The sequence below is a fragment of the Dyadobacter crusticola DSM 16708 genome (assembly GCF_000701505.1).
GTDB classification, from domain to species: Bacteria; Bacteroidota; Bacteroidia; order Cytophagales; family Spirosomataceae; genus Dyadobacter; species Dyadobacter crusticola.
Genome location: NZ_KL370787.1, coordinates 48432 through 163774, shown reverse-complemented (window position 1 = coordinate 163774; position 115343 = coordinate 48432). Strand labels below are relative to the sequence as shown.

Here is a 115343-nt window from a genome sequence, read left to right as displayed (position 1 = left end):
GCGGTAGAAATGGTTCTTAATGGTAAGCGCTATGTAAGCGCGGATGTGCAGCGACAATTGATGGTAGTGTTTTCAGGCGGGCATGAAACGGGCAAGGGATCGGCTAATGTTCACCTTTCAGCGCGGGAAAAACAGGTTATGCATCTGTTATTGGAGGGGAAGTGGATCAAAGAAATTGCCCTTGCGCTCAATTTGCGGGCTAATACGATCAGCACGTTCAAATCCCGTATTTTCTCGAAACTGGGCGCAACCAGCCTGTTTGACCTCGAGAAAAAAGCAAAAGAGAAAGGACAGTACTATTAACGGCATATGTCTTATTCCCCTGTAGCTAAGTCAAGGTAAAATGCTGTTCCCGGACTAAGTAGTTTCACATGAAGATTGTTCACGGCAAACGGGGCGAGCTCCTTGATGATCACTAGGCCAATCCCGGTACTGGCAACTGGTAGTGTAGATGCCTCAGTAGCATTCAGCCATTCCATGGCGGGAACTGGAATGCCGTAGCCTGAGTCCTCAATGACCAATATTATCGAAGCTGGGGCATGCTGAATATAGGCTCTGACTGTGCCAGCATCGGTGTACTTGTTTGCGTTATCCACAATATTATGAACCACGATATCCAGTAGCTGCGGAACGCTCCTTGACATCGTGCCAACAGGGATTTCGTTAATGAATGTATTTGGATGAATTTTGCCACTGTTGGCATAGAGCTTGAAATTGCGCTCGAGCAGTTGATGCAGGTCGACTAAGTCCTTCTTCATTTCCCGCTTGTAAATGGCTAGCTTTACGTAGGTGAGTAAACTTTCCAATGTGTCCTTGACGCGAACCATCACATCTTGAATATTTTCAGCCATTGCGAGTGCATGCTCATTCTGGTTTTGGCGGATGAGCTTTTTCATATGTTGGCTGACCTGAATTGCTGCGTGTAAAGGCGTACGGACGTCGTGGGCTATGGAAGCCATCATGTGTGATTGCAGGTGAATTTGCTTCAAAAGCTGACTTTGGGATGATTCAAGTTCGACCAAGGCGACCTGAAGCTCGCTGGTGCGCTCGCCGATTTGTTTTTCGAGCTCGTGGTTGCGCATCTGTACTCGATGCAGACGCATTCGCACGGCTATTGCTATCAACAAAACTGTTGCAAAGACCATGCTGATAAAAAATAGCCAGGTTTCAAACCACTGCTTTTCTACTTGTAGAGTTATATTCTTGTAGAGCTGGTTTTTATGGCCAAACCCTGTGATCTTGCGGATACAAAGCCGGTAGCTGCCGCCGCCTGTAAAAGGGATCGAAAACTTCAAGGTTCTGTCAATATCTTTCCACTGCGTCAACGGTTTTTCATCCTTGTACACCCGGTAGGAAAGGTGCAGGTTGTAGGGGTCGCCGAAATAGGCCGTGTTGATTTTAACGTCCATTTGGGGCCTGCCGGCCGGTACAATAACTTCCCTTTTATCCAGTGCGACCAGCTTATTGTCCACGATTAGCTCGTCGATGTTGATTGGCTGGCTTGGCACTTCGGGTTTGATCTGTTCTGGTGCAAACCAAACAAGTCCGTTAATTGAAGGTAGCGAGATGAAGCCGTTTTCCATTCTTACAGCACACGGCTGACAACCCCCATTGAATTCGTTGGTGTTAAAGCCCGCCCCTTTGGAGTAGTAGTGGTAATAGATCGGGAAGGGCTTGGCGGCATATTTCAGCAGATCGGCCCTTTGGATTTGAAAGAGCCCTTTATTGGTAGTTACCCAAAAAAAACCGTTTCGATCCTCAAAAATGCAATGTGAGCTGGCCAGGTAGCCGTCTTTGTCGAGCGGAAATCTGGTCAGCTTTCCGTTTTTGAGAAGGAAAAAGCCATCCGCATAGGTGGTAATCCATACTTCTTCACCTACCTGCGGAACATGAATGCTGCGTATGTAAAAATCGTGAAGCTCTTCAATTTTAGTCAGCTTCCCGTTGCGTAAATCCAGTTTAAAAAGTCCATATCCTGTTCCGATCCAAAGCCAGTCCTCATGCTGGCGCTCCAACCAGGAGATGTCTCGGAGCTTACTGGTCTCGAATTGCCGCGGCACTGGCTGATCTGCAAAAGGATCTATGTAATACAAGCCGAGATTATTGGTGCCCATCCATATCCGGTCTTGTGTATCCTGATAAAGCAGGGTTATAGGACCACTAAGGGTCCAGCTTTTAAGTTTTTTTACTCCGGTACTGTCTAAGCAGAATAGTGTCCCTGCTTTTTTAGTCCAAAAATGTCCGACCCGGTCTTTTATCACGCTGTATCCACCCCAACTGTTCGCCTTTGCAATAGCAGGCAGCCGTTTGGAAATTGCTTGGCCGGTTTTCGGGTCGCGGGAAAACCGGATGCCCGTGGCAGTCACAATGGAATTGCCGTCCGCCAACGTCTGACCGTAGAATACGTTGTTAGACAATTCCGAAGTCATTGGTTGAAATACGCGTCTTTTAATTACATAAAGGCCATTCGTGTGACTTCCAAGAAAAAGGTGGCCGGCTTTCTGTTCATAAAAGACGCTTATGATCGAATGTTCCCGGAGGTCGAAGCCTTTCAGGAGTTGATCGGCATGTAATGCTCCATCCGTTCCTACAGAAAGCATGTAAGGCTCTTTCGGCTAGCCAGGAACACCTGACCGGCAGCGTTATTCCAATAAATCTCGAATGCAGGGGCACCTTTCCTATCTGGCGCATGGATCCCCTTCACGGAGACCATTTCGGCGCTGTTTCCCCTTTCGCCGAAGCGAAATGCAAGCGCATCGTGATCCAGGTAATAAAAGTCTCTCCCGAGCTGGAAAAACCGAAAGAATGACTTGTCCTTCAACACGAACCGCCTTTGCAGTGTGCTTTTGCGGTACACATCCACAGACTGGCCATTATAAGTAAAATGGACACCGTTTTTACCAGGGTAGGTCGCAACGACCCTGTGTATCAGATCCTGTATGCTGGTCTCATAGGGAAACGGAAGCGTTTCGATTCTAACAGGTACGGGCTTCAACGTATCCTCAGGCAGGGTGACAAGAGGCAAACTCTTCAGAGTTGAATCAATTGTCGCCTTTCCGGATTTAATCCTGATCCACCTTTCGTCGTGTGTAAGTGCCAGTAAGTCACGGGATGGATTCGATGGATGTAAAAAAAAGCCTCTGATGTTATTTCCGGCAAACGAACTGCCAAAATTCTGGAAGTTAACGAACTTTCGGCCATCATAACGGCTTAGTCCCCGTTCAGTGGCCATCCAGATATTTCCCATCATGTCCTGGTTGATCGATTTAACACTGTTTTGAGGAAGTCCCTCGTCGTCGGTGAATCGTGAGATTTGAAAAGTGTCTGCCCCCTCAGCTGACTTGTGTTGTTGGCTTCTGACATAGCTCGGCAAAAGGAATATAAAAAAGAACAGTGAAATGATATGGAAAGTATAGCGTGTCACTTTGTGGGCTCAGATTTGGATTTGCATTATCGAAAATAGATAATATTCTACAAACCTTTCCTTGCAAGCTCCGAGGCACTATGAGTATTTGATAAGAGATGAATTCCATTAAAGGCTGGTATCCAATGCCAGTAGCTTATAACGAGCAAGTTAAATTGTCAAATGCCTCGAATTTGGAATCAGACCGCAGCTAATTATTCTTGCTTTTCAGGAGAAGCGAGGCTATACGGGACATTGGAGGATGGCTCGAGTCCGCGCTAGCTTCCTTTTTTTGTCTTAATGCAGCGCGCTAAGTCGCGCATCGGAGGGTGAGATTCATTGCATAGAACCAGGGAACTCACCGTTTTCGAGTTTGGTAAGAGTCTGGAACACAAGGTGCATTATGCACAAAATGTTTGCAAATAAAAAAAGGACTCGCAAGTTTCACCTCGTAAGTCCTTGATTATCAATGTGGGCCCACCTGGAATCGAACCAGGCACCTACTGATTATGAGTCGTGAACTTTGTTTATCTACTGGGTAATTAATTCTTGCTCTCTCTTTAACAAAGCGCTAGTAATGAGTTATATAAATGAATATTAGTTATCAATGCTTATTGTCTGTTTGCTGAGTTTTTATTAGTATTGTAGGCTAGTTCGTAGGCGACACTTCACATATTAGTCTGGGAGCTTCTCTGCATATGAATAAGAAAATAGCTTCTGTCAAACTTTCCTTTGAGCGTACTAAGTCGAACCTCGTTTCTGTCAAGTTACGGATAACTCACGAAAGAACGCAGAGGCGTTTCGCGTTCCCCATTAAGAATGGGGTTTTGATTTCAGAGAAGGATTTTGAGCGACTTGTTAAATACCACGAAACCGGAAACGAAAGGGTAGCTGAGGAGATACGCTTACTATACAACAAGCTTCGTCCGTACATAGATAAAGCCACCCATCTAGCAAGCAGTATTTCCCCATTTAGCTTTGAGGCTTTTCGAGAAAGCTTTTTAGATGAAACACCGGAGGAAAATAAAAACGTAGACAATACCAATGTACTGGCGGCACTCAATGAAAAGGCGGCTCTCATGAGGCGAGAATCCAGGCTGGGTAACGCGCTGAATTATGAGCTTGTTGGTAAATCCCTACTTCGTTTCATTAATTCCATGTCTGATGAGGACAAAGTTGAATTCTTAAACTATTCACCCGTACCGAAGCGCAATGTGCCAGCGGAACAGCCGCCTATTTTAAGGTTCGAACATATCACAAAGGACTTCCTGAAAGTCTACGAGCAGTGGATGCTTGTTCACGGAAAGGCGCAAAAGAAGAAAGTCCAGCCTGGCGAGATCCCGAATATGGACACCCCTGCATCTTTAACGACTGTCGGAATCTATTGCCGCCATTTGAGGAGTGTTTACAACGACGCAATTGAAGCCGGCCACGTAGATAGGGCATGCTATCCATTTGGGAAGAATAGGTACATCATTCCCGCAGGCGCCAATATCAAAAAGGCTTTAAAGAAGGAGGATGTAATGAAAATCATCAACTATCCATGCAAGCCAGGATTTGAGCAGCGCGCCAGGGACCTGTGGGTGTTCTCTTATTTGAGCAATGGTATGAACTTCGCTGATATACTGAAATTGAAAGTGGCAGACCTGGATCTTGAAACTAACCAAATCAGCTTTGTCCGGCAAAAGACTGCAAGAGCTACGAAGGGAGGCTCGAAGCGGATTCGGATTAATTTGATTCCATTTAGTGAGGAGGTCATAGATCGCTGGAAAACGCAAAGTTCTAGGCCATCTTCTTTTCTGTTCGATATTTTGAAGGAGGGCATGGATGTTGAACAGCAGAAAAAGACGATCCAGCAGGTTATAAAGATTACAAATCAATACATGAGGGGAATCGCGAAACAATTAGAAATAACTGGTGATGTCAACACGTATGCGGCCCGCCATAGTTTTAGCACCATCCTTTTGCAGTCTGAGGCTCCAATTGCATTCATCAGCCAGGCACTTGGTCACGCAAATATTAAAACTACAGAGGCGTACCTGGGATCTTTTGATGACGAGAAAACCAAAAAATATTTGAAAGCGCTCATCTGATCTTTACACCACTTGCGATTAACGCAAGGAAGATACCCAGCAGCAAGTCATAAACCGTAGACGAAATAAACACGATAGGAAATGAGATATGCTTCTTACGCATTTGATCTATTAAAACCAGCGGATCCAGTGATGGCTTTCCTTGTGTACGAAGAGGAACTCTTATCGGAAATCAAATCCTCAGGATTGAGTAAACTTCATACAATCGCTTCTGAGGAGCGACTTTGGGAAAAGTTTAACATCCCTGTCTACAATCGGATCATGGATACTTCGATTCCTGATATCGAGACTTTTTTAGATGTATTAGAGAAGATCGAGAAGCGCGATGCGGATTTCAAAGCCCGTGCCCCCGGACGCTTTGTTCCGGCGTTGATAAAGAAAGTGATCTATGAGCTAGAAGTAGAGTTCGAGGAGGCTGATAGCAAAAAACAAATACGGGGTGCCGCTATTCTAACCAAATTAAACCTTCCTCTTTTAGAGGAAAAGTATTTTAATTTACTGCAATTCTTTCCTTATGTCCTAAATCATATAGGCAAGGCCACACGTAAAGCGGAAGAGCATAAAGTTGAAAAACTTTCAAGTGCATTTCAGTTGCTCTATGATGTTGCTCCTCTAATTAACTGCGTTAAAAGAATGTTCTGGAAGTATTCTCTTGGGGGGCCAACCCAACTACTTCCGCGCGAAGTATTAACTGACAGAGATGTTGCCCCAGAGCAGGACGATACTAAGTTTTCAAAACTTTGGCAGTCACTCAAAGAGAATAATTTCTTTACCTTAGAGAAAACCAAATCCTTATCAAGCGACCAAAATCGGGCATTGGTTAGGAAGTTAACTGATGGCAACTTACCCTATAAGATAGCAATGCTTGAACATGTGGGTTTCATCCGATTCATTGAGAGACAGCACCCGAACAGCACTAAAATAGATTACTGTAAACATCTCAAGAAGGCAATTGGGAATAATGCCAATGATATTGAGAACGCAATAAATGGTTTACTTGGAGGTCAGAAACCACGGTATGACTCCAAACGCTTCGAGGATTTGGCGCGAGATGATTTTGCTGACATAATTAAGGTGCATCAATAGGTGCGTGCACTTATAGATGCACCTGTTATGCACCTATTAACATTGCCTCATCAAACAAAATGGTGAAGTAATGCAACAAACAATCACATTTGATTTATTACCTCAGGCTGTTGGTTCACTACTCCGAGAGGTTCAAGAGATTCGCCGAATCATTGAGGCCCAGAATGGCCCAGCGCCGGTTGCGAAAGAAGAAATTCTGGATATTAAAGGAGCTGCGAAGTTTCTTAACATTTCGGAGCAAACCATCTATCAGAAAGGGGATCGCCTTCCTAGGCGTAAGCGATTTGGAAAGTTATACTTTTTGAGGTCTGAGCTGGAGGTATACATGGCGGAGGGCAAAATTTATTCAAAAAAATAAACCGGTCCGAGCATGTCGAAAACATACATCGAACCGGAGATCTTTGGGCGAGACGAAGGTACGAAAAAGGAGTTAACTTTTAAAGTAAATTCGGCGTTAACCCGCTTGAATTCAACGGCCTTTGAGGCATTGAAGCTTAAAAGTCCGAATGTTCCAGAGAACGCCATTCCTAAGCCCCGCTATCGTGACAAAACAGCAAATGATCTTACCAGATCGATAATCAAATGGCTGGAGTTGAACGGCCATCAGGCTGAACGTATATCCGTGGAGGGTAGAATCCTAGACACGCGCAAAATCATCACTGATGGTATCGGTAGGCGTAAGATCATCGGCAGCGTCACACGAATCAAGTCAAGTGCCAGAATTGGCTCAGCGGATATCTCCGCGACCATAAGGGGCCGATCGGTAAAAATCGAAGTAAAAATAGGAAATGATCGCCAAAGCAATGGGCAAAGCGAGTACCAGAAAGAAGTCGAGACGGCAGGAGGTATCTATTTGATTACAAAGACCTTCCAGCAATTTTATGACTGGTACTACCAGTTCGGAAAGGAGGCTGCCGGTGAATGATTTTTTAGAATCGATTGAGCGGGAGCAGACTGATCTATTAGGAAATGCACTTAGCAAATATGAGCATTTACGGGTAACAGCAGAAAAAACATACCCAAACACAGAGCCCATTATAACCTGGAATGACCAAGGCGTGGCAAGCCCAGGGAATATAACAGGAATTAGCGCACCTCCCAAAGCAGGAAAGACGGCTGTGAGCAGCGTGCTGGCTGCTGGGGCTATCTCAAAATTTGGTGATATTGATGGTTTCCCCGCGATTCAAGTCAAACCAAATCCCGCGGGGCTGGCGGTCGTCGTCATGGATACGGAACAATCGGAGTATGACCAACAATACAACATCAAAACAACATTACGGCGTGCCGGATTGCGGGCTACCCCGAACAACTTCTTGTGCTATAATATCAGGCAGCTATCAATGAATGAATATCGGGATGTGACCAATGAGATATGCGAATCAGCCGCCCAGGAATTTAGCGGGATCCATTCAATTTTTATTGATGGTGGGGCGGACTACATACGGTCAGCGAACGATGAAGAAAAATCTGCGGAAATAATTGAATACTTCACACACCTTGCGATACGGTTCAACTGTGCAGTGATTATCGTAGTGCATACCAACCCTGGCGGAGATAAGGAACGAGGGCATTTTGGCAGCTACCTGCAACGAAAATGCTATGGTATACTTACCATCGAGGCACGCGACGGAATCTCAATACTGCGAGGAAAGGCCACTCGAAAGGCTGGTGATTTCGATCCAATATGCTTCAAATATGACAGTGACAAAGGATATCACATACAAGTCGACGCGCCCGACAGAGATGCGGAACGGGATGAAAAGCAAATTGAGAAGGCCAGAGCGGCCCTGGTGGCTGCGCTTGCAGAGCCAACCGGATACAGACATAATGACGCCGTCAAAGCGATAATGAAAGTGAACAAAATCAATAGCGACAGGACCGCAAAGAACTATCTCAAAATCGGGGAGGCCCAGGATATCTTAAAGCATGAGGGCGATCTATATTACCTAAATAACGAGCGGGGTAATTTGGGGTAATTCGGGGTACCGCTACCCTGTAAGGTCGGGGTAAATTACCCCTTATATATATAGGGGAATTACCCTTACCTCAGCCTGAAACCAAGAATCAACAAATTACCCCACTCCAAGTGGGAATCAGGATATGACAAACACCGCAGAATATCAGTACACGCTAAAAAAATACAAGACGCCGTCTGATCGGATCACTTGCCCATCCTGCGGAGCCCGGAAAAGTTTTGCACCATACATCGACGTTGAGACTGGACAGGAATTACCCGAGAATTATGGGCGCTGCAACCGTGCTGATTCATGCGGGTATCATCTTAACCCCTACAAAGATGGCTTTGGAAGAGAAGATAAACCAGACGGGTTCGTTCCGGCACCTATTAGAAAACAACAGCCAGTAAAACCCGTTGTCAATCTGCCCAGAGAGTTGCTGAAAAGCACTTACTTTCAAAGTGAGGAAAATACACTGATCAAACATTTAGCAAGGCTTTTCTCGTCTGATGTTGTCAAGTCATTGAGAAGGGAGTATTTGATCGGGAATCACGACGTATGGCCGGGCTCCGCTGTGTTTTGGTTTGTTAGTCAAAAAGGGAACATACGAGCCGGCCAAGTGAAGCAGTTTGACGAATCCGGGCACACGGTGAAAATTAATGGGGATAGTCGGACTGTTTGGATACATAAGCTCGTACCAAAAGACACCGAGTGGTTAGAAGGATACGAAAATCAAGATATGAGGGTAGATTGCCTGTTCGGTGAACACTTATTGGACAGGTATCCGGGAAAGCCTATCGCTCTTTTCGAAAGCCCAAAAACCGCAATTATTGCAACACCCTTTTTCCCGAAATTTTTGTGTCTGGCTATGGGTGCACTCGACTACTTTACGGAAAACCGAATAAGTGCGCTGAAAGGCCGGAAAGTGATTCTATATCCTGATCTATCACCATCAGGCAAAGCGTTTCATAAGTGGTCAGAAAAGGCCGAGAAGTTCAAGCATGTGGCTGATTTTAAGGTGTCAGAAATACTAGAGAAGGTTGCAACCGATGACGAGCGGATCGAAGGACTGGACATGGCCGACTATCTGGAACGTATTGCTACACCTGTTGTTCAAGAGATTGCCGTTATCTCGCCTCCGGAAATTGTCAGCCACGTGGATCCTTCTCCGGCTCCAGATTTTGCTACGACGAGTCTTTTACCTGAACAGTCAGATAGTTGGGAATCGGAGGCATTTGCTTTCGACCTTGAGGAGCATTGGGATTGGCTTTTCAAACTTCCACAAACAGCCATGGAGCAAAAAATAACATTAACGACGCTAGCAATGGATAAACCTTATGACCGTGTTTGTGATATCCAATTATTCTTAACTGGAAGGCTTAATTACATCCAGGCGTTCACCGGTCGCAGCAAACAAGGAAATAGGGCTCTTTTCATACGACAGGTTACAGAATTGCGGGAATCATTGAACACCATTTAAACAAATATTAACTATGATCATTATAGCGCAAACCGATCAAAGTACGGTTTATCTTGATAATTACATGGGGAGACCTGTTCGGTTCAGAAAATGTAAAAAAACCGGTGAGGTAACGATTTTTAGTGACGACGTTGCAACAATCCTTGGCTTTGCCAATACCGTGGAGATGCTCAGTGATGATGGAGTGATGGACCGTGTGATTCAGATACAAAAGGAAACCGGTTCGTTTCCGATTCGTAGGTTTGAGGATTAAGAAAAAAATCTATGATTTTGAAAATATCTAAAGGGTGATATTTTTAGTGTCAAAAGTTTGGTAGTCTCAATAAAATGTATTTTATTCATTAGTAGGAAGTTGTACTAGAAAATAGATGAAAAAAGAGCGAGATTTAGGACGTCCGAGCGGCAGGCCCTCTAATTTTAAGCCAGAATTGCACCCTGATTTAACCTATCGGCTGTGCTGTGTAGGGCTCACTGATGCTGATCTCGCTTTCGTATTTGACGTATCCGAAGCAACGCTCAATAATTGGAAAAGTCAGCATGGTGAATTCTCAAAACGCATGAAGCAAGGCAAAACAGTAGCTGATGCGAAAGTGGCTCACAGCTTGTTTAAGCGTGCTACGGGATATGAACAGATTGAGAAAGGCCTGGTCGAGATAGAGACGGCTGAGAACGGCACAGAAATGAAGCCAGTTGAGATTAGGCGGCATATTCCAGCAGATGTAAATGCGATTATCATTTGGCTTCGGAACCGTACCGGGTTCTTCAAGCAAAAAGAAGCGCATGTAGAGATGCCGGAAGTAATGGCCATGGAATTGAAACCTTTTTTAAGCCATATTAATCCAGGTAAGGAGGAAATCTAAGAAAACCAACCGCGGGATAGAGAAGCTGGACATCTCGCTTGGTTAACCTCCAAGAGATCGCTGGTTCGAATCCAGCTCCTGCAACGACAAAGCCATGATAACAGACGCTAGACTTTTAGAAGATTCAGATCAACTCTGCAAACGAATTGCAAAGCAAAGCGGCGGCATTGGCGTATTATCTTTTTCAATGGGGAAGGATAGTATTGCTGGCTGGATCCAGATGCAGAAGCACTTCACGAAAGTCTATCCTGTGTTCCTGTATATGGCCCCTGGACTCGAATTCCAGCGAGTTCAGATCGAGTATTATGAGAAGACGTTGGGAATAAGGATTCAACAGTTCCCGAACCCCAGCCTTTACCGACAATTGAATTGCTTTATGTACCAATCGCCGGGTAATCTGGACGCGATATACGATGCTGACCTGTATGAAGCCGGTTACGATGATATTTTCTCCCTGGCAAAGATGGATTTAGGAATCAGTCAGGATACGTATGTAGCTGTTGGTAACCGTATGAGCGACTCATTGAATAGAAGAACCTCCATTATTAGGTTCGGTCCCGAAAACAAAAAACGGAAGCAATTCTTTCCGGTCTTTGACTGGACAAATGAAGAAGTGGTAAATGAAATTAGGGCTTCTGGAATAAGGCTCCCTGTTGATTATCAAATTTGGGGTAGGTCGTTCGATGGTTGGGACTTTCGATTTTTGGCCGGTTTAAAGGAACACTTCCCCGGTGATTTCCAGAAAGTCAAGGAAATATTCCCTTTGATCGATTTGGAACTTAAACGCTATGAGCATTATGGGATTATTTGACATGAATTTGAAACCAAAAAAGAGGGCTGAGCAGCAGAGCGCAGAGCATGTCGCCAATCAGGAAATCAGCGAAACGTTAAAGGCCTTCAAAGACCGGTCGAAGGGTGAGAAGTCCGAGAAGGCGACAAACACCAATTCGGAGTTTTGGTTCGCGGTTTATTTCGCAGATGAAGATCAGCGAAACGAGTTTCTAAGGAAAATCAACTCGTTGTCCCTGTTGGACGATCAATACATTAACGGAGAGGCATTGGCCCGAAAGATGGGGATTGAGTTAACCCCTAAAAAGATCAAAAAGCCAAAGCCTTTCCGTAAGCCTAAAAATATAGACGACCTGATAGGATTTTAATTATTCACCCTAAACAGATACAACGGTTAGAGACTTATTAAGAAGAGCGGGTAGAGCTATCCGCCGATTTGTAGACCGGTTTAGAGGCCGAGAAACCTCTATTACGGATGCAAATGATGACACTGAACGACGCAGAAGGGCTGCGGGCAGGCAGACGTCTGGGTCATTTTGAATCGAGGGGATGCTCAATTATATACAGGCCCTTTTAAACACTGTTTAACACTGCAAGAATGAAACCAAATCCGGGAAAGAATGGGGGGACGTTAAGATCCTGGGAAAAGGGAGAGTCCGGAAATCCCAAAGGCAGGATGAAGGGTTTAACGCATTGGGTCCGTGAGCTTCAAAGTAAAAAGAAGTTTACCATCAGGGTTGAAATGGAAGATGAGGATGGAGAGATCACAATGATGGAGCGCACATTAACACTCAACGAAGGCGCAGCCAAAGTAGCAGCTACCCAGCTTCTTCTCAAGGCCGCGCAAGGGGATATGGAAGCGATTAAGGAGCTCAATAAGATTGATCAGGCAGCATGTGAAAGGCATGCTTTGTATCAAGGTGGTGGTAGTTCATCTCTACCAAGATCTACACCGTTCAGTGTGATTGATCCGAAAACAAACGAAATTAAAATTTTAGAGATCGGTGCAGATAACCAATAAGCAGCTTGAAGCGATTGAAGTGTTAGCCTCTACAAAGGTGACGTTTCTGCTGTATGGTGGCGCGATCCGGGGGGCAAAGACTATCTGGCTGGCGATTGTGATGGCAGAGCTAGCGAAAACCTATCCTAATAGCCGTTGGGTAATTATGAGGGCTGACAGGCCAAAGATTACAAGCAACTTGGTCCCATCCGTCAATTACATTTATTCAAAACCGGAATACAGTAAGCACATTGTTGCGAGAAACAAAGCCGAGTTGACATATACCTTTGATAATGGGTCCGTGGTTCAGCTCTTTCCGGAATCGTTCAACCAGGATAAAGACTTGACCCGTTTCCACGGACTTGAGGTGAATGGCTTCGGACTAGATGAGCTTTCGGAGTTTCAGGAGCAGACGTTGGATAAATGTTTTGAGCGGGCCGGTTCGTGGCTGAATGCTGAACCGAACACCTTCGGGAGGAAACCCCGCCCGCTCGTCTTGGGTACGTGTAATCCTACTAAAAACTGGGTTAAAACCAGGATATACGACCGGTTTGTCGACGGGACATTACCGGAAACATGGAAGTATATACAAGCTAAAGTCACCGATAATCCTTTTGTGCCGAGTTCGTACCTGGAATCGCTCAAAACGAATATGACGCCAATCAACTATCAGCGTTTCGTGGACGGTGATTGGGAGTATGTTGAATCAAACGGGCACGAGTGGATTTATAATTTCAATTATACTACCCATGTCAGGCAAGTGCCATATTTACCGGGAATGCCGAGTTATTTAACATTTGATTTCAATGTTTGGCCCTATATGACGCTGCTTTGTTTTCAAGTTGAAGAAGCCAGTGTTGGTGGGCAGCAAGGGTACCGAGTTAGGTTCTATGACGAGTTTTGTTTGTCGCATCCACATAATACGGCAGAGGCTGTTTGTAAGGAGTGGATTAAGAAGTACCCGGCAGTCTATGGGCCAGTACCGGTTAGTTACTGCGGTGACGCATCAGGGGAGAACCGTATTCCGGGCTTTGGCGAAAGAAAAGCATTTAACGCGGTCCGTCAGGCGCTTGAAAAGTATATCCACTCTAAATCTGACCGGGTTTACAAGAAGCAGTTCTTCAATGAGTTTCTACGGAAGTTTTTGAATGACATTTTTGGAGGATACCTGCCAATAGAGATATGGATCGACGAAATAAGATGCCCGAAATTCATCAAGGATCTGCAGGAAACTATCGAGAGCCCAAACGGCGGCTTTGTCAAGGAAAAAGCAACTGACCCGAAAACCAAGGTGCAATATGAACGAAATGGGCACTGTGTCGATGCAGGCAAGTACGGGCTGTTATCCGTCTTTTCAGAGCTCTATGAAACTAAATATCATCGTAACAACTCAATTTAAATTCAATACCATGGAAAATAGAAATAGTGTACAATTAGTGTCTGATTCAGATCAAGTTTATAGGATTCTAACAGTTGAGGAAATGAAATTACCGGTAGATGCCTCCTCTGTTCCCTGGATTGTGGAGGATCCCATTACCAAAAAGCGGGTTGCGCTTGACATTGGAGGTCAGGAAGGACCGGTATAAGCATTGATGAGGGTAGTGAGTAGCCCTGGAAACTTTGAGCAGGTTGCGATCAAGTATCGCTATTGTTTAATGCATGTTCCCGTAGCAGTCATCCCTCCACCGCTGGCCTGCGAAATTCCCTGCTTCTTAGCTTCCTCCATCTGGGACTTGGTCAAATTGCAATATGTGCTTTTGCTACTTCCGGTGTGTCCCTGGGTGCTGACAGTGAAAGTGCAATCCCAGCAAAATTTCGCCTCGGGACTTACCTCAGATGATTTTCCGCCGCAGCTGGAAATCAATAGGCTGAAAAAAAGTAAATATCTCATTCTCATAAACTCTGGTGTACAGGTAAGGATACCATATCCACGGGGAAATTCCAAATTGATATTATTTAGTGTCCTTTCTGTGTATGGACAACCTTTTCAAGCCAATCCTCGGTTCCATTTAAATCATATAAGACAAGCATTTAAACTACACAAAAATGGCATTTATTTATAAGTTCAGCTACGCTACAAGAACGGCAACAATCCAGCCAAAGGCAATTGGTAAAATTATTGTTGCAAGAGAAGAGGGCGAAGTGTTTTTTCGCGAGAAATTTGTTGGATCGTTGGTAGTTGCCGGAGATGACTATCACTTTTTGAGGGATGCGAAAATCTTCGCTGTTGAATGTTGTCAAGAAATAGCTCTATTCATTGAACGAACATGCTCCAGCGGCACGGAGCTATTCTGGCAGGGATACTTCAACGTGATGGATATTGAATGGGATGAAGACAATTTACAGGCCACAATCAAAAAAGTACAGACCCGAGATGACTATAGCGCAATCTTTTCGAATTGGCATAAGGAAATCAACTGGCTAGATTATAAAAAGGCCTACCGACCAAACAGCGGTAAGAAATCATTTGGTCAAGCTATTCACTTTCACCAGATTACGCCAAAGACTGCACAGTACAATCCAAATGAGTCAGACATTTATTGGCGCGGATTTAGCTTTAATAACGGCGTTTTCTATCTAGTCAAGGAGTCACTGAAAGGCACGGCTGAGGAAGACATAGCAGAAATAACTTTACCGGAACTTTCTCAATTTTTAAGCGCGGAAATTAACCCGGTGACAGGTAAATACAACTACCTGAAAGATGTAGTGGTGATGCAAATGTCTGATGCTAAGCGCCCAGGAGCAAGCACAGCAGCGATTACCGGCATGGTTACGCTCAGAGATGTCTTGAATGAATTGAAGCTCATCTACAACGCACATTGGTTTATCAATCCTGAAGGTAAAATTCAGATTGAACACATTTCTTACTTCCCACATCTTTCTTACGAGCCAGCACCAGTCACATTAGATCTGACCGAAGATAGGCATGCTGAGGCTATTGATGGTAAAAAGCAGTATTGGTATCAGACCGAGCAATTAAAAGGAATAGAGGGCGTGACATGGAATTTGAACGAAGCCGCTTATAATTCAAAGTCAGAATTGGCGGTTCCCGAATCTTATAAACCAACACGTGAGTTTTCTGGCGCCTACATGTTCTATTCTGATTCATGCGTTCCGAAAACCGACAAAGGAGAGAAGACGACTGACTTCAAGAGCGTAAGCCTATTTGTGACTGACTGGCTTGGGTTAATTAATAGACCGGACACTTTCCCTGAGCAGGGCTGGGCGCTTGCTCACGTAACAAATTACCTGAGTACAACGGGTATAGAATTGGGCTGGGTTCCTGTTTCGGGACAGCGGGTAATGAACGGCTGCCTTTCTGCTACGAGGCTATTCTTTGACTTTGGAAGATACAATTGCAGCTTTCACTATGGGATGCTATCTCCCTTGAAAGAGCCTCCAAAAGAAATTGAAGAAGGTGACCTCCTTATTGAAAGGCCTACTCGCACAAAGACGGTGAAAAACATCAAATACTTTACACCAGTGGAACTCGGTATGTGCTGTGGTAGTGATTTCGACTTTTCTGGGATGGTTAAACACCCTCTCGCAAGCGCCGCGGTTATATCGCAGGTTGAATATGACCTGGATGTTGATTCAATTGAGATGTCAATCCAGGCCGCAAATCTATGTTCAGATGTGCCATTCCCAGACTATAATGAAGAGGATGAGCCGGTAGAGGGCTGTAAACCTGCTGGAATGCTAATCCGCCGAGAGTTGGTGAACAAATCTAGAACTGATAGTGGGATTTATTACGTGATTGTCAGTACCTACACTGAGTATTATGCTGACGGGGCTTGCGGAGAGTATACAACTACCTCGATCGAGAGGTCTCAGCCAATTCCAAAACGGGGGAATGGTCCTAGGTAAACCGAGTGGACCGTATTAACATCATTGGCCTGCCGGTATTGATGGAGTAAATGGTCTTGGAAGCGACGTTGTTATAGCAAGTCTGAAATGGTTAGAAACGCCAAGGACAACATGATTAAGGAATTGCTGGCAATGTGAGTAGAATTGAAGGAGATCAAAATAACAGCAGTCGGGCCTTCATTGACACCTACAAAACGGACTGATTTGAAATAATCCTCAAAACGATCAGTCTGTGATTTTTGTCTCGTCTTCCATCCAGGGAAGAGTTTGCTCCATTCCCCGCCATAGAGCAGTGGAGATCCTAGAATTGTAAAATCCTTTATATCCCAAAACAAAAAGAACTGCTAATTCAATGTACCACATGCTTAGAACAACAGACTCCGAAAGAACAACGTCAGGTATTTTCTTCATCTTTCTTCTATTACGATCACTTGAATGGCTTAATGAATTTCTTATCCGAGCAATAATAAAGCACGCGTCTATAATCTCTTCTGGGTGGTTGTCTTTTTTATTTGCAACGTCCTCTTTGAATTTCTGAAGAAATTGCGACAACTGCTGCAAAGGCTCTGGAACATCAGTCATTTGTCCAATGATGTGCAAAATAGCTCTTATCTTACCAGCGGCAGTAGCTGTACCTACTTCCTTTGGAACAGTGAACTTGGCTACTTCTACCATCCAATCATAGATAAGCTCAAGTCCGGCCTGAGCTAAAACAGATTTTACTTCGATTCCATCATTACCATTTGCCTCAATATACCAATAGACCGTTGTGCTCAAAATTGTGGTGTAAGCATTATTGAAGAAATGATTGTAAAAAGCAATCCATAAATCATTAAGATTAGAGTTCCATCTATTTGGAAATATCGAGTGGACCCTTTTATAAGGATCGTTTTTGAAGAAGGTAAAATCCTCCCACGCCCTTTTCCCTTGTAACTTTCCTACCAGGAATAATGGAGAAACTTTTCGCCCGTTGATAAGGCTTAAAAAACGACTTAAACAATTGAGAACTGCAAGTGCCTCTGTGTAGCTAATTTGATTTCCTTTTTTTTCAAGCTGGCCACTGTACATAAGTCCAAATCCTCCAATCCTATCCAGAGCTGCTTGAACATCATTACTATCAAAACGCTGGTCGATAGTTATCTTAAAGCATTCATTCTCAATAAAGAAGCGATTCCCCGCCATTTGAATCTTATTTCTTGAAGTTTGGCGAACATTGTGAGTTCCGTGAATTGATCTAAGATTAGGAACTGAAAATAGAACGCGGTCGACTAATTGATCTTCAGCACCTAATAACGCACGGCCTTTTAGCTTGGCTTCAAAGCTTGAGCCGCCCATCTCCATTTTTTTGACTACTCCATTTCCGAAAAAATTGTTATTTATGAAAATCGCAATTTGGGTATCTATTAGGTAATGACTTAGTAAAGTACTCTTATCCAATTCAGATGATAAGTATCCTGATATTTGAACACCCATGTCGCTGGGAAACCAAGAAAAGTAAATAGTTCCATTAACTAAGATCTGCAAATCACCTAGCTTCAATGCAAACACGCCATCGTGGATTTTACGACGTGAACTAGCGCTTCGCATAGTCGCTGTTCTTTCCAGTGTAAAAGGAATATTATCGAAATTAACATTCATAATTATGCCATTTAATCTTAATTGAAGCTAGGTAGAACATTCGTGGCGTAATATTTATTGATGGAGCGGTTTACACGTAAAGTTACCCCAGCTGTCAATAATGGAATAATAATTATGGTTAGAACTGATAGCGTATCAATGATCTTTTTTGTTGAATCAACGGCCACAAACGGCTTGCCACAAGGAATTTTTTAAATTTTAATTAAGCGATTCGATTCTCCCTTCCTCCATTCGCTCATACCCTTCACTAGCCAGAATGCCTGACCTTTGTCGGACATAAGGTTCAACATGTATTCGCCAATGCCTGTCCTTCACTACAAATCTACCTATGTCAAAATCAGGTCCTTGAATATAAGCACCGGGTAGGACTAAGGTATTTACGTATATTTTCAAGCATCAATGTTCTTCTTCTTTTGGATGGATTCAGTTACACGTTCAATTACGCTTTGTATGTCAATAATATTTAGTGCATCAGACTTTGACATTCGTGTACGGAGAGGGTCTTTGTGGATCTCACTCAGCACCGTAGCAAGGTATTCAACCGCTTTATCTTCATCAATCTTTCTTATTTCCTTAGTAAATGCCACAATTGATTTTGCTAATACCGATTTGTATGCATAATCCTCTGCAAGGTTTTTTTGCTTTGTATATTGCCGCGCACAAAATGCTGCTGCTGAAAGGCATATACTTACCGCTACCGCGCGACCAACCAGCACTATCCATGGGTACTCGTTTAATAGTGGATTAGGAACGGTGTTGGGTTGGATCGCCTTCGTCTCACTTATAAAAGTAATCGTGATTGATATTGCAGCAATAATACTTGCTAAACAACCAGCAATCCAAGACAACAGTATTGTCCAATTACTTGCAGATTTATGTTGAGTTGCGAACGCTCCGCTTATTCCTTGTGCTGATGTGAGTTGAAGTGCAATTTCAGCTTGCTCTATAAGCTCATTAATCTTTTTTTCCCTAGCAACAACCCCTTTTGCTTTTACTTCTAAATTGTCAATGGTCTGCTTGTGTTGATCTATCTCGCCTGCAAAGGTGTTCACGGCAAGTCGCTTAGATTCAATTTCAGATTCAGCAACACGTGCATTTGACAGCATAGCCTCAACTTGTGAAGAATGGCTGGTAATTGAAAACAATTCTTTCTCTGCACTTGCTTTCAATGCGGCAATGTTATGATTCAGTTGCTGAGAATCGCCTGAATTAATATTCGAAACGGTTCTAGCTTTTTCGATTTCCTCAATATAGCGTTCAGCCATTTTCATGGTGCCTCTAAGAACCCGAATTTCTTCCTTCAAATTGGCGAATTCCAGTATCTCATTAGGAACAGTAAGGTCTTTTGATATCAACCTTTCTACGTTAGCGAGACCTGCCTCTTCTATGAGAGAATCGATGAAGGATAGCATCTGGGCGGCATTTGCCTTACTTTGAAAGGCATTTAAGTATAAGTTGAGGATATTATTCCGCCTTTGAAAGGATATTTGTTCAAATACCTCAGCCTCAATCGCCAACAGAAGTATACTTCTGATTCTTGTATATCTTTCTAGGTATTCCGAAATAGCCCAGTCTCCGTATACAACCTGATCTCCTGGTAGTTCTTTCAATCTGGCTAATAGTTGATCGTATTCTAAATACTGCAAAAGCGTTTTTGTTGTGTCCTTCACGTTACCTATGTAAATTATTAATATTGTTTTTGTATTACTTGAAGGCTAGCCGTTGATTTCAATTATAATCGATCTTCCGTCCTCATGGTTGTCGTAGAAGCAGGAGTGAGGAGATTGCGTCGGTTGGCTGACAAGAATATCAATTATTTTCGACCAAGATTTTCAAGCTGCGCGAAATGTTGCCTACCACTTGCAGAAAGAAATATGTCGCGATTGAAGACATTAGCACGCCTATCGAAAGCACGATGCCGGTGCCACTAAATTCGGAGCTGCTGCTAGTTCCGTAGATTGATGGCGTGTTAACAATGCCTAATGAGAAGAATAATATCCCTGCTGAGATTACGCCCATAATTAGCAGAAGAATGGAAACATTTGAAAGGCTTTCTTCAGTACTGAAGTCAATTCGTTCAGTAACTAATTGTATGGGCTCTGCGTCTGACGTAGATAGGTTTTCCATAAGAGGGGGAAGTTGATGTAAATATTTCACTCTCAAGTGAGCTTTAATAGCAATTCTACTATTGTAAATCATAAAACACGTAATTCTACCTGGTCAACAAAAGCAGGGAGGGTTTGCTCGCGTGCACTAAGGGATGATATAGGGGATGGCATTTACATCTCAGCTATATACGACTTGGGACAAGCTTGCACCACCACTAACATGACACGGCAAAGGTGAAGAGCTGGTAATGAAGGATTCAGGTATTAAATGATTACCGTCGAGTATACTCATTGGCAAATGGTTAGGTTCTGGATCAGTTTTTACACACCTTGCAAAACTTACTTACCCAGCAATTCGCAATGAATAAAAATGGCGATATAATCATCATTGAGGATGACGACGATGACCAGTTATTACTCGAGCAAGCTTTCGAAGAGCTTGGGTATTCGAATAATAGAGTCTATTTTCCTGATGGGCTAGAAGCATTAGATTATCTGACAAGTGATATACCGCCTCCCTTTATCATACTATCTGACATTAATCTCCCAAGGCTGAACGGGTTGGCACTTAGAAGGAGGCTCAAAGAAAACGCCTCGCTAAATCTTAAATGCATTCCTTATCTATACTTTACCACTGCGCTCAACCATCAGGTAGTAATTGAAGCATATAGCAGTTCTGCGCAAGGGTTTTTTGTGAAGCCTTCTAACTTCAATGAGATCAGAGACACATTGAGGTTTATTATAGAGTACTGGAAGCGGTGCGCCTCGCCAAATAACTTTTAGGGGAATAAAGTAGAGCATTCAGAGAGGCTTAGTATCCTTTTTTATTTTGGCACTATCGGTATCGAGGCTGTGATATTATAAATAGCAAATCTCTTTACTACATAGCTGGAACCACTTAATTTTGCTGTGCAATTCATCAGCAAAACCCAATGGACTCTTCAAAATTTCTTCAAATCGGGGATGTGTTCCGGCTTGCTCCGGGCGTGCGGGTTGAATACGAAGGATTTGAAAACAGGTTCTTAAAGGATTCCAGCCCCTTCGACTACGAAACCATCCTGCACCGCATTTTCATAGATAAAATCTACCGCAGCAGCAGGGATATAGAATCTGTCAGGGGGAGGTTATTCCGGCACATTACCGATGAATTCGAGAAAGAAAGGATCTTGTTTGATAGCGGCCTGTTGCGCCGGTACCTCAAACACGTGGTTGTGCTGCCAGAGGAAAAAACCTTTTGTGTTCCATCGGGAATGTACGTTGTGACAGAGGTCGTTGAAACCAATCCCGGGCAGTTCGTTAAAGCCAGGTCTCACAATACCCTTCCGGTTTACTGTGTGCAGTTCTACCAAGGGAACAGGAATAACACCAATATTGAAAGTGTGAGCCCGGTTAATCGGAGGATGTGACAAGCTAGCGGCCATAATTACAGTGCTTCTGGATACAAGACAAGTGTCCCCGGCATTGAGTAATTAAGCAACGTTTTCAGGGGGTGTCGCCGGGTATTTTGAGACATCAATTATTAATCAGATTCTTGATCGATTAGATGATGACCATTGATAATAGCATGAACCCACTATTAAAATCGGTATAGTTCAAAATATTTCAAATGAAATAATTTTCCCCCAATAAAGTCCCGAAAAGACTATCCCCAAAACCTATTTAGTTCTTGTCATCTTCACCGCTAGCTTTCGACCCGTGTTGTCCGCATTTTGTGTTTTCTAGCTCACTTGAGCAGAAGTTTTATCTAAGAAATCCCTAGCTATCAACTGTTGCTACAATATACAATCTCGCCATTAAATCAAGAAGTTAGCGCGATAAATTTCCCTTAAAAGACTTCTTTATCTGGCCAAAATTTATTTTATTTAGTAAGATCAAATCACGCCTATCATCGAGTAAAATCAGATTGATTATGGGTCAGATGAGTTATTATACCAAAAGAATTTTTGATGGAACTTTCAGAATTAGAAGTACCTAAATTTGGGATTCTACATTCAAAAACCGACAAGTTCAAGCGTGTTTTTGAGATTGAAAAAGAGGATGGAACACCGTTTACGCCGGAAGGCCTTGAACTTGTATGGGAGATATACGACAAAGGTGTCGTAGTGTTAGTCCTGGAGGGGAATGACTTCATAGTAGAAGGAAATGAGGTAGTTGCCGAGAAATCCCCTAATTTCTTCGCCAATCTGAGCAAATTATCAGACTACACACACCGCTTTTATGATCGTGCCACCGAAAACACCTTCTTTGAAGGACCCTTTAAATTGACATGAGATTTTATAGTAACTACTCAGGCGAGAGGATCAGACTCGTAATCCATACTGGAAGAAAAGGCGATGTTGGCCCTAAAGGGGATCAGGGTATCCAGGGTGTGCCTGGTATAAAAGGAGATCAAGGAATCAAAGGAGACAAGGGCGATACCGGGGCTAAAGGTGACACTGGGTCAACCGGGTCTATTGGAGTAGCGGGACCGAAAGGGGATCGCGGAGAAAAGGGCGATCAGGGATCCATCGGTGTTCAGGGCCCAATAGGTCCTATTGGAGAAAAAGGATCACAAGGAGACAAAGGAGATCAGGGAATCCAGGGAGTTACCGGGCCAGCGGGAGAAATTGGCCCGCAAGGACAGAGGGGATTGAAAGGTGATAAAGGAGATACGGGAGAAGCTGGACCATCGGGAGCGGCTGGGCAAACAGGACCTCGCGGATTAAAGGGAGACAAAGGTGATACTGGATCTCAGGGAGCATTAGGTCCGGTCGGGCCGGCTGGGGAAAAAGGCGCGAAGGGAGATAAGGGAGATACTGGACTTCAAGGCCCTGTCGGCGCGCAGGGGATAGCTGGAATTCCAGGGGTTTCGGGCGCAAGAGGCGACAAGGGCGACAAAGGGGATACCGGAGCTGCAGGCGCCGACGGCTTGCCGGGAGCCACGGGTCCGTCGGGACAGCAGGGCATACCAGGCGCAAAGGGTGAAAAAGGGGATCAGGGTATCCAGGGGCACCTTGGTCCCGCTGGGCCAACAGGCCCTGTTGGCGCGAAGGGTGATAAAGGCGATAAGGGGGATAAGGGGGATGCTGGGGATCTTACGCCAGAATTCATTCAATTATCTGACGATCTATTTGCTGCGCGCGATGAAGCCCTTGCTTCTACAAATAATGTATTGACAATTTCGCAACTTAAATCAAAATACAATCCCTTATTTAAGTCGGCTTTTATCAGTGAAGGGGACTTATCAGGAAACTTTGTAATAGATAATAATACCACCGCCCCCGTTGATGATCACTTTGTTATAGCTGATGCATCGGGGAATAAGTGGGCAAGGCAAAACGAGTATTACGTAGAGGCTAAAAAATTTCCTTCCATTGGCACCGAAGCGGCTTTTTTTGCCTTTATAGACAGAATTGGCAGTAACTTCTGTACCATCATTCTCAACAAACAAATACCAATTACGGCGAATAGGACTATCCCGGCAAATATTGAAATACAGGCGAAGCCATCCGGAAGCTTTAATATTTCTACAGGAAATACGCTAACTCTGGAAGGGCCAATTTCAGCTGGGTATTACCAAATATTTTATGGGCAAGGGCTGGTTACCACATTTGCTGTCAACCTAAATGTTATGTGGTTTGGCGCAATCCGCGACGGCGTAACGGATAATCAGCCAATGTTTGATAGGGCTGTCAAGTCAATAGCAAACAACGTTGGCAACCTTAATCCAATAAAGATCACCAATGAACTAATTGTACCGACAGGTACCTACGCAATGGGATCTGAATTGAAGGTGCCAGTGACAGTCCGTCCGAGGATTGAGGGGTTGGCAATATTTTGGGGCATCAATGACGCTGAGCCGACGCTGACGCTTTGCTCGGACTTATCTGTTCCGCTATTTTATAAGGATATGTTCAACGCTGGCAGGTTGATTGAAGGAAGCCTTCTTATCCTGAATAAAAGTTTCTTCACATCTCCTAACAATTCGCTTAACACATCCAGTTCTATATCAAGATCGAATGTTCCTTTGGGATCAATAGGTATCAGGATTGGGAACAACCCGGCAATTGCAAATAGATTAATGGCCAGGTATGATGTAGATAACATCAGAGTTGCCGGATATGATTTTGGATTGGATTGGATACCAAGCAATAACTACATGTGCAAATTCAAAAACTGGCACATGGAGGGCAATAATAATCACGTTAGGGTATATTCAACATCAGGCGGGGGATCTAACAGCGGCGAACAAAGTGGATTCCATCATTGCAGGTTTGCAGGAGCAGAAAAGGTTTTTCTACTTCAGGCGGATGCATATGACTTTTTATCGCATGATTGCCATTTCGATTTCGTTAAAGTCGTTGTATTCATGGATACAATGTTCCGCGGCTTCAACGGTATGAAATTCAGTAAATGCTATTTCGAGAGTGTAACAGAGCATTTAGTATTCAGTGTTGCCAATGGGAATCCTTATAAGGCCCCGACCATAGATTTTGAAGGTTGCACGGGATTGAACGGGCGGCGCGAAAGGTTCTTCAATACAAATGCCAGCAAAGGGTATGTTCTGAACGTTGACAGGTTTGCTGACCGAATAGATAGCGGGGCGGATGAGTCCGACGCGCGCGAGGCGTGGAACAGTCAGGACCCGGACAGATTTATGCTCATAAACCCTGCATCTCCGTCGATTGGAATTAGAAAAAAAGACTTTTTTCAGGATTTAAATATTCCGCCTATTGTACAGAACAATATAGATCAGGTTTATTTTTTCTGGAACTTTAAAAACATTGAAACCATTGGTCCGCTTACCAGCACTAATCCTTACGTCGATTCGACCGGCTCAACAAATGTGGCTAGTTATGAAGTCGCATCAACGGACAGAGGAAATGCTCTTAAAATCGTAGCAGAATCGGGAACCCAAGCAACTTTTATCTCAAAAGCAAGACAACTAAACGAGGTCAAATTTGGGGATGCCTTTGCGTTTAATTTGATATACAAGTTAGTTCCAGAGACTACGGACAATGTTCTTTCTCCGCGATTCTTCGTCGAAATGTTTAATGAGCAAAAGGAACTTATATCAACAACAACTCCTCAAACGAATAATGATAAAGCAACTCCCGACAAATGGAGATGTGGCCGGTGGGGTCAGGAGATCAGGATAACCAATCCAGAAGTGAAATTCATCAGGCTGTGTTTTCAAATAAGTGGATTGGGCGGCACAATGTACATTGAAACAATTGTAATTGATAAGCGATAATGACATCATTCGAAAAACTCCTTTTTGTTAATTCCATTTTCAAGGTTTACGAGCACGTATATTTGGTAAATTCATCAGAAGCAGAGACAGCTCTGATTTCAGATAGCACGGTGATTAAGGCGGGCACCATGTTCATTGTGTCCTATGGATCAACAAAGTACTATAAGCTGACTAATAATTCTGACACTTTCGCGTCCTTACCAAAGCTCTCTGAGAACGTACCACAAAAAGATTGGGTTGTTTGTGATCCGGCAGATACCAATAGCCCTAAAGTAGTATCAAATTTGAATGATACATCTACTGTGGTATTGATGTCGACATCGGCGGCTAATCCAACTGGTGGGCCCTCCGGGATTGCTAAGTTGGGACTTTACCTAAAAGCAATGATTGCTGGGCAAGGATCCGCATTTGGAGTAGATGTTGATGGACTCAGAGCTTATATTCGGGGATCTTATGGTTCGGGATGGACAGAGTGGCGGCAATTGCAAATGAGACACGAAATCAATAACAGCATAATGACGCCAAAGACATCTGCTGAATTAAACAGTGCTTATCCTGCTACCGCAACTGCCCCTGCGCTTCCTTATCCTACTTCTACGACCGTAGTATGTAAAAATGCCGGGAAAGCGTACATAAGAATAAGCTCAACTGAATGGTTCGAAATTTCTGGTACTCCGGTTTGACATTAATGTTTCCTTGTCATCTTCCCCTTCCACGTCTCAAACAAGGCGGGGGACTCTCTTATCTAAATAGCCGCTGTGATTTTTACCCAATCACTCAAATATTGTCCTGCTAGCTCTTTCGGATGAGGTAAGTTGCAAGCACTTGCGATTTAAAGGAATAAGCTAACTTTCTCCCTCAGAGTCTTTGTCTTTATTCTTCTTGGGTGACGGGTAGGCTAATATATTAATTAGACGATTGTTAATGCTTATTTCCCTTGATAACCGGGTTTCAAGATATGCTATTCTGCTCGAGAGATTCTTCATTTCCGCAACTTGTTCGTCATCATTAATTAACATTTTGCCGGATCCTCGAAGTATCCATTCAGACGAAATTTCTGGATGACGCATGAGTAAAATGTAAACCGTGCAGTAGTCGCGGTGGCTTATCCTCTTTGCGATTTCGTAGAATCCGTCTGGTAGCTCTCTAAGCTTGCCTGACTCAGGATCGATTGAGATTGATAAATGTCTCAGTGCCCTCGCTAATCGGGACTTCATCATTGATTATCGGGATTAGGTTTGGGTGAATAAATCTTACTAACTAATTCATAGGCTATGCCAAACTTATCCAGCGCCTCACGGAGAGTGCACCCGGCAGCAATAAGATCCTTGATATTCATTCTTGCGATGAGCCTGCTGTCCTCGTCGGCTAATACGTTGTTAGACATGCCTTCTACCAATGAGCCGTTTCTCTGTGCGTAGATGGTGCCGGCGATAAACGCTGCTGTCAGATCCCTACGATGGATTTCGTCTCTGCTGAGGCTCTCTGCATATTTCAGTGCTGCCCGTTCTGATGTGTCCATGATGAATGGGTGGTTTTTTTGCACCTCAGCTGCGAATATATTCAACTAGAAGCCAACTTTCCAAATAAATATAAATATACCATTTTTTGAAAAGTTGACAGGATGGGGAAAATTATTTCAAATGAAATAAAATGAACACTTTATGAGAATTATATAAAAAGTTATATTTGTATTTATTAAAGAATTTATGAATATTTGGTGTAGCGGCGTTCTTTGACAGACTGAAAAATATTTTCACAAAAAGATAGTTGTTAGTGTTGGATTTCCAACACTAACAACTATCTTTGACTCATGAAAAACTTTACAACTATCAAGGAGGCGTTTGATTGGTGGATTAAAAATAAGTACCCTTCACTTCCTCCTGATGTTAAGAAAGGAAAGGCGGTCACGGCCTGGCGAGACTACACACACAACAGGGGCATTTCAGAATCTCGAATGAAAGACATTCTTCTCGAATTTGGCAATTTTGAGATCGAACTAAAAATTCAATATAAAGGGCAATAGCCTTTTATTTTTGCCCTGATCTTGTTGGAAATCCAACAGTGCAGGAAGTAAGAAAAACCCGGATCGTCAAAGTTTCGTAGGCCGAGACTCTCCGGGCGAGTTAAATCAATTTCACTTAATCTAACCTTTCAAAATTATGAAAAATGCAGTTAATGTCAATTCCGGAACATCCGAAACTCAGTCGCAGGTAAATGAAGCTATCGATCTATTCTTCAAGGAGAATGGCTCCGTTACCGCCATGGAGTTAATCCTTTGGGAGATGCTGAGTGACAGCCTTTCGAATCCAAGTGCGTGTATTGATCATCACATAACACAGGAGCGCATGTACCTGTACCGTGGCTTGAAGGAGCTACTTGCAGCGATTGAGCCAGTTAAGTATTCATCTGACCACTGAGCCGAGCCATGCAAAAGCAAGAATTCAAAGGCACGAGTTATCAAGAGATCACAAACGCCATTTGCAACCGCAATCAGTCCGGAAATTTCGAGGATCTTATCCGTTTCATTGATCGCACAGTTAAACCAATTGCCTCCCCGGCACACATAACTGCTCGCAAGGGAAAAGCGTGAAGAGCACGCAATATTGAGCTGAACCCCTCGAAAACCTGGCGCCATCAAAAGGCGCTAGGGTAAGGGGTGTCTCACAACATATTTCCTTGACCGCAAGAACTCTGACTTTTAAACTCCAAACATTTTTCAAAATGAAAAACGAACTGCAATCGACAAGTATGTCTCATTTGCGAATTTTGCTTCCAAGTGTATTCAAGGTTAGCTTCAGATGCAATCAAAATCATATCGCCGTGCTGGTCGTGGTAAAAGGGACAGATGCCTCTTTCATCAGCAACCTCACAGCAGTGGAGGGGGAATGGGACCTCAAGAAACAGTGCTTTCAGGGCCTTGGCGTTGATGCAAAGAATGAGTTTCTATGTAGAATTAAGATGTCTCTCCTAGATGTGTACAAAGACTGCTGGGGCAGGGGGGAGGTTACCGCCGAGCAAGTAGTAACTGTTTTCAAAAGGCAATATTCCTCCTTCGTGATTAGTCCACGAGACGACAACTATATTTTGGAACAGAAACGGGCAATTCTTAGCGAAATTGAGCACCAATTATCTCAAAATCCGGGAAGATCCAAGTTTAAGAAGGAAGTGCTTGACGAAAAGGTGGCCTCCCTCAAAAACAAGCTTTCCAAGTTAGATACCCGTTTGGCAGCTCGGGCGGTTAAGAGGACCAAACTCCGCCGAGGGCCCTTAACTATTCACAGGATAATAGTTCTTTTTGTTATCCGAAAGGCCCGGCTAAATAAATCCGGACTCTGTCCAATAGAGTGTCGGGTTCGAGTGAACGGTGTGACGGCGCCATCTTTTTCGACGGCCATACACGTTTCTCCAAAGACTTGGGATGCGAAATTGCAGTGTATCGTTGGCGATGAGGAACAAACCGAAAAGCTGATAAACCTACGGGAAGGATTGACCTCAGTATACAACGAATATCGTAAGCGCGGTAAAGTACCTACTCCTGAGTCCGTCATTGATGGTTATTTTAACAACACCCAGGATTATGATAAGCGGATGGCTTTGGATGAGCTTTTTCATATCCATTTGAAAGACTTGAAGCAGGCCGGCAGGAGCAAATCTACCTTGACCAGGTACGAGCGTGTATACCGCTATTTCGAGGATTACTCTCAATTAAAGTATGTCGATGAGGTGCGTTCTGTACATGTAAAAGGGTTTTGGAAGTGGATGAAGCATATAAAAGGATATTCACAAGATTATGCGAACAAGTCGGTTCAGTGTCTTTATGGGCCGTTTGATGTTGCAATCTCTCACCAGATTATTTCTAATAACCCATTGAAGGGTATTAGGCTTGAGTGGGAGGGTAAAATAGATTTAACCTGCCTTGACCATGAAGAGCTTGATCGATTAAAAAATACGGCATTCAGTGACAAGCTGCAGAAGGTTGCAGACTCTTTCCTCTTCATGTGCTATACCGGCCTACACGTAGGGGATTACCAACGTATAACGGATGCGAATATCAAAAGCAATTTGAAGGCGAAATGGATTGAGTACGACCGCCAAAAGACAGGCAAACCCGCAATCATTCCTTTACATCCAGTCGCATCTGCTCTTATTAGGAAATACGGTTCAGTCTCCAATCTTCCCAGGATTTCGTGCCAGAAGTCGAATGACTACCTCAAGCTAATTGCGGAGAAAATTGAAACGGAAAAGGTTTTGACAAATAAGGTAGCAAGGAAGACGTTTACAGATATGTCGATCAACCATCGGGGCATGTCGTTTGAGGCTGTTGCTGGAATGTTGGGTCATACCTCTACCAAGTTTGTACGGGTATACGGGAAGGTACGGCATCAGCGGATTTTGTCTGAATGGAAAGCCTAACAGTCCGCAGTTACCTATACACGGAAAATCCTTGCAAGAAGAAGACTTCTCCTGATACAGGTGAAGTCTTTAAATGAGTAAACCGTGACATTCAATGATCTTAGAGGTTCTGAAAAACGAGTTATCGCCACGATCAGTTGCCTTATAAGTACAAGGAATACATATTGAGGTCATTCTGAGATTTCTGATAGCAACTTAAACATCAAAAACATGAGCGTAAAATACTTCTTTGGCGTTGATATTTCGAAGTTGACAGTCGATATCGCTTTAATTGAGGTTGATGGTAGGATATCCACTTTCAAGATCGAGAACTCACAAGAAGCCATCAAGAAATTTCTTGCCGAACGAAAGAGAGAACACGGGTTCAAGTTCCGTGAAGCTTTCTTTTGCGCGGAGAATATGGGGATTTACGGCGATTTCTTAACGAAGGTACTTTCCGCTAAAAAGATTGCCATTTGCCTCGAGTCGGCCCTTCAAATTAAAAAATCATTGGGGATACAAAGGGGGAAAAATGATAGGCTAGATGCTGTAAGAATCGCTGAATACGCGAAAAAGAACCACACTTCATTAAAAATCTGGAACCAGCCCCGGGAGTGCATTGAGCAGCTCAAAAAGTTGACGACTATCAGAAAAAGGTTAATCAAGGTCCGGGCTATCTTAATCAATGAAGAAAAAGTAAGCGTCTACTTTCTGAATAGTGAGGTAAACAAAAGTTTAAATAGTTGCTATGCAAACACACTGGATGCCATCAACAAAGATATTGAGGCGATAGAGTCGAAAATAGATTCTGTTATCAGCGGGGATCAACGGCTGAGCAACCTTACTTCGATCATCACCTCCGTGCCTTGTGTCGGCAAAGTAATAGCTACTCAAATTCTAACTAGCACGAATGAATTTCTTAACATTTCCTCGGCAAAACAATTCGCTAGTTACTGCGGAGTAGCACCTTTTGAGTGGTCCTCAGGATCGAGTCTGAACAGAAGGCGTCGGGTTTCATTCTTTGCTAATAAAGAGCTAAAAACGAATTTGCACCTTGCAGCAATGATAAGTATAAGTAGGTCTAACAACAATTCATTAAAGGATTATTATCAGCGCAAACAGAAGGAAGGGAAGAACAATATGTCTATTCTTAATGCAATCCGCAACAAGATAATTCACAGAATCTTTGCATGCGTAAGGGATAATAAGCACTTCCTTAGGCTTTAAGGTATGGGTAGCCAATGTCTAAAGAGTGCTATTGGCTGAACAAGGTATTACCTACCAGGATTTTGAGCTTATTTAGACAGCGCAGCGTTGATGTAATGTATTATATGGATTGAAGGAAAAACCTATTCAGCTTTTTAATAATTACGGAGTGGCGGGCTACCCTTATAAGTTTGAGAATTTACTCCCTATCTGCGAAACCAGTTTAAAAAAAATGGAGGTGTTGACGCGGTGGACAAAGAAGAGGACTTTTGATGTCTGTATATCTATACCGGCAGCGGACCGACACATGTTTAGGTAGGAGTGGTGACTACTTTTTGGTAACTCCATTTTATGTCACTCATTACTGTTTGTTCCAGTGTTTTAGAAAGCAGGCTGTCCGTTCTCCAACCATTCCTTGAATTCGATGAGGCGAAGCTGGCAGCTATCAGATCCTTTGTAATCCGGACTTATCTTGAGTATGTTCAACTCTGAGGCTACAAATTTTGCAGGGTCCTCAACGGTTGTGTATTTGTTGAATTTAATTGGCCCCTCGGGCAGATTCTTCTCTGCAAAATAGTCAACCAATTCTTTTGTTGTCATTGGGGAGTAGTTGTTGACGATCAAAGTTACAAAACGAATACAGTTCCATTGCGATCAAATTCAGACACCAGCGTTTTGTCACTAGAATGGCTGCATTGGTCCCTGAAGTTGTGGAGATTTTGAGATGGTTTGTAAGTTTGAATATCAATATTTGTTCGATGAGGCCGCGACATCGTTTTGCTTATCGGCCAGGTTCAGCCTGGCCGATATCTCTGAGGTGGCTCCGAAAAGCGGGACACATTTTTGCACAACATGATGCAAAATGAAAGGCCCAAAATTCGTAAAAACTCGTCGGAGTTACGATCCGGAATTCAAGCAAGAAGTGATCAGAATACTCGTTTCGGGCAGATTATTGCTGATAGCGAAAATCAAACTTTAAAATCAGTCAATGCCGAATAACCAATAATCGTGTCTACAAGTCTGGCGTCTATCTTATGTTACTGCACTAGCTCTGGCGTAATTACTTCCCACTCTCCACTTATTGCGTCTGATAATTTTAGAAAACGTTTTCTGCCTGTCTGGATAGAAGGATATATGATCGTTGTTCCTGCTTTGTAATTGCCGTAGGTTGAATTGAGTAGGGCTTTCGTTGGCATAGTAGAGCTAGAATTGAATAAAACAGCCACTTCGCTCAACAGCCATTTATACTCACCACCTACGAATTTGCATGTATAACTTGTTGTTCCAACGGAAGAGTTAAACTGTATAACATGATCAACATAGTAGGCGGACGGTGCTGGTAATGAATTTTGATATGTAATTACGTAGTAATTGCCTGTATCATCAACTCTTTTATTGCTCTTCAACAAGGCCTTTGACTCGGGTGTATAAAATCCTATGTAGGAGCCATACGCTGCATTTGACAAGAAGATGTTATTGAAAACCTGCATTTGGTTCCCGGGAATTCGGATTAATGGTTGAGCAAAGTTGTTGGTAACATCAAATGAATTATTGCTGATAAATCCACGAATGCAATTAGCCGTGGCATTTATCGCGTATGCTGCTGTCTGCGAGATGCTGCGGTTAAGGAAAGTGTTATTGATAATTTTAAAGTCACGAACATCTGTCAATAATATGCCCCCAAAAACCTGAGAGCTGCCGGACTCAACTCCGGAGTCGAAATAGTTGTCGTCCATCACTAATCCGCCGTCTGACTGTTCCCAGTTTACCCAACCTTCATTGAACGCATTGTGTTTAATGGATACGTGTTTATTACGAACACTATTTATTAGATCAACATTTATGGCCTGCGTGGCTAGCACTGTATTTGTATGAGTAATTACAAACTTGTTCCCTTCTATCTTGTTTTCGCCAAAAAACAATTCCAATAGGGCAAGTCCCTTCAGCGTTACGGCTTCACCACTCCAATTAAGAAAAACGGTGTTGTCGATGAAGTCTATTCCACCATCGCGCAACTGAGCTCCGGTTGGGGCAAAACTATAGATCTGATTATTTTTGGCTTGCCCACGTGAATTGCCATGGTAGTCAAGGGGAGCCGTGTTTTGATTCTGTGCTAAACCGTAACAAACATTACTATCAAAATTGACGCCGGTAGACATAAACCTTCTATCTCCCGTTGTTAAGGCATGTTTACAATCCGAAATTTTGTTTTTGAATGCAAGCACATTATGACCTGTTATAGAAACTCCGTAGCCTATCCCGGTTAGATTAGGGTAGCCTTCAATTTCTGCAAGTTCCACCATACTGTTTATGTTCTGATCTAAGAATATGCCGAATTCACCCGTTCCCGTGCCTTGAAACTTGCCGCCATTAATTCTGGAGTTTATACAATAGTGGAGATGAAGGGAGCCAAAAACAGGTAGCCCTGCATGATCAAAATTCAATTCACTTATTGATATTCCTTTTAAAATGGTATATGTATAGATCTTAGTTGCGGTAAACGTTTCAATCGGGACAATTGAAAGTATTACCGTCTCGCCATTAATAGCTTTGATCTCAGCGACATGACCATAGCTGTAGATTTGGTCGCCATTAACAAATTTATGATTACCTTCAAATCTGATAAAATCTCCAACCTTCAAAAGTGTTGAGGCATTCGGGACGAGGATTGCTGGACTTCCTTTTTGCAGGTTGATGGAAACACCCTGATTAGAGTAATTGGGTGCTGTATTTGATGTCTGTAATAGGATGCCGCTCGAAGGAAAACCTGCTTTCGGCTTAATTATGGCGTTGTTTCCAAGGAGTTTACTATTAGAATGTCGTATGAATAACTGACTACTTGTTATATAGACAGAACCTGCTTTAAACCTATATTCCGAACCTGGTACATTTAGCATCGCCTGAATAGCGGCTCCGTCATCGGTGACTCCATCCCCCTTAGCTCCGAACATCTCTGGTGTTAAATAATCCGAGTCAATGACATATCGTTTGCCTGCATTAACAATGACGCTCGCGCCATTATCAGCAGCAGTACTGAGGGAGTCATACCGAAACGTGTAGGTCTTTTCCCCGCTTATTACGAGGACTACTTTTACAGAGTCGGCGGTAGTGCGCAATTCGTTAACTGTCATGAACGGGACATAAGTCAATGAAAAGGTTTGAATTCGAGCAGCATGATTTGCTTTTGGAGAAGTGATATTATTCTCAATTTCGTAGGTGAGCTTACCCACTGCGACGAACCTAGCAGAGGCATCTGCTTCGGGATGACCTCTTAACAATTCAAAAAAGCCGCTTGTTTGTAGTTTGGTGAATCTTCCCTTCAGAGTGTAAGTCGCGGCAGGCTTTGCCGCAGACAGCTTATCGATCAGGTACTCAGAATAGGAGCCGCCAGTCTGAACAAATCCATCTGGTAGAACGACCTTAAGTTTGAAGGACCGGCTGTCTTCAAAAATAAAAGACGCACTGGGTGGTAAATTCAAAAGTTCGGCCTTTACAAGGATCTGAAAATCCTCATTAAGGACGACCGTTGTAGCATTTGTTTCAAGAGTGAATTTTATTGGATCAGCTACTTGAGCGTAGACGGATGATCGAGTAGCCATGAAAATCGGCATAATCAATAGCAATCGGTAAAGTAATTTCATGGGTTTAATTGTTAAGTTATAAAGACAGGCCTCACGGACCAACGAGTTCTGGTTTAGATATCTCCCAATCACTCGTTGATGAGCTTGTTTTCTTTCTATAATCCATGGCTCCGCCTGTCTGATTAGGGAAGTAGATTGTAGTTCCGGCTGGTTCTGCTCCGTAAGTAGCATTTAGGGAAGCCTTTGTTTGAACTAGGTTCGACAAGTCGACCAAATACCTGGTATATCGACTGTCTCCTTCAGCACGCGTGACGACTTTCGTCCAGCCGGCTGATCGATTTATGTAGTAACCTTCATCTCCGTCTGTCTGATACGCGAGCTGTCCAATCTTCGGAGTAATACTGGGTCGGTTATATTGATTGTAAATTGGGATTGAGTTAATTAATATTTCGCGCCTCTCGATTGGCCCGGAAATTTCGTTAATAGGACTCCGCGCGTAGGGGCCAAAAATGTCTGCGTTTAGCTGGATGTCGCTTGATCCTGGCTCCATTCTTAAGATAAGACAAGTAGTCTTAGAGGCATCAAATCCGGTGGGATAATAGCGGATATTTGTCATAACTATCTCTCCTGACGCCCGACCGTGTAATATTTCGTCCCTGGGACCGGAATCTGTATATGGGAGGCTACGGATGAGTATGTCGTCAAACCTTATGCTTGTAACATCTGCTGCAGCGGCCTGGGTAAACTCAATTGCTCTGACAAACGTAGGGCCTGAGTCTAAGGATATATTGCGAAAAAGAAGGCGTTCTTTTCTTGACGTGCTCGAAAGATTGATTATGGGGTTTCTGGCAATATTTTCATAGTTTGACCAGCTAAGATTTTCGTATATGCAATCTTGAGCTTTCTGTATGCTTTGTATGAGCCCACCTGGATGTTGTGAGAATACATTCGTGATGACGCAGCGTTTCATTCCCTTCAATGATAAGGTACCTAAATCAGCTGCATAGACATTTGGCCCCTCTGTGATATTCTGAATCAAACCATCCTCAGAATAGGTGTCCCGTGTACCATCAACTGCATCTACTACATAGACCACGTGGCCTGGGGGTATATTAGCGCTAGATCCTCGGAAGTTAGCATGAAGCCCGTCTATGACAAACTGACTTTGTAAGCTCATATAGACTCCCATCTGGAACTCAGAAAAGCTTATGTTCTTCAACCGTCCACCTACGGCAGGGTCTATCATACCATCTTTTCCTTTTAAAATTATCGCATATCCGATACAATGATTGTTATCTTTAGTCTCACTATAAAATCGAAGATTGTTCAGAGAGTAATTGTCACAGCCTAACAGATTTAGCGTGACACACATTTCTGACGATGAGCCAGCCCAGTATTTTGCTATTCCCATGTAGGACAGAAATGCAGTGTAGGAATTTGGGAATACCGTGGGTTGAGAACCTGTATATGCAAAATCAATCCCTTCAACGCGTATATGACTTGCGTTTTGAAAGTGAAACAGCGGCGCCTGTCCATAGTTATACCTGATAGTAGTCCCGTGACTCCCTACAATCTCAATTGGCGTCTTAATCTTGAGCACGCCATTGAGTTTGTTAGAATAGTCATTATTGAGAACATAGCTTTTAGCTGCAAGTACTAATTTCCCGCCACCGGCGGCATTTAGAACCTCCAAAGCATTTTGGAAGGCTGATAGATCGTTATCGATGCCATTTCCCTTTGCACCGAACATTTCTGGTGTAATATGATCCGAATCAATGTGATACCGGTAACTGGAGTCTGATACGACTGTCGCACCATTGTCAGGTGCGGTGCTCAATGTGTCTCGTCTAAATGTATATACTCGATCATTATTCACCACCATTGCTACGTCAGTTCCTCCCGTCAGACCTGACCGAAGACCTTCCACCGTGGTGTATGGGACAAGGCCAAAGTTATTTAGCTGCAGCATTGCCGATTGTTTACTCTTACTTAGAGCACCTTGGTCCGGTTCACTAGTTGCAAATGCTAAGCTGGCAACCGCAACGAATCGGTCAGTACCTGCGATGCCGTTGATAGTGCGAAGGAGTGTAAATCGGTTTGCATCGCTAATTTCAGTGAACCTGCCTCTAATGGTGTAAGATACCTCGGGTTGAGAGGAAGACAATGTAGTACCAATGTTTTCTAGATATGTTCCACCAGTATGCACAAATCCACTAGGCAAAATTACTTTGATTCTAAAGGAGTACAGATCCTTGAATATGAAGGCGGTTTGCGCAGGAAAGTCAAGGCGTTGAGCCCTAATGACGATTTCAAAATCTTCATCAAGGTTAACAGCCGTAACGCTCGTGGCGAGAGTGAATTTAATTGGATCACGCGATTGGGAATAGCCCAGCGTAGAGGCGCTTACAGTCGCCAATAAAATCAACAAGTGGAGCAAAGTTAATTTCATACGTACATAAGTTAAATACTGATAAATGACCACCAATTTCGGTAAGCTCGATGTATTGTTCCTCAATGAGCTAATTTTTTTCTATCAGTTTCGTGTACAAATCAAATTCATTGCGGATTTGTATGTTTTTTCTGATCATTTTTCGTCCGAAAATTTATTAAACCTGGTATGTATGTCGGGAACTTCTTGGGGAGATGGGAAAGAGGTGATAGTAATACGATGCTTATCACCGCGGCGCATATACAATATTATTCCCCAAGTAACATGGATATATTTTCTACTTGTTATCGCTAAAATCGTATGGTAGGCTTGATACCTGTAAATGGACATTGAGTTAAGGTGTAGGCTTACAGGGAGATTGCGTCAAGGAACTTTTCTCCAACGAGAACCAAACATTACGGATAATGGTCAAAGAGCGCGGCCAGACAAATGGTACTTTCAAACACATGTTACTCGCGCTGACAAACTAGTGTATACTGATACCAACGCCCTTAAGGATACAAACCGAAGAAGTGAGCATACCGGTTTAATATTATAAAAGCAAAACTCAAGGAGGGGCAGTCCCTATTAAATAAATGGCTTCAATCGCACTTCTGAAATATCCGGATTACGGGTAAGCCTAGGTTTAGCTAGCTTGTAAATGCGTAACCAAATACGTAACCTGTTAAATAAAAAAGAGCACAAACTGTTGAAAATCAACCATTTGTGCTCTTTAAATGTACCCAGAGCCGGAGTGGAATCCGGAAGAATGTGGTAAACAAGGTAATGATGCATACGACACAGCGAGGGTATTTTTTGAGGACTGATGCTTTGAATTTAGGGATTTGTTGAATTCGATGCCTTTTCTTCCTGTTTCGAAAATATAGTATAGCCAAATCCGATGCTGAACCAGGGCTTCCCTTGATGATGCCACCCGTAACGATCTTGGTTAAGTCTTCCAAGGAAATCGAAGCCAAGAAATAACCCCAATTGGACTCGGTTATTTTCTATCATAGGGCCTGCAGAAAATGATATGGACGTGAAATCATTGGTTTCTGCTAAATCTGGCATGTTACGTCTAACGTCCGATGTCTCAAGGGTCGTGCTAGAAACGCTATAGCCAGTGATAAAAGAGAATGAGGTAGTTTTATAGCTTTTTTTTCTAAAATTGAACCCTAGAGCCGCTCCAAAGTTGAATGAGCCATTAAAACTGCTCCTCGCTTTTGCGAGACGATATTTGAAGGGAAAGTTTACTAGCCCAAATTCGAAGGATAGAGGATTATATGTATTTTTAGTAGCGTATAACTGGATCAAATCTAGTGGAACTTTAAAGTACCTAAGCTGTTTTGAGGGATCGAGATCGTTTTCTTGATAACGATTTTCCGCAAATAGGGGACGTGTTAGACTCTTCTTAATCTTCCTCCTTGATACCTCCTCGGCTGGTATTTTAAGGCTGGCTGAATCAGATTTGTTTATTTTTTTACCCCAACCATCAGATTCATGATTCTCTTGTAATATGGGATCAGGTTCTTTTTTGTTATCCAATTTGATTATTTCTTCGTCAGTTAGGGGTTCTACTGCCTTGAAATTGTAATAATCCGCCCGCACAGGGTCATCAGATCTTGAAATTGTAATAATGGCATAATTTTCATCTTGATTGATTTCTATTATTTCAAAATACTGATGAGGTATCGACAACTTTTTAACAGCAGGCGTTTCGGTATCCTCACCTTCGATATCAACCTCTGTCATGGGAACTCTAACAGTCCAAAAGTAGGGACCCAATGTCGGTATGGGTTTGTTGTCATCTTTGGTTTGTGAAAAAGAACTAAATGTCGCAAGAAACAGGAGAATTGTAAACAGTGTTTTCATAATAAGTTGAGTTTGTGGAGAATGCAATATAATGCAATGTTTCAACCAGTTTTTGAAATCTTAGCTAACGGTTTTGGCGCTGTGTCAATAAGAACTAAGCAATGAAAAGCCACTGCACTTTTTGCCCTTCCTATCCTTTCCCCGCTTGAAAAAGGAAGCTTTCCTAGCTACCGTAAAACACAGCGTGATCTAAGTGACTAACCTCGACGACAGCCCAAGTCTGTAAAATCACTATGGATTTCATTCCAAAAAGTGAAGGGATTGAAAATGCGAGCAGGTGGAATTGCTGGTTACGGGTGCACAACAAGAAAGAATGTAGGCTATTTTGTAGGCCGCCAACGAAAAAAGCACCTAGCAGATTAATGCTAAGTGCTTGAATTTCAAGTGGGCCCACCTGGGATCGAACCAGGCACCTACTGATTATGAGTCAGTTGCTCTAACCGAATGAGCTATAGGCCCCTTAGTAGCAAGTATGTCAGTTGCTCTAACCGACCGGGCAAACGTTTTGTGAGCTATAAGCTCGTCCAAACTCTTGTTTGGAGTGCAAAAATAGCTAAACCGTGCAAATCTCCAAACGATCATGGCAAGAATAACTGCTTTTGTCCGTTGCTTCTTTTATTACTTTTGGAGAAAAATTGGCTTTGAATAAAAGAAAGATAATTAACGATCCGGTTTACGGGTTCATCACGATTTCATCTGATCTGCTTTACGACCTCGTAGATCACCCCTTTTTGCAGCGACTTAGAAGAATCAAGCAGCTTGGGCTCGCTGATATCGTTTACCCGGGCGCATTGCACACACGCTTTCACCACGCACTTGGCGCGATGCACCTGATGAGCCAGGCATTGAAGGCTTTACAGGAAAAAGGACACCTGATCTGGCAATCGGAGCTTGAAGCTGCGCAGGCCGCTATCCTCCTGCATGATCTCGGCCACGGCCCTTTTTCGCATGTACTTGAAAGCGTAATGCTGCCCGGCGTCGAGCATGAGGCAATTACCCTTTCGATGATGAAGGAACTCAACAGGCAAATGAATGGACGCTTAGATATGGCCATTCAAATGTTTGAAGGCACCTATCCGCGGCAGTTTTTTCACCAGATGATTTCCAGTCAGCTCGATATGGACCGGATGGATTACCTCAATCGCGATAGTTTTTACACCGGGGTGATAGAAGGTTCCATTGGCGCCGACAGGCTGATTAAAATGCTTGATATCAGCGGAGATGAACTTGTGGTAGAGGAAAAGGCGCTTTTAAGCATAGAGAATTTCCTGCATGCACGCCGCCTGATGTACTGGCAGGTATACCTCCACAAAACGCTCCTGAGTGCGCAGGCAATGTTGACCCAGATCCTTTACCGTGCGCGTGAATTGACAGCAAATGGCACCAGATTGTTTGCTACGCCTGATTTTGACAGGTTTTTGCATAACAGGTTCACGATCGGGGACTTTGATTCTGAGCCGGGTTTAATGCAAGCTTTCAACGGATTGGACGATAATGACGTATGGGCTTCCGTGAAGGGCTGGAAAACACACGAAGACCTGGTTTTGTCCGTTTTATGCAAGAAGTTACTGGACCGAGATTTGTTCAAAATCCAGTTTTACGATCAGCAGCCCGGTGAAGAAGTGCTGGAACCCCTGCGCAAGCGGTTGCGGAGTGCCGGCGTAAGGGAGGAAGAAATGGCGTATTTTCTGATCGAAGGCGAAACCACCAACTGGGCTTATGCCAAAGAACAAGATCCTATTCGCGTGAAAATGAAGAACGGTAATTTACTTGATATAGCGGATGCATCGGATATTCCGACCATCGAAGCACTGACTAAGATTGTACGCAAGTACTATGTATGTTGGGCTAAAAATGTATCTTTGCGTGGTTAGTAAGGATCATATCAAGAAGGAGCCCTCTTAATTATTTACGCAACATACTCGAAACACATTACCCGAAATTAGCCGAAAAATATGAAATTTACTGTCAGCGAGATTGCCCAAATGCTTGATGGAACCATTGTTGGAAATGAAGAAATTACAATTGATTCGGCTGCTAAAATTGAAGAAGGGCGTCCGGGCTGCATCTCTTTTTTAGCCAACAGTAAATACGAACCTTACGTTTATTCAACCGGCTCTTCTGCGGTTATAGTTAACAAAGACTTTGTCCCTAAAAAAGAAGTTTCGGCCACATTAATCTACGTCGAAAACGCTTACACTGCATTTACAATCCTTCTTGAGGAATATCAAAAACGACTTGCAAAAAATAAGTCCGGCATTGAACAACCCAGCTTTATCGGCGAAAACAGCCACGTAGGAGAGGATGTTTACCGCGGGGCTTTCTCTTATATTGGTAAAAATTGCATTGTCGGCGATAATGTAAAGATATACCCCAATACTTTCCTCGGCGACAATGTGACTATCGGCGATAACACGGTAGTGCATCCCGGCGCACGGATTTATCAGAATACAATTGTTGGTAAAAACTGCGTGATCTCCGCCAATGCGGTAATCGGCAGCGATGGTTTCGGGTTTGCTCCGCAGACCGACGGAAGCTATAAAGCGATCCCGCAGCTTGGTAACGTTATTATTGAAGACGATGTGAGTATCGGCTCCAATACCACGATTGATTGCGCTACGATGGGCTCAACCATTATCAGGCAAGGTGTCAAAATAGATAACCTGGTGCAGATTGCGCATAATGTGGAGATAGGAAAAAATACCGTAATTGCAGCACAGTCAGGTATCTCCGGATCTACAACGATCGGCGAACAATGCGTGATTGCAGGGCAGGTTGGTATTGTTGGCCACATTTCGGTTGCGAACAAAACCAAGATCGGAGCACAAAGCGGACTTGGTAAATCTGTTAAAAAAGAAGGACTTTCTTTTTCAGGATCACCGGCCCGTGATTTGAACGAACACCTGAGATCAATGGCGCTCGTAAGAAGGCTGCCCGAAATGGAAGAACGATTGAAAGATCTTGAAAGAAAACAGGAAACATCTGACTTTCAATAGAAGACTGCCGGTACCCCAACAAGCCTTTATGCAGAAAAGGATTTTTATATAATGAACGAAAAACAACAAACCATTTCCAGGTCAGTATCCGTAACCGGAGTGGGTTTACATACAGGTGTAGTCGCGACGATGACTTTTGTTCCCGCGCCGGCTAACCACGGATATAAGTTTCAGCGCGTTGATTTACCAGATCAGCCCATTGTAGATGCCGATGTTGACAATGTAGTTGACCTTTCAAGAGGCACTACCATCGAGCAAAACGGAGCCCGCATTCATACAGTTGAGCATACGCTCGCAGCTTTGGTAGGGTTGCAGATCGACAATGTGCTTATCCAGCTCGATGGTCCCGAGCCTCCGATTATGGATGGCAGCTCCATTAAGTTTGTCGATGCGATCATGGACGCGGGTATTGAGGAGCAAAATGCTTACCGCAATTACTTCGAAGTTCCTGAATACGTACATTACATCAATAAGGAAAAAGATACGGAACTGGCAGCACTGCCGCTTTCGGATTACAGGTTGACAGTCATGGTAGACTATAACTCTACTGTAATCAGCAGCCAGCATGCTTCTTTGAATGATATTACGCTTTTTAAAGATGAGATAGCCAAGTGCCGCACTTTTGTTTTCCTGCATGAGCTGGAAGCATTGTACCGGCAGAACCTGATCAAAGGTGGCGACCTGACCAATGCGATCGTAATCGTAGACCGTGAAGTTCAGGATGGCGAGCTGGATCATTTGTCTCAGCTTTTGAACAAACCAAAGGTCAGCGTTAACAAGTCAAAAGGCATTTTAAACAATGTTGACCTGCATTATCCCAACGAAATGGCGCGGCATAAGCTGCTGGACCTGATTGGTGACCTTGCTTTGGTAGGGCGGCCGATCAAGGCGCAGATCCTTGCAGCACGTCCGGGACACGCAGCCAATGTAGCACTTGCCAAAAAGATCAAGAAGCTGATCAAATCCGGCAAGGGGGATATACCTCAATACGATCCCAACAAAGCACCCATTTTTGACATCAATCAGATCGGAAACCTGCTTGCGCACCGATATCCATTCCAGATGATTGATAAGATCATCGCGCTGGATGAAAATAGTGTCGTGGGGGTTAAAAACGTGACGATCAACGAGCAATTCTTTTTAGGGCACTTTCCGGGGAATCCTGTAATGCCGGGCGTATTGCAGCTTGAAGCAATGGCGCAAACGGGCGGGATTCTCGTTCTGTCTAGTGTTCCCGATCCTGATAATTACTGGCCCTATCTGATAGGCATCGACGCCTGCCGCTTCCGCCGTAATGTTTTTCCCGGAGATACCGTTATTTTCAAATGCGAGTTTACATCTCCTATGAAAAGAGGTATTGTAAAAATGAGTGGTCGCGGCTATGTAGCCGGCCAATTGGTATGTGAAGCTGATATGATAGCAAGCCTGGTAAAGAAAAAATGACACCAACCACCTTAGCATACATTCATTCTGACGCGAAAGTCGCTCAAAATGTTGAAATAGAACCATTTGCTATGATCCACGCCGACGTTGAAATCGGCGAAGGAACATGGATTGGTTCACACGCCGTGATTAATTCAGGCGCAAGAATCGGAAAGAATTGTCGCATTTATCCCGGAGCAGTGATTTCTGCTACTCCGCAGGATTTGAAATACAACAATGAATACACACTCACAGTAATCGGCGACAATACGACCATCAGGGAATATGCGACAATCAGCCGCGGAACCGAAGAGCATTGGAAGACAGTAGTAGGCTCGGACTGTCTGATTATGGCTTACGCGCACGTAGCGCACGATTGTCGGGTTGGAAGTAATTGCATAATAGGTAATAATGTGCAAATGGCCGGCCACGTACATGTGGGCGACTGGGCTATTGTAAGTGCATTAAGTGCTGTCCATCAGTTTGTGAAGATCGGCGCACATTCATTTGTGTCGGGAGCTTCTCTTGTGCGGAAAGATGTTCCACCTTTTACAAAAGCGGCACGTGAGCCGATTTCCTATGTGGGTATCAATTCAGTAGGGTTGCGCAGGAGAGGATATAGCAATGATAAGATCGTTGAAATCCAGAATATTTACCGTTACATCTTCATGAAAGGGCTGAACAATGCGGAAGCATTGCAGAAAATAGAACTGGAATTGCCACCATCGAATGAGCGGGATGAGGTAATTAACTTCATCAGAAACTCTGAGCGGGGTATTATGAAGAGCCCGTTCCAGACAAACGGAGCAAGCGAAACAGAAGCTTAGAAGTTAACTTATACTTTGAAAAGCGCCTTGATCAGGGCGCTTTTTTATTTTAGAACCGATACAGAATCGCCTTCCCGCATTGTACCAAGTGTTCTTGTTACCGCATTCTGACCAAAGAGAATTTTGTTGTTGACTTTGCGAAAAGTTGAAAGCGTTTTTAGCGGCTCTGCTCCTTTTTCGGCTGTTTCCGGATTTATAGTTGTGAGAATGCAGCGTGCGCAGGGTTTCACAATTTCAAATTCAAGACTGCCAATTTGGATCGATTTCCATTGATCCTCCTCGAATGGAGCTGTTCCGGAAATCACGATATTTGGCCTGAAACGGCGCATCGTAATTGGCGCTTCAAGCCTGGAATTAAGGTCATCTAATGAAGCCTGGGAGATGATCAGGAATGGGAATCCGTCAGCAAAACTCACATTTTCGTTGTTCTTCGCATATCTTGGATCAGCTTTACGTTCCGTCTGCTCCGGCATTTTGACAAGTTCCAGCTTTTGTCCGAACTGCTCGCTTAGCCACTGGTCTGCTTCATTACTCACAGTTACCGCTTCCACAACATCGTCCCAGATGGTAACTGTTCTTGGCTGTTGGGTAACAGGTAAGTAAGGTACGATCAATGCATTCTGCGGCTCGTTCCTGTTTACTATTTTCAGGCCCAGATCAGTTAATTCAACATCAATCAGCGCCATTTTGGACAAAACACGTTGGGTTAAAAACTTTCCGTTTTCATCAATGATCATCCAGCGGCGATCGTATTCAAGTCCACGTTCTTCTGTCGTGGCTTCTGATAATCTGATCCCACCGAGGGATTTGACGGGATATATCCAGATTTCCGACAATTGCATCATTTGGTTCAGTACTTTGTTGAATAGCTAATTTGCAGCAGATGATAAAAGCTGCGATTTTAAAAATCCATTCTTGCCAGCGGACTCACTGTCTGGTCACAGAAGTCATTTTCCAGGAATTTATAATGCGCGGCAATGGCGATCATCGCCGCATTGTCTGTGCAGTATTCGAACGCGGGAATGTAAACGTTCCAGTTTAAAGTTTGGCCCAGTTCCATTAATGCTTTCCTCAGTCCCGAGTTGGCCGACACGCCGCCTGCAATTGCAATCTCTTTGATACCCGTTTCTCTTGAAGCTTTTTTAAGCTTTTTCAACAGGATATTGATCAATGTGAACTGGACACTCGCGCAGATATCCGGTAAATGCTCGCTTATAAATGCAGGATTCTCCCGAACCTGTTTTTGAAGGAAATACATAAAGGAAGTCTTAATCCCGCTGAACGAGAAATCAAGCCCGGGCATTTCCGGCAATGGGAAAGAATATGCGTCAGGGTTGCCGCTTCCAGCATATTTATCAATTAAAGGTCCGCCCGGATAGGGTAGTTCAAGCAGCTTTGCAGTTTTATCAAAGGCTTCTCCAACCGCATCATCACGGGTTTCTCCTATAATCTCCATTTGCAAGGGTGAAGATACCTTTACAATCTGCGTGTGGCCGCCACTTACTGTGAGACAAAGGAATGGGAATGCGGGTTTTGGATCATCAATAAAGTGCGCGAGTACGTGCGCCTGCATGTGGTTAACCTCAATAAGCGGAATACCAAGTCCGAGCGCCATTGATTTTGCGAAGGATGTACCTACCAGCAATGCGCCCAGCAAACCCGGCCCACGCGTGAATGCAATGGCATCCAGGTCTTTTTTTGTTACTTTTGCATCATTCAATGCTTTATCTACCACTGGTAGGATATGTTGTTGGTGTGCACGCGAAGCTAATTCCGGTACAACTCCCCCGTATTGTGTGTGAATAAGCTGCGTAGCAACAACATTGGAGCGGATTTCCCCGTTTGTAATTACGGCTGCGGAGGTTTCGTCACACGAAGATTCAATGGCAAGAATATTCATTCTATTGAGTTATTCACAAAATTAAGCATTAACAACAAGATAAGCAGTATCGCCTGCGAAGCTGTATATGTTTAAATTCCTGAAGGCGTTAGGCAATGGTTTGATCGTGGTGATTATCTTCGCGCTTCTCGCGCTGGGTATCATTACCAGCGCACTTCAGCTACCTTCAGTGCAGACCTGGGCAGTTCAGTCCGCCGCCGACCGCATCTCCTCAAAACTAGGCTATCCCATTACTATCAAGAAAGTTAACATCAAATGGTTTGATGTAGTATCGCTGGAAGGAGTGTCTGTTAAGGATACCAGCCAGCGAGATATGATCGACGTGGGCCGTATTGATGTAAACCTGAATCTTCAAAATATCATCGAAAACGCTGACCGGGAAATCCGCCTGGACGAAGTGAACGTATTTCAGCCGAAAGTACATTTGGTGATCCTGCCGGAGTCGGGTTACCTCAACATCGATGGTTTTATTGAAAAAATCAATGAGCTCACTGCGCCCGCTGTGCCCCGCCCGGCGAATGCACCCGAAAACAATACGCCATTTATTATCGGCAAATCCAAGGTAATTGACGGTACATTCAGTTACGACGATCCGAGAAGTACACGCGACAGGAGAAAAAGGGTTTTTGATTACTCCCATTTCAAGCTTCAACACCTGAACGGCGACCTCAAAAATTTCCTGGTTCAGGGAGATACCATTTCATTTCTAGCCAAAAACCTGAAAACAGTTGACATGCAGACCGGCCTGGAAATGCATGACCTCGATACCCGGTTTTTGTTCTGTCAAAAAAAGATGGAGTTGAAAGAGCTGGATGCGAAAATCGGGCATTCACGACTGAAAGACGAGGTAATCTTTTACTATAACCGGTCAGGAGAGCTCGGTGATTTCAACCACAAGGTCCGGATGAAAGGACATTTGGTAGGAAGTCACATCGACTCCCGCGATCTCGGGCTGTTTTCAAGCTATGTCGACGCATTGAACGAGAGCTGGGATATTTCCGGTGATTTCAATGGAAAGGTTGACGATTTTATGCTCACCAACACGGATCTGCATTTTGGGAAAAGCAGCAGGCTGGTGGGCGATCTGGGGTTCAAAGGTTTGCCGAAGATCGATGGCGTACAAATGGATATCAGGCTTTCGCTTTCGAAAATAGAGCCTGCCGATCTCGTGCAGTATTATCCTGAATGGGATATGCACCAGCAACTTCAAAAGTTTGGACTGACTTTGCTAGATGGACATTTCAAGGGCACATTGGAAGACTTCTCGGTGGGTGCAAATGCGTCTTCTTCCATGGGAGAGATTGCCGGAGATCTGGTTTTTCACATCAGGGACCCAAAAACGACGACTTATTCAGGTGAAGTAAAAACGCACAATTTTGAGCTTGGAAAGTTGCTCGAAGAAGAAGATACCTGGCAGCAGCTTGATTTTTCAGGGAAGATTTACGGGAAAGGACTTGAATTGCGTTTTGCGTCTACGGACATGAATGCAGTGGTAAACCGGGTTGGTTTCAGAAATTACGATTACCGCAATATCCGCCTCAAAGGAAACCTGCAAAACCAGTATTTCAATGGACTTGTAAGTGCTAGGGATACCAACCTTGTTTTGAATCTGGAAGGAGAGTTTGATCTGTCAAAGGCTAAAAATTCTTTTGATTTACAAGGTCTGGTAGAAAAAGCGAACCTGGCACAATTGGGTTTTTCAGAAGAGCCGATCACACTTCGGACACAGCTGAATGTAAATGTTTCGGGAAATACATTTGACGAACTCACGGGCGACGCAAAGCTGCTGAATACCTATTTATTGATGACAAACCAGGAGCGTAACCTGGTGATTGATACACTTACTTTTTCCTCGCGGCAGGAAGAGGAAATTCGGATTTTGAAGCTTGAAAGTGAATTTCTGACCGCCAAAGTAGAGGGAGATTTTCTGCCTACCCAGTCGTGGAACGATCTGAACAGGCTGATGGAAGAATATAAACTCTACTTTTTTGAAAACGAGGCAAGTCGGCAGCAATACTACGCCAGCAAGCCGGTTCAATCTGTTCAGAAAAGGTACGAGATTGATTATGAGCTGGAAACCAGAAATCTTTCACGCTTTCTGGCGTTTTTGAGTCCGGATATCTACGTTTCCAGAGGTGCCAGGGTAGAAGGCGTTTTCAGAATGGATAATACCGCGATCCTGACTTTGAATGCTGTTTCAGATACGCTGCGCTACGGAGCAAACCAGTTTATAAAATCAGAACTTGACGTAACTACTTCCAAGTTCGTGAACAATGCCGAGGTACTTGCCTCCATCCTGGCCACCTCCGACAAGCAGCAGATGAGCGTGCTTGTTCCGACTGAAAAGCTTGAATTTGAAGGCACTTGGGATGAGGATCACATTGATTTCAATGGTGCATTGCACCAGGTAAAAAGTACGAACCAGGCTAACCTGGCGGGCGAAATCAGGTTCTTGCCCGCGGGCCTTGATATCGGGTTTAGAGATTCCAAACTCAACCTGCTCGACGAAGAATGGAGTGTGCCTTCGCAAAGTCTGATCTCGATTGTGGGAAGGGAAATTTCTTTATCAAACGTCGGGCTCGTCAGCGGCAAGCAACGGATTTTTTTAAGCGGAATTGCTTCCGAAAACCCGGAGAAAAGCCTGTTGCTTGACATCAGGAACTTCCGCCTCAATAGCTTCAATCCTGTATTTAATACGAAGCTGGCCGGAATAATGGACGGTTCTGCGCGGGTGAAAGATATTTACAATAGCGTGATCCTGGATGCGAGCTTCAACATAGAGAGCTTAGGCTATGCCCAGTATGAATTCGGGAATTTGTCAGGAACAGGTGACTGGGACCAGATCACCAGCGAGTTGCAGATCGATGCGCAGCTGAGTAAAAACGCGCGGCGGGTGTTCAATCTCGTCGGTTCATACAAACCAAAATCGGCTGAAAATACGCTCGATCTCAAAGCGATTTTTAATCACATCGACTTCAAGGCACTGGAACCATTTGCCGAGGGGCTGGTATCTGATATCGGCGGCCGGGCGCAGGGAACAGTTCTGATCAAAGGTAAAGTGGACGCTCCGGTATTGTCAGGATCATTGATGGTAGAGCAGGGGAGAATGAAGTTCGATTACCTGCAGTCCGTATTTACTTTTAATGACAAAATCAATTTTACCGAAAGTGAGATCACGGTCAACAATATTGTCGTGACTGACAGCGATGGTAATACAGCGGCACTCCGTGGCGGTGTTTTTCACGATGGTTTCAAGTATTTCTCACTTGGTTTTAACGCGGATTTGAGGAATTTCAAGATCTTAAATACCAATGTAAAAGACAATGATGTGTTCTATGGAACTGCGTATGTGACCGGGCCGGTTGCCGTATTCGGGCCAATTGATAACCTGAACATCGAAGCCAATGTAACCAGCAACAAAGGCACAAAGATCTACATTCCGCTTGACGGCGCCACCGAGGTAGCTACCCAGGACTACATTCAGTTTGTGAGCAAAATGCCAAAACCTGACAGCACGAGCACGGTTAGTCAATCGGACTCCATTGCGCGCAGTCAGGTCGCGGGCGGTATCAAAATGGATTTCAATTTCAACCTGACACCAGACGCGACCTGCGAAATTATTTTTGACAGGCAAACTGGTGACATCCTGCGTGGAAACGGGTCTGGCCGCTTAAATCTGAACATAGATACCCAGGGCGATTTTACAATGGCGGGGACCTATGAGATTGAACGGGGCGAGTATAACTTCACCTTGCAGAATGTGATCAACAAGAAATTCAGTATCAAACCGGGTAGCCGGATTGTGTGGTCCGGAGATCCCTACGGGGCGATTTTGGATGTAAAAGCCGGGTACACCCAGCTGGTTTCGCTGGCTGGCGTGCTGCCTTACACCAGCGTGCCTAATACCGGCGCTTCCGGTACCAACACCAATGATGCATTGTCGCGCAGGTACCCTGTGGAAGTGACCATTGGTTTGTCTGAAAGATTAATGTCGCCGCTTATCCGCTACGATTTGAAAATCCTTGACAATCCTTCGCTGAACAAGTACCGCGGCCAGCTGGAAGCATTTCAAAACAAGCTGAAATCTGACGAGCAGGAATTGAGCCGGCAGGTGAGCAGCTTACTGGTAGTTAATCAATTACTTCCCGAAAGTAGTCTGGCAACCGTGGGAAGTCAGAATTTCCTTGGTAGCAGCATCAGTGAGCTGGTTTCCAATCAGATCAGCCGCTGGGCTTCGGGTATCAATGAAAATCTGGAAGTAGGTGTATCGGGGCTTTCCCTGGATCAAAATGCATTAAATAACCTGCAATTGCGCTTCTCCTATCGTTTTCTGAATGATCGTTTCAGGGTTACGAGGGACGGGCGGTTTACCTCAGGCGCGCAAAGCCAGACGGGGACTACTGCTTACGACGCAGCAAGCCTGTTGGGAGAATGGACTTTGGAATATTGGCTCAACAGCCAGGGATCGGTGCGGGTGAAAGCTTACAACCGGAACGTTCAAAACCCGCTTTCCCTGAATAATACAGTAACGACGGGCGGCGTGAGCATGCAGTTTACACACAGCTTCAACCGGTTCAATGCAATGCCAAAACCTTCCGTGAAGATCCCTTATGTGATCCCGGCTGATTCTACGCGGCAGGATACTACGTCAAAAAAGATGATTTCTGAAAAGAACCCGACGCGGTGACCCCTCTTATTCTCCCCTATACCTCACAGCCACTCCGCTGAGCATATATCCTTCTTTCTTCACACTTGTATAGTATTTGTACTGCACATTGATAATGGCGTCGGCTCCGATTTTCTGGGCTTTCATCACAAGCCGCGCAGTGAGCAGCTCCTTTGTTTTGGCATCATTACCGCGGTACATCATTCTGCGGTCCTGCGTTTGCTCTCTTGTCAGTGAATCCTCGCTGCTGATTTCCACCACGCCGATTTCCGTATAAGGGCGGTCGACAGCCTGGTTTTCGTACAGTACTTCAATGGGATATTTCGTATTTGTGGAAATGGGAATGCCGCCGCCGGCGCAGTTCAATAAAAGAGCGGCTGATAAAATGCTAAGAACGTTGAAAGCTGCTTTAATGGGTTTCATTATTAACGATTTGAAATAAACATATACACACAAAGGCTGCCAAAATGTTGCAACCGGATCCTCTTACCTTTTATCAGAAAGCCATTGTTTCATGAGATATTCTGCATTATTTTCAAGCATTGTAAATCTAATTCAATTCACTCTGATATGGTCATGAATTCTAAAAGAAAGGTGGTCGGCTTGCTGCTGGCTACGATGCTGTCGGCTCCGGTGCTGGCGCAAACCCTCCCGAAAGGCGTTACGAAGGTGACTTCCGTTGAAGGTATCACAGAGTATAACCTCGAAAACGGATTGAAAGTATTGATGTTCCCGGATCCTTCCAAGCCGACCATCACCGTGAATGTTACCTATCTCGTGGGATCACGCCACGAGGGATATGGCGAAACAGGTATGGCGCATTTGCTCGAACACCTTGTTTTTAAAGGCTCACCCAAGCATCCGAATATTCCGCAGGAGCTTACCGAACACGGTGCACGCCCGAATGGTACCACCTGGTACGACAGAACCAATTATTTTGAAACGTTTTCAGCGAGTGAGGAAAATTTAAAATGGGCGCTTGATCTGGAATCTGACAGAATGGTCAATTCTTTTATCGCCAAAAAAGATCTCGACAGCGAGTTCAGCGTCGTGCGGAATGAATTTGAATCCGGAGAAAACAGTCCGTTTAGAGTGTTAATGGAGCGCGTGATTTCTTCCGGGTATTTGTGGCACAATTACGGTAAGTCAACTATTGGAAACCGATCGGATATTGAGAAAGTACCTATTGAAAATTTGCAGGCTTTTTACAAAAAATATTACCAGCCCGACAATGCGGTGGTAACAGTTGCAGGGAAAATTGACGAGGCGAAAACGCTGGCGATGGTCAACGAATACTTTGGCAAAATCCCAAAACCTGCACGTGTATTGCCCAAATCCCACACTATTGAGCCTACTCAGGACGGAGAGCGCTTTGTGGAGCTGAAAAGAACCGGAGATGTACAGTTGCTGATGGCGATGTACCACATTATGCCAGGCTCGCATGCCGATTATCCTGCCATGGAAGTGCTGACCGAGCTGCTCACCACAGAGCCGAACGGGCGTCTTTATAAAAACCTGGTAGATACCAAGAAAGCTTCTTCGGAATTTGGTTTCAGTTTCCAGCTTTATGATCCGGGTTTTGTGTTGTTCGGTGCCGAAGTGTTGAAGGAGAAATCCCTGGACGAAGCGCGTCAGGCTTTTGTAGCTACGCTGGACTCAACTGCATTGCTCAAACCTTCTGCCGAAGATGTGGAGCGTGCAAAAACGACGATCCTGAAAAACTGGGACCTGGAATTCCGTAATTCTGAAAGGGTGGGGCTCAGCATCAGCGAATCGATCGCTACCGGTGACTGGCGGCTCGCATTCCTGTTCAGGGACAATATCCGTAAGGTAACACCTGACGATGTTTTTAAGGTAGCGCAATATTATTTCAAACCATCCAACCGAACCCTGGGTACATTTACGCCGGATGCAAAACCGGTGCGTGCTGAAATCCCGGAAGCGCCGAAAGTGGAAGATCTGGTGAAGAATTACAAAGGCGAAGCGGTGGTAGCGGAAGGAGAGGCATTTGATCCTTCTCCAATGAATATCGAGTCGAGAACAACCCGAATCGAAAAGCCGAATACGATTGAAACTGCATTGTTACCGAAGAAAACACGCGGCAATGTGGTAGCAGCGAGGATCACACTCCGGTATGGTGATGAAAAAAGCCTGATGAACAAGGCGACAATCTCGGATCTGACGGGATCCATGCTTGATAAAGGAACAAAAACCAAAACGCGCCAGCAGATCAAGGACGAATTTGATAAGCTGAAAGCGCGGGTAAGCTTCTTTGGTGCAAATAACCAGGCCGGTGCGAATATTGAAACAACTAAAGAAAACCTGCCCGCTGTGTTGAAGCTGGTAGCAGAAGTTTTAAAAACACCTGCATTCGACGAAGGCGAGTTTGAGAAACTGAAACAGGAAGAACTTGCGGGAATTGAATCCCAGAAAAGCGAACCGCAGGCGATTGCATTCAACCAGTACCGCCGCATAACAAATCCGTATCCGAAGAGCGATATCCGTTACGTCGGCACTTTTGACGAGGATATCGAGAATGTGAAAGCTGCTAAAATCGAGGATATCAGACAGTTCCACAAGGATTTCTACGGAGCGAGCAATGCATCTGCAACGGTAGTCGGCGACTTTGACAAAGCTGCGGTTGAAAAGATTATCAATGCAGAATTCGGCAATTGGAAAAGCGCAAAGCCATTTACGCGCATTGCTTCACCTTACCAGGCTGTAAAAGCTGAAAACAAGGCGCTTGAAACGCCAGATAAGGCCAATGCGATGTTTGTAGCCGGAATGGGAATGCCGCTGCAGGATACAGATCCCGATTACCCCGCATTGATTATGGGTAATTACATGCTTGGCGGTGGTTTCCTGAATTCCCGGCTTGCAACCCGCATTCGCCAGAAAGATGGACTGAGCTACGGAGTGGGCTCTCAGTTTTCTGCCAGCTCGCTCGACAAGAGCGGTACGTTTATGTCTTATGCCATTTATGCACCCGAAAATGCCGAGAAGCTTGAAGCTGCGTTTAAAGAGGAGATTGAAAAAGTGTTGAAAGAAGGGTTTACGGCAGAAGAATTGAAGGCTGCTAAATCGGGTTACCTGCAATCACGCCAGGTTGCACGGTCGCAGGATGCATCGCTGACTAACACGCTTACGAATAATCTTTACCTGAACCGGACCATGCAGTGGGATGCAGATTTTGAAAAGAAGATCGAGGCGCTGACTCCCGAGCAGATCAAAACTGCATTTAATAAACACATTGATTACAATAAACTGGTGATCATTAAGGCAGGTGATTTTGAAAAAGCGAAAAAAGGCGCTCCGACGCAAGGTGCGCCAGGCAAACTGGGCGGAAGTGAGAAAAAATAATGTAACCTGAAAGTTGAACAGAAAACCGGCAGCAAATTGCGCCGGTTTTCTGCTTTACTAGGTGTACATGTTTAACTTTGCGGCATTATCTATAAACCAGCGGTATCGAGCCCACTTCTTATGAAATCAATTTACGCCATTGTTCTTGTGTGCTTTTTTGCAGGAATGAGCCCGCTTCTGGCACAAAGCAAGACGAAGTCGAAAACAGTACAGCAGCCCACTAAACTAGCCCGGCCTAAGCTGGTTGTTGGCATTGTTGTCGACCAGATGCGCTACGATTACCTGTACCGTTACTATGACAAGTACAAGGAAGGCGGACTGAAAAGGCTGATGAACGAAGGTTTCAACTGTCGTAATAACCATTATCATTATGCATTAACGGTAACTGCGGCCGGGCACTCTGCGGTATACACCGGATCAATGCCGGCTATCAATGGGATTATAGGAAATGAATGGTATGACAATGCAATGCAGAAGGGTGTTTATTGCACCGATGATAATACCGTTGCTACTGTTGGAAGCAGTAATGTTACCGTAGGAAAAATGTCACCGCGCAATTTGCTGGTGAGTACTGTAACCGATCAGCTCCGCATTGCTACCAACTTCCGTTCGAAAATGATAGGAGTGGCTATTAAAGACCGCGCTTCCATTTTGCCGGCCGGCCACGCTGCTACCGGTGCTTACTGGTTTGATTCGAAAACGGGCAATTTTGTGACAAGTACCTACTATATGCCCGCATTACCGCAATGGGTTACCGATTACAACAGTCTGAAAAAGCCAGCAGAGTACGCCGGAAAAGGTTGGTCAGCGCTTTTTCCAGTTGATCAATATACCCAGAGTACCAGAGATGATGAGAAGTGGGAAGGTTTGATCACATCCAACAATAAAACCACTTTCCCGCACGAGCTTGTCGGGAATGCCGGCGATGCATTTGGTCCGGTTACTACTTCTCCCTGGGGAAATACTTTGACGAAAGAAATGGCGATCGCTGCTATCAAAGGCGAGAATCTGGGGAAAGGCGCAGATACTGATTTTCTGGCCGTGAGCTTTTCATCACCCGACCGCATTGGTCACATGTTTGGTCCCAACTCTGTGGAACAGGAAGATAACTATCTGAAACTGGATATGGAGTTTGCCGAGCTTTTCAATTTTCTCGATACCTGGACAGGGAAAGGTAATTATACCGTTTTTCTTACCGCAGATCACGGCGCAATGGATGTGCCCGGCTTTTGGCAGGAGCATAAATTACCAGCCGGACTAATGAGCCCAACCGCACTAACCCGCACCATTGTGAAGGCATTGAACGAAGCGTACGGAGAGGCTGACTATATAGCTGCACTGGAAAACTACCAGATCTATTTCAACAAGGCTGTTTTGAAGGAAAAGAAAGTCACGGTGGAAGAAGCCTACCAGCTCCTGCGGAACACGGTTTTGTCTACCGACGGGATCGCGGATATCATCAATCTCAGGGAAATCGGGAAAGCGCCTCTCAATACTTACCAGCTTGAATTATACAAAAACAATATTAATGCAAAACGCAGCGGCGACTTGCAGCTGATCCTGCAACCAGGCTGGTTTGCTTCCGGCTTCGGCACCGGCACCGACCACGGAACACCTTATAATTATGATACCCACGTTCCATTCCTGCTTTATGGCTGGGGTGTAAATAAGGGTGAAACGCTGAGGCGCACCACCATTGCAGACATTGCGCCTACTATCTCCGCATTGCTGCACATTTTACCGCCAAGCGGAAATGTTGGAAATCCGGTGGAAGAGGCTTTGAAAAAGTAAAATGAGGCGGCGGAACGTTGAAATTCAGTAATACGATAGTTTAATCTAAATCCTTACAGTGTGAAAAAAATAGTTCTCTGCCTGTTGGTTGCACTCGGTGCAAATGCCCAGACTCCCAAGAAAAGTGCCGCAATAAAGCCGGCAACACTTGCCCGTCCCAAATTGGTTGTAGGTATTGTGGTTGACCAAATGCGTTACGATTACCTCTACCGGTATTACGATCAATATTCAGAAGGTGGTTTTAAGCGGATGATGAATGAGGGTTTTAACTGCCGGAATAATCATTATCCTTATGCACTAACAGTGACGGCTGCCGGTCACGCTTCGGTTTACACAGGTTCGGTGCCTGCTATCAACGGGATTGTTGGAAATGAATGGTTTGATCCGATCAAAAAGCAGGAGGTTTATTGTGTAGAAGACAGCACTGTGAAAACAGTCGGCAGCACAACAGGCAGCGTTGGAAAAATGTCACCCAGAAACCTGCTCACGAGCACAGTTACAGACCAGCTCCGGATTGCGACCAATTTCCGTTCGAAAACGATCGGTATCGCTATCAAAGACCGCGGCTCTATTTTGCCCGCCGGACACACTGCGAATGCAGCTTACTGGTTTGATTCCAAAACAGGGAACTGGGTTACCAGTAGCTTTTACATGGAGGATCTGCCGCAATGGGTAAAAGATTATAATGCGAAGAAAATGCCTTCTGAATACCTGAAAAAAGGTTGGGAATTGTTGTTATCGGCTGATAGCTATACGCAAAGCTCACCGGATGATGTAATCTGGGAGGGGAAATTGCCGGGCGCTCAGAAGCCGGTGTTTCCCTATGAACTGGCTGGCTTGGCAGGCGATGCATTTGGCGTGGTGACAGATACGCCCTGGGGTAATACCATTACGAAGGAGATGGCCATAGAGGCAATCAAGGGAGAGAAGCTGGGAAAGGGCGCTGATACAGACTTCCTGGCGATCAGCTTTTCCTCACCAGATAAAATCGGGCACAGGGTAGGGCCTAATTCTATGGAGCAGCAGGATGATTTCCTCCGCCTCGACCGCGAATTTGCTGATCTGTTTAGTTTTCTGGATAGCTGGGTTGGAAAAGGCCAGTACACTGTTTTCCTCACAGCCGATCACGGCGTTGTAGATGTACCTGGCTTTGCTGCGGAACACAAATTGCCTTCGGGCCTGGTTGATCGTAAGCTGCTTACCAAAACAATCACGGATGCATTGAAAGAAGGGTTTGGGGAAGGTAAGTTTGTGATCAGCACTGATAATAACCAGCTATATCTCGATCACGACTTGTTGAAGAAGAAAAAAATTACAGTATCAGATGTTTCGAAGGTGGTTAGAGAAGCCGCATTGACAGTACCGGGCATCGCCGATATAGTTGATCTGACCGACATTGGCAAAGCTCCTTTGAATACCTATCAAATCGAATTGTATAAGAACAATATCAATGCAAAAAGGAGCGGAGATATTCAGGTTCTGGCACAGCCGGGATGGTTTTACGGAACTGCTACTGGTACCTCCCACGGAACACCGTACAACTATGATACCCAGGTGCCTTTTGTACTCTTTGGATGGGGAATCAACAAAGGCGAAACATTGAGAAGAACTCACGTATCCGACATTGCACCGACCATTGCCGCATTGCTCCATATTCTGCCAGGAAGCGGAAATGTTGGGAATGCAGTGGAGGAGGCGTTGAAGAAGTAAAATGTACTTCGGCTTTCGGCCATCGGTTATCGGCTTTTTTACTTTTGATAAAGCCGACAGCTGAGAGCCGATAGCCGACAGCCACCTAACTTTCCTCCACAATCAGCACAATTCCCTCGGTTTTTTTAATGACTACCTTACTTCCGGCGGGGATGGAACTGTGGTTGTTGGCAAGTGCTTTCCATTCTGCCCCGCGGTAGTAGATCTTGCCTTCTCCATTGTTTGGAATATCTTTAATTACCATTGCTGTTTCCCCAACGAATTCCGTGTAGCCCGAATCACTGGTACGATCGAGTAATCTTCTTGCGTGCTTGCGCAGTACTAGCAGAGAAAGAAGGGAAATTGCAGAAAATGCCAGGATCTGGCTTTCAGTGGTGGGTAGTACCCCCACCAGCGTAAGTAAAGAAGTTAATAACGCTCCGATCGCAAAAAATACGAATACCAGCAAGATACTTACCAGTTCCGCGAGAAGCATGATTAGTCCGACGATAAGCCATATTTGCGGCAGCGACAAGTCCATACTATTTTTTCGGTTCCGATGATTTAACAACAGTCAGTGCGGTCGCAATCAGCGAACTAACGTCGGCCAGGTTTGCCGGCAGAATAAGTGTATTGCCCGCTTTGGCAAGCTTACCAAACTGTTCAACGTAATTATCAGCAACTTTCAACTGAACTGCTTCCAGGCCTCCTTCTGTATTAATGGCCTGCGCCACGAGCTTGATACTCTCAGCGGTAGCCTCTGCTACCGACCGAAGTGCGGCAGCTTCACCTTCCGCTTCATTTATTTGTCGTAATCTCAAACCTTCTGATTCTAATACCACTTTTTGTTTCTGACCTTCTGCCACATTAATAGCTGCCTGCTTTTCACCATCTGACTGTAAAATCACGGCCCGGCGTTCACGTTCAGCCTGCATTTGTTTTTCCATAGCATTCAAAACACTCTGCGGAGGGGTGATATTCTTGATTTCATATCTTAAAACCTTTACACCCCAACCGATGGCAGCTTCATCAATGGATTCCACAACTGCCCGGTTGATTGTCATACGTTCTTCAAATGTTTTATCCAGGTCCAGCTTGCCTATTTCACTACGCATGGTAGTCTGCGCCAGCTGAATAACTGCGAAAGCGTGATCTGCGATTCCGTAAGCCGCTTTTTTAGGATCTATAACCTGGATAAATATCACACCGTCCATACGCACCTGCACGTTGTCGCGGGTGATACAGATCTGTTCGGGAATATCAATGGCGGTTTCCTTCAATGTGTATTTATATGCGATCCGGTCGAAAAAGGGGATGATGAAGTTAATTCCCGGTTGTAGTACTGCATAGAACTTGCCTAATCGTTCGAGTATATAAGCAGTTTGTTGCGGAACTACTTTCACGGTCATCAGGATCGTGAATACTACAAGCACCAGCAATACTATCAGTGAAGTCGTCATAATATTTAATTAGGTTTCTTGCGAAAATAGCCATTACGCAATAGCGTTGCAACGCTTCTTTGACCAATGCGGTAGAAACTTGCCTGCCGGTTCAATAGAAGGATAGGTGGCGACAAGAATATTAATCTTTTAATATTTCCTTTGAAATTACCACTTTCTGGATCTCGCTTGTGCCCTCTCCAATGGTACAAAGCTTGCTGTCGCGATAGAATTTTTCGACGGGGTAATCTTTGACATACCCGTAACCGCCAAAAATCTGAACAGCTTCATTAGCAACCCTGACCGCCGTTTCCGATGCGTGGTATTTGGCTACCGAGCTGGCCAGTGTCACTTTCTCACCTGCATCTTTCAATGCGCCTGCATGGAATGTCAGTAACGTAGAGGCTTGTATATCGGTGTACATATCTGCCAGCTTGAATGAGATCGCCTGAAAATCACAGATCGCTTTTCCAAACTGTCTGCGCTCCTTGGAATAGGCAAGTGCGGCTTCGTATGCACCCAATGCGGTACCCACCGAGAGAGCAGCAATGGAAATCCTTCCGCCATCCAGTATTTTCAAAGATTGTACGAAGCCGTCGCCGACTTCGCCCAGTCGCTGCGAATCAGGAATGTGGCAGTCTTCGAATATCAGTTCAACCGTTTCAGACGCACGCATTCCCAGCTTATCTTCTTTTCGCCCGGCCGAGAAACCCGGGGTTCCCTGCTCTATAATGAATGCGGTTGCGCCATGTTTGTCGCCAGGCTCGCCTGTCCGGGTGATCACAACTGCCACATCGCCAGTTTTGCCATTTGTGATAAAATTTTTGGAACCGTTCAGTACCCAGCCGTCTCCTCTTCTCACTGCCGTTGTGCGCATATTACCTGCGTCAGAACCGGTGTTTGGCTCAGTCAGGCCCCACGCTCCCACGAATTCACCAGTAGCAAGCTTCGGTAAATAGGCTGATTTCTGGGATTCGTTGCCGAACATCAATATGTGATTTGTACAAAGCGAATTGTGTGCTGCCATCGATAATCCAACAGAGGGATCGACTTTGGAGAGTGCTATGATAGCAGTTACATATTCCTGGTAACCCAGCCCGGATCCGCCATATTCCTCGGGTACCAACATTCCCATTAAGCCCAGTTCACCTAGTTCTTGCAGCAATTCCCTGGGGAAATGCTGCTGCTCATCCCAGGTCCTTATATGTGGTTTTATGTGCATTGCGGCGAAATCCCGCACGGTTTCCTGTATCAAACTACTGATTTCGTCTCTTTCAGACTGCGTTCTTGCCAAATTAGGTGTGTCCATAGGTGTTGTTTTTAACTTGTGTTTATCAATGATAATGAGATTTGCCTCAAATCACTAACCACTAACGAACAAATCGGTAAGGGGGCGGTGAACATTCATTTAAAAAATTTACTTTTGCAACCGGTTGCGTTGGCATTACTTAGATAAATACAATAGATTGCATTAGTATTTTGCTCACGATATACGTTATATAACAATTTTTACATTTTTATGAAAATCGCAGTTGTAGGAACAGGTTATGTTGGTTTGGTTACGGGTACCTGCTTCGCCGAAACAGGCAACCAAGTGACTTGTGTTGACATCGACGTTAAAAAAGTAGAACGGTTGCAAAAGGGCGAGATTCCCATTTATGAGCCAGGACTTGACGTACTTTTCGACCGCAATGTCGCAGAAGGCCGTTTGCTATTTACGACTAACCTTGCCGAAGGTATTAAAGGTGCGCAAGTTATATTCCTTGCTTTGCCAACACCTCCGGGCGAAGACGGATCTGCTGACTTGAAGTATATCCTGAAAGTTGCTGACGATCTTGGTCCGATCCTCGAACAATATGCAGTAATCGTTGACAAAAGCACAGTTCCTGTTGGCACCGCTGAAAAAGTGAGAACAGCGATTGCAAAGAATGCTAAAATTGATTTCGACGTAGTATCCAATCCTGAATTTTTGAGAGAAGGTGTGGCGGTTGAAGATTTCATGAAACCGGATCGCGTAGTGGTTGGTACCACTTCTGATAAAGCCAAAAAGGTTATGGAGAAACTATACGCTCCATTGGTAAGACAAGGCAACCCGGTAATCTTTATGGATGAGCGCTCGGCCGAGATGACCAAATACGCGGCTAACTCATTCCTGGCAATGAAAATTACCTTTATGAATGAGATTGCCAACCTTTGCGAGAAAGTAGGTGCGAACGTGGATGATATCCGTCGTGGTATCGGTACTGACAGCCGCATTGGAAAGCGTTTTCTTTTCGCAGGTATCGGATACGGCGGAAGCTGTTTCCCGAAAGATGTACAGGCGCTTGCTAAAACTTCGAAAGACTTCAACTACGACTTCCGCATCCTGAAATCGGTAATGGAAGTAAACGACGACCAGAAGAAGAAGCTGCTTCCGATGATCGAGAATTATTTCAATGGTGACCTGAAAGGGAAAACGATTGCAGTCTGGGGATTGGCTTTTAAACCATACACAGATGATATCCGTGAAGCACCGGCGCTTGAAAACATTGAGGCATTCCTTGAAGCAGGTGCGAATGTAACTGTTTACGATCCGGAGGCAATGAACAATGTAAAAGGTATTTTGGGCGACAAAATAACTTTCTGCCACACACCTTATGCCGCGCTTGATGATGCAGATGCACTCGTGATTTTCACAGAATGGCCGCAATTCCGTACACCTGAATTTGAGAAAATGGGTAAGTTGTTGAAAAATCGGGTAATTTTCGACGGAAGAAACCTTTACGAGTTGGATCAAATGCGTGAAAACGGGTATACCTATTACAGCATCGGTCGCGAAAAGGTAGTTCCAGCCTGATCCAGAAGTATTTTAATCTAACTTATCTCATTGTTAATGAAACGTGTATTAATCACCGGGGCCGCAGGTTTTTTGGGCTCACATCTCTGTGAACGGTTTTTAAAGGAGGGAATGTATGTGATCGGTATGGATAACCTGATTACAGGCGATATGCGGAATATTGAGCATTTAATGCCCAATCCGAACTTCGAATTCAACCACCATGATGTAACCAAGTTTGTCCATATTCCTGGCGAGCTGGACTACATTATGCACTTCGCCTCACCCGCAAGCCCGATTGATTACCTGAAAATTCCAATCCAGACGCTGAAAGTAGGTGCAATGGGTACGCACAACCTGCTTGGGCTTGCCCGCGTGAAAAAAGCGCGTTTCATTATCGCTTCCACCTCGGAAGTATATGGTGACCCGCTCGTACACCCGCAAACCGAAGATTATTGGGGACACGTAAACCCGATTGGTCCGAGAGGTTGCTACGACGAAGCAAAGAGGTATCAGGAAGCAATTACAATGGCTTACCACCGCTACCACGAGCTTGAAACCAGAATTGTCAGGATTTTCAATACTTATGGTCCGAGAATGCGATTGAATGACGGACGTGTATTGCCAGCATTTATTGGTCAGGCACTCCGCGGCGAGGATATCACCGTCTTCGGTGACGGAACACAAACCCGGTCATTCTGCTACGTTGACGACCTGGTAGAAGGTATTTACCGCCTTTTGATGAGCGATTACTCACTGCCTGTGAACATTGGTAACCCTGGCGAGATCACTATCGGCCAGTTTGCTGAGGAAATCATCAAGCTTACCGGAACTGACCAGAAAGTGGTTTACAAGCCACTTCCACAGGATGATCCGAAACAACGTCAGCCTGATATTACCAAAGCGAAAGAGATACTAGGCTGGGAGCCGAAGGTTTCCCGCGAAGAAGGACTTCGCATCACTTACGATTACTTCCGCAATCTGCCCACCGAGCGGCTTTACGAGGAAGCAAATCACCGAGGATTTGAAGGATTCAGCGCTACGAAATAGATAACAATGAAAAAGCCCGCTTAACGCGGGCTTTTTCATTGTTATCTATCAGTGTATAACCTACACCTCCATAATCTCTTTTTCCTTGGCATTGAGGATCTGATCTACCTTTGAAATGTAGCTGTCAGTCAGCTTTTGCACGCGGTCCTCGCTGATTTTAACCAAATCCTCTGCCACACCCTCTTTCGTTAGCTTTCTTAAAGAGTTGTTTGCATCCTGGCGGATATTGCGGATGTTGATCTTGGCTGTTTCGATCTCGTTTTTGGCACGTTTCACCAGCTCTCTCCTGCGTTCCTCATTCAGGGGCGGTACCGAAATCCGGATCATTTCACCATCGTTTGAAGGCGCAAATCCCAGGTTACCATTACGGATAGCCTTTTCGATTTCATTAATGATCTTCTTTTCAAATGGACGGATCGCAATGGTCCGTGCATCCGGGGTGTTGATGGTAGCCACATTCTGCAAAGGAGTCATTGAACCGTAATATTCGATTTGAAGGCCTTCCAGCATTTGCGGCGATGCTTTTCCGGCGCGTATTTTACCCAACTCGATAATGAGGTGTTTGATAGCGCCTTCCATGGTGTCCTTGGCGTCGTCAAGATATAATTCTATTTCTTCCATTGGTTTTAAAAATATGCGGTTCAGCTAGTTGGATATAAGCGTTCCTACCTCTTCTCCCATTACCAGATCGTACAGGTTGCCGGGTTTGTTCATGTCAAAAACAATAATAGGCAGGTTGTTTTCCTTACAAAGTGTGAAAGCTGTAAGGTCCATTATTTTGAGGTTTTTGGCCAGCGCCTCGTCAAAACTCAGTGTTGAGTATTTTACGGCAAGAGGGTCTTTTTCAGGATCTGCTGTATATACACCGTCTACGCGGGTTCCTTTTAATACCACTTCTGATTCGGACTCAATCGCGCGTAGACCAGCAGTAGTGTCTGTTGTAAAGTAAGGGTTACCCGTTCCTGCGCCGAAGATAACCACCCGGCCTTTTTCAAGGTGGCGGATTGCGCGCCGGCGGATCAAAGGTTCACAAACCTGCTCCATTTTAATGGCTGACATCAACCGCGTGTGGATACCGTGTTTTTCAAGTGAGCTTTGGATCGCCATCCCGTTGATAACGGTGGCCAGCATACCCATGTGATCGCCCTGTACCCGGTCAATTCCGGACTTTTCGACAGAGGCACCGCGGAAAATATTTCCACCCCCGATTACAATCGCGATCTGAACTCCGACATCAGCAATTCTTTTAATTTCATTTGCGTAATTGTCCAGAATGTTGAAATCAATCACCTGGGCCTTATCGCCACCATTAAGCGCTTCACCGCTTAGTTTAAGTAATAAACGTTTGTATTTTGGTTCGGGCATGGTATGATATCGGTGTTTTCGATCGTAAAAATAAGCGGACTGAGTTCAGAATACCAAGTAATTTATTGAAACTCCAATAATACCTGGTTTTTTTCAACTATTTCCCCGGGTGCTACTTTCAATGACTTGATTGTGCCGTTTCCGGATGATTTGATCACATTTTCCATTTTCATCGCGACCAGCACGAGCAGGTGGTCACCCTTGCTGATCTGGTCCCCTTCGGCTACCGAAACGGATTGAATCAACCCCGGCATAGGCGCTTTCACGTTGTTGATTTTTTGAGAAGCCGCGTTTTGAAGACCCATTCCTTCCAGAAGCAGATCTAGCCGGTCTTTGGCGGACGTAACATATTCGACGCCGTTGACCAGCAGTCGCGCTGACTTATCCGCTGCATTCCTTTCGAGAACCTCTACGTTGTAAGATTTGCTTTTCCAGAGAATATGAAAACGATTTTCAGCAATGGAGACGATATCTCCGTCGAAAAGCTCGTCGCCGATCAGCCAGTTATCACCGGTTTTGTCAATTGCTATCGACCTGTTTTCGCCGGTATCTGAGGTATTTCCATTTGAAGATTTGTTGGCAACCGAGACTTTTAGCATACCATCACGCTGTAATCGTTAGCAATTTCTTTCAGTATAAAATCAAGTTCATCAAAAGTCATTGCCTCCACCAACCGCATTCGGTACGGCTTGAAATGATCCAAACCTTTGAAATAGTTGGTATAGTGACGACGCATTTCAAATACACCTGCCACAGGTCCTTTCCAGCGTATTGAAAACTCTAGGTGACGACGGCAAACATCGACCCGCTGCTCCATTGTTGGAGGCGCCAGCTTTTCACCTGTTTTCATATAATGTTTGATCTCGTTAAAGATCCAGGGATTTCCAATTGTTGCGCGGCCGATCATAATCCCGTCGACACCGAAGCGGTTTTTATATTCAACAGCCTTTTCAGGAGTATCCACATCGCCATTACCGAAAATTGGGATTGTTATGCGCGGGTTTTCCTTGATTTTGGCGATCAGTGACCAATCCGCTTCGCCTTTGTACATCTGGACGCGCGTGCGGCCGTGAACCGACAATGCTTGAATGCCGATATCCTGCAACCTTTCTGCTACTTCCTGCACATTCTTGGTATTTTCATCCCAGCCCAGTCTGGTTTTTACAGTGACCGGCAAATGCGTTGATTTGATCACAGCTTCGGTCATCCTAACCATCTTGGGAACATCCTGTAACAATGCAGCGCCGGCACCGCGGCAGGCTACATTCTTTACCGGACAGCCATAATTGATATCGATCAGATCGGGATTTACGCGGGAGGCGATTTCGGCGCAGGAACCCATTGTTTCCACGTCGCTGCCGAAGAGCTGAATGCCAACCGGGCGCTCATATTCAAATATATCAAGCTTCTGCACGCTTTTTGCTGCATCGCGGATCAGACCTTCCGACGATACAAATTCTGTATACATCAGATCAGCCCCATTTTCCTTGCACACTGCCCTGAAAGGAGGATCGCTCACATCTTCCATGGGTGCCAGAAGCAATGGGAAATCGCTCAGTTCTATGTTTCCTATCTTGACCATTTCTCTTTGATTGCCGTTTAAATCAGCGATTTTACTTAACAGTTTAAACCCTCTTGTTTGTTAAGCCTTTATTTTTAAATTCATAATAAACTGTAAATTTACACCAATTATGCAAAATAGTAATCAGGATCTGGTGGTTTCCCGGGCACCTACTGTGTGGGGCAGTTTATTGGTTTTGACCGGTTTTGTGCTCATCGGAATGGCCGTGGGGAATATCCTGGCCGTGGTGATCCTGGCGCTGTTTTTCTCTTCCGATCAGGTTGGCGTGACTGTGCTCCTTAATCAGCTGATCACTACTCCTGCCAAAGTTCAGAACGGCTGGTACGCATTAATGGTTTTGCAGGGAACCGTGCATTTCTTCTCCTACCTGCTGCCTTCGGTACTTTTCTGGATTTATATAGATAAGAAACCAATCCGGGAGGTGAATACGCGGCAGCATCCGTCGCCAGTAATCTGGTTGCTCGCTTTCTTGCTGGTACTCGTATTCATTCCCCTCAATAGTAAGTTCATTGAATGGAATGCAGCCATGAATTTGCCGGATGCATTGTCCGGACTCGAAATATGGATGCGCCAAAAGGAGGACCAGCTTTCGGTGATGACCGCCTTTTTAACAAATTATAAAACATTCAGTCAGCTGTTAATTGCATTGTTTGTGGTAACCCTCTTGCCTGCCGTGGGAGAGGAGGCACTATTTCGTGGTGTAATACAAACAAAGCTGCTGAAAGCAACTAGCAATCCGCACGCTGCGATCTGGATTTCGGCCGCTATTTTCAGTGCAATTCATTTTCAGTTTTATGGATTTTTACCAAGAATGATGCTCGGCGCATTGTTCGGGTATCTTTTTTATTGGACAGGTAATTTCTGGGTAGCAGTACTCGCGCACTTTGTGAATAATGGATTTGTGCTGGTCATGATGTACCTGCACAACCTGGGCATGATTGATGTAAACATTGAAGAAACCAAGTCCATGCCGCTGGTGCTGATTACAGTTTCGCTTTTTATGTCTGCAGGCATTCTCAGGTTTATCAGGCAGGTTAGTGTGACGGAGCAAGGTTCAGGACGAAGGGGAGAATTTTAACTATATTTCAGAAAAATGGATGAAAATTGGATAAAAGCATATCAGAGCTCACAAATGATCCGGGCTGAGATAGCAAGAGAGATATTCGAGCAAAATGGAATTCCGGCGGTTATTGTCAATAGAAAGGATAGCAGTTATCCGATCTTCGGAATGTGCGAAGTACACGTTCCTGCCAGTGATATAGCCAGGGCCCAAACGATATTAATGAATGAAGACGCAATTAAGCAATCTGAATAATTTACAGCAAAGAACTATAACAGGCTTAGCCGGTGTAATTGTCATAATTGGTTGTATACTTTACAGTGAACTTACCTTTCTCCTGCTTTTTTGCGCCATCAGTTCGCTGACCCAGCTCGAATTCTACAAGCTGCTGGGTCTGGATGGAAATCAGCCACTTACATATTATGGTACGTTCTGTGGCACAGTTATGATGTTACTTGCGTACTTGATAGAGCAGGACATTGTACCGTTTGAAAATTACTTCATCATCAGCCCGCTGCTGTCAATGATCTTCTTTATCAAACTATACAAGAAAAATGATCTGAAACCATTTACAAACATCGGTTTCACTTTTTTAGGGATCATTTATGTAGCCCTGCCTTTTTCACTCATAATCGTAATGGCAATGCGCGGCGGACGGTATAATTACGAGATTGTTTTAGGAAGCCTGTTATTGTTGTGGGCCTCTGACATTGGCGGGTATTTCGCGGGGACTAAATTTGGGAAAAGGAAGCTATTTGAACGGATTTCCCCCAAAAAGTCTTGGGAAGGAGCAATGGGAAGTGCAGCTTTCGCCGCTGTTATCGCATTTGCTTTGGGGCATTATTTCCGTACCTTCGAACCCTGGAAATGGTACTGCATCGGGGCGATTATAGTTGTTTTGGGCACTTATGGCGACCTGGTTGAGTCACTTTTCAAACGAAGTATCGCCATTAAAGACTCCGGCAGCAGTATCCCCGGCCATGGAGGTTTTCTCGACCGTTTCGACGGACTGCTGCTCTCTGCGCCGTTTATCGTTACTTTTTTAAAGTTATTTTCCTGACGATCGACGCTTTATAAAGTAACCGGGCAATCCCTTAACCCGGCAGCTCGTTTTAATCAGGAACGAATTTTTACACACACTTCAAATAAAAAGGTCTATCAGTTGGAAAATGAAACTTTTGCAGACCGGCATATTCGCACAACAGGTCTGAAAGTATAACCTCGAAAGAATGAAACGTAGTTTTTTAATATTGCTGTTGGTGATCGCAGGGCTGGTATCGGGCCGGGAGGTATTTGCGCAGGGTGAACAAAAAGCCATTACATTCTCCGGTATGGTAGTCGGTGGAAAGCAGACCGAAATACTCCCGGGCGCAACAATCTTCATTGTTAATGCGGGACGCGGTACATTGTCCAGGAGCGACGGATCATTTACGATCAAAGTATTCCCTGGCGACAGCATTGTTTTTGGCTATGTTGGGTACAAAAATCAATACCACATTGTGCCACGGAACTACAACTCTGACATTTATTCGGCGATTGTAGCATTGCGTGAAGATGTAATAACGCTTACAGGTGTGACGATTTACCCGTATTCTACGGAAGAAGAGTTCAAAAAAGCATTTCTGGAATTGAAGCTGCCTGACCAGGCTGACAGAGATGCGCTTGCGAAGAGTACCGATCCTGATTATATCAACAGAATGGCGGCCCAGGTGCCCAATAATGCACAGACCAACTATCGCTATTCAATGGACCAGCTCATGTTTGGTCGTGAGTCTGCGGCAGGTAAAGGCTTTGCAACTACGTTCCCGTTCCTGAACCCGTTTGCGTGGGCCAACTTTATCAAATCGGTTAAAAAAGGAGATTTGAAGCAAAAAGACTGGCGCAAAGATCTGAATGCGGCACCCAGAGAAAATATCACAAAGCAGGACTTTATTCCTTCCGACACTGAAACTCAAAAGAAGAACAGCGCCAACTAAACAGCAGCTCGGGTAAATTTCTTTAACTCCATATTAGACCCATCGAATACAGCAAAATGCTGTTGCGTAACCCATTCGCCGAGATTAATGTAGCGCGAGTTGGTATTTACCCGCATATCCAGGGTGAGGTGCCGGTGGCCAAAAACGTAGTACTGATGCGGGCGTTTCGACTCCACTTCTTTGCAATATTGGAAAAGCCACTCGTTATTTTCCCCTAAAAAGCGCTCTTCTCCTTTATTGACATTAGCCAGGCGGCTGCGCCGCGACCAGGCAGTAGCGATCCAAATCCCAAAATCCGGGTGAGTTAATCTAAAAATCAGCTGGAAAAAGGGACTTTCAAATATGCGTTTTAAGAACTTGTAAGTACTGTCGCCCGGCCCCAAACCATCGCCGTGACCTACTAATGCTTTCTGTGTTTCTCCCTCGCTTACAAAATCAAAGCTTACAGGATTTCGGTAAATGGAGGCTCCGATTTCATCAGTAAGGTAGCCCGACATCCACATATCATGGTTCCCTGTAAATATGATAAGCTCAATGCCTTTGTCCGACAGCTCGGCCAGCTTTCCCAGTAACCTTACAAAGCCTTTCGGAACAACCGTTTTGTATTCAAACCAAAAGTCGAAAAGGTCGCCAACAAGAAAGATAGTCTGTGCGTCGCGCTCGATGGAGGTAAGCCAGCTCACGATCAGCTTCTCGCGCTCACGGCTGCTGGCAGGTGAAGGAACACCCAGGTGGTAATCGGATGAAAAGTAAATACGCTTTCCCGGCTGTAATAAAATTGTCCTTGTCTCGAACTTCATGGAATCAATGCAAATGCCGCGCAAGTTACGATGTTCCATTTAAATCAGAAGTGTGTGTCAAATGGACGAGTGATCAAATCCGGTAGCTGCCTGGTTTTTCTTCCGGCCTCTTTTTAGATTGCATACTTTAAACCAGATTTTGAAATGAAAAACATTTGCCGGGTTCTCGTACTCATATTGATCGTTGCCGCCGCGCAGCAGAATGCACTGGCACAAGCTCCAAAGAAAATACCTGCCGACAAGCAGCGCGCATTACAATGGAAGCCTGAGAAAGGACAGTATTATTTCAGTCACTCAATTGTATTTGACTACCAGAACAAGGCAGATAAGACCAGTGGAAAACTGAAAATCTACCTTGATCCGGTAACTGGCGCTATGTGTTTCAAAAAGGAAAGTAGTTTCGGAGAAGGTGGAAAAGCATTCGATTTCGTGATCGGCTTTCCCGATGGGAAATACATTTATTGCGGGAAGGATGAAAATGGTAAAAAAATCAGGATCAATGAACTGGTGAAAGAATTGAAGCCGGATGCGGAAACGAAAGCGGAGCAAAAAGAGAACTTCACCACCTATTGTATCCCGACAGGAAACAAGCGGGTCGACTTTGGTTTGTCAAGTGAAGAATACGACATCACTTACGCCACTTCCGATAACAAAGACAAAGTATGGCTGACCCAGACACCTTTTAGCGTATACCCATTATATGGAATGGAATTTGTGGAAGGAGCTGTAAGTCTGCCCGTTACATTTGACTATATGCACCTGCTGCCAGGTAACCAGCTCGTGACGGAGATTAACTCGAAAGATCTGAGCCTGAAACTAACCAGCCTTGAAAAAGATCCTTTTCTGGCGGTAACGAAAGGTTACCAGGAAGTGAAAGTGAATGATTAAATATAAAACCTGGATTTACATCATTTTGATACAAATCCAGGTTTTATGCTCTTTATGCATTTTCAGCAAGCTCGCGCTCAGCTTTCACTTCTGAAAGCGGCCGCATGTTTGCAGGAATCTCAGGCTCCTGGTCTTCCTCGGCTGTGTAAGGGAAAACGTCCAGAATAGGGGTAAGGTTAATATCTGTGGTTTCGTAAGGGATCAAGAAGTTGCGCATACTTTCGTTGATACGGTCCAGCGCCTGCTGAATACCGTCTGCATTCACCAGCATATAATTCACGATCTTCTTCTCTTTTCCGCTCTTTTCATCAACTGAAAAATAAATCACTTTGGCTTTAAACCACTGCTCACCTTCTTCGTAGGCAAACAGGTCGGCCAGCCGCATTCTTGTAATACTCGTCACACTGAAATCGCTGGCGCCGGTCACAATCTGCTTATACAGTCTTGCTTCTGATTCTGTGTAAGAAACCGCGTCCACGAGGTATGTTTCATTGATCGTTTTCAAGCTTCCAGCCTCATCTTCTTTTTGATACCTGATCTTTCCTAAATACCAGCTTGCCATAAATTTCTTTCGATTGAATTAATAAAGTCTGCAAATGTAGAGGCTTGCGCGAATGTGGCAAAAAAATATGAAGCTAAACTAATAATGCAAAAACGCAGTATGCGTTCTGATACCTACTGTTTAACTTGCAAAAAAATTTAATGATGAAAAAGAACTTAGCTGTTGGGCTGATATTGATAATAGCGGGCATTTTATCCTCGTGCGGAGTTGGAAAACAGGTTTCGGAAGCCAAAACTTTTGGTGAATGTAAATACGATATCCGTTCCGTAGATAGTGTTTACCTGGGCGGTATTGATGTGCGAGAATTCCGCAACCTACGCAGTTTCAATGATTTTGATCTCGCCAAATATCCGGGCCTCGCAATGGGACTGCTGAGAAAGAATGTTCCGCTTGATCTGCGCGTCAATCTGGATATTACAAACCCGACCAAGAAACGCGCGGCGATTAATCAGCTTGAATACAAGGTTTTATTATCTGACAATGAGATTTTTAATGGGTACCTCAGTCAGTTAATCGAAGTGTTGCCGGGTACCGGAAGCACTAGAGTGCCTGTTAAGCTGAATGCGAATGCGTACCAGTTACTGACAAACGACAAGACGCGCGACCAGTTTGTGAATATGATCCTGTCGCTAACCGGCAAGGCTGATGCGAAACCGACCAAATTCACCGTAAAAGTGAAGCCTACACTGGATATCGCCGGAAAGCAGGTCGACTATCCGGGCTACATTACTTTTGAAAAAGAGATCACAAGCCAGATGATCACAGGGGTTAGGTAACCTCCGCTATTGGCACCAACAATCAGACACTATTTTGAAGTTATTTTTAGATAATCCTCATTTATCAGCGTATTTCGGCCTCGTAGTTGCCCTTTTTCTGCTTTTTGGCGCCACGTTTGTCGCACCTAAATTGGCAGCTGCCCGCAAGTGGCTGGCGATTATCCTGATCTTTGTACCGGTTATCTACTTCTACCTGATACTCGATGCCCATCTGATCAATATTCCATTTACAGACGATTTCAACCTGCTTGAAACAGTCGACAAACTCCGAAAGGCGCCCGATTTTCAAACAGCAATTCAGGCGCTTTTTGAGCAGGTTAACCAGCATCGTTTTGCCTTCGAGCGCATCGTGATGCTGGTTATGGTTTTTCTGACAGGCACAGTTAACATCAAAGCCCAGATTATCATAGGCGACCTGTTCTTGCTCGGGATACTTTACATGCTTTTCCGGGCGCTCAAAAAAGAGTCCATTCCTTTCTACTTTTTCATACCGGTACCCTACGTGCTTTTCAACCTGGTATTCTGGGAAAACGCATACTGGGGCATCGCTGCGCTTCAAAATACACCGCTGATCTTTTTTGCATTCGTAACAGCCTATGCAGTTGGTCGCGGCGACAACAAAGGTTTTTACCTAGGGCTGCTGGCTGCCTTGCTGACCACTTTTACAAGCGGCAGCGGCTTGCTGACGTGGATAATCGGGTTTATCATTCTGGCATTCCAAAAGCGTTTTCGCCTGGTTCTCGGCTGGGTTGCTGCTGCTACTGCATTCATTTTATTCTATTTTCTGTTTGATTATAATGTGATTCCTGCGAACGGAGAGAAGGTGTGGACGCATCCTGTTTTCAACTTTATCTTTGCATTAGGCTTTTGGGGAAATGCATTTTTCCTAGATGTTCGTCATCCGCTCGTTCCGCAGTTTCATACAGATCTGATCGCTTGCATTCTGTTGGGCGCACTCATTTTTCTGGTGTTTATTGGCTGGTCTCTCCGGATTTTCATCAAAAGGAAACTCGTTTGGAGTGACTGGTTTTTATGGGGTGCTATGATGTTCGCCTTGGGAACCGGCGCCATGTTCGTAATCAGCCGGCCAATCAACACTTACCTGATGTATGGCGGAAATGTGTTCTCCCGCCGGTATATGATCTTTGGGATTGCGCTGCTTGCTACCGCTTATTTGTGCTTTATCATTTTGGTTAAAAACAAAAAACCGCTGATGAATGTGGTAGCGGTACTCTCTGCTTTCACCTTTGTTTCGCTCAATTTCGTCAGCTACTATTTGTCGATCGTGCAGGTTAGGAAAATGCACGACGATCTGGTGATCGACAGCTACTATTGGAAAAACTACAACACATTCCTGACTGCAGGTGACCGGTTCGGCGATATCCCGTTCTGGAACCACCCGACGAGAATGAAAAACCTGGTAAATTCCCTGGAAGCGAGTGGACTGACAGACTTTTACCAGTTCAACACCGTTCCCGAACCAAGTCAGCTCCTGCAAAGAACTGCCGATTCTGCTGCCAAATTCCAGGGAACATTCAATGCTACCTTCCATTACCGCAATTCCGATAATAATGTACCTTTCCGCTATTATCAGTTTACGGCTCTTCAGGATGAAAATTCGCCTGCACCTTCGTATTTTGTACTGGCATCGGACCGGTATAAAGTAGTATTGCCGGCTGTTCCGGTTCCAAATCCGGCGGCCGAGTTGCTGAAAGGCGCCCATTATTACAGCAACAGCTACCGGTATTCGCTATTTAAGTCAAAGTTGCCCGAAGGTATCTTCGACGTCTGGCTGATGTACTCGGATCCGTCGGCGACAAGCAAATGGAAAACGTTGCCTACTGGGAAACGGGTGAAGATCCAATAACAGCATTAACACAGTCTGGCTATGCAGATACTTACCTACAATTTGAATGGGATCAGGGCAGCTTTGAAAAATGGACTGCTTGACTGGCTGAGCCAAAACCCGGCTGATATCCTGTGTTTTCAGGAGGTAAAAGCCACGCCCGACGTAGTCGATCTGTCAGGATTTGAAGCACTGGGCTACGAGCTCATCGGCTGGCATTCTGCTGAAAAAAAGGGATATAGCGGCGTTGCAATATTTTCAAAGCTCAAGCCCGACCTTGTTTCAGCCGGCTGTTCCATTCCGGCTTATGACCGGGAAGGCCGCGTACTCCGCGCTGATTTTGGTAACATAACCCTGCTCAACTGTTATTTTCCGTCTGGTACCAGCGGGGAGATCAGGCAGGCGGTTAAGATGACCTTTCTGGATGATTTCTTTATTTGGGCAGAGGAGCTGCGGAAAGAGCGGCCTAATCTGATCATTTGCGGCGACTATAATATCGCGCACAATGAAATAGATATCCACGATCCTGTACGTAACAAAAAGAATTCCGGCTTTCTTCCAGAGGAGCGTGCGTGGATGACCAAATGGTTTGGAAGTGGCTATACGGATGCATTCAGGTTTATGAACCCCGATTTACGCCAGTACTCCTGGTGGACTTACCGGGCTGGCGCCAGAGCCAATAACAAAGGCTGGCGCATTGATTACATTTCCGTAAGCGATAGCTTGCAGGATCGGATCATTGCAAGCCGGCAATTCAATGATGCTGTCCATTCGGACCATTGTCCTGTGTGGTTGGAAATTCGTTAGTACACTTGGTTCTTTTACGCCTGCCGTTCAATATTTCCCTCTCTCATTTTTCGTATTTTTGATCAAGCAGCATTTACTCAAATCGTTATGAAACTTGAACTGCCTATGACACTGAAAATGGGAAACCTGATGGACGAGGATACATTCTTTCAGCTTTGTCAAATGAATGACACACTCGAGCTCGAAAGGGACTCTCAAGGAAATATTATCGTTATGTCTCCAACAGGATCGTTTACAGGAAATTTCAATTCGCGCATTTCCGGCTTTTTGTTTTTATGGAACGAGCAAACAGGTGCGGGTATGTTGTTCGACTCGTCAACCGGTTTCACACTTCCAAACGGCGCGGTGCGCTCTCCAGATGTTTCCTGGATCCGGGAAGAAAGGTGGAATGCATTGATGCCGGAACAGCAGGAGAAATTCGCACCAATCTGTCCGGATTTTGTAATTGAAATCCGCTCCTTGTCTGACGATCTGAAGTATTTGACAGACAAGATGGACGAGTACATGGAAAACGGTGCACAACTTGGCTGGTTGATCGATCGGTTTGACAACAAAGTTTACATTTACCGTGCGGGTGAGCAGGTGATTACACAGGAAGGATTGAAGGTCAAGTTGGCTGGTGATCCGGTACTGCCGGGATTTGAGCTTGATCTTGCAACTGTTTTGAAGTAGTTATTTCTCCCTAATTCATTTCTTTTGTTCAAATACTATCTTATCTACAAACCATTCGGCATGCTCTCGCAATTTTCACGTGAGGGCGAGCATCCGACATTGGCTGACCTTGACTTTGAATTTGCCAAAGATATCTACCCGGTGGGTCGCCTGGATGCGGACAGCGAAGGCTTGCTGCTGCTGACCAATGATAATTTTCTCAAAACAAAGCTCCTTGAACCCCGTAACAAGCACACACGTACTTACTACGTACAGGTAGAAGGAGAAATAACCTCCGAAGCCTGTGAGCAGCTTAGTCGCGGCGTTACAATCAGTATCAATGGGAAAGCTTACAAGACACTTCCGGCAAGTGCACAACGAATTGAAGAACCCCCGCTTCCGGAGCGAGATCCGCCCATTCGTTTTCGCAAAAACATTCCCACTACCTGGCTTGCACTCACATTACGTGAAGGCAAAAACAGGCAGGTGCGAAGAATGACAGCCTCAGTCGGCTTTCCGACGCTTAGACTTGCACGCTGGTCGATCGGGAAATTTTCCCTCGCAGACAAAACCGGAAGTTTTCCTAAGTCCGGGGACGTATGGGAAGTTACGTCTGGCGAAGCCCGGCGCTTCTATGAATGAACAGTTTTGAAGGCTACAAAACCCTGGGCTGAGACTTGGCAAACCGGATAGAAGGCTTAATTTTGTAGATACCTGTTCTTAAAATAAGGCTGATAATTGGCAAAGGCACATAAAGAAACCCCGCTTAACAAACAATACAATCAGATCAAAGCGAAGTACCCAGGGGCATTACTGCTTTTCAGGGTTGGTGATTTTTATGAGACTTTCGGGGAAGATGCGATACGTGCATCCAAAATTCTCGGAATCGTTCTTACCCGCAGAAACAATGGCGGCTCGCATGAAGAGCTCGCCGGTTTTCCACACCATTCATTAGACAATTATTTACCCAAACTCGTACGCGCTGGCGAGCGCGTGGCCATTTGCGACCAGCTCGAAGATCCCGCCACAGCGAAAGGCATAGTGAAAAGAGGCGTAACCGAATTGGTTACTCCGGGTGTTTCCTACAACGATAATGTACTCGATACCCGCAGAAATAACTACCTCGCCGCTGTCCACTGCGGCGACAACAATCTGTACGGTATTGCCTTCCTTGATATCTCTACTGGGGAATTTATGACCTCGCAGGGAAATGCGGCGTACATTGACAAAATGCTTCAGGGTTTCTCGCCTGCGGAAGTGCTTTTCTGTAAAAAATTCAAACAGGAATTCAGTCAGCTTTTTGGAGGCAAATACCACACTTTTCAGTTGGAAGATTGGTGTTTCGGCTACGATTACGGCTACGAGCAGCTTACGTCGCATTTTCAGACCACAACCCTTAAAGGTTATGGTATAGAAACATTGCCGCTGGGTATCGTGGCCGCGGGCGTGATCCTGCATTATCTCAAAGAAACCGAACACAAGGAAGTTGCACATATTGGCCGGATCACCCGGCTGGAAGAGGAAAAGTACGTCTGGCTCGACCGGTTTACCGTCCGTAACCTCGAACTTGTTTACCCGCAGCAGGAAGGCGGCGTTCCGCTGATCCAGATTCTTGATCAGACAGTGACTCCAATGGGAGCCCGTTTGTTACGGAAATGGATGGTTTTGCCGCTCAAAGAAAAGCTGCCGATAGAAGAAAGGTTGAATATCGTGGGCCATTTTCTCAAACAGGAAAGTGTGCACGAGTCCATTCTTCAAAACCTGAAACTGATCGGCGACCTGGAACGTCTGATCTCGAAGGTGGCTGTGAGACGGATCAATCCGAAGGAACTGGTTCAGCTGAAAAGATCTTTGAACCAAATAGCCCCCATTAAAGAAAGTCTGTATAAGCTTCTTGAAAAAGAAAAAAAGAAGGCGAAAAAGGATGAAGCTGGGGAAATAATCCTGTCTTCTGAATTGCAAGTACTCCTAAAATACGCCGATCAGCTCGATCCCTGTATTGAGCTTGTGAACAAAATAGAAAACGAGCTCCGCGAGGATGCACCCGTACTTTCCAATCTCGGAAGAATGATCAAAAAAGGGGTAGATGCGGAGCTGGACGAGTTGCATGCGATTTCGTATGAAGGCAAAGATTACCTGTTGCAGCTTCAAAACCGGGAAATCGAGCGCACCGGCATCAGCTCTTTGAAAATTGCTTACAATAAAGTTTTTGGCTACTATCTGGAAGTCACTCACGCGCACCAGAATAAAGTGCCTGCCGAGTGGATCAGGAAGCAAACACTCGTGAATGCGGAACGGTATATCACGCCGGAGCTGAAAGAGTACGAAGAGAAAATCATCAATGCGGAAGACAGCATTGCAACCATAGAGTACCGGATATTCAGCGAGCTGATCACAGCAGCCACTGAGCAGGTGAATGCAATCCAGAAGAATGCTTCGATCATTTCCGCACTGGATGTACTCAGTTCATTTGCCATTGTAGCAGGGAAAAACAATTACGTGAAGCCGGTAATTACGGAAGACAACCGTTTGGACATTCGCGACGGTCGTCACCCTGTTATCGAACAGCAGCTGCCAATCAGTGAAAGTTATGTGCCGAATGATTTGTACCTGGATGATTCCTCTCAGCAGATCATCATTATTACCGGTCCCAACATGGCAGGTAAGTCTGCATTGCTGCGGCAAACTGCCCTCATCGTTTTAATGGCGCAAATGGGCTGTTACGTACCGGCCAAATCTGCGTCGATTGGGCTGGTTGACAAGATATTTACCCGGGTAGGGGCCAGTGACAATCTGAGTCGCGGCGAGAGTACATTTATGGTTGAAATGACCGAGACTGCCAGCATTCTCAATAACCTGAGCGATCGCAGCTTGATCCTGATGGACGAGATAGGGCGGGGAACCAGCACCTACGACGGCGTTTCTATTGCCTGGGCGATTACAGAATACCTGCATAACCAGCATGAATGTCGCCCCAAAACGCTGTTTGCGACACATTATCACGAGCTGAACCAGCTTTCTGATGATTTTCCGCGCATCAAGAATTTCAATGTAGCGGTGAAGGAGGTGGACAACAAAGTCATCTTTCTGCGGAAACTGAAACCCGGCGGAAGTGCGCACAGTTTCGGTATCCACGTAGCCCAAATCGCGGGAATGCCGCAGCCGATTGTACTTCGGGCCAGCGAAATCATGCAGCACCTTGAAAAGGAGCACATGACTTTGGAACACAAAAAGAAAATCAAGGAAATCCCCAAGAACAATTTCCAGCTCAGCATTTTCGAGCCGGCAGATCCCAAAATAGAAGAGCTCAAAGAGAAGCTTTCTGTGATCGACGTTAACACATTGTCGCCCATCGAGGCGCTTCTGAAATTGAATGAACTGCAAAAGCTGATCAAGAAGTAACAATCCTATTTACCAATTATCTAACCTAATAATCTCCTGCTCCTTTTTATGTTATGAAAAATTCAACGCGATTCCAATTGATGGCCATGATGTTCCTCCTCTACTTCATTTGGGGGTCATGGTATGGGCAAATGAGTAAGTATATGTTTACCGCCCTCAATGCGACGGGGGCACAAGTAGGAAATGCCTATGCCGCTTTTTCAATTGCGCAGATTATTGCACCATTTTTTGTCGGTATGATCGCTGACAGATATTTCGCCGCACAGAAAGTACTTGGCGTATTGAGCCTTGCTGGCGCTGTGTTGCTTTTCTTTCTTTCGGGTGTTACGGATGCAGATAATTTCTTCGGGATTATTCTGCTCTACTGTATCTCGTTTGCACCCATGATGTCACTTACAACATCCATTGCTATGCAGCAGGTTACTGATACTGAAAAGGATTTTCCGGCAATCCGCGTAATGGGAACGATTTCCTGGATCGTTGTTTCCAATATCATTGGATTTTATGGTTTCGGTGACAGTGTGATGATCTTCAAGATTTCAATGGTAGCGTCTGCACTACTTGGCGTTTATTCATTCTTTTTGCCGGATACCCCGCCAAAACCAAGTGTGAAGTCTTCTTTTTCCGACATCATGGGTTTGGACGCATTTAAGCTCTTTAAAGACCGTTCATTTGCCATCTTCTTCATGTCGTCGCTGCTCATTTGTATTCCGCTGTCGTTTTACTACGCAATGGCCAACCCGTCGCTAACTGATTCGGGTATGACGAATGTAGAAAACAAGATGTCGCTTGGACAGGTTTCCGAGGTTGTTTTCATGTTGTTGATCCCGCTCGCTTTTAGCCGTCTTGGTGTAAAATGGATGCTTGTAGTTGGTTTGATCGCCTGGATTGTCCGCTTTATTGGATTTGGTTATGGAGATGCCAACAGCGAGTGGCTGCTTTATCTTGCGATTATTCTCCACGGTGTTTGCTACGATTTCTTCTTCGTAACCGGACAGATTTATACCGACAGCAAAGCCGGCGAGAAATACAGGTCTTCTGCACAGGGATTGATTTCCATTGCTACCTACGGGATCGGGATGGGGATCGGCTCGTGGCTGGCTGGTCTGGTAGCGGATATGTACACAGTGGAAGGTGTAAAAGACTGGACGAGCATCTGGATGGTACCCGCTGCAATTGCTGCCGTGGTTCTCGTTCTTTTCGTTCTGTTCTTTAAAGATAACAAAGTACGGGCTACTGCTTAAAAGGCAGCAGGTTTGACGAGGCATCAAAAAAGCCCGCTAGCATTCCTGCTGCGGGCTTTTCTATGTTCTAATATTTAATAATCAATACCAGCTATCGTCCTCGTCACGGCCGCCGAAATGGCGCTTGCTTCCGCCGCCGCCTTTCTTTGAAAACTCACCTCTTCCATAGCGACTGTCGATTTTAGCCTTATTTCCCTGGCCATTCTTGTCACTATGCCCGCGATCATTGCTGCCCGGCTTACGATCCTGGCTGCGGTACCTGTCGCCACCGCCGAAACTGCTGCCGCCTGCAAAACCACCACCTCCGAAACTAGTTCCAGGAGCTGTTTTTTTTACTTCCTGATCGTCGTCGTCCTCGTCATCTATGCCACCGGTGCTGCTTTTTTCTCTTGCACCTGTGCTTCTGTTGTCAGTATCATTTGGTCTTGGCCGGTTAAATCCTTCTCTTTTAAAGTCAGATCTTGGGGCCGCGCTTCCCGCACTGCTTCCACCTGGTCTTGGCTCTCTTTTCTGGGATTCATTAACAACTAATGCCCTTCCATACATTTCTGCTCCATTCAACGAGTTGATTGCCAACCTCGCTTCGTTCTCATCGGGCATTTCAACAAACCCGAAGCCTTTGCTTTGACGTGTGATTTTGTCAATGATAATTTTCGCGGAGCTCACTTTTCCAAATTTTTCGAAAGCTTCACGCAGTTCGCTCTCCTTTAACTTAAAAGAAAGACTCCCAACAAAAATGTCCATGAAACGCCTGTTTATATTTGATTTTTAAGGTTATAAATATATTTATTTTAGCTGATAAGCGACAACATTGTTCTTTCCGAAAGTGGGCACATAAACGACTTTTTTCGCCGGGTCATAACCTATATCCGCTGAATTCGTTTTGTCCGCACTGGTGTCGAGTAATTTCTCCGTAGTACCGTCGGCTTTTACGTAATAAACCATTCCAACCCAGCTCGATACAATGTACTCGCCTGGTTTTACCTGCTCAATTCCGTCCGTGCTTTTGTCCATTCCTTCTGCAATCACGGAAATCTGCTTGGAAGAAGTGAGTTTTTTAAGTGAGCCGCTGTCGGCGATTAATAAATCTGTGCCAACGGCAAGCAACCCGTTTGGTCCGCTAAGCCCTTCATAGTAGGTTGAAACCTGCCCGTCCTTGATCAGGTGGACTTTCTTTGTGCTGGAATCTGAAATGTAAATATTTCCTTTGGAGTCAATCGTTACGTCGTTCAGAAACTGGGCTCCTTCAACAGGATGTTTTTTTACGATTTTACCCGATTTGATATCAATCTCAACAACTTCTGTCACATCCGAAACAAAAAGTTTGGAGCCGAAAATTCCCATTCCCTTGGGTGCATTCAGTCCGGTTACCCAGTCGGCAGCTACAATCTTACCGTCAAGACCAACTTTTGCGATCCCGCCTTTTCCATCTTTTTCCGCGGGTTTGCCGTCGATCAATGCGACATACAACACCTTATCCTGTTTGCTGAAAAGTACCGATTCCGGAACAGGCAACTGAGAGTCCGAAGACCAGATCTGGGTAAGGGAATGTTGCGCTTGGGAAGAGAATGCAAGTGCGGCTACTAAAAAGGTACTTAAAGTGATGTTTCTGGTTTTCATTTGTTTGAAGTTGGCAAAAATGAACAAAGGTTATTGATCAACCTTATCAAGGATGAAAGGATTGTTATTTACTTCCCCTTCTTCCTTTTTACGTTCATTATACCAAAGCTAAATAAAAATGCCCACACTGATTAGGTTGGGCATTTTTTAAATTTTTTTTAAAAAAATCGGTGCGCTTATATCAACTCCGCGTTTTCTTTTTCCCTTTCTTCTTTTCCTGCACGGGCGCTGCCTGCACTTTCGTGAGATCATTGATCCGGATATTCCTGAATTTGAGTGGAGAGCCGTGGCCCAGGAAGCCTAAATGCCCCGAGGTTCTGGATAGTCCCGGATGTTCTTTATGGTCTGGCGTACCGTTTTTACTTGCTTCTGCCAAATCCCCGTCCACGATCACGGTTCCATTCAAAGTAACCCTGATCTTGGAGCCCTGAACGCGCACCTCCTGATAATTCCATTCGCCAAGCGGTTTCAGATAACCTCTTTTTGCCGGAATAATCCCGTAAGCCGATCCGTGGTACTGGTATTCTTTGAGATTCTTGTAGATATCTGCGTCATTATCCAGGATTTGGATTTCGGTACCCACATAAGCTGCGTCACCTTGCATCGGCGTTCTGATCCCCAATCCATTGTTAGCGCCGGGAGTGAGCTGGAATTCAAAACGGAACTCAAAGTCACTGAATTCGTCTTTGGTGTACAAATTCCCGCTTCCACCTTTCTTCGGATCTACTACTAATTCACCGTTCTCGATGAAATAATCAGTTTTGTTTCCTACCCATTCAAACAGGTTCGTTCCGTCGAAAAGGACTTTGTAGCCTTCCTTTTTCTCTTCTGCAGGCAGAACGAATTCGTTTCTCGGGATTTCACGGACATAGATATCCCGGTAGTTGATCAGGTTTCCATGCGCCTGCAGTTCGAGTTGTTCTTTCGCGAAAATAGGCAGGTTACGGTCCCAATAGTTTTCCAGAACCACATTGTCAACTACATTCTCCCCATTCAAATCCACCGAAACACGGTCGCCGATCATGGTAATGTGGAATGTATTCCATTCACCAATTGCATTGTCTGCCAGCTTCGAAGGCTTGCTTGGGTTTTTCTGATTGTTATACAAACCACCTGAGCCCACCTGCGCGCCTACGTCCACACGCGATGTGTCCCAGATCTGCACTTGCGGGGTACCTCTCAGGTAAATGCCTGCATCACCGTCTTTCTGAATTTTCCAGTCTACATACATCTCAAAATCACCGTATTGTTTTACAGTGCAAAGGTTGTCGCCATGCCCGGAGAAAACGAGCTCGCCGTCCTTGGCATACCAGCCTTTTTTCATGATTTCATCCGCCTTGGCCTGTCTGGCTTTTAAGGTATCCGCGCTCATTTTGCCGCGCGCTATCGGATTTTCAACCAAACCCTTCCAGCCGGACAGATCTTTTCCATTGAACAAAGACACAAATCCGTCGCCGGAAGGCAGTTCAGACAAATGCTTTTTAATGGCTTCCAGCTGGTAATCGCCGTCCTTCAATGCAGAAACGGCCTTGGTAATCATATCACGAATTTCGGCGCCGTAGAAGTTCTTGTTCGCCAACGCAATGCTGGTAACCGCCTGAGCAGCTGCCTGGCGGGTTGCGGGCTGATCCAGGTATTTTCCGGCAAACAGCAGTGCATTGAAAGTACGGTACCTGGCCAGTTCCTTCAAAATAGCTTCTTTCTGCGCATCTGTTTTCGCCAGGGCCATTGCATCGCGCAGCATTAATACTTTTCCGGTCGGCGTTTTAGGCGACTTGGCAGCTGCGGCAATGTAGCCCGAGAATGCAGCTTCAAATTCGGCGTTATCCGAAGTCTTTTTTGCAATTGCCAGCAATTCTTTGGCAGCACTCGCATCCGACCACACACTTAGCGAGTTGATCGCGATCTTCTTCATTTCCGCATCTCCTTTTTCGTAAGAAGCAACTACGGACGAAAGTGCTTTTTTGCCGCCGATTGTTGCCAGTACAGGAAGGTAATTCGCTTGTTTACCGGAAGACGCAGCTTGCATTTGTTTCAAAACCAGCTCAGTCTGCGAGTTGGTATCTCCTGATCCTTTCACCACCACACTGATCGCTTGCTGAATTGCTGTAATGTCGGCGGGTGCTGTTTCAGTATTTAAAAGTGAGAAAAGCTGAGGCAGGTCTTTCGGCTCGGCCAGCGATTTCAATGCATCGAAAGCCGATTTATGTACGTCAGGATCGGTACTTTTCAACTGCGCCGAAACAACTGCCAGCTTAGTACTGGCCGCACGGGCAGCCAAAACGTCGATCATCGCAGCTTTCGCCGGATTAGGAAGCGTGGGCAATGCTTTTGCGATCTGATCCGTGAGCGTAGCGCCTTTAATGGTCAGCAAACTGCTTTTTACAATTTTGATTTCAGCTGCATTTGCTGTTTTGGACACATTGATCAAAGCCGGAATGCTGCTTTCCTGACCAATCTTCCCCGCCGCCCAGATCGCCGCGCTTCTAACCCTGGTATCTTTCGATGTAAGTGATTTAAGAATGGCAGGCAATGCGTCTTGTGAACCTGCGTGGCCGAGCATAGTAATGATTTCGGCCTGTACTTCCGGCTGTGCGTTTTTCATCGCGGCAAGCCAGGAAGCAGCTCCGTTGGCCATTAGATATTTCTGTCCAAGCTTCAATGCGGCTGCCCGGTATTCGTGATCTGTGCTTTTCAATGCGCTTACAAGCACAGGCACCGATTCGCGTTTTTTGCTGTCCGCGTAGATTTTCAATGCAGATGATCTTGTGGCTACCTGCTTAGGGGCAGGTGTATTTTTGATCAATGCAAGTGCAGCTCTTTCAGCGATGGGTGCGTTTCCGGTTTTGGCAAGATTTGCAAGATATTTTAGGTAAGCTGCGGTTGCGTCGCTCTCGTTATAACCATAAAGTACCTTTTGCGCAGCCAGCATTAAAATCTGCTCTGAGGAAGGTATCGCAATTTCCGACAGGGCGTAAAGACTAACTTTCCGTAATGCGAGATCCTCGGTGGTCGCCGTTTTTTCAATTTCGGGAGCCGCTTCCTTGAATTTAGTGTCGCCCAGCGCTTCAATGATCGCAATGCGCGCTGCCCCTTTTGCATTACCCAGTGCCTGGAACAATGCGCTGCCGGCTGCATTCGAGCCGTTTCTGGACAATGCCCTCGCAGCCGGACCTGAAAGCCGCTCGTCGCTGAGGTAAGATTTCAATGCGTCAATGGACTCGTCCTTTCCAACTGTTTGCAGCTGATAAATCAGGAAGTTCTTGCTATCCGGGTCATTCAGCTTGCTTAATGCTTCGCTGTAAGCTTCTGAGGCTGCTTTTCTTGCAGTTTCCTTACCAGCTTGCGAAGCATAGTAAGTAAAGCCGCCGAGCGCATACTGGATCTTGGTATTATCACCTTTACCGAGTGGCGTCAGCATTGAAGCAATCTGAATCAATGCGGGTTTGCCAAGCTGTTCGAGCTCCGTCATGCTTTTCTTCAACCCAGCCTCATTTTGAGCGGGTAATTTTGAAAAGAGGGCTTCGATTTGGTTGGTCAATGAGGCATCGGTCTGCGCGATCGTCTGCGAAGCAAGCAGAAACGATACAAGAATGGAGTATATAAATTTCTTCATGTTAGAGAAGCCGGTCACTTGGGCCGGCAGCGTATATGATGGTTTCAGGAATCAGGATTTTGAAAATACGGGGCGTCAAATAGTCCACGGTCCCCGCATTGGCTGGTTGATCAGGCGGTTTGCACCGTCGTCGTCGATGAACTCCTGTTTTTCAGGATCAAATTTCAGCGAGCGACCGAGACGAAGCGCAGCCAGTCCCATATTCACGATCGTGCAGGAACGGTGGCCGTTTTCTTCATTCAATGCAAACTTTTTGCGGGTTTTAACTGCGTCTACAAAGTCGGTTACCTGTGGTTCCGGGTCTGGGAATGCAGCCAGCTTCTTTTCAAGATCCGGTATGTCCGACTTGAAGTTCGGGTACAATTTGCCTTTCGGACCTTCTATGTAGGCGACTTTCTCGTCTTTCGCTTCTCCGTCCAGAATGATCTGGCAACCATCTTCATAAGTATAGGTTATGCGCCGCCAGGTGCCAACTGCTTCTGTATGCTGCTGCGGTGCATCAACTTCCACGCTCACCGGGCTGGTATCGTCTTTCCCCAGAAAATACTGGATCGGGTCGAGGTAATGCTGGCCCATATCGCCCAATCCGCCGCCGTCGTAATCCCAATAGCCGCGGAAAGTTTGGTGGACGCGGTGTTCACTGTATGGTTTGTAGGGTGCAGGACCGAGCCACATTTCGTAGTCTAGGTCGGCGGGTACAGGCTGAGGGGCATTGTTTGTTTTTCCTACCCAATAAAATTTCCAGTCAAAACCGGTATGCTTGCTTACGGTTACTTTCAATGGCCAGCCCAGCAACCCGCTTTGTACCAATTTCTTAATGGGCTTAACAGGTGTGCGCATTCCGTAAAAATTATCTTCAAAACGGAACCACGTATTGAGCCGGAAAATCCTTCCATGCTGCTGAACCGCTTCTACGAGGCGCTTGCCTTCGCCGATGGTACGCGTCATCGGTTTTTCACACCAAACATCTTTGCCTGCACGCGCTGCGTCTGCGGCGATGATCCCGTGCCAGTGCGGCGGGGTAGCTACGTGTACAATGTCAACCTCAGGTAGCTGGATCAGCTCACGGTAGTCGGAGAAGGTTTTTACGCCTTTATCGACCATGCTCACAGCAGTTGCGAGATGTTTTTTGTCCACGTCGCACAATGCGACTACCTTGGTTCCGGCATACGGAATGTGGCCGCGGCCCATGGAACCTGTACCTACAATCGCTTTGGTGAGCTGATCGCTTGGAGCAAGAAAACCCTTGCCGAGTACGTGGCGTGGAACGATAGAGAATGTGGCTATCGTCGCAATGGAGCCTTTGATAAAGTTCCTTCTGGATGCAGAAGTACCTTTTTGTTCTTTCATTGATTAAGGTGATTTAGGAAGAAATGATAATAGTAAGCGCCTTCAATTTAGGTCAATAATCAGAAGAGACCAAAACAGCACCTGGCTTTATGGGAATACGAACAGTATTTACCGGAATGTGAAAAGTAGTTTTTTTACAGCGGGATATTGCCGTGCTTTTTGCGCGGCAGCACGTCGACTTTGTTTTCGAGCATTTCGAATGCAGCGATGAGCTTTTCCCTGGTTTGTTCAGGATGAATTACTTCATCAATGTAGCCTCTGTTGGCCGCCAGATAAGGGTTTGCGAATTTTTCGGTGTACTCGGCAACTTTTTCAGCAAGCTTCTCCTGCGGGTTTTCAGATTGGGCGATGTCCCGTTTGAAGATGATTTCTGCTGCTCCGCTGGCGCCCATTACCGCGATCTCCGCACTTGGCCACGCGAAGTTCATATCAGCGCCAATGTGCTTGGAGTTCATCACATCGTAGGCGCCGCCGTAAGCTTTGCGGGTGATAACTGTAATGCGCGGCACTGTGGCTTCGCAAAACGCATACAGCAGCTTTGCCCCATTTGTAATAATCGCATTCCATTCCTGGTCCGTTCCGGGCAGAAAGCCGGGTACATCTTCCAGTACAAGCAGGGGAATGTTGAAACTGTCACAAAAACGTACAAACCGCGCTGCCTTTGTACTTGCGTGAATATCAAGCACGCCGGCGAGTACGGCAGGCTGATTCGCTACGATCCCGATACTCCTGCCCGCCAGCCGCGCGAAGCCGACCACAATATTTTCCGCGAAATGCTGGTGTACCTCTAAAAAACTGTCGCCGTCGGTAAGTTCGAGAATAACCTCCCGCATATCATAAGGCTGGTTTGAGCTGGGCGGGATGATGTTGTTCAATGCGGGCCGCGATTCATTTTGCGGGTCGTAATGCATTCTGAGCGCTTCGTCTTCGCAGTTTTGCGGCACATAGCTCAGCAGCTTTTTTATTGCCAGAAGGCATTCAACTTCATTCGGGGAAACAAAATGCGTTACGCCTGACTTGGAAGCGTGCGTCATGGCGCCGCCAAGTTCTTCGGAAGTAACCTCTTCGTGGGTAACCGTTTTGACTACATTCGGACCAGTTACGAACATGTAGCTCGTATTCTCAACCATCAAAATGAAGTCGGTAATAGCCGGTGAATAAACCGCCCCACCTGCGCAAGGCCCCATTACTGCCGAAATCTGCGGGATTACGCCGGAAGCGAGGGTGTTTTTGTAAAATATATCGGCATAGCCCGCGAGTGAAAGTACTCCTTCCTGAATGCGCGCGCCGCCAGAGTCGTTTAATCCAATCAATGGAGCCCCGTTTTTCATCGCCAGATCCATCAGCTTGCAGATCTTTTCGGCGTGCGTTTCAGACAGCGAGCCGCCGAACACGGTAAAATCCTGAGCGAAAACGTAGGTTAACCTGCCATTTACTTTTGCATATCCCGTCACCACACCGTCGCCGAGATAATGCTCTTTGTCCAAACCGAAATCGGTACTGCGATGCGTTACAAATTTGCCTATCTCCTGAAATGTACCCTCATCAACCAGTACAGCGATCCTTTCCCGTGCGGTCAGCTTGCCTTTCTGATGTTGTGCCGAGATCCTTTTTTCACCTCCACCCAAGTCAGCCTCAGCATTTTTTTGGTCTAACAATTCTTTTTTTGAAAAGGAGGCTGGATCGGATTTCATGTAATACGGGCGATATAGTTACATTTGTTTTTGAACGGATTATAAATATAGCGGCATTTTACTGATTCGGGAAATTCTACTGACTTATGAGGGCGACTGGATGCGGGGCTTATCTGCTTGCATTATTTTTTCTGTTGATTCAATGGGCCGCAAACGCGCAGCCAGCTGGTGGAAAAAGCCGGCTTGACTTTCTTGTTCTTCCTTCACAGGCAAAAAGTACCGCGCTTGGTACGCATCATCTCACAGCCTCAGGCAACGATCCCGCTCTTTTTCTCCAAAATCCTGCCTTACTGGATTCTTCGAAAAACGACAATGCATCGGTAAACCTGATGCCGTATCTGGCCGACACCAAGTTCCTGAACCTCGCGTATGCACACGGGGCGGGCAAGTCCGATGGTACCTGGGCAGTTGGGCTGCAATACCTGAATTATGGTACAATGCAGGAAACGGATGATCTGGGGAATGTAATAGGGGAGTTCCGGGCGGCAGATTACGGGATTTCGGCAGGATATGGGCACACCGTAGGTGCTTTTACAGTAGGTGGTACCGTCAAGCTGGTGGGTGCTGCTGTGGAAACTTACCAGACCTGGGGCGCTGCTTTCGACTGGAGTGCATTGTTCAGGCACCCGCGCGAGGATTTTACGGTCGGGTTTGCTGTCAAAAACATGGGCTTTCTGAAACAAAACTATAATGGAGCCACGGATCCGGTTTTACCATTGGATATCCGGGCGGGAATTACATTCAAGCCGGAGTATATGCCCGTCAGGATTTCGCTGACTGCGCATCATCTTAACCGGTTTGACATGGTTTACAACGATCCGGCGCTTTTCTACACTTATGATATCAATGGAAACAAGCTGCCCAAAAAAGCAGGTATTGCCGAAAAGCTGGGCCGGCACCTGTCACTAGGCGCCGAGGCATTGATACACAAAAATTTCAGGTTGTTACTGGGTTATGATCATTTGAGAAGGCAGGAACTGAGGCTGTCTGACAAGGCTGCATTGGCGGGTTTCTCTTTCGGACTCTGGCTCAGGGTCAAACGGTTTGAAGTCTCTTATGGTCGTGCGCAGTATGTGCCGGGTTTCGGCAGCAGCTCGCTCTCCATTGTTATGAATCTGAAAAAAGGTTTTACAGACTAGCCCGCGACAACAATCCCCGTTTCGAGTTTGATAAACCGGGTGACGCAGGAAGGAATTTCATGTGTGTAATGCGAGACGTAGATCAACGTTCGATCGGGGGTATCGCAAACAGCATCTACCACCGACTTGAAATATTCGATCGCCTCACTATCCAATCCCTGACAAGGTTCGTCGAGGATGAGCAGAGGCGGATTTTTAACAAGCGCCCGCGCCAACAGTACCATTCTTTGCTGACCTTTTGATAGCTGAGAAAAATCCTTCTCTACGAGTTGTCCTACGTGCAGCAGCTCTGCGACCTGGTGCACCCGCTGGATTTGTAACTCCGTCAGCTTCTTGAAAAATACGCCCGTTGCATCGAAAAAACCTGAAGCAATGGTTTTGAAAACAGTTGTGTTGCGTGGAAAATACAAATGCAGTTCCGGTGAAACATGCCCGATCTTTTGCTTGATATCCCAGATAGAAGCGCCTGCGCCGCCGCGTTTTTTGTCAAACAGATCAAAATCATTTGCGAAACGTTGCGGGTTATCCGCTGTGATAATGCTCAGCAATGTAGATTTTCCTGAGCCGTTTGCTCCCGACAAAGCCCACTTTTCTCCTTTGGCTACTTTCCAGCTGACATTATCAAGGATCAAATCTGAACCATATTTAACCCGGATATTCCTCAGATCAAATGCGTGCTGGAAGTCTGTAAATGCTGGTGAGCCGAATGCAGCCAGACTTTCAATCGTTGGTTTGGGCTGGGACTGTCCGGAAGTGTTTACATGAAAGTCTGCCGCAGGCGTTTTCGCGACAATTTTACCTCCTTGCAATTCCAACACGTGGGTAATACAAGGCGGGATCTCGGTTGCTGTGGTCGCCATGATAATGGAAACACCTTGCTGCGAAAGCTGCGTTAACGCATTGCGCAGCACTTCTCTTGAATGCACATCGAGGCCGCTGAATGCATTGTCGAGCAGCAGTAACTTAGGCTTTTTTAAAAGTGATTTTGCCAAAAGCATTCTTCTGGTCTCTCCATTTGATAATGTCACAAAAGGGTGGTCCAGTAAATGCGTCAGTGAAAGTAATTCTGCCACTCTTTGCAGTTCTTCGTCGCTGATGGAGGAAGGTTTTAGCTGAACGGATTTTTCATCGATAGTACCGACGGGTCTGAGCTGATCTGTTAAAACCGCCCGCAATGTAGGTGCCCGTTCAGCTTCATAGGCGTGGAAGCGCTGCTGGTAGTATTCAGCGCCTGCATTTACAATGCGGTTGAAAGAGTAATCATTGGATGCAAGTTCCACCGTCTCGCGGAGCGGCTCGCTCCACCCGTAGCTGATCTTCCCGGATAGTACCGGCCATTTGCCTGCAATTACTTCAAGCAGAATCGTTTTGCCCGCGCCATTAGGCCCGATAATCGCCAAGTTTTCACCAGATTCAATATTCCAGTTAATAGCAGATAGAACTTCGGTATCGTATTTTCGAACGGAAACGTTTTGGAGAGAAACAACGGACATGAGCAATTGCGTACTTGATTGGTGCGCAAAGATTACAACTTTGACCGTAAATGGAAATAAAAAAGCATCCCTGGCGGAATGCTTTGCGGTTATAGCTTGCTAATGAATGCTATTGATGGAATTCCAGGTTGAATTCCTTGATCATTGCGCTTGTGAATGCGGAAAGGTCGTCGGTGGTCCGGCTTGTTACCAGTCCATTGTTAGTTACCACTTCCTGGTCTATCCAGATAGCCCCGGCATTTTCCAGGTCGTGGCGGATGGAAACGTAAGAGGTAAGTGTGCGGCCGATCACCACATCTGCATCGATCAGGATCTGCGGACCGTGGCAGATAGCTGCTACTGGTTTTCCATTTACAAAGAAAGACCGGACAAATTCAATTGCTTTTTGATTCACCCGCAGAATGTCCGTTCCCATTACCCCGCCTGGGATCAGGAGTGCATCATAGTACTCAGGGCGGGCAAGCTGCAGTGGCACGTTTACCTTGTATTTTTCACCCCAATCGAGATGACTCCATCCCCGTACATTGTCTTTGTTCGGAGAAATTAAATGGGTTGTGGCTCCCATTTTATCTAGGACTTTTCTGGGACAGGTCATCTCGACCTGTTCGAATCCGTCAGCAACGAGAATTGCGACTTTGATTGAATTGAGCGGCTGTAACATGGAATGATGATGTGGATCAAAGGGTTAGATTATTCAACTATTAAATTGCACAAAAATTATGCCAGAATGGAAGTATAGCTTCTGCTTACGTTTCAGGATGTACGGCGACGCTTGTGCTACCCAGGTGGGGAAATGCGCTTCTACATTCCGCACTGGGCAAAAACAAAAAGAGCGGCTCGCAAGCCGCTCCTAGTGAATGTAATTATTTCAAGTTTTAGATCTCGACACCGCCGACGTTTTCGAAGACCAGTTCACCGTGTGAATTCAGCTCCATCATAATCACCGCATCCTTCGCTACCTCGCCGCTCAGGATCCCTTTTGACAGTTCGTTCAGGATTCTTCTCTGCATGACGCGTTTTAGCGGACGGGCGCCGAATGCGGGATCAAAACCGTCTTCGCCGAGCTTCGTTAAAGCTTCGTCGGTAGCTTCCAATGTGATTCCCTGCTCCTGCAGCATCCGTTGAATTCCTTTGAACTGGATATCTACAATTTTGCGAATATTTTTCAATGTTAAAGGTTCAAACAGTACAATCTCGTCAATCCTGTTCAGGAACTCGGGTCGCACCGAAGCTTTCAGCAGGTCAAGTACCGCCTGTTTGGCTTCTTCCACCACAAGTGTGTGGTTCCAGCCTTCATCTTCGGCAAACTTCTCTTGTATGATGTGGCTGCCGATGTTGGAAGTCATGATAATGATCGTGTTCTTAAAGTTCGCGACACGACCTTTATTATCAGTCAGCCTGCCTTCGTCCAGCACCTGCAGCAGGATGTTCCAAACATCAGGATGCCCTTTTTCAATCTCATCCAGCAAAATCACGCTGTAAGGTTTCCGGCGAACTGCTTCGGTGAGCTGGCCGCCTTCATCGTAACCCACATATCCCGGAGGCGCACCCACCAGCCGGCTTACGGCGTGGCGTTCCTGGTACTCGCTCATGTCAATGCGCACCATTGCATTCTCGTCGTTGAACAGGTACTCGGCCAGCGTTTTTGCCAGCTCTGTTTTACCAACACCGGTCGGTCCGAGGAAAAGGAAGCTACCTATCGGGCGCTTGGCATCCTGTAAACCGGCGCGGCTTCTTCTGACTGCATCAGATACCACCCCGATCGCCTCCTCCTGTCCGGCTACACGCTGATGCAAATGCGCTTCCAGCTGGAGTAGCTTCTCGCGGTCGCTCTGGAGCATTTTGCTTACGGGAATACCAGTCCATTTCGCTACTACCTCGGCGATATCTTCGGGCCTGATCTCTTCCTGCATCAGGCTTTCTGCACTTTCGGAATTTTGAAGCTCGGTCAGCTTCTGCTGTACTTCGGGGATCCGGCCGTAACGTATCTCCGCTACCTTTCCAAAATCTCCGGCGCGTTCAGCCTGTTCCGCTTCGAGGCGCAACTGCTCACTTTGCTCTTTCAATGTTCTTACCTCGTTGACCTTCCCTTTTTCATTCTCCCATTGTGCCTTCAAGGTATTCCGTTCTTCACTGAGATCGGCAATTTCCCTGTTCAATACAGTTTCCTTATCCTTGTTATTTTCTCTCCTGATCGCCTCACGCTCGATTTCCAGCTGCATAATGCGGCGGTTCAGTTCGTCGAGCTCTTCTGGGACGCTGTCCATTTCAAGCCGCAATTTGGAAGCGGCTTCGTCCATCAGGTCAATAGCTTTATCGGGCAAAAAGCGGTCGCTGATATAACGGTTTGAAAGCTCTACGGCAGCGATCACCGCGTCGTCCTGAATGCGGACACCGTGGTGCAGCTCGTATTTTTCCTTGATACCCCGCAAAATGCTGATTGCATCGGGGATATTAGGCTCGTCTACCATTACTGCCTGGAAGCGGCGTTCAAGCGCCTTATCTTTCTCCACATACTTCTGATACTCTTTTAAGGTAGTGGCGCCGATTGCGTGCAGCTCGCCTCTTGCAAGAGCTGGTTTCAGCAGGTTTGCTGCGTCCATTGCGCTTTCCCCGCCGCCACCTGCACCGATCAGGGTATGTATCTCGTCGATGAAGAGCACGATTTCTCCTTCGGAATCAGTTACCTCTTTGATCACGGCCTTCAATCGTTCTTCAAACTCACCTTTGTACTTGGCACCGGCGATCAGAAGTCCCATATCCAGCGACACAATGGTTTTGGATTTAAGGTTTTCTGGGACATCGCCCTGAACAATTCTTTGTGCCAGACCTTCCACGATCGCAGTTTTACCAACACCTGGCTCACCCAGCAGGATCGGGTTGTTTTTGGTACGTCGACTTAATATTTGCAAAACGCGCCTGATCTCCTCGTCGCGGCCAATCACCGGGTCAATTTTACCGGCTTTCGCTAGTTCGTTCAAATTCTTGCTGTACCGCTCCAGAGACCGGTATTTAGCTTCTGCATTTTGATCTTTCACGGGGTTGTTTTTTCCTCTAAGTTCTTTGATTGCATTGATCAGCTTCTTCTCATCAAATCCCAGCTCCTTCATCAGGTTGGCTGTGGCATCTTTTCCGCTCAGGATACCCAGTAGCAGCAGCTCTATACTGATGAATTCGTCGCCAAATTCTTTCAGGTAGTTCTGTGCTTTTCCACTGGCTGCTGCCATATCATTGCCAAGATAAGGCTGGCCTCCACTCACGCGGGGATAGCCGTCCAGTATCTTTTGCAGCCTGGTGTTTAAAACCTCCGGACTGATATTCAATTTGTTGAGCAGGAATAAGGAAGTGTTAGGATCCTCTTCCAAAATCGATTTCAGCACGTGGCCGGTTTCAATCGCTTGCTGCTGATTGCCCTGTGCCATTTGCGCAGCGTGCTGAATAATCTCCTGCGCTTTGATGGTATATTGGTTAAAATTCATGGCGTTGATTTCGTTGTAATTGATACTACCTGGTTACGAAAAATCATGTGCCGGAATACAGAACCGGAAATTTTGGCATTAAAAATTCAAAACAATGTAAAAAGCAGACATTCTGTCAATGGAGCTGGTGTTTTATTCTGAAATCCACTCTTTGATTGCAGCAGCTTGGGCAAAATGAAAGCTGCCCGTTTCGGAGCAGCTTTCGTTCTTATAAATCCCTTATAGGTCAGTTTGTGTTTTCAGCAGGTCGTCCAGCGTTTCCCGCCTTCTTACGAGTTTTGCCTCCCCATTGTCGATCAGTACTTCGGCGGGCCTGATACGTGCGTTGTAGTTTGAGCTCATCGTCATTCCGTAAGCACCGGCGTTCAGGAATGCAAGTACGTCGCCGGGACGCACTTCGGGCAGTTCACGATCGCTTGCAAATGTATCTGTCTCGCAAATGTAGCCCACTACATTGTACTTTTTAGGATCCCCATTTGGATTGGAAATGTTCAGGATGTGGTGGTAAGAACCGTACATCATCGGGCGGATCAGGTGATTAAGTCCCGAATCCACATGTACGAAATTGCGGGCCGGATCTTCTTTCACCACAGTTGTTTTTACCAATAAATAACCCGATTCACTCACAAGGAATTTACCGGGCTCAAACCAAAGTTGCAGCTCGCGGCCATATTCTTTGCAGAAGTTCTGAAAACGCTCGGAAATGTTTTTGCCCAAAAGCGCCATATCAGTTACAGCGTCGCCAGGCAGATAGGAGACTTTAAATCCGCCACCCAAATCAATCACTTCAAGATCGGGAAAGTGTTTTGCAGTTTCAAAAAGGATATCGGCCACTTTCAGAAAAGGCTCTGCATCCTTGATATCAGATCCGGTATGCTGGTGCAAACCGATGATTTTGATATCGTATTTTTTAACCACTTCCAATATCTGGTCCAACAGCAGCACAGAAATTCCAAATTTGGAATCTGCGTGTGCAGTCATAATTTTCGCGTTGCCGCCCGCAGCTACATTGGGCTTTATACGGATCAGGCAAGGTTTGGTATTTCCATAAGTTTGTCCAAACCATTCCAGCAGGGGGATACTGTCCACGTTTACAATCGCCCCGGCATCAACCGCTGCTTTGACTTCCTCAAATGGTACGCCGCTTGGTGTGAAAGTGATCTGGCTGGCTGTGTAGCCGGCGATCAACCCCATTTCCAGCTCTCCGGGTGATACCACATCAAGTTCTACGCCGATAGATCGCATCAGGCGAAGGATAGCAAGGTTTGTGTTCGCCTTGCACGCATACTTGATCTTCATGTTCACGCCTGCAAATGCTTCCTGCAGCTCAGCAGCTTTCCGGCGGATCGTGCCGCCGTCGTATAAATAAAGCGGACTTCCGTAAGTATTCAGAAGTTCCACCGGATCAATGTTCTGAATTGAGAATGTATTTTGTTCTGCGACTTGCATTGAATTAGCTATAAAAAGGATTTCGTGATTTGAATAACAGGGTTTTACTTGCAGTAAAGATCAAGATAAGCCTCCATTTCTTGTTGAATGGATTGCGCTTCCTGTTTGGCCTTTTGTGCAAAATCCTTGTCGCTGCCTGCGTAAATAATACTCCTCGATGCATTGACGAGCAAGCCGCAATTTTTGTTCATTCCAAATTTCGAGACTTCTTCCAGGTTACCGCCCTGGGCTCCCACGCCGGGGACAAGCAAAAAATGATCGGGGACAATGGTGCGAATTTTTTCAAACTCCGAAGCCTGCGTCGCGCCTACTACGTACATGATCTTGTCGGAGCCGCCCCATTCCTGCGAGGTTTTCAAAACCCGCTCAAACAATTCAGAGCCGTTCACTTCAAGCCGCTGGAAATCGGAGCTGCCCGAATTGGAAGTCAATGCAAGAAGGATAACCCACTTATTTTCATATTCAAGAAACGGGATCACCGAGTCGCTGCCCATGTAAGGCGCCACGGTAACCGAGTCGAAGTTTAAACCTGAGGAACTTGGGTTAAAGAATGTTCTTGCGTACAAGCCCGAAGTGTTCCCGATATCACCCCGCTTTGCATCTGCGATTGTAAAATGCGATTTTGGGATGTAGTCCAAAGTTTTTTGCAGACTTTCCCATCCTTTTGCACCGAGTGCCTCGTAGAAGGCGATGTTTGGTTTATAGGAAACACAGTAGTCGGCAGTCGCGTCGATGATCTGTTTATTAAATTCAAATATCGGATCAACGCTCTGTTGAAGGTGTGAAGGGATCTTGCGGATGTCAGTATCCAGGCCCACGCAGAGGTAGGTTTTCTTGGACACGATCTGCTCGGACAATTCTTTATAAGTCATGTTTCGGGAAATATTGCGGCGAAATTACAACGTCTGACAATAGATTCATAAATTTGCCTGACAATAAGATCGCATCCATAATCACTAAGAACAAGATTTTCATGCATATTCGCGAAACATCCATTTCCGGTTTAGTTGAGATTTTCCCACGCATTTTCGAAGACGAAAGAGGGATGTTTTTTGAGTCTTTCAACAAACAGCTATTTGAGAACCTTGGATTGCCGACCCACTTTGTTCAGGATAATCAATCGTTCTCGAAGAAAGGTGTTGTGAGAGGGCTGCACTTCCAGAATGAGCCGTTTGCGCAGGGTAAGCTGGTGCGGGTAATCTCGGGTGTTGTTCTGGATGTTGCCGTTGATATCCGCCCTGATTCGCCGACTTTCGGGCAGTACGAGATATTTGAGCTGCGCGGGGATAAAAACAATTTCGCGTACATTCCGGAGGGTTTCGCGCACGGGTTTGCTGCTGTTGAAGATGCGATATTCAGTTATAAATGCACGAATATCTACAACAAACAATCCGAGTCCGGGATTTTGTGGAATGATCCTGATCTGAACATTGACTGGGGTGTTACCAATCCCAATGTATCCGAGAAAGATCTTGTGCTACCAACACTTAAATCGCTTTTTCCTGATAAGGTGATCAGCGCCTGATCATTTTTCGAAGAGCTCTTCAAGCGCTTTTGAGGCAATCTTTTTAGCTGAGCCGGGATTTTGTCCGGTTATCAGCCGCTCGTCCATTTCAATGAATTCCATAAATGGGATCATGGTTTTGGTATAATGCGCACCGCCTTCTCTGAGCTTGTCTTCCAGATAAAAAGGTACCTCGCTGACAAAGCTCATCAAGGTTTCCTCCATGTTTGAAAAGCCGGTCAGGTATTTGTCCCGGATTAGCAGCGTTCCATCAGAGAGCCTCACATTTAAAAGCGCCGAAACGCCGTGGCTCACTGCTGCCACCATTCCGTTGTGTTCGTAAATGGACCTGGTTATGTCCTGTAACGCAGCATTATCAGTAAAGTCCCACATTGCGCCGTGGCCGCCTGTGAAGTAAACAAGGCGGTAGTCGGAAGGGTGTACCTGCTCTGGCCGAAGCGAATTTTGAAGTTTGTCCTGAAAATCCTTATCCTGCCAGTAACGGGCATTGCATTCATCTTTCAGGTCGAAGCTTCTCTCGTCAATGGGAATATTGCCGCCTGCGGGGCTGGCGAAATCCATTAGGACGCGCCGTTTGATCATTACATCGTAGAAGTGCGTCAGCTCGCTCAGCCATAATCCTGTTTTGGACGGTTTGGTCGGGTAGCTTGCGTGGTTTGTGCAAATGATCAGAATTTTCATGGCGGGCAGCGTGGATGGTTACTGCGCGAAATATACTAAATCCCGGTAAAGCTTCGCAGGATTCACCAGTGATTCAGAAGGATTAGCTATGATAACAGCTGGTTTTTGTACGCAAATGCAACTGCCGCCGCTGTGCTTTTGGTCCCCGTTTTTTCAAGAACGCGAAGCCGGTGCCCCTCCACTGTCCTGACGCTGATAAACAGCTTGTCGCCAATTTCCTGGGTTGAAAGTCCGTCGCAAATCAGTTGCAGCACTTCTTTTTCTCTTGACGAAAGCGCCACATTGCATGCATTCGGGAACAGCGGATGCTTGTTTACCTGCCGGTTGACCATCTTCCGGTGCATTGCCTTCGATACAAAATCATTGTAATAAAAGCCTTCTTCATCTACCCGGCGAATTGCTTTTTCGACTTCGTCCGGACTGGTGTCTTTCAATAAATAGCCCTGCACACCTTTTTCAAGCATGTGAATTACGAAGCGGTCTTCATTGTACATGGAAACAACGATCACCTTGATATTCGGAAATCTTTCGAATGCAGCTTCGGTAGCCTGGATTCCGTCCATGACCGGCATTTGCAGGTCCATGAAGACAATGTCGGGCGTATTGCCCGGCAGCCGGTCGAGCAACTCCTGGCCGTTGGCGGCTTCAAGTATAAATTCAAAGTCGGGAATGCCGCTCAGCATGGATATAAATCCTTTTCTGAATAATTCGTGATCGTCGGCAATGCCCAGTTTAAGCGTTTTCATATTGATTTATGCATTCACTTTTTCTCTGCGGAACGGATGTAGCGGCTCAGGTTTGTTTTCTGAAATAGGCATGACCGGAATGCGCGCGCAGGCACTTGATCCGCCTTTTTCCGGTTTTTCGTAGTAAACAGTTCCGTTTACTATCGCCAGCCGGCTTTCGATACCTAATAACCCCAGCCCCGCCAGATTATTTTCCTTGATTTTTTCGGGATCAAACCCGACTCCATTATCAGTAACACGTAACCCGATCATCTTGTCGTCGATCTCAAGAGAAATTTCGATACTTGAGCAGCTTGCATGCTTGATCGCATTGTTGACGAGTTCCTGCATAATGCGGTACAATGTCAGTTCCAGCTTTTGTCCCTGGCGCGGGAATTCGGCCGTATTGGATTGAAAAGAGATGACGAGGTTGTTATCTTCTTCTAATTTATCAATAAATTCTTCAATTGCTTCCAGCAAACCGAAACGTTCCAGGGTAGTAGGTACCAGGTCCCTGGTAATGCGGCGCACATGGAGAATTGTTTCTTCCACAAGCGACTGCGACTTTTTCATAATCTGCTCCTGCTTCTCGTCATCGGAATTGCTGACCAGCTTGCTTAGCTGATTGAGACTCAGCTTGGTCAGCGAAAGCATTGTTCCGATGTCGTCGTGCAGATCCTGGGCAATGCGCCTCCGCTCCGTTTCTTCGGAATTGAGTGCGGTATCCAGCAGGAGGCGGTTGTAGTTTCTTTCTATTTCACTGATTTTCTTTTCTTCCTCAAACCTTCGTTTCTGATAGTACATGACAAATGAGATCACAAAAAATGCCATCATCAGCATTGCAATCAATGCTATCAGTAATGCGAGCTTTAGTTCTTCATAGTTCTGCATGCTGCGGCTTGGGGAATTGTGCTATTCCAATGCTAAAAAGAATGAGACTTACGCTTTCAAACATGTAGGGTACGTAAGTAAAAAAACCAATTTCCAGCCACTCTTCCCATCTGGAAGAATAATGAAGTACTGGCGCAATAAAAAGAAAACTCGAATAATAAATCAACAGTCCTGAACATACCCAAAAGAATGGATACGTCAGCAGATTGGGGATTTTTAGTGCGCGGATTGTATTGTAAAAATAAAGTAAAACCCAGAATAACATCAAAAGGCTTTCCAATGTCGTAGAGTACAAGACCATCTTGTGGTTATGCATGTCGCTTAACCCGGGGTTTGTACGCAAGGTGTCCCATACAGAGAAGGCCGTAAAGAATGGTATAGACAAGAGTATCCATTTTTTGAGCTGCCTTGTTTCCAGTTCTTTATAGAATAGCAGACTGGAAAGAAAGTACCTGATCGGGACATTGAAATTGTACAGCATTACTGTATTCTTTTTTTGTGAAGCCCAGTCAAACATCACAAAGTCAATCGTGAACTTGACAATCAGGTAAGTTGCCAGGACTAAAAAGGTACTGTCCCTGTAAGCTTTGCGTTGCCAGATTAACATGATCGGCAAAAGTGTCAAAAACACGGGAATACTCGCCAGAGGTTGCCTTTTGAAATAGGAGATATAAATCTCTAGCATTGAACGGATTTTAGAGAATTAACATTGACGAGGACAGATCGGCCCGCCAACCATCGCTTCTTTTTTGGCCGACATATCTTTCATACCGCCGGTCTGCATGCTTTGTGTGAGATCGCGCCCATCCGAGCCGACAGGGACGATAACCAGCCTGGCAGTAGCTTTCTTTCTTCCGTTGCCTCTTACCATCAACTTTTCATCCAATGCATTATCGTCTTCATCCCGCACACCATAGTACACCCTGAACCCGACACAATTCTCTCCGTGTAAACCGATGAGTTCATTAAAAGTGTGTATCCCAAAAAATTCCGCTTTTACAAAGTTTTCACCTCTTCCCATAATCTCGCGTTCCCTGCTCAAATGAGGTCTGGTTAGTTCAAGCGCGTGTTCAGCAGAAATAAGTTGTCCTTCTTTACCGGTAAATTTTTTGACATCCATACGAATAGATATTAGAGAGGATTAATGATTATTTAACATTCGTAAATGTAGACACGGCGCCTGTTAAGACCAAGCTGCGGATTTTCATTTGATTTAACGGTATGGATGGTAAGTAGTTGATTGTCAATGAATATTTGATGTGAGCAGGATAAAATCACGTAATATTACCTGGTTGATCAGGGAGGATTACCAAACGAGGATTGTAAGTTTACCTGCCCTGAAAATCAGGGTATATCACGCTAAAAAAGCGGCTTCTGCTAAGATACTTTTGTAAAGCGTTAGGAAGTGCTTGTCCGCAAGTCTTTCCATCAGGATTAAAGGGTTAGGTTAACACATTCGAAAGCCGTGAGGGATTTCCATCGCGGCTTTTTTGGTTATTTTTGAAAATCTACAACAGCTGATCAGAATGAAACCTACTGTTATTATCGAATATTGTCCCAAATGCGGCTGGCTGCTAAGAGCCGCGTGGATGGCGCAGGAGCTGCTCACGACATTCGCAGAGGATTTGCACGCCGTGACGCTTGTACCTTCGGAAGTGGCTGGCCGCTACACAGTCCATTTGGACGAAACGCTGGTCTGGGACCGGAAGCGGGAAGGGCATTTCCCCGAGCCAAAAGAATTGAAACAGAAGATACGAGATGTAATTGCGCCTGATCGCGGACTAGGCCATAACGACCGCTGAGAAAGTTAAGATCGGACATAATGTCGTAGTAGCAAGAGGTGTAATGCTATTTTGGCCGATCTGGAAATCGTCCTAAATACTTGATATTTTAAAGGGAACGTGTGAATATTTATAACAAACATCAAATCAGTGAATTAACGCGACTTCAAAGTGTCGCAAGCTTGAAAATTTAACCGGAGCTTAATCTTTGGCACACAGTTTTTCGTTAATGGTTAAAAACTTGTGAACCTAAAACGCGATAGCTATGGAAAGCAAACCGAAAATACCACAGGAGATGTTGATGAATATCGATTTTATCAATACAATCAACGGTGGAATGAGCGAGCCTGCTATAAAGCTTGACAAGGGATCAGAAGGGTTTGAAGTAGTTGTGAAAATTCCTGGCATCGAGGTTGAAGATCTCCAATTGGAAGTAGTGAAGGGGAAGAAGAATACCAATAACCTAAAACTTTTTCACTTGTTACCCATATTTTCACAGGATAACCTTCCCGAAGAAGAGCAATGGAAGACAGTTCGTTTCATCAATACCTTCGTTATTCCGGATGGGGTAGATATTGAACATATCTCAGCGAAATATGATGATACGATGCGTCACCTTGTCCTCTTTTTACCCTATGGAAACGAGCAGGGCGATTATCATCGCAAAGTTGATATTGAACGGTGGTAAGAAATTGAAATTTGTATCTAATAAAGTCACTCGGCAGTTACACTGCCGGGTTTTTTTATGCTCTGAAATGAGTCAAGTACCTCTTTCCTTAGCGCATAATGTTGTGTAATGTAACAGGAATGCACTTTTTGGAAGATCTGTATTTCTAATTGTATCCTTCTAACAATTAACATAAACATATGATAAAGATTGGTTAAAATCCGATTAAATGAACGGCTGTTATCTTTATCTTAGCAACGATCTTTTTAATTTCCCCTCTACAAACTCAGCGTTATGAAAAAATCAAACATCTTCGCGTACATCGAGCTGACGAAGCTGATGGACGAGCTTAAAGTATCCGCAGACGGAATGCTTAAGCAAAAACTAAAATCCCAGTCCGCTTATTTCAATATCATTGAGCCCAGATATTTCTCTGATGACCTGATTGGAGAATGGGAGTCGATCCTGAGTATCATCAGACAAAAAGGTGCTAAGACCGATGGTGACGGAAAGGTGATTTCAAATGCGGTGAGCAACACCATTGATCATCTGAGTGAGAGAGAATGTCAGGCGCTGGTTGATAAGATCGGAGCTGTATATGCGCAGGTAAAAAAGGAATTTCAATAATTCAATGGCGGAGTAATTTGTTGACTTCTTACTCCGCCATTTTCCTTAGTTGACAGTACCTCCGTTCCAAACGTCCTTGCCAGGCTGCACGAAAGCAAGGCTTCCGTCTCGGTCTTCGGCCATCAGTATCATTCCCTGACTTTCCATTCCCATCATTTTGCGAGGGGCAAGATTCGCCAGGTAAAGTACTTTCTTGCCTATTACTTCTTCGGCTTTGAAGTGCTCTGCGATTCCGCTCAAAACGGTCCGCTTTTCGAGTCCGATGTCGACCAGCAGTTTCAGCAGCTTTTTGCTTTTTGGTACATTTTCAGCTTCCAGGATTGTGGCGATACGGATGTCCATTTTGGCAAAATCCTCAAATTGTATCTCCGGCTTTACGGCGGTCACCGTTTTGCTTTCCAGCTCATTCATGCGTTTAGCATCGTGCAGTTTTTGCACCTGCTTTTCTATAATATGGTCTTCAATTTTTTCAAATAGTAACTTTGCCTCCAAAACAGGTTGTCCCGCTGTCAGCAAATCGGCATTCCCTGCATCTTTCCAGGTAGCTTTCAGGCCAAGCTGCTCACTGATTTTAGCGGCGGTAAATGGCAATACCGGTTCTGACACGATCGCAAGGGAAGCTGAAATCTGCAATGCGACATTAAGAATGGTATTAACGCGAGCCGGATCCGTTTTGATCGCATGCCAGGGCTGGGTATCTGCAAGGTATTTATTACCGAGCCGCGCAAGATCCATTATGAATGTAAGCGCCTCCCTGAACCTGTAATTTTCCATTGCTTCCGCAATCCGCGCCGGAAACGCTTCGAGCTCTCTTAACGTATTAGTGTCAATTTCTTCCAGGGCACCGCGGGCAGGCACTTTCCCTTCGCAAAACTTGTGGGTAAGTACCACCGCGCGGTTGATGAAATTTCCATAAATACCTACCAACTCACTGTTATTGCGGGTCTGGAAGTCTTTCCAGGTAAATTCACTGTCTTTTGTCTCCGGCGCATTGGCTGTAAGAACGTATCGTAAAACGTCCTGTTTTCCGGGGAGTTCTTCCAGGTACTCGTGGAGCCAGACTGCCCAGTTACGGGAAGTTGAAATCTTGTCGCCTTCGAGGTTCATGAATTCGTTGGCAGGCACATTGTCAGCAAGAATGTAGTTCCCCTCTGCCATTAACATGGCGGGGAAAATAATGCAGTGGAAAACGATATTGTCTTTTCCGATGAAATGCACCAGCTTGGTTTCACCGTTTTCTGCATTACCCGGCTGCCACCATTTCTGCCAGCCTTCTGCAGAGCCATTTTGCTGGATAAGCCAATCTTTAGTCGCAGAGATATAGCCGATAGGTGCTTCAAACCACACGTAGAGCACTTTTCCATCGGTGTCAGGCAATGGAACCTGAATACCCCAGTCCAGGTCGCGCGTCATGGCGCGGGGTTTAAGCCCGTCTTTCAACCATGACTGGCATTGACCGAATACGTTGGTTTTCCATTCCTTATGCTCGTTGATATATGCTTCAATCTGCGGCTGCATCTTGTCGAGCGGCAGGTACCAGTTTTTGGTTGCTTTCAAAACCGGACTTGCACCCGACAAAGTCGAACGGGGATCTTTCAATTCCAGCGGACTCAGTGTAGAGCCGCATCTTTCGCATTGGTCACCGTAGGCATTTGGATTGGCACAAACTGGGCAGGTACCTACAATGTACCGGTCAGCCAGGAATTGCTGCGCAGTCTCGTCGAAGTACTGTTCCGTAACTTCTTCTACAAATACCTCTTTGTCGTAAAGATCTTTGAATATTTCCTGAGATGTTTCGTGGTGGACTTTCTTGCTGGTGCGTGAGTAAACGTCAAAGGAGATCCCGAGCTCTTTGAATGCCGCATCTATTTGCTCATAGTATTTATCAACAACCTGCTGCGGTGTAAGTCCTTCTTTTTTAGCGCGAATGGTAATGGGGACACCGTGTTCATCGGTTCCGCTGATAAACGCTACTTCCTTTCCGGTAGAGCGGAGGTAGCGAACGTATATATCTGCCGGTATGTAACAGCCCGCTAAATGCCCGATGTGGATTGGTCCATTTGCATAGATGAGCGCTGCGGTTACGGTATATCTGGCTGGATTTGAAATTTGCATTAGGTAAATATTGAAGTATACTGATAAGTGGGTAACCAAAGCCCGGTACCCCTTTTTGATCTGCTAAATTAGCCAAAAAACCTTGCAGTAAAGAGTTGTAAGAGGTGAGCGCTGAAATATTACAATGCAGGAAATAAATTTATCTAATTGCATCACATTAACTATACATTTAGGTACTTTCATAAACCAATCTAAAACCAGTTTCGCCATGCACATACCTGCCTTAATGCCTGCAAAATCAGCCGTACTGGCTACATTGTTTTTATTGGTTATTACCTCTTGTTCCCAAAGGGAAGAAGTAGTGTCAGATTGGCCTACAGAGTACAGTGAGAAATTTCCGACATATAGAACTGTTAAAACAGACAATTTGGTTAATGCTGCTGAGATTGAAAACCAAATGCTTTTGAAACTTGGGGAGAATAGCCCGGTGGAGATTTTGCCGGGAAATAGCACTGTAACTGCAGAAGAACGGAGTGGGGTAGTAGCCTCTTATATTAGTTTTTCGAAAACAGTGCGCCAGGATTCTACAATGCTCCGGTATTTCAGGGACAGATATGCAAGCCAGATTTTGGTTCGATATCAATTTCTTGAATCCAGGGATTATCGGAATATTGCGTTCCTCACAAATGAACTCTTACTATCGGAAACTGGCAGATTTGCCTTAATTCTGGATACATTGGAAAAACTCCAAGGCAACATCGGTAAGGCGGAATATGAAAGATTATTGACCATTACACAGTCGCAGATATCCAAAACTACCGCCTTGCACAAACATGCACAAAACCATTTGTCGGAATTGATCACTACATTGAAAGAGCAACAGCAAAATGGCGAAAGCAGCCCGAGAGAGAAATTCTGGAATGCACAGTTTTCAAACAACAATTTCGCCGAGCGACTTGCATTGCTTGAAAAATATAAAAGCCGGCTAGATGTGCTGTAAGTAGGAATAGCAGTGTATTTCTTAGTTATTACCTCCGTCCACACGGAGGTTTTTTTTGTCCTTAACATTTCAATCCCGAACTTCGGTCAACATTAAATGACCAATCATGAAAGTTCTTATAACTGGTGCAACGGGTTTGGTTGGCAGTGCTGTTGCCCGTAAGTTTCTTCAGCAAAAGCATCAGGTAATTGCATTGGTCAGGCCAGGTGCCGACAAAAGTCTTCTTGCAGACCAGATTCAGCATATTACGTGGACAGAAGGAGATATTCTCGACCTCGGCTCACTCGAAAACGCCATCGCAGATGTTGATTTCGTTGTTCATACCGCCGCAGTAGTATCCTTTATTCCCGCAGACCGCAAGATGATGTACAAAGTCAATGTGGAAGGTACAGCGAATGTGGTTAATGTATGTTTGAAATATCCCGTCAAAAAACTTTGCTACGTCAGCAGCATTGCTGCAATTGGCAGGCCCGATCCGCGGAAAGCAGGTCCAGGCGAGGAAGTGGTGCTTGATGAAACTCATCGCTGGGAAAATTCGCCCGAGAATTCTGAATACGCCAAGTCCAAATACCTGGGTGAGCTGGAAGTCTGGCGTGGCATCGCGGAAGGCTTGAATGCAGTGATCGTTAACCCAACGCTGATACTGGGCGGCGGCGACTGGAATAAGAGCAGTACGCAGATTTTCAGATATATATACCAGCAAAAACCTTTCTACACAGACGGGCTGGCCAACTATGTCGATGTTGAAGACGTGGCAGAAGTGGTTGTCAGGTTAATGCATTCCGATATATCCGGTGAAAGGTTTTTGCTCAATGCGGGGAGCATTTCTTACAAAAATCTGTTCTTTATGATTGCCGATGCAATGAACAAAAAGCGACCCTCTTTCCGGGTGGGTCCCGCGCTGGCGGGAGTGATCTGGCGGGTAGAGGCGGTACGTACCTGGTTGCTGGGAACAAAGCCGCTAATTACCAAAGAGACAGCGCGTTCGGCGGCAAGAAAGGTGACTTACAGGAATGATAAGATCAAAAATGCGCTGAATTTTGACTTCCAACCTATCGAAAAAACGGTGAAAAGGGTGAGCGAAACTTTGCTCGGGAAGATTTGAAATGCGGGGAATTATTTTATATCTTTCTTTCATTAACATAGTGGTGCGTAAGCCCAAAATTCTAATCTAGCGGTCCGTATGATGGAGAAAAATTTCGGGGAAAGAAAGGATTACATGAAGGAGACATTGCTCAGGTTTGAAAAAATGCTGAAAACCAGCGAGCCGGTTTTTTTTGATTTGGACACGTACGAGAAAGTTACCGTACATTATATAGAAAAAGGGGATTGGGATAAAGCATTTAAAGCTTGTGAGTTGGGATTGTCGGATTACCCTTATTCCCTAGATCTGCTATTGAATATGGTCCAGCTTCATGCCAATAGAGGTGAGCATGAATTGGCACAGGAAATTCTTGAAAGAGCTTCCCTTTTCCATCCGGGCGACATAGAAATATCATTTATGCAGGTGGCAATTTCCAATATGATGGGCGAATATGAAGAAGCCCTTGAATTGCTGGATAACCTGCTGCACAGAGTTGAAGATAAAGATGAGATTTACTTTCAGATTGGGCAGACTTACCAGAACTGGGGTAAATACGATGATGCGATCAAGTTTTACAAAAAGTCGCTCAGAAATAATCTGAACAATGAAAGCGCATTGTATGAACTGGCACATTGCCTCGATCTCGTAGGGCAGCTCGAAAGTCATCTAGATTATTACAACGAGCTGGTTGACCGCGATCCATTCTCGCAGCATGCCTGGTACAACCTCGGAATTGCATTCAGCAAGCTCGAACGGTACGAAGATGCGGTAAATGCATACGAATACGCGACGCTTGTCAAGGATGATTTTGCTTCAGCGTTTTTCCAGCTGGGGAACTCTTACATGAACCTGGAAAGGTATGAAGAGGCCAAAGAACAATATCTCCGTGCCATTGAACTGGAAGGCGAACAACCCGAAACATGCTGCTGCTTAGGTACCTGCTATGAAAAGCTCGGCGAGTACGAAACAGCAATCAGGTATTACCGGCAGACCGTCAAGCTGGACAGTCAATGGGACGACGGCTGGTATGGGCTGGGTATCTGTTTCAGTGAACTGGGCAGGTGGTACGAAGCAGTAGGTTTCCTGCGCAAAGCAATTCAGATTACCGAATTGAATCCTGACTATTGGCTTGCACTTGCTGAGACGGAGTTCAAAGTAGGCAATGTGATTTCTGCATTTGAAGCGTTTGAAAAAGCTGCTGAAATAGAGCCTTCCAATCCGGATATATGGCTGAAATGGTCGCATGTACTTTTTGAACAAGGCAATTATGCGCGTGCCTGTGACCTGCTGCAAGCGGCAATAGATGAAATGCCCGAAGAAGCCGATTTATATTACAGAATGGCAGTTTACCAGATCCACGCCGGACAGTACCGCGAGGCATTGGTAAACCTGGAAACAGCATTGACCCTGGATTACGACAGCCACGTACAGCTTTTTGACTTCTTTCCCGATCTGGAAAAACAAAAGGCGCTGTTCCGGATTATCGAACAATACAGAGAAAAATAGAATACTAGCGAGCGATACCAGCGTAAAGGCTGGTAAGCTGGCGGGCGATTTGTTGCGCATCGAACTGCGCAACGTGCAGCTTTCCGGCACCCACGAGCTCAGACCTTAAAGACTGGTCAGTCAGCAAACGGTTCAGTTGCTGGCTGACCTCTTCTGTTTTCAAGGGATCAGCATACAAGCCGCCTCCGCCGCCCGCTTCTTCCAGGCAGGAGCCTTTCGCCGACAGAACAGGAACGCCGCTGTGCAACGCTTCCAGGATCGGAATGCCAAAACCTTCGTAAACAGAAATATATGCAAATACAGTAGCTTGCTGATACAATGCAGGCAAATGTTCAGACGGTATGTTATGCAATACTTTTACCCGGTTTTGAAGCTTGCAGCTAGCTATACTTTCGTTGATTTTGGTTAAATAAGGAGTCGCTTTTCCGATCAGTACCAGATCGAATTCATTTGCATTTGAGCGGGCAAATGCCTCTACCAGCCGGTGCTGGTTTTTCCGCTCTTCCAAAGTTCCGACGCACAATACGTAAGGTCTGTTCAGCTTATACTTTTGCAGGATCTCTGCCTTCGATCTTTCACCGGCAGGTTGTTTGAAAATGGAACTGCTATCCTGGTAGATGACCTCAATTTTGCTTTGGTCCACCTGGTACAGATCCACCAGGTCGCGTTTTGTTTGTTCACTAACAGCAACTACTTTGTCGGCACGTGTGCAGGCGGATCGGAACTTATGCCGGTAGATCAACCTGTCAGCGGGTTTAAAATGATGCGGTAACCGTTCAAAGATGAGATCATGGATTGTGACTACTGATCTGATGTTCCGTTCTGACAAACCCTGAGGAATTTCATTACTTAATCCATGAAAAAGATCAACCTTTTCTTTACTCAGCTGGCTCGAAATGCGCGAATACCGCCAGTAAGAAGATAATTTTCTATCGAGCCAATTTTCAGGGTAATGGATTGATCCTGAGGGGAAATCCGGAAAGAGATTTTGCGTGTTCCTGGGTGTATAAGCAAGGTATTCATTCGCTCTTTCGTGGCGCAAAAGTGCTTCCAGGATAAACCTGCTGTAATTTCCGAGGCCTGTTTTATTAGCAAAGGCGCGCTTGGCGTCAAATCCGATACGCATAAGTGGGGATGCAAGGGTTTCCGGGCAAAAGTCTGTAATTTTGTTTATACCGCCGAAAATTATTGGCGGCTATTTTGTGTTAATCAGGAATGAAGAGAAATAACGTTCGTAAGCGGGGCAACCCGAAATCATCCTCCCTTTCACTTACCGAAGAATACCAGATACATACGCTTGCCAACGGAATCAGGATAGCCCACAAGCAGGTTCCGCACACGCAAATCGCGCATTGTGGCATCATGCTGGACATAGGTAGCCGCGACGAAATGCCATTTCAGCAGGGTTTGGCGCATTTCTGGGAACATATGGCTTTCAAAGGCACCGAAAAACGCAGCTCTTACCACATCATCAACAGATTGGAAAATGTGGGCGGCGAGCTCAATGCTTACACTACCAAGGAGAAGATCTGTTTTCATGCGTCTGTGCTCGATGATCATTTCGAGAAAGCGATGGATTTGCTTACAGATATAACTTTCCATTCCGTATTTCCTGACAAACAGATCGAGCGCGAACGGAACGTAATCCTCGAAGAAATGTCCATGTATGTTGACTCGCCGGAGGATGCAATACAGGATGATTTTGATCAGCTTGTATTTCCCGGGCATGCTTTGGGGAATAACATTCTGGGTACGGCTGAAACTGTCAATTCATTTGGCCGCGAGGAGCTTTACAAGTTTATTAATGATAATATTGATACCGAGCGCATTGTAGTGTCGTCGGTGAGCAGGCTGCCTTTTTCGAAAGTGATCAAGGTAGCTGAGAAATACCTGGGCGATGTGCCGCATCGGAAAACAACGCGGGTACGTACGCCACCGGCTGCCTACGTACCGGTTCAGCAGCAGAAGGAACGCGCTATTTCGCAGGCGCAATGTGCAATGGGACAACCTGCATACGCATTGCTCGACGATAAGAGGTTACCGTTTTTTATGTTAGTAAATCTGTTGGGCGGTCCGGGGATGAACTCCCGGTTCAACTTATCCCTGCGTGAAAAGTATGGTTTTGTGTATTCCATAGAAGGAAATTACACACCTTATCTCGACACCGGTTTTATGGGGATCTTCTTTGGGACTGAGAAAAAACAGCTTAATAAAAGCATTTCGCTAATTCACAAGGAACTAAAACGCATCCGCGAGGTGCCGCTTTCTGTGTTGCAGCTGCATCAAACCAAAGTTCAGTTGATGGGACAGCTGGCAATGTCGGAAGAAAGTAATATGAGTTTTATGCTGATGATGGCGAAAAGCCTGCTGGATACCGGGCGGGTGGACTCACTTCCTGAAATATTCGCTGAGATTGAGCAAATCACTTCACAGCAGTTACAGGATATAGCACGGGAAATGTTCAACGAGCAAAATTTTAGCTACCTGACTTTTCTGCCCGAGTAAGTTTTAAATCGAAAACCAAACGAGCCGCTGCATTGCAACGGCTCGTTTGGTTTATATCAATACCGGTTCTTTTGCTTCGACTCTGTAATATAAGGTGGAAGCATTGGCAGGTTTCAGAATGTCTTTCGCGGCTGAGTGAATGTCGGCCGGAGTGAGGTTCCGGATAATTTCCGCATCTGCATTAGCCCAATCTACATTGCCCCCATTGGCTGCAAATGCGAGGTTCATGGCGCGGTTCAGCAGCTCTACCTCGGAGAATGCGATTGAAGCTTCCGACTGGTTTTTCACTTTGGTAACCTCTTCTTCGGTTGCCCCACTTTCTATGATCTCCTGTAAAACTTCATCAACCGCATTGTCCGCATCTTCCAGTGTTACACCCGGATTCAGGTTTCCTTTGATCATCAAAAGTCCGGGATCCAGTGAGGAAGTTACACTTGCATTGATACTGTTGAAAAGAGACTTTTCCTTCAATAATTTTTGGTACAATCTCGAAGACTTACCACGCCCTAAAATGTCACTCAGCAGGTCAGCAGCGTAAAATCCATCTTCATATCTGCCCGGCATGTGGAATACCTTGACCAGCGAGTTAAGCGGGACAGCTGCCGAAGTTTCCAGAAAACGGGCTTCGGTTTGCACAGGTTCTTTCGGGATATTTCGGATGTAAGCAGCCCCGGCCGGGATAGGGCCAAACCATTTTTCGGCCAGTTGCTGTACCTTCTCAAAGGTAACAGCGCCAGCAACGACCATAATTGCATTGTTCGGTCTGTAAAAACGGAAGAAGAAATCTTTCACATCGTCCATTGTCGCACGTTCGATATGACCGATATCTTTTCCGATCGTAGCCCAGCGGTAAGGGTGTGCCTTGTATGCGAGTGGCCTCAATTTCAGCCACATATCCCCGTAAGGCTGGTTGAGATACCTTTGTTTAAATTCCTCAATCACGACTTTCCGCTGCACTTCAAGCACATTGGGATCAAAAGATAAACTCAGCATTCTGTCTGATTCCAGCCAAAAGGCGGTTTCAACATTCTCCGCAGGAAGCGTGATATAGTAATTGGTAATGTCGGGCGAAGTAAATGCATTGTTCTCGCCGCCTACATTCTGCACCGGAATATCATAGTTGGGAATGTGCTGAGAACCGCCAAACATCAGATGCTCAAACAAATGCGCAAACCCGGTCCGCTCTTCATCCTCATCACGCGAACCCACATTGTAAAGGATATTAACTGCCGCCATCGGCGTCGAAAAATCCTCATGAACAAATACTTTCAGGCCGTTGTCCAGCGTAAACTGCTTATAGCGAATCATAATAGTCGATCTGACGAAATTTTATTTCCAGGTACAGGTGGCTAAATTAAGTTAGCTCAGAAACCCATCACCTGTAAATAGGGTTATAAACAAAGCTAACGTTCAGCTGGGATACCACCAAACCATTTGAGTTAATAGTCTTACCATGCAAACCATATTACGCATACTCTTTTTGTTTCTCTGTAGTTCCATTTCATTTGATATACAAGCGCAATTACTCAACGATCCCGCAACGCTCAAAAACGTTCAGAATAGTCTGGATAAAATCTATAATTATGAATTCGAAGAGGCGGAAACTTTCATTAACCTGGTAGAAAAAAAGTATCCCGATCACCCCGTCTCCCACCTCCTCGACTCCTTTGTTCTGTTCTGGAAATACCTGCCTATCAAAGACAATCCGACGAAATCCAAAGAATACGTCCGGAAGCTGGACTTATGCCTGCAAGCAATTAACAAGAAGTACGGGAAAAACAGTCTTGATCCGGAAGCGGTGTTTTATACAATGGTAGCGAGGGGTTACCTGGCTATGATGTACAATTACCGTGGTGAAATGATGAATGCGGCAGGGGAGGGTAAAAAGGCTTATAACGCTTTTGTGGAAGGACTGAAACTGATCAGTAAAAACCCGGAATTTTACTTTACCTCGGGCATGTACAATTACTATGTGGAGGTATATCCGGAGGAACACCCGATTGTAAAACCAGTGTTGCTTTTCTTCAAAAGTGGTGATAAAGCATTGGGATTGAAGCAAATGGATTTAGGTACCAAAATGGGCACGATTACGAAAGCTGAATCCTGCTTTTATATTTCCCATGTATACCTGAAATATGAATCAAAGCCTGAAAAAGCGGTGGGTTATATGGAAAAGCTGGTGAGCCTTTACCCTAAGAACCCATTGTTTTTGATGAAAAACATCGAGTCGCAGCTACTTGCAGGTAGGTACGATGCGGCCAGGAGAGAGCTTGCGGATTTTAAGAGATATAATGCAGGGTTTTATCCCCTTGCTTTCCATTCATTCCAGGGTTTATTGGAGGAGAAAGCGGAGCGCAACGATGCTGCGGCTCAGAGGGAATATTTGCTTGCGCTTAAAACTCCGCACGATGCGCAATACACCAAAGAGTACCATGCATTTGCATACGCAGGCCTGGCCAGGATCGCAGCGCGCGCAGGCAATAAATCAAAAGCAAAGGATTATTATAAGAAATGCCTTGAAAAAGCTGAGTACCGCGCTCTGATCAAGGAAGCGAAAGCATTTAAGTGATTTACTTCGGGAACAAACTCTTGTCCAGGCCGGGGATAATCTTCAATGCATTTTTATAGTAAAGCTTTTTCAGAACTTCGTCAGAAAGCCCCATTCCGTACATTCGCCAAAATGCGTGGTATTTTTTGTGATATGGAAAATACTCGTCTTCCGTTTCAAGTACCCTGAAATAGGTGGCGTATTCAGACGGTACCCAGCTGTCTTTCCCAAATAAAACCCTGTCCTGGTACTTATCAAAGAACTTTTTTGCAGTGCGGGGTTGTCTGCCAAGTTCCGCAATAACAGCGCCGATTTCAACATACATATTCGGGAACACGACCATCAGGCTGTCCAGCTTTTTCAGGTTATTGGGATACCAACCCATGTGTGCATTGATAAAGGTCGTTTTCGGGTTTTTTCTAAAAATATGGTGCTGTTCCGCAATCAGTGAATCAAATGGAACAGGATCATTGGGGCCGCGTCTTCTTCCCGGGTGTGTTTTAAGTTCAAGCCAGCGTTCATTGTAACGGTCCATCGGGTCCCAAAAAGAAGGTACATCGGCTGTGTGGATCAGCACCGGTATACCCAGTTCGCCACATTTCTGCCAAACGGGCTGCAGTCGCGCGTCGCTTACCGGCACACGGTTTCCTTTATCATCTTTAATGCCGCTAAAACCCAGACTTTTATAAATCTTCAAACCTTTCGCACCCATTTTTACATCTTCTTCCAGCTGCTTTACAGCCTTTGCACTCCAGTCCGCGTCGCCGAAACCTTTGAATTGCAGGTTTGTGAAAACGGCAATGCGCTTAGTCTGGTTTTTAGCGATGTTTTCCAGCGAGCCTTTGAGTGTAGCCGTCCCTTCGCTCCATTCCTGCGACCATCCCCGCCCACTTAAGTTGACCATAATACCCATATTCAGGCTGTCCATTTGCTTCACCAGCGCGTTCAGATCCTGGGTCGCCATTTGGTACTGGTGATTATGTACGTCTATAAATGGAAATTTCGCCCTTTTCAAAAGATGTTCTTCCACTTTCAAAGTTGAAATGGGATCGTATTCTTCGAAACCAAGCGGCTGAGTTACTTGTGAAGGTTCCTGCGCTTTGCAGCTGAAAATAAAAGCAATAAGTACAAGCAGAGTAAGGGAAAGGGTTTTCATTAGGAAATTACAGGGATGAGGCTAAATTTAGTTTTGAAAATGTGCTTTTCGAATAGATCAATGCGACGCAATGTGCGGCGATACCTTCTTCACGTCCTACAAAGCCAATGTGCTCGGAGGTGGTCGCCTTAATGGAAATGTCTTCTTCCGGGATCGCAATCACCTCTTGCAGGCAGGCTTTCATAGCCGGAATATGCGGGTTCAGCTTTGGGTTTTGCAAGACAACGGTCACGTCTATATTTCCGACTTCAAAACCTTTTTCTCTGATCATTTCCAGCACTTTTGAAAGCAGTATCTTGCTGTCAACGCCCTTCCATTGCGGATCTTTATCAGAAAAATGATAACCAATATTGCGCATATTGGCTGCTCCCAGCAGCGCGTCGCATATTACATGGCAAATGATATCTGCATCAGAATGCCCCTTGGCACCGTGTGAATGCGGGATCTGAATACCGCCAAGCCAAAACGGCCTGCCTTCTTCCAATTGGTGAACATCGTAGCCTTGACCTACGCGGAATGGAAACATATATTTTAGTGATAATGGGAAATAGTATTTGGTATTAGTGTTCTATCGACGTCTCAATAGTTCAATGTTCCGTTCCATCCGTTCAAACCGGGTGATTAAATCCTGAGATAATTGCGTGATCATCTCCTTAGCATCCGAACTACTTTTTTTGATGTCAAAGCTGTTTCTCTCAATTGCGCTGGTGTTTTGTTCAGTTGCAGCTTTAAGTTGCTCGATCGCGCCACTATGCGTTTCAGTTGCAGCTTTAAGTTGCCCTATTTCAGCGCTATACTTTTCAATCGAGACAGTGTTTCGGTCTGTTGCAGCTTTAAGTTGCCC

98 protein-coding genes and 2 tRNA genes (1 of these 100 only partly in view) are annotated in these 115343 nt (G+C 45.3%); 56 read left to right on the top strand and 44 right to left on the bottom strand.

The features are described 5' to 3' along the window. A protein-coding gene (locus Q369_RS0125455; RefSeq protein ID WP_157488319.1) for a response regulator transcription factor crosses the window boundary here: on the top strand, positions 1 to 303 show its final stretch. The gene continues 336 nt to the left of window position 1, outside the view; the window shows 303 of its 639 coding nt (coding positions 337-639); the start codon falls outside the window, past its left edge; its stop codon occupies positions 301 to 303. Between the two features lie 11 nt (positions 304 to 314). Here the strand turns inward: Q369_RS0125455 and Q369_RS0125450 are convergent, their stop codons facing one another. After that, positions 315 to 2600, bottom strand: coding sequence for a sensor histidine kinase (locus Q369_RS0125450; protein WP_031530535.1), 2286 nt, complete (start codon positions 2598 to 2600; stop codon positions 315 to 317). Continuing rightward, positions 2588 to 3424, bottom strand: a complete 837-nt coding sequence (locus tag Q369_RS0125445; protein ID WP_031530534.1) for a hypothetical protein — start codon at positions 3422 to 3424, stop codon at positions 2588 to 2590. Before Q369_RS0125445 ends, Q369_RS0125450 begins: the two co-directional genes overlap by 13 nt. A gap of 677 nt (positions 3425 to 4101) precedes the next feature. On the opposite strand from Q369_RS0125445, the gene Q369_RS0125440 reads away from it, so the two are divergent. The 14 genes from Q369_RS0125440 to Q369_RS0125365 all read left to right on the top strand — a co-directional run bounded on the left by Q369_RS0125440 (position 4102) and on the right by Q369_RS0125365 (position 16533). Then, positions 4102 to 5496, top strand: coding sequence for a site-specific integrase (locus tag Q369_RS0125440; RefSeq protein ID WP_031530533.1), 1395 nt, complete (start codon positions 4102 to 4104; stop codon positions 5494 to 5496). Positions 5497 to 5577: 81 nt separating this feature from the next. Continuing rightward, complete coding sequence (locus tag Q369_RS0125435; protein WP_157488318.1) at positions 5578 to 6582, top strand: hypothetical protein; 1005 nt, start codon at positions 5578 to 5580, stop codon at positions 6580 to 6582. A 70-nt stretch (positions 6583 to 6652) separates the two neighbouring features. Next, positions 6653 to 6940, top strand: a complete 288-nt coding sequence (locus tag Q369_RS0125430; RefSeq protein ID WP_051664289.1) for a helix-turn-helix domain-containing protein — start codon at positions 6653 to 6655, stop codon at positions 6938 to 6940. Positions 6941 to 6952: 12 nt separating this feature from the next. Beyond that, on the top strand, positions 6953 to 7507 hold the full coding sequence (locus Q369_RS0125425) for a CYTH domain-containing protein (RefSeq protein ID WP_031530530.1): 555 nt from the start codon (positions 6953 to 6955) through the stop codon (positions 7505 to 7507). Continuing rightward, positions 7464 to 8558 carry an AAA family ATPase gene (locus tag Q369_RS0125420; RefSeq protein WP_084165857.1) on the top strand — a complete coding sequence of 365 codons (1095 nt, stop codon included), beginning with the start codon at positions 7464 to 7466 and terminating at the stop codon, positions 8556 to 8558. Before Q369_RS0125425 ends, Q369_RS0125420 begins: the two co-directional genes overlap by 44 nt. A 124-nt stretch (positions 8559 to 8682) precedes the next feature. Next, positions 8683 to 10017, top strand: a complete 1335-nt coding sequence (locus Q369_RS0125415; RefSeq protein ID WP_031530528.1) for a DUF6371 domain-containing protein — start codon at positions 8683 to 8685, stop codon at positions 10015 to 10017. Positions 10018 to 10030: 13 nt separating this feature from the next. Continuing rightward, positions 10031 to 10270 (top strand): hypothetical protein, encoded by a 240-nt coding sequence (locus Q369_RS0125410; protein WP_031530527.1) that lies wholly within the window; start codon positions 10031 to 10033, stop codon positions 10268 to 10270. Between the two features lie 115 nt (positions 10271 to 10385). Next, the gene (locus Q369_RS0125405) at positions 10386 to 10877 is read left to right on the top strand and encodes a hypothetical protein (RefSeq protein ID WP_051664288.1); all 492 of its coding nucleotides are present in this window, start codon (positions 10386 to 10388) and stop codon (positions 10875 to 10877) included. A 10-nt stretch (positions 10878 to 10887) separates the two neighbouring features. Next, positions 10888 to 10961 (top strand) — tRNA-Val (locus Q369_RS0125400). Between the two features lie 10 nt (positions 10962 to 10971). Then, positions 10972 to 11688, top strand: a complete 717-nt coding sequence (locus Q369_RS28940) for a phosphoadenosine phosphosulfate reductase domain-containing protein (protein WP_084165856.1) — start codon at positions 10972 to 10974, stop codon at positions 11686 to 11688. Then, entirely contained in the window at positions 11675 to 12034 is a 360-nt protein-coding gene (locus Q369_RS28620) for a hypothetical protein (RefSeq protein ID WP_157488317.1), read from the top strand. The genes Q369_RS28940 and Q369_RS28620 overlap by 14 nt, the downstream gene beginning before the upstream one ends. A gap of 230 nt (positions 12035 to 12264) precedes the next feature. Then, the gene (locus Q369_RS0125385; protein ID WP_031530523.1) at positions 12265 to 12687 is read left to right on the top strand and encodes a DUF5681 domain-containing protein; all 423 of its coding nucleotides are present in this window, start codon (positions 12265 to 12267) and stop codon (positions 12685 to 12687) included. Next, the gene (locus tag Q369_RS0125380; protein ID WP_031530522.1) at positions 12671 to 14065 is read left to right on the top strand and encodes a hypothetical protein; all 1395 of its coding nucleotides are present in this window, start codon (positions 12671 to 12673) and stop codon (positions 14063 to 14065) included. Before Q369_RS0125385 ends, Q369_RS0125380 begins: the two co-directional genes overlap by 17 nt. Positions 14066 to 14712: 647 nt before the next feature. Then, positions 14713 to 16533, top strand: a complete 1821-nt coding sequence (locus tag Q369_RS0125365) for a hypothetical protein (RefSeq protein WP_031530520.1) — start codon at positions 14713 to 14715, stop codon at positions 16531 to 16533. Between the two features lie 225 nt (positions 16534 to 16758). Here Q369_RS0125365 and Q369_RS0125360 read toward each other — a convergent pair whose 3' ends face one another. The 3 genes from Q369_RS0125360 to Q369_RS0125350 all read right to left on the bottom strand — a co-directional run bounded on the left by Q369_RS0125360 (position 16759) and on the right by Q369_RS0125350 (position 20298). Beyond that, the gene (locus Q369_RS0125360; protein WP_157488316.1) at positions 16759 to 18171 is read right to left on the bottom strand and encodes a YopA family protein; all 1413 of its coding nucleotides are present in this window, start codon (positions 18169 to 18171) and stop codon (positions 16759 to 16761) included. 389 nt (positions 18172 to 18560) lie between these two features. Continuing rightward, positions 18561 to 19781 carry a hypothetical protein gene (locus Q369_RS0125355; RefSeq protein ID WP_157488315.1) on the bottom strand — a complete coding sequence of 407 codons (1221 nt, stop codon included), beginning with the start codon at positions 19779 to 19781 and terminating at the stop codon, positions 18561 to 18563. A 199-nt stretch (positions 19782 to 19980) separates the two neighbouring features. Next, a complete protein-coding gene (locus Q369_RS0125350; RefSeq protein WP_157488314.1) occupies positions 19981 to 20298 on the bottom strand; it encodes a hypothetical protein in 318 nt (105 codons plus the stop codon). A gap of 341 nt (positions 20299 to 20639) precedes the next feature. Here Q369_RS0125350 and Q369_RS0125345 point away from each other — a divergent pair, with 341 nt between their 5' ends. The 5 genes from Q369_RS0125345 to Q369_RS0125325 all read left to right on the top strand — a co-directional run bounded on the left by Q369_RS0125345 (position 20640) and on the right by Q369_RS0125325 (position 26195). Beyond that, positions 20640 to 21062: a response regulator gene (locus Q369_RS0125345; RefSeq protein WP_031530516.1), complete on the top strand. Its 423-nt coding sequence runs from the start codon at positions 20640 to 20642 to the stop codon at positions 21060 to 21062. Positions 21063 to 21211: 149 nt separating this feature from the next. Continuing rightward, the gene (locus Q369_RS0125340) at positions 21212 to 21685 is read left to right on the top strand and encodes a hypothetical protein (RefSeq protein ID WP_031530515.1); all 474 of its coding nucleotides are present in this window, start codon (positions 21212 to 21214) and stop codon (positions 21683 to 21685) included. Between the two features lie 540 nt (positions 21686 to 22225). Further along, positions 22226 to 22549 carry a hypothetical protein gene (locus tag Q369_RS0125335; protein ID WP_031530514.1) on the top strand — a complete coding sequence of 108 codons (324 nt, stop codon included), beginning with the start codon at positions 22226 to 22228 and terminating at the stop codon, positions 22547 to 22549. Then, positions 22546 to 25512: a collagen-like domain-containing protein gene (locus tag Q369_RS28615; protein ID WP_051664286.1), complete on the top strand. Its 2967-nt coding sequence runs from the start codon at positions 22546 to 22548 to the stop codon at positions 25510 to 25512. Before Q369_RS0125335 ends, Q369_RS28615 begins: the two co-directional genes overlap by 4 nt. After that, complete coding sequence (locus Q369_RS0125325; RefSeq protein WP_031530512.1) at positions 25512 to 26195, top strand: hypothetical protein; 684 nt, start codon at positions 25512 to 25514, stop codon at positions 26193 to 26195. Before Q369_RS28615 ends, Q369_RS0125325 begins: the two co-directional genes overlap by 1 nt. A 533-nt stretch (positions 26196 to 26728) precedes the next feature. Here Q369_RS0125325 and Q369_RS0125315 read toward each other — a convergent pair. Next, on the bottom strand, positions 26729 to 27034 hold the full coding sequence (locus tag Q369_RS0125315; protein ID WP_157488313.1) for a hypothetical protein: 306 nt from the start codon (positions 27032 to 27034) through the stop codon (positions 26729 to 26731). A 291-nt stretch (positions 27035 to 27325) separates the two neighbouring features. Here Q369_RS0125315 and Q369_RS0125310 point away from each other — a divergent pair, with 291 nt between their 5' ends. The 4 genes from Q369_RS0125310 (at position 27326) to Q369_RS0125290 (ending at position 31134) form a co-directional block, all read left to right on the top strand. After that, complete coding sequence (locus Q369_RS0125310) at positions 27326 to 27538, top strand: hypothetical protein (RefSeq protein WP_031530509.1); 213 nt, start codon at positions 27326 to 27328, stop codon at positions 27536 to 27538. A 136-nt stretch (positions 27539 to 27674) separates the two neighbouring features. Then, entirely contained in the window at positions 27675 to 27932 is a 258-nt protein-coding gene (locus tag Q369_RS0125305) for a hypothetical protein (protein WP_031530508.1), read from the top strand. Positions 27933 to 28236: 304 nt separating this feature from the next. Beyond that, complete coding sequence (locus Q369_RS0125295; RefSeq protein ID WP_031530507.1) at positions 28237 to 29928, top strand: site-specific integrase; 1692 nt, start codon at positions 28237 to 28239, stop codon at positions 29926 to 29928. A 210-nt stretch (positions 29929 to 30138) separates the two neighbouring features. Beyond that, positions 30139 to 31134, top strand: coding sequence for an IS110 family RNA-guided transposase (locus Q369_RS0125290; protein WP_031530506.1), 996 nt, complete (start codon positions 30139 to 30141; stop codon positions 31132 to 31134). A 360-nt stretch (positions 31135 to 31494) separates the two neighbouring features. Here the strand turns inward: Q369_RS0125290 and Q369_RS0125285 are convergent, their stop codons facing one another. The 5 genes from Q369_RS0125285 to Q369_RS0125255 form a co-directional block, all read right to left on the bottom strand. After that, positions 31495 to 31713, bottom strand: coding sequence for a DUF6965 family protein (locus Q369_RS0125285; RefSeq protein ID WP_031530505.1), 219 nt, complete (start codon positions 31711 to 31713; stop codon positions 31495 to 31497). A gap of 437 nt (positions 31714 to 32150) precedes the next feature. Then, the gene (locus Q369_RS0125275) at positions 32151 to 34754 is read right to left on the bottom strand and encodes a hypothetical protein (protein ID WP_035333831.1); all 2604 of its coding nucleotides are present in this window, start codon (positions 34752 to 34754) and stop codon (positions 32151 to 32153) included. 31 nt (positions 34755 to 34785) lie between these two features. Continuing rightward, positions 34786 to 37143: a hypothetical protein gene (locus tag Q369_RS0125270; protein WP_031530503.1), complete on the bottom strand. Its 2358-nt coding sequence runs from the start codon at positions 37141 to 37143 to the stop codon at positions 34786 to 34788. A gap of 816 nt (positions 37144 to 37959) precedes the next feature. Then, on the bottom strand, positions 37960 to 38994 hold the full coding sequence (locus Q369_RS0125260) for a hypothetical protein (RefSeq protein ID WP_031530501.1): 1035 nt from the start codon (positions 38992 to 38994) through the stop codon (positions 37960 to 37962). A gap of 385 nt (positions 38995 to 39379) precedes the next feature. After that, a tRNA-Ile gene (locus tag Q369_RS0125255) sits at positions 39380 to 39453 on the bottom strand. 182 nt (positions 39454 to 39635) lie between these two features. Between Q369_RS0125255 and Q369_RS0125250 the strand changes: the two genes are divergently transcribed. The 4 genes from Q369_RS0125250 (at position 39636) to lpxA (ending at position 44239) form a co-directional block, all read left to right on the top strand. Then, entirely contained in the window at positions 39636 to 40868 is a 1233-nt protein-coding gene (locus Q369_RS0125250; RefSeq protein WP_031530500.1) for an HD domain-containing protein, read from the top strand. 81 nt (positions 40869 to 40949) lie between these two features. After that, on the top strand, positions 40950 to 41990 hold the full coding sequence (lpxD, locus tag Q369_RS0125245) for a UDP-3-O-(3-hydroxymyristoyl)glucosamine N-acyltransferase (RefSeq protein WP_031530499.1): 1041 nt from the start codon (positions 40950 to 40952) through the stop codon (positions 41988 to 41990). A gap of 51 nt (positions 41991 to 42041) precedes the next feature. Next, positions 42042 to 43433 (top strand): bifunctional UDP-3-O-[3-hydroxymyristoyl] N-acetylglucosamine deacetylase/3-hydroxyacyl-ACP dehydratase, encoded by a 1392-nt coding sequence (locus tag Q369_RS0125240; RefSeq protein ID WP_031530498.1) that lies wholly within the window; start codon positions 42042 to 42044, stop codon positions 43431 to 43433. Next, positions 43430 to 44239, top strand: coding sequence for an acyl-ACP--UDP-N-acetylglucosamine O-acyltransferase (gene lpxA, locus Q369_RS0125235; RefSeq protein ID WP_031530497.1), 810 nt, complete (start codon positions 43430 to 43432; stop codon positions 44237 to 44239). The genes Q369_RS0125240 and lpxA overlap by 4 nt, the downstream gene beginning before the upstream one ends. A 44-nt stretch (positions 44240 to 44283) precedes the next feature. Here the strand turns inward: lpxA and Q369_RS0125230 are convergent, their stop codons facing one another. Together Q369_RS0125230 and tsaD are read right to left on the bottom strand one after the other, a co-directional pair. Continuing rightward, complete coding sequence (locus Q369_RS0125230) at positions 44284 to 45084, bottom strand: MOSC domain-containing protein (RefSeq protein WP_310589035.1); 801 nt, start codon at positions 45082 to 45084, stop codon at positions 44284 to 44286. A 56-nt stretch (positions 45085 to 45140) separates the two neighbouring features. Beyond that, a complete protein-coding gene (gene tsaD / locus Q369_RS0125225; RefSeq protein ID WP_031530495.1) occupies positions 45141 to 46139 on the bottom strand; it encodes a tRNA (adenosine(37)-N6)-threonylcarbamoyltransferase complex transferase subunit TsaD in 999 nt (332 codons plus the stop codon). Between the two features lie 67 nt (positions 46140 to 46206). Between tsaD and Q369_RS0125220 the strand changes: the two genes are divergently transcribed. Beyond that, positions 46207 to 50826, top strand: coding sequence for a translocation/assembly module TamB domain-containing protein (locus tag Q369_RS0125220; protein ID WP_031530494.1), 4620 nt, complete (start codon positions 46207 to 46209; stop codon positions 50824 to 50826). A gap of 6 nt (positions 50827 to 50832) precedes the next feature. Here the strand turns inward: Q369_RS0125220 and Q369_RS0125215 are convergent, their stop codons facing one another. Beyond that, entirely contained in the window at positions 50833 to 51228 is a 396-nt protein-coding gene (locus tag Q369_RS0125215) for a heavy metal-binding domain-containing protein (protein ID WP_031530493.1), read from the bottom strand. 153 nt (positions 51229 to 51381) lie between these two features. Between Q369_RS0125215 and Q369_RS0125210 the strand changes: the two genes are divergently transcribed. From Q369_RS0125210 to pafA (Q369_RS0125200), 3 genes are all read left to right on the top strand, one after another. Next, positions 51382 to 54165 (top strand): M16 family metallopeptidase, encoded by a 2784-nt coding sequence (locus Q369_RS0125210; RefSeq protein WP_374754364.1) that lies wholly within the window; start codon positions 51382 to 51384, stop codon positions 54163 to 54165. A 120-nt stretch (positions 54166 to 54285) separates the two neighbouring features. After that, complete coding sequence (gene pafA / locus Q369_RS0125205; protein ID WP_031530491.1) at positions 54286 to 55956, top strand: alkaline phosphatase PafA; 1671 nt, start codon at positions 54286 to 54288, stop codon at positions 55954 to 55956. 60 nt (positions 55957 to 56016) lie between these two features. Continuing rightward, the gene (gene pafA / locus Q369_RS0125200) at positions 56017 to 57666 is read left to right on the top strand and encodes an alkaline phosphatase PafA (protein ID WP_031530490.1); all 1650 of its coding nucleotides are present in this window, start codon (positions 56017 to 56019) and stop codon (positions 57664 to 57666) included. Between the two features lie 85 nt (positions 57667 to 57751). Here the strand turns inward: pafA (Q369_RS0125200) and Q369_RS0125195 are convergent, their stop codons facing one another. From Q369_RS0125195 to Q369_RS0125185, 3 genes are all read right to left on the bottom strand, one after another. Next, positions 57752 to 58141: an NfeD family protein gene (locus Q369_RS0125195; protein WP_229206947.1), complete on the bottom strand. Its 390-nt coding sequence runs from the start codon at positions 58139 to 58141 to the stop codon at positions 57752 to 57754. Positions 58142 to 58187: 46 nt separating this feature from the next. Further along, positions 58188 to 59105 (bottom strand): SPFH domain-containing protein, encoded by a 918-nt coding sequence (locus tag Q369_RS0125190; RefSeq protein ID WP_031530488.1) that lies wholly within the window; start codon positions 59103 to 59105, stop codon positions 58188 to 58190. A gap of 121 nt (positions 59106 to 59226) precedes the next feature. Then, positions 59227 to 60393 carry an acyl-CoA dehydrogenase family protein gene (locus tag Q369_RS0125185; RefSeq protein ID WP_031530487.1) on the bottom strand — a complete coding sequence of 389 codons (1167 nt, stop codon included), beginning with the start codon at positions 60391 to 60393 and terminating at the stop codon, positions 59227 to 59229. Between the two features lie 210 nt (positions 60394 to 60603). Here Q369_RS0125185 and Q369_RS0125180 point away from each other — a divergent pair, with 210 nt between their 5' ends. Continuing rightward, entirely contained in the window at positions 60604 to 61920 is a 1317-nt protein-coding gene (locus Q369_RS0125180) for a UDP-glucose dehydrogenase family protein (protein ID WP_031530486.1), read from the top strand. Between the two features lie 36 nt (positions 61921 to 61956). Then, complete coding sequence (locus tag Q369_RS0125175; protein WP_031530485.1) at positions 61957 to 62949, top strand: UDP-glucuronic acid decarboxylase family protein; 993 nt, start codon at positions 61957 to 61959, stop codon at positions 62947 to 62949. A 60-nt stretch (positions 62950 to 63009) separates the two neighbouring features. Here the strand turns inward: Q369_RS0125175 and frr are convergent, their stop codons facing one another. The 4 genes from frr to dusB all read right to left on the bottom strand — a co-directional run bounded on the left by frr (position 63010) and on the right by dusB (position 65896). Continuing rightward, a complete protein-coding gene (gene frr / locus Q369_RS0125170; RefSeq protein WP_031530484.1) occupies positions 63010 to 63570 on the bottom strand; it encodes a ribosome recycling factor in 561 nt (186 codons plus the stop codon). Between the two features lie 24 nt (positions 63571 to 63594). Next, positions 63595 to 64314, bottom strand: a complete 720-nt coding sequence (gene pyrH, locus Q369_RS0125165) for a UMP kinase (RefSeq protein ID WP_031530483.1) — start codon at positions 64312 to 64314, stop codon at positions 63595 to 63597. Between the two features lie 62 nt (positions 64315 to 64376). After that, complete coding sequence (locus Q369_RS0125160) at positions 64377 to 64913, bottom strand: acyl-CoA carboxylase biotin carboxyl carrier protein subunit (protein WP_031530482.1); 537 nt, start codon at positions 64911 to 64913, stop codon at positions 64377 to 64379. Continuing rightward, positions 64907 to 65896: a tRNA dihydrouridine synthase DusB gene (gene dusB / locus Q369_RS0125155; protein ID WP_031530481.1), complete on the bottom strand. Its 990-nt coding sequence runs from the start codon at positions 65894 to 65896 to the stop codon at positions 64907 to 64909. Before dusB ends, Q369_RS0125160 begins: the two co-directional genes overlap by 7 nt. 109 nt (positions 65897 to 66005) lie before the next feature. On the opposite strand from dusB, the gene Q369_RS0125150 reads away from it, so the two are divergent. The 4 genes from Q369_RS0125150 to Q369_RS0125135 all read left to right on the top strand — a co-directional run bounded on the left by Q369_RS0125150 (position 66006) and on the right by Q369_RS0125135 (position 68932). Then, positions 66006 to 66974 carry a CPBP family intramembrane glutamic endopeptidase gene (locus Q369_RS0125150; RefSeq protein WP_031530480.1) on the top strand — a complete coding sequence of 323 codons (969 nt, stop codon included), beginning with the start codon at positions 66006 to 66008 and terminating at the stop codon, positions 66972 to 66974. A gap of 15 nt (positions 66975 to 66989) precedes the next feature. Beyond that, positions 66990 to 67211: a putative signal transducing protein gene (locus Q369_RS0125145; RefSeq protein WP_031530479.1), complete on the top strand. Its 222-nt coding sequence runs from the start codon at positions 66990 to 66992 to the stop codon at positions 67209 to 67211. Continuing rightward, the gene (locus Q369_RS0125140; RefSeq protein WP_031530478.1) at positions 67183 to 68016 is read left to right on the top strand and encodes a phosphatidate cytidylyltransferase; all 834 of its coding nucleotides are present in this window, start codon (positions 67183 to 67185) and stop codon (positions 68014 to 68016) included. Before Q369_RS0125145 ends, Q369_RS0125140 begins: the two co-directional genes overlap by 29 nt. A 169-nt stretch (positions 68017 to 68185) precedes the next feature. Beyond that, entirely contained in the window at positions 68186 to 68932 is a 747-nt protein-coding gene (locus tag Q369_RS0125135; RefSeq protein ID WP_031530477.1) for a carboxypeptidase-like regulatory domain-containing protein, read from the top strand. Here Q369_RS0125135 and Q369_RS0125130 read toward each other — a convergent pair. Further along, positions 68929 to 69771: a UDP-2,3-diacylglucosamine diphosphatase gene (locus Q369_RS0125130; RefSeq protein WP_229206946.1), complete on the bottom strand. Its 843-nt coding sequence runs from the start codon at positions 69769 to 69771 to the stop codon at positions 68929 to 68931. The two genes, Q369_RS0125135 and Q369_RS0125130, sit on opposite strands and share 4 nt — an antisense overlap. Positions 69772 to 69876: 105 nt before the next feature. Here Q369_RS0125130 and Q369_RS0125125 point away from each other — a divergent pair, with 105 nt between their 5' ends. Beyond that, positions 69877 to 70620: a hypothetical protein gene (locus tag Q369_RS0125125; protein ID WP_031530475.1), complete on the top strand. Its 744-nt coding sequence runs from the start codon at positions 69877 to 69879 to the stop codon at positions 70618 to 70620. Between the two features lie 52 nt (positions 70621 to 70672). Here Q369_RS0125125 and Q369_RS0125120 read toward each other — a convergent pair whose 3' ends face one another. Beyond that, positions 70673 to 71182: a DUF4494 domain-containing protein gene (locus tag Q369_RS0125120; protein WP_031530474.1), complete on the bottom strand. Its 510-nt coding sequence runs from the start codon at positions 71180 to 71182 to the stop codon at positions 70673 to 70675. Positions 71183 to 71325: 143 nt separating this feature from the next. Between Q369_RS0125120 and Q369_RS0125115 the strand changes: the two genes are divergently transcribed. The 7 genes from Q369_RS0125115 (at position 71326) to Q369_RS0125085 (ending at position 79908) form a co-directional block, all read left to right on the top strand. After that, positions 71326 to 71958 (top strand): hypothetical protein, encoded by a 633-nt coding sequence (locus Q369_RS0125115; protein WP_031530473.1) that lies wholly within the window; start codon positions 71326 to 71328, stop codon positions 71956 to 71958. 34 nt (positions 71959 to 71992) lie between these two features. Beyond that, on the top strand, positions 71993 to 73825 hold the full coding sequence (locus tag Q369_RS0125110) for a hypothetical protein (RefSeq protein WP_229206945.1): 1833 nt from the start codon (positions 71993 to 71995) through the stop codon (positions 73823 to 73825). 21 nt (positions 73826 to 73846) lie between these two features. After that, positions 73847 to 74611, top strand: coding sequence for an exodeoxyribonuclease III (locus tag Q369_RS0125105; RefSeq protein WP_031530471.1), 765 nt, complete (start codon positions 73847 to 73849; stop codon positions 74609 to 74611). 87 nt (positions 74612 to 74698) lie between these two features. After that, positions 74699 to 75283: a Uma2 family endonuclease gene (locus Q369_RS0125100; RefSeq protein WP_031530470.1), complete on the top strand. Its 585-nt coding sequence runs from the start codon at positions 74699 to 74701 to the stop codon at positions 75281 to 75283. A 24-nt stretch (positions 75284 to 75307) separates the two neighbouring features. Continuing rightward, positions 75308 to 75904, top strand: a complete 597-nt coding sequence (locus Q369_RS0125095; RefSeq protein ID WP_031530469.1) for a pseudouridine synthase — start codon at positions 75308 to 75310, stop codon at positions 75902 to 75904. A 96-nt stretch (positions 75905 to 76000) separates the two neighbouring features. Next, the gene (gene mutS, locus Q369_RS0125090) at positions 76001 to 78664 is read left to right on the top strand and encodes a DNA mismatch repair protein MutS (protein ID WP_031530468.1); all 2664 of its coding nucleotides are present in this window, start codon (positions 76001 to 76003) and stop codon (positions 78662 to 78664) included. A gap of 53 nt (positions 78665 to 78717) precedes the next feature. Next, the gene (locus tag Q369_RS0125085) at positions 78718 to 79908 is read left to right on the top strand and encodes a nucleoside permease (protein WP_031530467.1); all 1191 of its coding nucleotides are present in this window, start codon (positions 78718 to 78720) and stop codon (positions 79906 to 79908) included. Positions 79909 to 79989: 81 nt separating this feature from the next. Here the strand turns inward: Q369_RS0125085 and rbp are convergent, their stop codons facing one another. The 5 genes from rbp to Q369_RS0125055 form a co-directional block, all read right to left on the bottom strand. Next, positions 79990 to 80652, bottom strand: coding sequence for an RNA-binding regulator (gene rbp, locus Q369_RS0125080; protein WP_031530466.1), 663 nt, complete (start codon positions 80650 to 80652; stop codon positions 79990 to 79992). A 42-nt stretch (positions 80653 to 80694) separates the two neighbouring features. Beyond that, complete coding sequence (locus Q369_RS0125075) at positions 80695 to 81528, bottom strand: SMP-30/gluconolactonase/LRE family protein (RefSeq protein WP_031530465.1); 834 nt, start codon at positions 81526 to 81528, stop codon at positions 80695 to 80697. A gap of 181 nt (positions 81529 to 81709) precedes the next feature. Next, entirely contained in the window at positions 81710 to 85144 is a 3435-nt protein-coding gene (locus tag Q369_RS0125065) for a 3-keto-alpha-glucoside-1,2-lyase-like domain-containing protein (protein ID WP_031530464.1), read from the bottom strand. Between the two features lie 75 nt (positions 85145 to 85219). Beyond that, the gene (locus Q369_RS0125060) at positions 85220 to 86494 is read right to left on the bottom strand and encodes a Gfo/Idh/MocA family oxidoreductase (protein WP_031530463.1); all 1275 of its coding nucleotides are present in this window, start codon (positions 86492 to 86494) and stop codon (positions 85220 to 85222) included. A gap of 134 nt (positions 86495 to 86628) precedes the next feature. Further along, entirely contained in the window at positions 86629 to 88188 is a 1560-nt protein-coding gene (locus Q369_RS0125055; RefSeq protein ID WP_031530462.1) for an acyl-CoA carboxylase subunit beta, read from the bottom strand. Positions 88189 to 88274: 86 nt separating this feature from the next. Between Q369_RS0125055 and porQ the strand changes: the two genes are divergently transcribed. Further along, complete coding sequence (gene porQ / locus Q369_RS0125050) at positions 88275 to 89327, top strand: type IX secretion system protein PorQ (RefSeq protein WP_031530461.1); 1053 nt, start codon at positions 88275 to 88277, stop codon at positions 89325 to 89327. Here the strand turns inward: porQ and Q369_RS0125045 are convergent. From Q369_RS0125045 to pyrF, 5 genes are all read right to left on the bottom strand, one after another. Next, the gene (locus Q369_RS0125045; protein WP_031530460.1) at positions 89324 to 90820 is read right to left on the bottom strand and encodes an ATP-binding cassette domain-containing protein; all 1497 of its coding nucleotides are present in this window, start codon (positions 90818 to 90820) and stop codon (positions 89324 to 89326) included. The two genes, porQ and Q369_RS0125045, sit on opposite strands and share 4 nt — an antisense overlap. Positions 90821 to 90929: 109 nt before the next feature. Continuing rightward, positions 90930 to 91481, bottom strand: a complete 552-nt coding sequence (locus Q369_RS0125040) for a type 1 glutamine amidotransferase domain-containing protein (RefSeq protein WP_031530459.1) — start codon at positions 91479 to 91481, stop codon at positions 90930 to 90932. Between the two features lie 214 nt (positions 91482 to 91695). Next, positions 91696 to 94299: an ATP-dependent chaperone ClpB gene (gene clpB / locus Q369_RS0125035; RefSeq protein WP_031530458.1), complete on the bottom strand. Its 2604-nt coding sequence runs from the start codon at positions 94297 to 94299 to the stop codon at positions 91696 to 91698. 219 nt (positions 94300 to 94518) lie between these two features. After that, positions 94519 to 95748 carry a diaminopimelate decarboxylase gene (lysA, locus tag Q369_RS0125030; RefSeq protein ID WP_031530457.1) on the bottom strand — a complete coding sequence of 410 codons (1230 nt, stop codon included), beginning with the start codon at positions 95746 to 95748 and terminating at the stop codon, positions 94519 to 94521. 44 nt (positions 95749 to 95792) lie between these two features. Next, positions 95793 to 96620 carry an orotidine-5'-phosphate decarboxylase gene (pyrF, locus tag Q369_RS0125025; protein WP_031530456.1) on the bottom strand — a complete coding sequence of 276 codons (828 nt, stop codon included), beginning with the start codon at positions 96618 to 96620 and terminating at the stop codon, positions 95793 to 95795. A gap of 101 nt (positions 96621 to 96721) precedes the next feature. On the opposite strand from pyrF, the gene rfbC reads away from it, so the two are divergent. After that, the gene (gene rfbC, locus Q369_RS0125020; RefSeq protein WP_031530455.1) at positions 96722 to 97273 is read left to right on the top strand and encodes a dTDP-4-dehydrorhamnose 3,5-epimerase; all 552 of its coding nucleotides are present in this window, start codon (positions 96722 to 96724) and stop codon (positions 97271 to 97273) included. Here the strand turns inward: rfbC and Q369_RS0125015 are convergent, their stop codons facing one another. From Q369_RS0125015 to Q369_RS0124995, 5 genes are all read right to left on the bottom strand, one after another. After that, positions 97274 to 97954 carry a type 1 glutamine amidotransferase domain-containing protein gene (locus tag Q369_RS0125015; RefSeq protein WP_031530454.1) on the bottom strand — a complete coding sequence of 227 codons (681 nt, stop codon included), beginning with the start codon at positions 97952 to 97954 and terminating at the stop codon, positions 97274 to 97276. Between the two features lie 86 nt (positions 97955 to 98040). Beyond that, positions 98041 to 98700, bottom strand: a complete 660-nt coding sequence (locus tag Q369_RS0125010; protein ID WP_031530453.1) for a response regulator transcription factor — start codon at positions 98698 to 98700, stop codon at positions 98041 to 98043. A gap of 6 nt (positions 98701 to 98706) precedes the next feature. After that, on the bottom strand, positions 98707 to 99570 hold the full coding sequence (locus Q369_RS28110) for a sensor histidine kinase (protein WP_031530452.1): 864 nt from the start codon (positions 99568 to 99570) through the stop codon (positions 98707 to 98709). Next, positions 99557 to 100255: a hypothetical protein gene (locus Q369_RS0125000; protein ID WP_031530451.1), complete on the bottom strand. Its 699-nt coding sequence runs from the start codon at positions 100253 to 100255 to the stop codon at positions 99557 to 99559. Before Q369_RS0125000 ends, Q369_RS28110 begins: the two co-directional genes overlap by 14 nt. 18 nt (positions 100256 to 100273) lie before the next feature. Next, on the bottom strand, positions 100274 to 100690 hold the full coding sequence (locus Q369_RS0124995; RefSeq protein ID WP_031530450.1) for a hypothetical protein: 417 nt from the start codon (positions 100688 to 100690) through the stop codon (positions 100274 to 100276). Positions 100691 to 101096: 406 nt separating this feature from the next. Here Q369_RS0124995 and Q369_RS0124990 point away from each other — a divergent pair, with 406 nt between their 5' ends. The 3 genes from Q369_RS0124990 to Q369_RS0124975 all read left to right on the top strand — a co-directional run bounded on the left by Q369_RS0124990 (position 101097) and on the right by Q369_RS0124975 (position 102645). Continuing rightward, on the top strand, positions 101097 to 101372 hold the full coding sequence (locus tag Q369_RS0124990) for an Rdx family protein (RefSeq protein ID WP_031530449.1): 276 nt from the start codon (positions 101097 to 101099) through the stop codon (positions 101370 to 101372). 244 nt (positions 101373 to 101616) lie between these two features. Then, entirely contained in the window at positions 101617 to 102039 is a 423-nt protein-coding gene (locus Q369_RS0124985; RefSeq protein WP_031530448.1) for an Hsp20/alpha crystallin family protein, read from the top strand. Positions 102040 to 102312: 273 nt separating this feature from the next. After that, positions 102313 to 102645, top strand: a complete 333-nt coding sequence (locus Q369_RS0124975) for a hypothetical protein (protein ID WP_031530447.1) — start codon at positions 102313 to 102315, stop codon at positions 102643 to 102645. Positions 102646 to 102690: 45 nt separating this feature from the next. On the opposite strand, the gene metG is transcribed toward Q369_RS0124975, so the two are convergent. Then, a complete protein-coding gene (gene metG, locus Q369_RS0124970; protein WP_031530446.1) occupies positions 102691 to 104760 on the bottom strand; it encodes a methionine--tRNA ligase in 2070 nt (689 codons plus the stop codon). 397 nt (positions 104761 to 105157) lie between these two features. Here metG and Q369_RS0124965 point away from each other — a divergent pair, with 397 nt between their 5' ends. From Q369_RS0124965 to Q369_RS0124955, 3 genes are all read left to right on the top strand, one after another. Continuing rightward, on the top strand, positions 105158 to 105700 hold the full coding sequence (locus tag Q369_RS0124965) for a hypothetical protein (RefSeq protein WP_157488312.1): 543 nt from the start codon (positions 105158 to 105160) through the stop codon (positions 105698 to 105700). A gap of 106 nt (positions 105701 to 105806) precedes the next feature. Further along, a complete protein-coding gene (locus Q369_RS0124960) occupies positions 105807 to 106805 on the top strand; it encodes an NAD-dependent epimerase/dehydratase family protein (RefSeq protein WP_031530444.1) in 999 nt (332 codons plus the stop codon). Positions 106806 to 106883: 78 nt separating this feature from the next. After that, on the top strand, positions 106884 to 108290 hold the full coding sequence (locus Q369_RS0124955; RefSeq protein WP_035333829.1) for a tetratricopeptide repeat protein: 1407 nt from the start codon (positions 106884 to 106886) through the stop codon (positions 108288 to 108290). A gap of 4 nt (positions 108291 to 108294) precedes the next feature. On the opposite strand, the gene Q369_RS0124950 is transcribed toward Q369_RS0124955, so the two are convergent. Beyond that, complete coding sequence (locus tag Q369_RS0124950) at positions 108295 to 109416, bottom strand: glycosyltransferase family 4 protein (protein ID WP_031530442.1); 1122 nt, start codon at positions 109414 to 109416, stop codon at positions 108295 to 108297. Positions 109417 to 109505: 89 nt separating this feature from the next. On the opposite strand from Q369_RS0124950, the gene Q369_RS0124945 reads away from it, so the two are divergent. After that, a complete protein-coding gene (locus tag Q369_RS0124945) occupies positions 109506 to 110795 on the top strand; it encodes a M16 family metallopeptidase (protein ID WP_035333828.1) in 1290 nt (429 codons plus the stop codon). Positions 110796 to 110846: 51 nt separating this feature from the next. On the opposite strand, the gene Q369_RS0124940 is transcribed toward Q369_RS0124945, so the two are convergent. Beyond that, positions 110847 to 112103, bottom strand: a complete 1257-nt coding sequence (locus Q369_RS0124940; RefSeq protein WP_031530440.1) for a M16 family metallopeptidase — start codon at positions 112101 to 112103, stop codon at positions 110847 to 110849. Positions 112104 to 112248: 145 nt separating this feature from the next. On the opposite strand from Q369_RS0124940, the gene Q369_RS0124935 reads away from it, so the two are divergent. Further along, positions 112249 to 113364, top strand: coding sequence for a tetratricopeptide repeat protein (locus Q369_RS0124935; RefSeq protein ID WP_031530439.1), 1116 nt, complete (start codon positions 112249 to 112251; stop codon positions 113362 to 113364). A gap of 1 nt (position 113365) precedes the next feature. Here Q369_RS0124935 and Q369_RS0124930 read toward each other — a convergent pair whose 3' ends face one another. From Q369_RS0124930 to Q369_RS29355, 3 genes are all read right to left on the bottom strand, one after another. After that, entirely contained in the window at positions 113366 to 114499 is a 1134-nt protein-coding gene (locus tag Q369_RS0124930; protein ID WP_031530438.1) for an amidohydrolase family protein, read from the bottom strand. A 7-nt stretch (positions 114500 to 114506) separates the two neighbouring features. Beyond that, positions 114507 to 115025 (bottom strand): 2-C-methyl-D-erythritol 2,4-cyclodiphosphate synthase, encoded by a 519-nt coding sequence (gene ispF, locus Q369_RS0124925; RefSeq protein WP_031530437.1) that lies wholly within the window; start codon positions 115023 to 115025, stop codon positions 114507 to 114509. Positions 115026 to 115067: 42 nt separating this feature from the next. Then, the coding region (locus Q369_RS29355) for a hypothetical protein (RefSeq protein ID WP_035333827.1) at positions 115068 to 115343 on the bottom strand (276 nt) is incomplete at its 5' end.

Coding starts and splice junctions, on each gene's coding strand:
- Q369_RS0125450 (WP_031530535.1), bottom strand. CDS start 2,600: ATGCTTTCTGTAGGAACGGATGGAGCATTACATGCCGATCAACTCCTG.
- Q369_RS0125440 (WP_031530533.1), top strand. CDS start 4,102: ATGAATAAGAAAATAGCTTCTGTCAAACTTTCCTTTGAGCGTACTAAG.
- Q369_RS0125435 (WP_157488318.1), top strand. CDS start 5,578: ATGAGATATGCTTCTTACGCATTTGATCTATTAAAACCAGCGGATCCA.
- Q369_RS0125430 (WP_051664289.1), top strand. CDS start 6,653: ATGCAACAAACAATCACATTTGATTTATTACCTCAGGCTGTTGGTTCA.
- Q369_RS0125425 (WP_031530530.1), top strand. CDS start 6,953: ATGTCGAAAACATACATCGAACCGGAGATCTTTGGGCGAGACGAAGGT.
- Q369_RS0125420 (WP_084165857.1), top strand. CDS start 7,464: ATGACTGGTACTACCAGTTCGGAAAGGAGGCTGCCGGTGAATGATTTT.
- Q369_RS0125415 (WP_031530528.1), top strand. CDS start 8,683: ATGACAAACACCGCAGAATATCAGTACACGCTAAAAAAATACAAGACG.
- Q369_RS0125410 (WP_031530527.1), top strand. CDS start 10,031: ATGATCATTATAGCGCAAACCGATCAAAGTACGGTTTATCTTGATAAT.
- Q369_RS0125405 (WP_051664288.1), top strand. CDS start 10,386: ATGAAAAAAGAGCGAGATTTAGGACGTCCGAGCGGCAGGCCCTCTAAT.
- Q369_RS28940 (WP_084165856.1), top strand. CDS start 10,972: ATGATAACAGACGCTAGACTTTTAGAAGATTCAGATCAACTCTGCAAA.
- Q369_RS28620 (WP_157488317.1), top strand. CDS start 11,675: ATGGGATTATTTGACATGAATTTGAAACCAAAAAAGAGGGCTGAGCAG.
- Q369_RS0125385 (WP_031530523.1), top strand. CDS start 12,265: ATGAAACCAAATCCGGGAAAGAATGGGGGGACGTTAAGATCCTGGGAA.
- Q369_RS0125365 (WP_031530520.1), top strand. CDS start 14,713: ATGGCATTTATTTATAAGTTCAGCTACGCTACAAGAACGGCAACAATC.
- Q369_RS0125360 (WP_157488316.1), bottom strand. CDS start 18,171: ATGAATGTTAATTTCGATAATATTCCTTTTACACTGGAAAGAACAGCG.
- Q369_RS0125350 (WP_157488314.1), bottom strand. CDS start 20,298: ATGGAAAACCTATCTACGTCAGACGCAGAGCCCATACAATTAGTTACT.
- Q369_RS0125345 (WP_031530516.1), top strand. CDS start 20,640: ATGAATAAAAATGGCGATATAATCATCATTGAGGATGACGACGATGAC.
- Q369_RS0125340 (WP_031530515.1), top strand. CDS start 21,212: ATGGACTCTTCAAAATTTCTTCAAATCGGGGATGTGTTCCGGCTTGCT.
- Q369_RS0125335 (WP_031530514.1), top strand. CDS start 22,226: ATGGAACTTTCAGAATTAGAAGTACCTAAATTTGGGATTCTACATTCA.
- Q369_RS28615 (WP_051664286.1), top strand. CDS start 22,546: ATGAGATTTTATAGTAACTACTCAGGCGAGAGGATCAGACTCGTAATC.
- Q369_RS0125325 (WP_031530512.1), top strand. CDS start 25,512: ATGACATCATTCGAAAAACTCCTTTTTGTTAATTCCATTTTCAAGGTT.
- Q369_RS0125315 (WP_157488313.1), bottom strand. CDS start 27,034: ATGGACACATCAGAACGGGCAGCACTGAAATATGCAGAGAGCCTCAGC.
- Q369_RS0125310 (WP_031530509.1), top strand. CDS start 27,326: ATGAAAAACTTTACAACTATCAAGGAGGCGTTTGATTGGTGGATTAAA.
- Q369_RS0125305 (WP_031530508.1), top strand. CDS start 27,675: ATGAAAAATGCAGTTAATGTCAATTCCGGAACATCCGAAACTCAGTCG.
- Q369_RS0125295 (WP_031530507.1), top strand. CDS start 28,237: ATGAAAAACGAACTGCAATCGACAAGTATGTCTCATTTGCGAATTTTG.
- Q369_RS0125290 (WP_031530506.1), top strand. CDS start 30,139: ATGAGCGTAAAATACTTCTTTGGCGTTGATATTTCGAAGTTGACAGTC.
- Q369_RS0125285 (WP_031530505.1), bottom strand. CDS start 31,713: ATGACAACAAAAGAATTGGTTGACTATTTTGCAGAGAAGAATCTGCCC.
- Q369_RS0125275 (WP_035333831.1), bottom strand. CDS start 34,754: ATGAAATTACTTTACCGATTGCTATTGATTATGCCGATTTTCATGGCT.
- Q369_RS0125270 (WP_031530503.1), bottom strand. CDS start 37,143: ATGAAATTAACTTTGCTCCACTTGTTGATTTTATTGGCGACTGTAAGC.
- Q369_RS0125260 (WP_031530501.1), bottom strand. CDS start 38,994: ATGAAAACACTGTTTACAATTCTCCTGTTTCTTGCGACATTTAGTTCT.
- lpxD (WP_031530499.1), top strand. CDS start 40,950: ATGAAATTTACTGTCAGCGAGATTGCCCAAATGCTTGATGGAACCATT.
- Q369_RS0125240 (WP_031530498.1), top strand. CDS start 42,042: ATGAACGAAAAACAACAAACCATTTCCAGGTCAGTATCCGTAACCGGA.
- lpxA (WP_031530497.1), top strand. CDS start 43,430: ATGACACCAACCACCTTAGCATACATTCATTCTGACGCGAAAGTCGCT.
- Q369_RS0125230 (WP_310589035.1), bottom strand. CDS start 45,084: ATGATGCAATTGTCGGAAATCTGGATATATCCCGTCAAATCCCTCGGT.
- tsaD (WP_031530495.1), bottom strand. CDS start 46,139: ATGAATATTCTTGCCATTGAATCTTCGTGTGACGAAACCTCCGCAGCC.
- Q369_RS0125220 (WP_031530494.1), top strand. CDS start 46,207: ATGTTTAAATTCCTGAAGGCGTTAGGCAATGGTTTGATCGTGGTGATT.
- Q369_RS0125215 (WP_031530493.1), bottom strand. CDS start 51,228: ATGAAACCCATTAAAGCAGCTTTCAACGTTCTTAGCATTTTATCAGCC.
- Q369_RS0125210 (WP_374754364.1), top strand. CDS start 51,382: ATGAATTCTAAAAGAAAGGTGGTCGGCTTGCTGCTGGCTACGATGCTG.
- pafA (WP_031530491.1), top strand. CDS start 54,286: ATGAAATCAATTTACGCCATTGTTCTTGTGTGCTTTTTTGCAGGAATG.
- Q369_RS0125195 (WP_229206947.1), bottom strand. CDS start 58,141: ATGCTTCTCGCGGAACTGGTAAGTATCTTGCTGGTATTCGTATTTTTT.
- Q369_RS0125190 (WP_031530488.1), bottom strand. CDS start 59,105: ATGACGACTTCACTGATAGTATTGCTGGTGCTTGTAGTATTCACGATC.
- Q369_RS0125185 (WP_031530487.1), bottom strand. CDS start 60,393: ATGGACACACCTAATTTGGCAAGAACGCAGTCTGAAAGAGACGAAATC.
- Q369_RS0125180 (WP_031530486.1), top strand. CDS start 60,604: ATGAAAATCGCAGTTGTAGGAACAGGTTATGTTGGTTTGGTTACGGGT.
- Q369_RS0125175 (WP_031530485.1), top strand. CDS start 61,957: ATGAAACGTGTATTAATCACCGGGGCCGCAGGTTTTTTGGGCTCACAT.
- frr (WP_031530484.1), bottom strand. CDS start 63,570: ATGGAAGAAATAGAATTATATCTTGACGACGCCAAGGACACCATGGAA.
- pyrH (WP_031530483.1), bottom strand. CDS start 64,314: ATGCCCGAACCAAAATACAAACGTTTATTACTTAAACTAAGCGGTGAA.
- Q369_RS0125160 (WP_031530482.1), bottom strand. CDS start 64,913: ATGCTAAAAGTCTCGGTTGCCAACAAATCTTCAAATGGAAATACCTCA.
- dusB (WP_031530481.1), bottom strand. CDS start 65,896: ATGGTCAAGATAGGAAACATAGAACTGAGCGATTTCCCATTGCTTCTG.
- Q369_RS0125150 (WP_031530480.1), top strand. CDS start 66,006: ATGCAAAATAGTAATCAGGATCTGGTGGTTTCCCGGGCACCTACTGTG.
- Q369_RS0125145 (WP_031530479.1), top strand. CDS start 66,990: ATGGATGAAAATTGGATAAAAGCATATCAGAGCTCACAAATGATCCGG.
- Q369_RS0125140 (WP_031530478.1), top strand. CDS start 67,183: ATGAAGACGCAATTAAGCAATCTGAATAATTTACAGCAAAGAACTATA.
- Q369_RS0125135 (WP_031530477.1), top strand. CDS start 68,186: ATGAAACGTAGTTTTTTAATATTGCTGTTGGTGATCGCAGGGCTGGTA.
- Q369_RS0125130 (WP_229206946.1), bottom strand. CDS start 69,771: ATGGAACATCGTAACTTGCGCGGCATTTGCATTGATTCCATGAAGTTC.
- Q369_RS0125125 (WP_031530475.1), top strand. CDS start 69,877: ATGAAAAACATTTGCCGGGTTCTCGTACTCATATTGATCGTTGCCGCC.
- Q369_RS0125120 (WP_031530474.1), bottom strand. CDS start 71,182: ATGGCAAGCTGGTATTTAGGAAAGATCAGGTATCAAAAAGAAGATGAG.
- Q369_RS0125115 (WP_031530473.1), top strand. CDS start 71,326: ATGAAAAAGAACTTAGCTGTTGGGCTGATATTGATAATAGCGGGCATT.
- Q369_RS0125105 (WP_031530471.1), top strand. CDS start 73,847: ATGCAGATACTTACCTACAATTTGAATGGGATCAGGGCAGCTTTGAAA.
- Q369_RS0125100 (WP_031530470.1), top strand. CDS start 74,699: ATGAAACTTGAACTGCCTATGACACTGAAAATGGGAAACCTGATGGAC.
- Q369_RS0125085 (WP_031530467.1), top strand. CDS start 78,718: ATGAAAAATTCAACGCGATTCCAATTGATGGCCATGATGTTCCTCCTC.
- rbp (WP_031530466.1), bottom strand. CDS start 80,652: ATGGACATTTTTGTTGGGAGTCTTTCTTTTAAGTTAAAGGAGAGCGAA.
- Q369_RS0125075 (WP_031530465.1), bottom strand. CDS start 81,528: ATGAAAACCAGAAACATCACTTTAAGTACCTTTTTAGTAGCCGCACTT.
- Q369_RS0125065 (WP_031530464.1), bottom strand. CDS start 85,144: ATGAAGAAATTTATATACTCCATTCTTGTATCGTTTCTGCTTGCTTCG.
- Q369_RS0125060 (WP_031530463.1), bottom strand. CDS start 86,494: ATGAAAGAACAAAAAGGTACTTCTGCATCCAGAAGGAACTTTATCAAA.
- Q369_RS0125055 (WP_031530462.1), bottom strand. CDS start 88,188: ATGAAATCCGATCCAGCCTCCTTTTCAAAAAAAGAATTGTTAGACCAA.
- porQ (WP_031530461.1), top strand. CDS start 88,275: ATGAGGGCGACTGGATGCGGGGCTTATCTGCTTGCATTATTTTTTCTG.
- Q369_RS0125045 (WP_031530460.1), bottom strand. CDS start 90,820: ATGTCCGTTGTTTCTCTCCAAAACGTTTCCGTTCGAAAATACGATACC.
- Q369_RS0125040 (WP_031530459.1), bottom strand. CDS start 91,481: ATGTTACAGCCGCTCAATTCAATCAAAGTCGCAATTCTCGTTGCTGAC.
- clpB (WP_031530458.1), bottom strand. CDS start 94,299: ATGAATTTTAACCAATATACCATCAAAGCGCAGGAGATTATTCAGCAC.
- lysA (WP_031530457.1), bottom strand. CDS start 95,748: ATGCAAGTCGCAGAACAAAATACATTCTCAATTCAGAACATTGATCCG.
- pyrF (WP_031530456.1), bottom strand. CDS start 96,620: ATGACTTATAAAGAATTGTCCGAGCAGATCGTGTCCAAGAAAACCTAC.
- rfbC (WP_031530455.1), top strand. CDS start 96,722: ATGCATATTCGCGAAACATCCATTTCCGGTTTAGTTGAGATTTTCCCA.
- Q369_RS0125015 (WP_031530454.1), bottom strand. CDS start 97,954: ATGAAAATTCTGATCATTTGCACAAACCACGCAAGCTACCCGACCAAA.
- Q369_RS0125010 (WP_031530453.1), bottom strand. CDS start 98,700: ATGAAAACGCTTAAACTGGGCATTGCCGACGATCACGAATTATTCAGA.
- Q369_RS28110 (WP_031530452.1), bottom strand. CDS start 99,570: ATGCAGAACTATGAAGAACTAAAGCTCGCATTACTGATAGCATTGATT.
- Q369_RS0125000 (WP_031530451.1), bottom strand. CDS start 100,255: ATGCTAGAGATTTATATCTCCTATTTCAAAAGGCAACCTCTGGCGAGT.
- Q369_RS0124995 (WP_031530450.1), bottom strand. CDS start 100,690: ATGGATGTCAAAAAATTTACCGGTAAAGAAGGACAACTTATTTCTGCT.
- Q369_RS0124990 (WP_031530449.1), top strand. CDS start 101,097: ATGAAACCTACTGTTATTATCGAATATTGTCCCAAATGCGGCTGGCTG.
- Q369_RS0124985 (WP_031530448.1), top strand. CDS start 101,617: ATGGAAAGCAAACCGAAAATACCACAGGAGATGTTGATGAATATCGAT.
- Q369_RS0124975 (WP_031530447.1), top strand. CDS start 102,313: ATGAAAAAATCAAACATCTTCGCGTACATCGAGCTGACGAAGCTGATG.
- metG (WP_031530446.1), bottom strand. CDS start 104,760: ATGCAAATTTCAAATCCAGCCAGATATACCGTAACCGCAGCGCTCATC.
- Q369_RS0124965 (WP_157488312.1), top strand. CDS start 105,158: ATGCTTTTGAAACTTGGGGAGAATAGCCCGGTGGAGATTTTGCCGGGA.
- Q369_RS0124960 (WP_031530444.1), top strand. CDS start 105,807: ATGAAAGTTCTTATAACTGGTGCAACGGGTTTGGTTGGCAGTGCTGTT.
- Q369_RS0124955 (WP_035333829.1), top strand. CDS start 106,884: ATGATGGAGAAAAATTTCGGGGAAAGAAAGGATTACATGAAGGAGACA.
- Q369_RS0124950 (WP_031530442.1), bottom strand. CDS start 109,416: ATGCGTATCGGATTTGACGCCAAGCGCGCCTTTGCTAATAAAACAGGC.
- Q369_RS0124945 (WP_035333828.1), top strand. CDS start 109,506: ATGAAGAGAAATAACGTTCGTAAGCGGGGCAACCCGAAATCATCCTCC.
- Q369_RS0124940 (WP_031530440.1), bottom strand. CDS start 112,103: ATGATTCGCTATAAGCAGTTTACGCTGGACAACGGCCTGAAAGTATTT.
- Q369_RS0124935 (WP_031530439.1), top strand. CDS start 112,249: ATGCAAACCATATTACGCATACTCTTTTTGTTTCTCTGTAGTTCCATT.
- Q369_RS0124930 (WP_031530438.1), bottom strand. CDS start 114,499: ATGAAAACCCTTTCCCTTACTCTGCTTGTACTTATTGCTTTTATTTTC.
- ispF (WP_031530437.1), bottom strand. CDS start 115,025: ATGTTTCCATTCCGCGTAGGTCAAGGCTACGATGTTCACCAATTGGAA.